Annotated in this window: 106 protein-coding genes (2 of these 106 running past the window's edge); 40 read left to right on the top strand and 66 right to left on the bottom strand. The window is 67.3% G+C overall.

Translation table 11 applies throughout. The features are described from left to right. The 3 genes from ASF81_RS01310 to ASF81_RS01300 form a co-directional block, all read right to left on the bottom strand. Positions 1-313: the 5' portion of a pyrroline-5-carboxylate reductase gene (locus ASF81_RS01310; RefSeq protein ID WP_235559179.1), read on the bottom strand. 476 nt of this gene lie to the left of the window's left edge; only the first 313 of its 789 coding nucleotides appear in the window; it begins with the start codon at positions 311-313; the stop codon falls past the left edge of the window. 17 nt (positions 314-330) lie between these two features. Next, positions 331-834, bottom strand: a complete 504-nt coding sequence (locus tag ASF81_RS01305; protein ID WP_017504503.1) for a YbjN domain-containing protein — start codon at positions 832-834, stop codon at positions 331-333. A gap of 73 nt (positions 835-907) precedes the next feature. Continuing rightward, on the bottom strand, positions 908-1,195 hold the full coding sequence (locus ASF81_RS01300; protein WP_017504504.1) for an accessory factor UbiK family protein: 288 nt from the start codon (positions 1,193-1,195) through the stop codon (positions 908-910). 173 nt (positions 1,196-1,368) lie between these two features. On the opposite strand from ASF81_RS01300, the gene lgt reads away from it, so the two are divergent. Genes lgt through pgeF form a run of 3 tightly spaced genes read left to right on the top strand, consistent with a single transcriptional unit; the run spans position 1,369 to position 4,110 of the window. Further along, a complete protein-coding gene (lgt, locus tag ASF81_RS01295) occupies positions 1,369-2,244 on the top strand; it encodes a prolipoprotein diacylglyceryl transferase (protein WP_039246902.1) in 876 nt (291 codons plus the stop codon). Then, positions 2,241-3,326, top strand: coding sequence for a class I SAM-dependent methyltransferase (locus ASF81_RS01290; protein ID WP_055803802.1), 1,086 nt, complete (start codon positions 2,241-2,243; stop codon positions 3,324-3,326). The genes lgt and ASF81_RS01290 overlap by 4 nt, the downstream gene beginning before the upstream one ends. Before the next feature lie 13 nt (positions 3,327-3,339). Beyond that, a complete protein-coding gene (gene pgeF / locus ASF81_RS01285; protein WP_055803799.1) occupies positions 3,340-4,110 on the top strand; it encodes a peptidoglycan editing factor PgeF in 771 nt (256 codons plus the stop codon). On the opposite strand, the gene lpxC is transcribed toward pgeF, so the two are convergent. The 7 genes from lpxC to murC form a co-directional block, all read right to left on the bottom strand. Beyond that, positions 4,107-5,006, bottom strand: coding sequence for a UDP-3-O-acyl-N-acetylglucosamine deacetylase (gene lpxC, locus ASF81_RS01280; RefSeq protein WP_055803796.1), 900 nt, complete (start codon positions 5,004-5,006; stop codon positions 4,107-4,109). The genes pgeF and lpxC overlap by 4 nt on opposite strands. A 186-nt stretch (positions 5,007-5,192) precedes the next feature. Continuing rightward, on the bottom strand, positions 5,193-6,779 hold the full coding sequence (ftsZ, locus tag ASF81_RS01275) for a cell division protein FtsZ (RefSeq protein WP_055803793.1): 1,587 nt from the start codon (positions 6,777-6,779) through the stop codon (positions 5,193-5,195). 246 nt (positions 6,780-7,025) lie between these two features. Next, a complete protein-coding gene (ftsA, locus tag ASF81_RS01270) occupies positions 7,026-8,318 on the bottom strand; it encodes a cell division protein FtsA (protein WP_039247066.1) in 1,293 nt (430 codons plus the stop codon). 55 nt (positions 8,319-8,373) lie between these two features. After that, entirely contained in the window at positions 8,374-9,261 is an 888-nt protein-coding gene (locus ASF81_RS01265; RefSeq protein WP_055803790.1) for a cell division protein FtsQ/DivIB, read from the bottom strand. Further along, positions 9,249-10,190: a D-alanine--D-alanine ligase gene (locus ASF81_RS01260; RefSeq protein WP_055803788.1), complete on the bottom strand. Its 942-nt coding sequence runs from the start codon at positions 10,188-10,190 to the stop codon at positions 9,249-9,251. The genes ASF81_RS01265 and ASF81_RS01260 overlap by 13 nt, the downstream gene beginning before the upstream one ends. A gap of 79 nt (positions 10,191-10,269) precedes the next feature. Further along, positions 10,270-11,172, bottom strand: a complete 903-nt coding sequence (gene murB / locus ASF81_RS01255; protein ID WP_055803785.1) for a UDP-N-acetylmuramate dehydrogenase — start codon at positions 11,170-11,172, stop codon at positions 10,270-10,272. Further along, positions 11,169-12,581 (bottom strand): UDP-N-acetylmuramate--L-alanine ligase, encoded by a 1,413-nt coding sequence (murC, locus tag ASF81_RS01250; protein WP_055803783.1) that lies wholly within the window; start codon positions 12,579-12,581, stop codon positions 11,169-11,171. The genes murB and murC overlap by 4 nt, the downstream gene beginning before the upstream one ends. Positions 12,582-12,763: 182 nt before the next feature. Here murC and ASF81_RS01245 point away from each other — a divergent pair, with 182 nt between their 5' ends. After that, on the top strand, positions 12,764-14,851 hold the full coding sequence (locus ASF81_RS01245; protein ID WP_055803778.1) for a catalase: 2,088 nt from the start codon (positions 12,764-12,766) through the stop codon (positions 14,849-14,851). Between the two features lie 79 nt (positions 14,852-14,930). Here ASF81_RS01245 and ASF81_RS01240 read toward each other — a convergent pair whose 3' ends face one another. Genes ASF81_RS01240 through ASF81_RS01230 form a run of 3 tightly spaced genes read right to left on the bottom strand, consistent with a single transcriptional unit; the run spans position 14,931 to position 20,848 of the window. Next, entirely contained in the window at positions 14,931-16,364 is a 1,434-nt protein-coding gene (locus ASF81_RS01240; RefSeq protein ID WP_055803776.1) for an efflux transporter outer membrane subunit, read from the bottom strand. Beyond that, entirely contained in the window at positions 16,364-19,642 is a 3,279-nt protein-coding gene (locus ASF81_RS01235; protein WP_055803773.1) for an efflux RND transporter permease subunit, read from the bottom strand. The genes ASF81_RS01240 and ASF81_RS01235 overlap by 1 nt, the downstream gene beginning before the upstream one ends. 3 nt (positions 19,643-19,645) lie before the next feature. Then, positions 19,646-20,848, bottom strand: coding sequence for an efflux RND transporter periplasmic adaptor subunit (locus ASF81_RS01230; RefSeq protein WP_055803768.1), 1,203 nt, complete (start codon positions 20,846-20,848; stop codon positions 19,646-19,648). Between the two features lie 132 nt (positions 20,849-20,980). Here ASF81_RS01230 and ASF81_RS01225 point away from each other — a divergent pair, with 132 nt between their 5' ends. After that, positions 20,981-21,586, top strand: a complete 606-nt coding sequence (locus tag ASF81_RS01225; RefSeq protein WP_240893620.1) for a TetR/AcrR family transcriptional regulator — start codon at positions 20,981-20,983, stop codon at positions 21,584-21,586. Positions 21,587-21,655: 69 nt separating this feature from the next. On the opposite strand, the gene ASF81_RS01220 is transcribed toward ASF81_RS01225, so the two are convergent. After that, on the bottom strand, positions 21,656-22,930 hold the full coding sequence (locus ASF81_RS01220; protein WP_055803765.1) for a sugar MFS transporter: 1,275 nt from the start codon (positions 22,928-22,930) through the stop codon (positions 21,656-21,658). Positions 22,931-23,129: 199 nt separating this feature from the next. Continuing rightward, positions 23,130-25,934, bottom strand: coding sequence for a TonB-dependent receptor (locus ASF81_RS01215; protein ID WP_200932836.1), 2,805 nt, complete (start codon positions 25,932-25,934; stop codon positions 23,130-23,132). Positions 25,935-26,223: 289 nt separating this feature from the next. On the opposite strand from ASF81_RS01215, the gene ASF81_RS01210 reads away from it, so the two are divergent. Beyond that, the gene (locus tag ASF81_RS01210; RefSeq protein ID WP_055803758.1) at positions 26,224-28,041 is read left to right on the top strand and encodes an alpha-amylase family glycosyl hydrolase; all 1,818 of its coding nucleotides are present in this window, start codon (positions 26,224-26,226) and stop codon (positions 28,039-28,041) included. Next, positions 28,038-29,681 carry an alpha-amylase family glycosyl hydrolase gene (locus ASF81_RS01205; protein ID WP_162237567.1) on the top strand — a complete coding sequence of 548 codons (1,644 nt, stop codon included), beginning with the start codon at positions 28,038-28,040 and terminating at the stop codon, positions 29,679-29,681. Before ASF81_RS01210 ends, ASF81_RS01205 begins: the two co-directional genes overlap by 4 nt. Positions 29,682-29,686: 5 nt before the next feature. On the opposite strand, the gene ASF81_RS01200 is transcribed toward ASF81_RS01205, so the two are convergent. Next, the gene (locus ASF81_RS01200; protein WP_055803756.1) at positions 29,687-30,700 is read right to left on the bottom strand and encodes a LacI family DNA-binding transcriptional regulator; all 1,014 of its coding nucleotides are present in this window, start codon (positions 30,698-30,700) and stop codon (positions 29,687-29,689) included. 106 nt (positions 30,701-30,806) lie between these two features. On the opposite strand from ASF81_RS01200, the gene ASF81_RS01195 reads away from it, so the two are divergent. Genes ASF81_RS01195 through ASF81_RS01180 form a run of 4 tightly spaced genes read left to right on the top strand, consistent with a single transcriptional unit; the run spans position 30,807 to position 37,697 of the window. Beyond that, a complete protein-coding gene (locus ASF81_RS01195) occupies positions 30,807-32,870 on the top strand; it encodes a glycoside hydrolase family 97 protein (RefSeq protein ID WP_235559177.1) in 2,064 nt (687 codons plus the stop codon). After that, positions 32,867-34,378, top strand: a complete 1,512-nt coding sequence (locus ASF81_RS01190; protein ID WP_055803748.1) for an MFS transporter — start codon at positions 32,867-32,869, stop codon at positions 34,376-34,378. The genes ASF81_RS01195 and ASF81_RS01190 overlap by 4 nt, the downstream gene beginning before the upstream one ends. Further along, positions 34,375-35,316, top strand: a complete 942-nt coding sequence (locus ASF81_RS01185; RefSeq protein ID WP_055803746.1) for an alpha/beta hydrolase — start codon at positions 34,375-34,377, stop codon at positions 35,314-35,316. Before ASF81_RS01190 ends, ASF81_RS01185 begins: the two co-directional genes overlap by 4 nt. A gap of 8 nt (positions 35,317-35,324) precedes the next feature. Further along, positions 35,325-37,697, top strand: a complete 2,373-nt coding sequence (locus tag ASF81_RS01180; protein WP_055803742.1) for a glucan 1,4-alpha-glucosidase — start codon at positions 35,325-35,327, stop codon at positions 37,695-37,697. Between the two features lie 59 nt (positions 37,698-37,756). On the opposite strand, the gene ASF81_RS01175 is transcribed toward ASF81_RS01180, so the two are convergent. The 11 genes from ASF81_RS01175 to ASF81_RS01125 all read right to left on the bottom strand — a co-directional run bounded on the left by ASF81_RS01175 (position 37,757) and on the right by ASF81_RS01125 (position 49,474). Further along, positions 37,757-38,452 carry a TorF family putative porin gene (locus ASF81_RS01175; protein ID WP_055803739.1) on the bottom strand — a complete coding sequence of 232 codons (696 nt, stop codon included), beginning with the start codon at positions 38,450-38,452 and terminating at the stop codon, positions 37,757-37,759. A gap of 71 nt (positions 38,453-38,523) precedes the next feature. Next, positions 38,524-39,804 (bottom strand): ammonium transporter, encoded by a 1,281-nt coding sequence (locus ASF81_RS01170; RefSeq protein WP_088582703.1) that lies wholly within the window; start codon positions 39,802-39,804, stop codon positions 38,524-38,526. A gap of 280 nt (positions 39,805-40,084) precedes the next feature. Beyond that, positions 40,085-41,191: a 3-isopropylmalate dehydrogenase gene (gene leuB, locus ASF81_RS01165; protein ID WP_055803733.1), complete on the bottom strand. Its 1,107-nt coding sequence runs from the start codon at positions 41,189-41,191 to the stop codon at positions 40,085-40,087. Beyond that, positions 41,188-41,775, bottom strand: coding sequence for a 3-isopropylmalate dehydratase small subunit (gene leuD / locus ASF81_RS01160; protein WP_055803729.1), 588 nt, complete (start codon positions 41,773-41,775; stop codon positions 41,188-41,190). Before leuD ends, leuB begins: the two co-directional genes overlap by 4 nt. Beyond that, positions 41,768-43,225, bottom strand: a complete 1,458-nt coding sequence (gene leuC, locus ASF81_RS01155) for a 3-isopropylmalate dehydratase large subunit (RefSeq protein ID WP_055803725.1) — start codon at positions 43,223-43,225, stop codon at positions 41,768-41,770. The genes leuD and leuC overlap by 8 nt, the downstream gene beginning before the upstream one ends. Beyond that, positions 43,218-44,468 (bottom strand): 2-isopropylmalate synthase, encoded by a 1,251-nt coding sequence (locus tag ASF81_RS01150; protein WP_055803722.1) that lies wholly within the window; start codon positions 44,466-44,468, stop codon positions 43,218-43,220. Before ASF81_RS01150 ends, leuC begins: the two co-directional genes overlap by 8 nt. Beyond that, entirely contained in the window at positions 44,468-44,719 is a 252-nt protein-coding gene (locus tag ASF81_RS01145) for an ACT domain-containing protein (protein WP_039244600.1), read from the bottom strand. The genes ASF81_RS01150 and ASF81_RS01145 overlap by 1 nt, the downstream gene beginning before the upstream one ends. Position 44,720: 1 nt before the next feature. Continuing rightward, the gene (ilvG, locus tag ASF81_RS01140; RefSeq protein ID WP_055803718.1) at positions 44,721-46,433 is read right to left on the bottom strand and encodes an acetolactate synthase 2 catalytic subunit; all 1,713 of its coding nucleotides are present in this window, start codon (positions 46,431-46,433) and stop codon (positions 44,721-44,723) included. 19 nt (positions 46,434-46,452) lie between these two features. Further along, positions 46,453-47,487 (bottom strand): ketol-acid reductoisomerase, encoded by a 1,035-nt coding sequence (gene ilvC / locus ASF81_RS01135; protein ID WP_055803715.1) that lies wholly within the window; start codon positions 47,485-47,487, stop codon positions 46,453-46,455. A 3-nt stretch (positions 47,488-47,490) separates the two neighbouring features. Then, the gene (locus ASF81_RS01130) at positions 47,491-49,230 is read right to left on the bottom strand and encodes a dihydroxy-acid dehydratase (RefSeq protein WP_055803712.1); all 1,740 of its coding nucleotides are present in this window, start codon (positions 49,228-49,230) and stop codon (positions 47,491-47,493) included. 91 nt (positions 49,231-49,321) lie between these two features. Beyond that, positions 49,322-49,474, bottom strand: a complete 153-nt coding sequence (locus tag ASF81_RS01125; RefSeq protein ID WP_156363104.1) for a hypothetical protein — start codon at positions 49,472-49,474, stop codon at positions 49,322-49,324. Between the two features lie 253 nt (positions 49,475-49,727). On the opposite strand from ASF81_RS01125, the gene gap reads away from it, so the two are divergent. The 4 genes from gap (at position 49,728) to fba (ending at position 53,524) form a co-directional block, all read left to right on the top strand. Next, entirely contained in the window at positions 49,728-50,735 is a 1,008-nt protein-coding gene (gene gap / locus ASF81_RS01120; protein ID WP_055803704.1) for a type I glyceraldehyde-3-phosphate dehydrogenase, read from the top strand. 55 nt (positions 50,736-50,790) lie between these two features. Then, entirely contained in the window at positions 50,791-51,093 is a 303-nt protein-coding gene (locus tag ASF81_RS01115; RefSeq protein ID WP_055803701.1) for a hypothetical protein, read from the top strand. A gap of 4 nt (positions 51,094-51,097) precedes the next feature. Beyond that, positions 51,098-52,294 (top strand): phosphoglycerate kinase, encoded by a 1,197-nt coding sequence (gene pgk, locus ASF81_RS01110; protein ID WP_055803698.1) that lies wholly within the window; start codon positions 51,098-51,100, stop codon positions 52,292-52,294. A gap of 144 nt (positions 52,295-52,438) precedes the next feature. Further along, positions 52,439-53,524, top strand: coding sequence for a class II fructose-bisphosphate aldolase (gene fba / locus ASF81_RS01105; protein ID WP_055803694.1), 1,086 nt, complete (start codon positions 52,439-52,441; stop codon positions 53,522-53,524). A gap of 9 nt (positions 53,525-53,533) precedes the next feature. Here the strand turns inward: fba and ASF81_RS01100 are convergent, their stop codons facing one another. Continuing rightward, positions 53,534-54,169, bottom strand: coding sequence for a DUF2799 domain-containing protein (locus tag ASF81_RS01100; protein WP_055803691.1), 636 nt, complete (start codon positions 54,167-54,169; stop codon positions 53,534-53,536). 83 nt (positions 54,170-54,252) lie between these two features. On the opposite strand from ASF81_RS01100, the gene ASF81_RS01095 reads away from it, so the two are divergent. Then, positions 54,253-55,272 carry an RluA family pseudouridine synthase gene (locus tag ASF81_RS01095; RefSeq protein ID WP_055803688.1) on the top strand — a complete coding sequence of 340 codons (1,020 nt, stop codon included), beginning with the start codon at positions 54,253-54,255 and terminating at the stop codon, positions 55,270-55,272. Positions 55,273-55,502: 230 nt separating this feature from the next. Further along, positions 55,503-56,390, top strand: coding sequence for an RNA polymerase sigma factor RpoH (gene rpoH / locus ASF81_RS01090; RefSeq protein ID WP_026108409.1), 888 nt, complete (start codon positions 55,503-55,505; stop codon positions 56,388-56,390). Between the two features lie 47 nt (positions 56,391-56,437). Here rpoH and ASF81_RS01085 read toward each other — a convergent pair whose 3' ends face one another. The 8 genes from ASF81_RS01085 to ASF81_RS01050 form a co-directional block, all read right to left on the bottom strand. Then, on the bottom strand, positions 56,438-57,250 hold the full coding sequence (locus tag ASF81_RS01085) for a response regulator (RefSeq protein WP_055803685.1): 813 nt from the start codon (positions 57,248-57,250) through the stop codon (positions 56,438-56,440). Positions 57,251-57,357: 107 nt separating this feature from the next. Beyond that, positions 57,358-58,653: an adenylosuccinate synthase gene (locus tag ASF81_RS01080; RefSeq protein ID WP_055803681.1), complete on the bottom strand. Its 1,296-nt coding sequence runs from the start codon at positions 58,651-58,653 to the stop codon at positions 57,358-57,360. Positions 58,654-58,728: 75 nt separating this feature from the next. After that, positions 58,729-59,889 carry a phosphoserine transaminase gene (locus ASF81_RS01075; protein ID WP_055803677.1) on the bottom strand — a complete coding sequence of 387 codons (1,161 nt, stop codon included), beginning with the start codon at positions 59,887-59,889 and terminating at the stop codon, positions 58,729-58,731. A 46-nt stretch (positions 59,890-59,935) separates the two neighbouring features. Continuing rightward, positions 59,936-60,862 carry a DnaJ C-terminal domain-containing protein gene (locus ASF81_RS01070; RefSeq protein WP_055803675.1) on the bottom strand — a complete coding sequence of 309 codons (927 nt, stop codon included), beginning with the start codon at positions 60,860-60,862 and terminating at the stop codon, positions 59,936-59,938. Between the two features lie 90 nt (positions 60,863-60,952). After that, on the bottom strand, positions 60,953-61,954 hold the full coding sequence (locus ASF81_RS01065; protein WP_156363103.1) for a hypothetical protein: 1,002 nt from the start codon (positions 61,952-61,954) through the stop codon (positions 60,953-60,955). A 45-nt stretch (positions 61,955-61,999) separates the two neighbouring features. Then, positions 62,000-62,551: an NlpC/P60 family protein gene (locus tag ASF81_RS14700; RefSeq protein WP_082503432.1), complete on the bottom strand. Its 552-nt coding sequence runs from the start codon at positions 62,549-62,551 to the stop codon at positions 62,000-62,002. 17 nt (positions 62,552-62,568) lie between these two features. After that, complete coding sequence (locus tag ASF81_RS01055) at positions 62,569-63,255, bottom strand: DUF2163 domain-containing protein (protein WP_082503395.1); 687 nt, start codon at positions 63,253-63,255, stop codon at positions 62,569-62,571. 3 nt (positions 63,256-63,258) lie between these two features. Continuing rightward, a complete protein-coding gene (locus ASF81_RS01050; protein ID WP_055803667.1) occupies positions 63,259-63,870 on the bottom strand; it encodes a DUF2460 domain-containing protein in 612 nt (203 codons plus the stop codon). A gap of 97 nt (positions 63,871-63,967) precedes the next feature. On the opposite strand from ASF81_RS01050, the gene ASF81_RS01045 reads away from it, so the two are divergent. After that, positions 63,968-64,669: a DUF805 domain-containing protein gene (locus tag ASF81_RS01045; RefSeq protein WP_055803664.1), complete on the top strand. Its 702-nt coding sequence runs from the start codon at positions 63,968-63,970 to the stop codon at positions 64,667-64,669. 54 nt (positions 64,670-64,723) lie between these two features. Here ASF81_RS01045 and ASF81_RS01040 read toward each other — a convergent pair whose 3' ends face one another. The 10 genes from ASF81_RS01040 to ASF81_RS01000 form a co-directional block, all read right to left on the bottom strand. Further along, a complete protein-coding gene (locus ASF81_RS01040; RefSeq protein WP_055803660.1) occupies positions 64,724-65,248 on the bottom strand; it encodes a hypothetical protein in 525 nt (174 codons plus the stop codon). Further along, positions 65,238-65,414, bottom strand: coding sequence for a phage tail assembly chaperone (locus tag ASF81_RS14695; RefSeq protein ID WP_369814887.1), 177 nt, complete (start codon positions 65,412-65,414; stop codon positions 65,238-65,240). Before ASF81_RS14695 ends, ASF81_RS01040 begins: the two co-directional genes overlap by 11 nt. A gap of 123 nt (positions 65,415-65,537) precedes the next feature. Next, positions 65,538-66,710, bottom strand: a complete 1,173-nt coding sequence (locus tag ASF81_RS01035) for a phage portal protein (protein ID WP_055803657.1) — start codon at positions 66,708-66,710, stop codon at positions 65,538-65,540. Positions 66,711-66,835: 125 nt separating this feature from the next. Continuing rightward, the gene (locus ASF81_RS01030; RefSeq protein WP_055803653.1) at positions 66,836-67,921 is read right to left on the bottom strand and encodes an acyltransferase; all 1,086 of its coding nucleotides are present in this window, start codon (positions 67,919-67,921) and stop codon (positions 66,836-66,838) included. A 38-nt stretch (positions 67,922-67,959) separates the two neighbouring features. Then, entirely contained in the window at positions 67,960-69,099 is a 1,140-nt protein-coding gene (locus ASF81_RS01025; RefSeq protein ID WP_055803648.1) for an SGNH/GDSL hydrolase family protein, read from the bottom strand. Further along, on the bottom strand, positions 69,099-69,386 hold the full coding sequence (locus ASF81_RS01020; protein WP_055803643.1) for a hypothetical protein: 288 nt from the start codon (positions 69,384-69,386) through the stop codon (positions 69,099-69,101). The genes ASF81_RS01025 and ASF81_RS01020 overlap by 1 nt, the downstream gene beginning before the upstream one ends. A gap of 32 nt (positions 69,387-69,418) precedes the next feature. Then, positions 69,419-70,645 carry a DNA-packaging protein gene (locus ASF81_RS01015; protein ID WP_082503394.1) on the bottom strand — a complete coding sequence of 409 codons (1,227 nt, stop codon included), beginning with the start codon at positions 70,643-70,645 and terminating at the stop codon, positions 69,419-69,421. Beyond that, positions 70,563-70,910 (bottom strand): hypothetical protein, encoded by a 348-nt coding sequence (locus tag ASF81_RS14940; RefSeq protein ID WP_162237566.1) that lies wholly within the window; start codon positions 70,908-70,910, stop codon positions 70,563-70,565. Before ASF81_RS14940 ends, ASF81_RS01015 begins: the two co-directional genes overlap by 83 nt. 209 nt (positions 70,911-71,119) lie before the next feature. Next, the gene (locus tag ASF81_RS01005) at positions 71,120-71,581 is read right to left on the bottom strand and encodes a YcgN family cysteine cluster protein (RefSeq protein WP_082503429.1); all 462 of its coding nucleotides are present in this window, start codon (positions 71,579-71,581) and stop codon (positions 71,120-71,122) included. 40 nt (positions 71,582-71,621) lie between these two features. Then, positions 71,622-71,996 (bottom strand): multidrug efflux SMR transporter, encoded by a 375-nt coding sequence (locus tag ASF81_RS01000; RefSeq protein WP_369814894.1) that lies wholly within the window; start codon positions 71,994-71,996, stop codon positions 71,622-71,624. A gap of 139 nt (positions 71,997-72,135) precedes the next feature. Here ASF81_RS01000 and ASF81_RS00995 point away from each other — a divergent pair, with 139 nt between their 5' ends. Beyond that, complete coding sequence (locus ASF81_RS00995; protein WP_055803629.1) at positions 72,136-73,953, top strand: ABC-F family ATP-binding cassette domain-containing protein; 1,818 nt, start codon at positions 72,136-72,138, stop codon at positions 73,951-73,953. A 42-nt stretch (positions 73,954-73,995) separates the two neighbouring features. Here the strand turns inward: ASF81_RS00995 and ASF81_RS15200 are convergent, their stop codons facing one another. After that, positions 73,996-74,169 carry a hypothetical protein gene (locus ASF81_RS15200; protein ID WP_200932834.1) on the bottom strand — a complete coding sequence of 58 codons (174 nt, stop codon included), beginning with the start codon at positions 74,167-74,169 and terminating at the stop codon, positions 73,996-73,998. Positions 74,170-74,261: 92 nt separating this feature from the next. On the opposite strand from ASF81_RS15200, the gene ASF81_RS00990 reads away from it, so the two are divergent. Further along, positions 74,262-75,230, top strand: coding sequence for an alpha/beta hydrolase (locus tag ASF81_RS00990; protein WP_055803626.1), 969 nt, complete (start codon positions 74,262-74,264; stop codon positions 75,228-75,230). Here ASF81_RS00990 and ASF81_RS00985 read toward each other — a convergent pair. Continuing rightward, a complete protein-coding gene (locus tag ASF81_RS00985) occupies positions 75,227-78,124 on the bottom strand; it encodes a PAS domain S-box protein (protein WP_200932832.1) in 2,898 nt (965 codons plus the stop codon). The genes ASF81_RS00990 and ASF81_RS00985 overlap by 4 nt on opposite strands. A gap of 455 nt (positions 78,125-78,579) precedes the next feature. On the opposite strand from ASF81_RS00985, the gene ASF81_RS00980 reads away from it, so the two are divergent. The 4 genes from ASF81_RS00980 to ASF81_RS00965 all read left to right on the top strand — a co-directional run bounded on the left by ASF81_RS00980 (position 78,580) and on the right by ASF81_RS00965 (position 83,199). Beyond that, entirely contained in the window at positions 78,580-79,998 is a 1,419-nt protein-coding gene (locus ASF81_RS00980; protein ID WP_156363101.1) for an energy transducer TonB, read from the top strand. A gap of 44 nt (positions 79,999-80,042) precedes the next feature. Continuing rightward, entirely contained in the window at positions 80,043-81,083 is a 1,041-nt protein-coding gene (locus tag ASF81_RS00975; protein WP_055803618.1) for an ABC transporter substrate-binding protein, read from the top strand. A gap of 95 nt (positions 81,084-81,178) precedes the next feature. After that, entirely contained in the window at positions 81,179-82,087 is a 909-nt protein-coding gene (locus ASF81_RS00970) for a hypothetical protein (protein ID WP_055803614.1), read from the top strand. Beyond that, entirely contained in the window at positions 82,084-83,199 is a 1,116-nt protein-coding gene (locus tag ASF81_RS00965; RefSeq protein ID WP_055803611.1) for a DUF2336 domain-containing protein, read from the top strand. Before ASF81_RS00970 ends, ASF81_RS00965 begins: the two co-directional genes overlap by 4 nt. A 255-nt stretch (positions 83,200-83,454) precedes the next feature. Here ASF81_RS00965 and ASF81_RS00960 read toward each other — a convergent pair whose 3' ends face one another. The 7 genes from ASF81_RS00960 to ASF81_RS00930 all read right to left on the bottom strand — a co-directional run bounded on the left by ASF81_RS00960 (position 83,455) and on the right by ASF81_RS00930 (position 88,802). Continuing rightward, complete coding sequence (locus ASF81_RS00960) at positions 83,455-83,889, bottom strand: MucR family transcriptional regulator (RefSeq protein WP_055753018.1); 435 nt, start codon at positions 83,887-83,889, stop codon at positions 83,455-83,457. Between the two features lie 150 nt (positions 83,890-84,039). Beyond that, positions 84,040-85,257: a DUF2336 domain-containing protein gene (locus ASF81_RS00955; protein ID WP_055803608.1), complete on the bottom strand. Its 1,218-nt coding sequence runs from the start codon at positions 85,255-85,257 to the stop codon at positions 84,040-84,042. A gap of 43 nt (positions 85,258-85,300) precedes the next feature. Continuing rightward, positions 85,301-85,558: a zinc ribbon domain-containing protein gene (locus ASF81_RS00950; protein WP_055803604.1), complete on the bottom strand. Its 258-nt coding sequence runs from the start codon at positions 85,556-85,558 to the stop codon at positions 85,301-85,303. 2 nt (positions 85,559-85,560) lie between these two features. Next, positions 85,561-86,208 carry an OmpA family protein gene (locus tag ASF81_RS00945; protein ID WP_156363100.1) on the bottom strand — a complete coding sequence of 216 codons (648 nt, stop codon included), beginning with the start codon at positions 86,206-86,208 and terminating at the stop codon, positions 85,561-85,563. Continuing rightward, positions 86,205-86,783: a hypothetical protein gene (locus ASF81_RS00940; RefSeq protein ID WP_055803598.1), complete on the bottom strand. Its 579-nt coding sequence runs from the start codon at positions 86,781-86,783 to the stop codon at positions 86,205-86,207. The genes ASF81_RS00945 and ASF81_RS00940 overlap by 4 nt, the downstream gene beginning before the upstream one ends. Before the next feature lie 170 nt (positions 86,784-86,953). Continuing rightward, positions 86,954-87,934 (bottom strand): cysteine synthase A, encoded by a 981-nt coding sequence (cysK, locus tag ASF81_RS00935; protein ID WP_039244679.1) that lies wholly within the window; start codon positions 87,932-87,934, stop codon positions 86,954-86,956. A 106-nt stretch (positions 87,935-88,040) separates the two neighbouring features. Then, positions 88,041-88,802: a LytTR family DNA-binding domain-containing protein gene (locus tag ASF81_RS00930; protein ID WP_162237565.1), complete on the bottom strand. Its 762-nt coding sequence runs from the start codon at positions 88,800-88,802 to the stop codon at positions 88,041-88,043. Between the two features lie 136 nt (positions 88,803-88,938). On the opposite strand from ASF81_RS00930, the gene ASF81_RS00925 reads away from it, so the two are divergent. Further along, positions 88,939-89,928 (top strand): hypothetical protein, encoded by a 990-nt coding sequence (locus ASF81_RS00925; protein WP_055803592.1) that lies wholly within the window; start codon positions 88,939-88,941, stop codon positions 89,926-89,928. A gap of 153 nt (positions 89,929-90,081) precedes the next feature. Next, complete coding sequence (locus tag ASF81_RS00920) at positions 90,082-91,371, top strand: sensor histidine kinase (RefSeq protein WP_235559175.1); 1,290 nt, start codon at positions 90,082-90,084, stop codon at positions 91,369-91,371. Here the strand turns inward: ASF81_RS00920 and ASF81_RS00915 are convergent. Continuing rightward, complete coding sequence (locus ASF81_RS00915; protein ID WP_055803589.1) at positions 91,368-91,850, bottom strand: Lrp/AsnC family transcriptional regulator; 483 nt, start codon at positions 91,848-91,850, stop codon at positions 91,368-91,370. The genes ASF81_RS00920 and ASF81_RS00915 overlap by 4 nt on opposite strands. An 84-nt stretch (positions 91,851-91,934) precedes the next feature. Between ASF81_RS00915 and ASF81_RS00910 the strand changes: the two genes are divergently transcribed. Continuing rightward, entirely contained in the window at positions 91,935-92,843 is a 909-nt protein-coding gene (locus ASF81_RS00910) for a DMT family transporter (RefSeq protein WP_055803585.1), read from the top strand. On the opposite strand, the gene ASF81_RS00905 is transcribed toward ASF81_RS00910, so the two are convergent. Beyond that, positions 92,840-94,342, bottom strand: a complete 1,503-nt coding sequence (locus tag ASF81_RS00905; protein WP_055803582.1) for a methyl-accepting chemotaxis protein — start codon at positions 94,340-94,342, stop codon at positions 92,840-92,842. The genes ASF81_RS00910 and ASF81_RS00905 overlap by 4 nt on opposite strands. Before the next feature lie 203 nt (positions 94,343-94,545). On the opposite strand from ASF81_RS00905, the gene fliI reads away from it, so the two are divergent. The 3 genes from fliI to ASF81_RS00890 all read left to right on the top strand — a co-directional run bounded on the left by fliI (position 94,546) and on the right by ASF81_RS00890 (position 97,554). Then, positions 94,546-95,889: a flagellar protein export ATPase FliI gene (fliI, locus tag ASF81_RS00900; protein WP_055803577.1), complete on the top strand. Its 1,344-nt coding sequence runs from the start codon at positions 94,546-94,548 to the stop codon at positions 95,887-95,889. 8 nt (positions 95,890-95,897) lie between these two features. Next, positions 95,898-96,308: a hypothetical protein gene (locus ASF81_RS00895; protein WP_055803572.1), complete on the top strand. Its 411-nt coding sequence runs from the start codon at positions 95,898-95,900 to the stop codon at positions 96,306-96,308. A gap of 85 nt (positions 96,309-96,393) precedes the next feature. Further along, positions 96,394-97,554 (top strand): endo-1,4-beta-xylanase, encoded by a 1,161-nt coding sequence (locus ASF81_RS00890; RefSeq protein ID WP_082503392.1) that lies wholly within the window; start codon positions 96,394-96,396, stop codon positions 97,552-97,554. An 81-nt stretch (positions 97,555-97,635) separates the two neighbouring features. Here ASF81_RS00890 and ASF81_RS00885 read toward each other — a convergent pair whose 3' ends face one another. Continuing rightward, positions 97,636-97,881, bottom strand: coding sequence for a hypothetical protein (locus ASF81_RS00885; RefSeq protein WP_055753007.1), 246 nt, complete (start codon positions 97,879-97,881; stop codon positions 97,636-97,638). 91 nt (positions 97,882-97,972) lie between these two features. Further along, positions 97,973-98,167, bottom strand: a complete 195-nt coding sequence (locus tag ASF81_RS00880; protein WP_017505846.1) for a hypothetical protein — start codon at positions 98,165-98,167, stop codon at positions 97,973-97,975. 195 nt (positions 98,168-98,362) lie between these two features. On the opposite strand from ASF81_RS00880, the gene ASF81_RS00875 reads away from it, so the two are divergent. The 3 genes from ASF81_RS00875 to ASF81_RS00865 all read left to right on the top strand — a co-directional run bounded on the left by ASF81_RS00875 (position 98,363) and on the right by ASF81_RS00865 (position 101,848). After that, a complete protein-coding gene (locus ASF81_RS00875; protein ID WP_055803569.1) occupies positions 98,363-99,079 on the top strand; it encodes a response regulator in 717 nt (238 codons plus the stop codon). Further along, a complete protein-coding gene (locus ASF81_RS00870; protein ID WP_055803566.1) occupies positions 99,067-100,380 on the top strand; it encodes an ATP-binding protein in 1,314 nt (437 codons plus the stop codon). Before ASF81_RS00875 ends, ASF81_RS00870 begins: the two co-directional genes overlap by 13 nt. Positions 100,381-100,468: 88 nt before the next feature. Then, positions 100,469-101,848, top strand: a complete 1,380-nt coding sequence (locus ASF81_RS00865; RefSeq protein WP_055803563.1) for a serine hydrolase — start codon at positions 100,469-100,471, stop codon at positions 101,846-101,848. 183 nt (positions 101,849-102,031) lie between these two features. Here the strand turns inward: ASF81_RS00865 and ASF81_RS00860 are convergent, their stop codons facing one another. After that, positions 102,032-102,415, bottom strand: coding sequence for a hypothetical protein (locus tag ASF81_RS00860; protein WP_055803560.1), 384 nt, complete (start codon positions 102,413-102,415; stop codon positions 102,032-102,034). Positions 102,416-102,578: 163 nt separating this feature from the next. Beyond that, positions 102,579-103,280 carry a response regulator transcription factor CtrA gene (gene ctrA / locus ASF81_RS00855; protein WP_017505852.1) on the bottom strand — a complete coding sequence of 234 codons (702 nt, stop codon included), beginning with the start codon at positions 103,278-103,280 and terminating at the stop codon, positions 102,579-102,581. A 379-nt stretch (positions 103,281-103,659) separates the two neighbouring features. Between ctrA and ASF81_RS00850 the strand changes: the two genes are divergently transcribed. The 3 genes from ASF81_RS00850 to ASF81_RS00840 all read left to right on the top strand — a co-directional run bounded on the left by ASF81_RS00850 (position 103,660) and on the right by ASF81_RS00840 (position 107,045). Then, positions 103,660-104,016, top strand: a complete 357-nt coding sequence (locus tag ASF81_RS00850) for a chromosomal replication initiator DnaA (protein WP_082503391.1) — start codon at positions 103,660-103,662, stop codon at positions 104,014-104,016. Then, on the top strand, positions 104,013-104,723 hold the full coding sequence (locus ASF81_RS00845) for a DUF6456 domain-containing protein (RefSeq protein WP_055803557.1): 711 nt from the start codon (positions 104,013-104,015) through the stop codon (positions 104,721-104,723). The genes ASF81_RS00850 and ASF81_RS00845 overlap by 4 nt, the downstream gene beginning before the upstream one ends. 234 nt (positions 104,724-104,957) lie before the next feature. Then, positions 104,958-107,045 (top strand): ATP-binding protein, encoded by a 2,088-nt coding sequence (locus ASF81_RS00840; protein ID WP_255353843.1) that lies wholly within the window; start codon positions 104,958-104,960, stop codon positions 107,043-107,045. Between the two features lie 71 nt (positions 107,046-107,116). On the opposite strand, the gene ASF81_RS00835 is transcribed toward ASF81_RS00840, so the two are convergent. After that, positions 107,117-107,785, bottom strand: coding sequence for a hypothetical protein (locus tag ASF81_RS00835; RefSeq protein WP_055803551.1), 669 nt, complete (start codon positions 107,783-107,785; stop codon positions 107,117-107,119). A 61-nt stretch (positions 107,786-107,846) separates the two neighbouring features. Continuing rightward, positions 107,847-108,284 carry a SufE family protein gene (locus tag ASF81_RS00830; protein ID WP_055754061.1) on the bottom strand — a complete coding sequence of 146 codons (438 nt, stop codon included), beginning with the start codon at positions 108,282-108,284 and terminating at the stop codon, positions 107,847-107,849. Between the two features lie 164 nt (positions 108,285-108,448). On the opposite strand from ASF81_RS00830, the gene ASF81_RS00825 reads away from it, so the two are divergent. Together ASF81_RS00825 and ASF81_RS00820 are read left to right on the top strand one after the other, a co-directional pair. Continuing rightward, the gene (locus ASF81_RS00825) at positions 108,449-110,155 is read left to right on the top strand and encodes a HAMP domain-containing sensor histidine kinase (RefSeq protein WP_055803548.1); all 1,707 of its coding nucleotides are present in this window, start codon (positions 108,449-108,451) and stop codon (positions 110,153-110,155) included. A gap of 98 nt (positions 110,156-110,253) precedes the next feature. Further along, a complete protein-coding gene (locus ASF81_RS00820; protein WP_156363097.1) occupies positions 110,254-110,979 on the top strand; it encodes a phosphatidylserine/phosphatidylglycerophosphate/cardiolipin synthase family protein in 726 nt (241 codons plus the stop codon). Positions 110,980-111,052: 73 nt separating this feature from the next. Here the strand turns inward: ASF81_RS00820 and ASF81_RS00815 are convergent, their stop codons facing one another. Further along, positions 111,053-111,913, bottom strand: a complete 861-nt coding sequence (locus tag ASF81_RS00815) for a hypothetical protein (RefSeq protein WP_055803542.1) — start codon at positions 111,911-111,913, stop codon at positions 111,053-111,055. Positions 111,914-111,968: 55 nt separating this feature from the next. Between ASF81_RS00815 and ASF81_RS00810 the strand changes: the two genes are divergently transcribed. Further along, positions 111,969-112,298, top strand: a complete 330-nt coding sequence (locus tag ASF81_RS00810) for a DUF1491 family protein (protein ID WP_055803538.1) — start codon at positions 111,969-111,971, stop codon at positions 112,296-112,298. Between the two features lie 84 nt (positions 112,299-112,382). Then, positions 112,383-113,327 (top strand): DUF3883 domain-containing protein, encoded by a 945-nt coding sequence (locus ASF81_RS00805; RefSeq protein WP_055803535.1) that lies wholly within the window; start codon positions 112,383-112,385, stop codon positions 113,325-113,327. Between the two features lie 4 nt (positions 113,328-113,331). Here ASF81_RS00805 and ASF81_RS00800 read toward each other — a convergent pair whose 3' ends face one another. Together ASF81_RS00800 and dinD are read right to left on the bottom strand one after the other, a co-directional pair. Further along, positions 113,332-113,514 (bottom strand): hypothetical protein, encoded by a 183-nt coding sequence (locus ASF81_RS00800; RefSeq protein WP_055803532.1) that lies wholly within the window; start codon positions 113,512-113,514, stop codon positions 113,332-113,334. Continuing rightward, positions 113,514-113,985, bottom strand: partial view of a DNA damage-inducible protein D gene (gene dinD, locus ASF81_RS00795; protein WP_055803527.1) — the 3' portion only. The gene runs 380 nt beyond the window's last position; only the last 472 of its 852 coding nucleotides appear in the window; the start codon falls outside the window, past its right edge; the stop codon is at positions 113,514-113,516. The genes ASF81_RS00800 and dinD overlap by 1 nt, the downstream gene beginning before the upstream one ends.

Genomic DNA, 113,985 nt, shown 5'->3' with positions numbered 1-113,985 from the left:
CCAAGGTCGGCGCCGTCACGCCCGCCATGACCGACAGAATGACGGCTCGGTCATTCATGAACGGCGCCAGCGGAGCCATGACCTCGCGCCACAGCGCCGGTTTAACCGCCAGAACGATGATCGCCGCCTCGGTCAGGACCTCCAGCGGCGGATTGATCCGCGCGCCCTTGGCCCGCGCCGTCTCGGCCGCCGGCTTTTCCGAGGGGGTGAGAATGATCAGGTCGGACGCCGCCACCGTCTCGGTCAGCAGCCAGCCTTCCAGAATGGCGGACCCCAGCCGGCCGCAGCCGACCAGGACGACGGGCCCCGCCACGGATTCCGCGCTTGGCATCAGGCGGTGCCGACGGTCTCGAACAGGCAGGCGTCGATCGCCTCCTGCGGCTTCTTGTTCCCGCGCACCATGAAGTCGAAGGCGGGGTAGTAGCGATCCGAAGCCTCGATGGCCGCGTCGATCATCGACGCCGCCTGGGCCAAGGTCGGGCGCTCGCCCATCGGCAAGGCCAGCGAATGGCGGAAGACGATCTCCCCGTCCTCGGCCCAGACCTCGAAATGACCCATCCAGGTGCGCTGGTTGATCAGGCCGACCAGTTCATAGGCGGCCGTTTTGCGGCTCTTGGCCACCTTCAGATCCAGCGCGCAGCACAGCTGAAGACAGTCGCCTTCGGGACGCCAGGCGAACCACAGTTCATAGTCCTTCCAGTCGCCGGCCAGAGCAAAGGCGAGGTCGCCATCGTCGGTGCGGTCGAACGGAAGATTCTCGGCCGTGAGCACATGCTCGACGACCTCAAGCGGGTCGAAGGGCACGTCCACTTCCTCGGGCCGGGCGATGTCCATCAAGTGTCTTTCACGCTGCGTCCGCGAGAATCGCGGGCGTTAACAGAACGGTAAGCCTGTTCGCAGATTCGGCTCAACCGGCTGCGTCCCCGGGTTGAGTTCCATCTGTGGACGTTCCCTTCACGGGCTTTGCAGCCGGCTTTTGGGCGGCCTTCAGCTCTGCGATCTCAGCTCGCAGAGCCGCGATCTCGTCCTTCAGAACATCAAACTCGTCGCGACGGACCAGGTCCATTTCGGCGGCGATCCGGTCAGCCTGGGCGCGCCAGGCGGTCTTGGCCTCTTCGCCTGCGGCTTGGGCCAGGCCCATGGCGCCGGTCGTCAGCTTGGCGAACTCGTCCAAAATGGGATTGCGGGTCTGCATGGCGGCTCCGACCTCAACGTCGTTAACGAAGGTTCACCGACTATGGTGAACGAAACCTTTCTTTCTGCTGCTTCGCGGGCGCCATCAAGGCGTCGTGATGCGTCTTCACAGGCGACGACGGCGGCGACGCTTGCTAAACCGCTGTCAAAGACAGTCCCGCACAGGAACGCCCATTGCCCTTTCCCGAATTCGATCCGGTCCTGATCCACCTCGGACCGCTTCCGATCCGCTGGTACGCCCTGGCCTATGTCGCCGGCATCGTGCTGGGCTGGTGGTACGCCGCGCGTCTGGCCAAGACCCAGCGCCTGTGGGCGCCCGGCAAGCCGCCCGTCACCACGACGCAACTGGATGACCTGGTGCTGTGGATCGTGCTGGGCATCATCCTGGGCGGGCGCCTCGGCTACGCCCTCTTCTACAAGCCGGCCATGTATGGCCAGCTGTTCACCGGCCAGACGCTGGGCGAGCGGTTCGAACTGTTCCAGCTGTGGACAGGCGGCATGAGCTTCCACGGCGGCTTCCTTGGCGTCTGCTTGGCCATCGTCCTTTATGCCCGGTCGCAGAAGATCGACATGCTGCGCCTTGGCGATCTGGTCGCGCCCGTCGTGCCGATCGGCCTGATGTTCGGTCGCCTGGCCAACTTCATCAATGGCGAGCTGTGGGGCCGCGAGACGACCGTCCCCTGGGCCGTGCGCTTCTGCAACGCCCGCATCGAACAGATGTACGGCTTCTGCCCCGCCGGCGATGCGCCCCGCCACCCCAGCCAGCTCTATGAGGCGGGTCTTGAGGGGATCGTCCTCTTCTCCGTCCTTTCCATTGCCATTTGGAAGTTCGGCCTGCTGAAGAAGCCCGGCTATATCACCGGCCTGTTCCTGGTGGGCTATGGCGTCTGCCGCGCGGCGCTGGAGAATGTGCGCGAGCCGGATATCGGCATGCCGGATTTCCCGTTCGGCCTGACCATGGGAATGATGCTGTCGATCCCGATGATCCTAGTCGGCGCCTGGCTGATCTGGCGCGCGTGGAAGCGTCCGCCAGCTGCTGCTGAGGCATGAGCGAGGCCGAAATCCTGAAGACTCGTCTGGCGCGCGAGATCGCCCTGACGGGTCCGATGACGGTCGCCGACTACGTCACCCGCTGCCTGCACGATCCCAAGGGCGGCTACTATGCGTCGCGTCCGGATCTAGGCGCGCGTGGCGACTTCATCACCGCGCCGCTGGTCAGCCAGATGTTCGGCGAACTGATCGGCCTGTGGGCGGTCGAAACCTGGAACCGGCTGGGCGCGCCCGAGCGGTTCCGCCTGGTCGAGGTCGGCCCCGGCGACGGCACGTTGATGAGCGACGCGTTACGCGCCGCCCGCCTGGTCCCGGGCTTTCTCGAAGCCTGCGATCTGATCCTGATCGAACCCAGCGCCCCCTTGCGCGATCTGCAGGCCAAGGCCCTGGCCGGCGCCGACCTGTCGCCGCGCTGGGTCCGCAGCCTGACGGCGATCGAGACCGACGCCCCTGTCATCCTGATCGCCAACGAGGTGCTGGACTGCATGCCCGCCCGTCAGTTCGTCCGCACCGACGGCGGCTGGGCCGAGCGCCGCATCGGCGTCACAGACGACGGCGATCTGATCTTCGGCCTGACCGCCATTTCCGGCGGTTTTCAGAAGCCGGACTTCGACATCGCGCCAGGCGGCATTCTGGAAATTTCGGATCAGCAGGCGGTCTTCGGCCGCGACCTCGGCCTGTTGATGAAAGCCGCCTCGGGCGCCGCTCTGCTGATCGACTATGGCCGCGCCCGCCCCGAAGCCGGCGACACGCTCCAGGCCCTGCGTCGTCACCAGAAGGTGGATCCCCTCGCCACGCCCGGCGAAGCCGACCTGACCCAATGGGCCGACTTTCCCGTGGTGCTCGAAACCGCGGTGCGAACCGGCGCCGACGTTACCGGCAGCCTGCCCCAGGGCGAGTTCCTACGCCGGCTGGGCATCGAGGCCCGCGCCGAGGCGCTGAAAGCCGGCCGGCCCGCCGCCTCCGGCGTCATTGCGCGCCAGCTGGATCGGCTGACCGGCGACGACCAGATGGGAACCCTGTTCAAGGCCGCCGCCATCTTCGCCCCCCGGTCTCTGGTCGTACCCGGCTGGGACGCCTGATATAGGTGGGGGCATGAGCGACCTGGCCCCCATCACTCACCCGCTTCTGACCGCCGTCGGCATCGCCCACGGCTTCTTCACCCGTGCGGGCGGCGTCTCGACCGGCATCTATGAAGGGTTGAACGCTGGCGTCGGCTCCAAGGACGAACCGGCCGCCGTCGCCGAAAACCGCCGGCGCGTCGCGGCCCATTTCAATGCCGACGCCAATCATCTGAACGGCTGCTACCAGATCCATTCCGCCGTGGCGCGTGTGGCCGAAGGTCCCTGGCATGGCGACCGGCCGGAAGGCGACGCCGTCGTCTCGGCCGAGCCGGGCCTGTTGTGTTCAGTCCTGACCGCCGACTGCGCGCCGATCCTGATGGCCGATCCCGAGACCCGCATCGTCGCTGCCGTCCACGCCGGCTGGAAGGGCGCGCTGGGCGGCGTCATCCACTCCGCCGTTTCCGCCATGCAGGCCCTGGGCGCCGAGCCTCGGCGGGTGGTCGCCGTCGTCGGCCCCTGCATCGCGCCCGCCAGCTATGAGGTCGGCGTCGATTTCGAAGATCGCTTCACCCACCACGATCCTGGCAGCGACCGCTTCTTCCACCCCGGAGAGTCCGACGACAAACGCCAGTTCGACCTGCCCGGCTTTGTCCTGTGGCGGTTGCAGCAGGCGGGGGTCGGCCAGGCCGTCTGGACCGGCCACGACACCTGCGCGGACGCAGAGCGGTTCTATTCGAACCGCCGCGCCTTCCAGCACGGCGAGCCGGACTTCGGTCGATTGATTGCGGTGATCGGGGCTTAGCCCGCGCGCGCCAGCTCCGGCACGCGGGTCACTTCACGCCAGGCGTGCGGGGCGGCCAACAGGGCGCGGACCAGCTTGTTGTTCAGGGCGTGACCGGCCTTGTAGCCTTCGTATCGACCCAGCAGGGGCGCGCCCAGCACATACAGGTCGCCGATGGCGTCCAGCGCCTTGTGACGCACAAACTCGCGTTCCATGCGCAGGCCGCCGGGATTCAAAATCTCGTCGCCGTCGATGACTACGGCGTTCTCCAGCGAGCCGCCCCGCGCCAGACCCGCCTTGCGCAACGCCTCGACCTCATGGGCGAAACCGAAGGTGCGGCAGGCCATGATCTCCTTGCGGAAGGTCGGTTCGTCCACGACGAAGTCGATCACTTGATTGCCGATCACGGCCGACGGGAAGTCGATCTCGAACCGCATCTCATAGCGGTCGCACGGCATCAGGGCCGCATGCTTGTCACCCTCGACGACATGGACCGTTTCCAGGATCTCGATATAGCGCTGCGGCGTCGGCTGCGGTCGGAAACCGGCCCGATCCAGCAGCTTCACGAACTCCAGCGCCGAACCATCCAGGATCGGCAGCTCCGGTCCGTCCACCTCGACCACGGCGTTCGACACGCCCAGGGCGGCGAAAGCGGCCATCAGATGCTCGATCGTCGACAGGCGAACACCCGCGCCGTTCTCGATCATGGTGTTCAGGCGGGCGTCAACCACGGCCTCGCCCGACACCGGAATGCGGTTGTCGCGGTCGGTGATGTCGGTGCGCACGAAGACGATGCCCGTGCCCGACGGCGCAGGCCGAACCGCCAGCCGCACCCGGCGGCCGGTGTGCACCCCGACCCCGGCGATGATGGCCGGGGCGACGATGGTGCGTTCGTGATGGTCGCTTCTGACCGACAAACCTGAACTCGCTCTTTCCTTTGCGCGCCGCACGCCGTGCGGATTGCGCCCTGCGTTTCATCTAGCGGTCATGCCGCAAGCGCGAAATGAAAGTCCGGTTTCGGATTGTTTCGGTCTGAGACACATCCGAGAACGAGAAACGCCCCGGAGGCGGGCTCCGGGGCGTTTCATCGTCATTTGGTACGTTTAGTTGGCCAGACGGCGGAGAAAGGATGGGATTTCCAGGTCGTCATCGGCCTGTCCCGCCTCCGGTTCTTGATGTTGGACCGGTTGAGCCGAAGAGCGCGCCTGATGCGACGATTGCGGCGCATAGGACATGTCGTGCTGAGGCTGGGTGCGCTTGCCGCGACCAAACAGGCTCCAGCCGCTGCGGCGGTGGTCACGGTCGTCGTAACCATCGTCGGCCTGAGGCTGCTGGGCCGCAGGCGCGGCGCGTTCATAGAGATCGCCTTGCGGCGCGACGCGCGGGGCCGGCGCGCGGGTTTCATATTCCTCGACCCAAGGATCAACGATGGGGTCCAGAGCGCGCGGCTGCGGCTCGGCGACGCGGATCACCGGCTCGGGGCGCGGTTCCGGTTCGCGAGCGGCAGGGGCCTGAAAGGTCGGCACGACCGGCGCCGCCTCGATGCGGGGCTCAGGCGCGCGCGGGGCTTCTGCGCGAACCGGCTCACGGTAGGCGTCGCGGGTCGGTTCCGGGGCGCGCGAGGCTTGCGTGCCATACAGACCGCCAGCCGAGCGGCGAGCATCATGACCAGCCAGCGGCGCGCTGGCGGCCGGCGGGGCGATGGGTTCGATGCGACGCACTTCCCCCTCGTCCATGCCGGTCGCGACGACCGAGACGCGGATCTTGCCATCCAAGGCCGGGTCGAAGGCCGCGCCGAAGATGATGTTGGCGTCGCCGTCCACTTCCGCGCTGATGGCGTTGGCGGCTTCGTCGACTTCCAGCAGCGTCATGTCCAGACCGCCGGTGATGTTCACCAGCACGGCCTTGGCGCCCTTCAGGCTGGTCTCGTCCAGCAGCGGGTTGGCGATGGCGTTCTGGGCCGCCAGCAGGGCGCGATCGTCGCCCGTGGCTTCGCCCGTGCCCATCATCGCCTTGCCCATCTCGGACATGACGGCGCGCACGTCGGCGAAGTCCAGGTTGATCAGGCCCGGCAGGATCATCAGGTCGGTGATCGAGCGCACGCCAGAGTGCAGGACCTGATCGGCCATGCCGAAGGCGTCGGCGAAGGTCGTGCGCTCATTGGCGACGCGGAACAGGTTCTGGTTCGGGATGACGATCAGGGTGTCGACATAGCGTTGTAGTTCGGCGACGCCCGCGTCGGCCAGACGCATGCGGTGACGCCCTTCAAAGGTGAAGGGCTTGGTCACGACGCCGACGGTCAGGATGCCGCGATCACGCGCGCATTTTGCGATGACAGGGGCCGCGCCGGTGCCGGTGCCGCCGCCCATGCCGCAGGTGATGAAGACCATGTGCGCACCTTCCAGGTGCTGATGGATCTCGTCAGCGGACTCCTCGGCGGCGTTCATGCCGACTTCGGGGTGGGCGCCGGCGCCCAGGCCTTGGGTGATGGTCTCGCCCAGTTGGATACGGCGATCGGTCTTGGCGAAGCTGAGGTGCTGCGCGTCGGTGTTGGCCACGACGAACTCGACCCCTTCAAGGCCGGCGTCGATCATGTTGTTCACGGCGTTGCCGCCAGCGCCGCCGACGCCGAACACGACGATGCGGGGCTTCAGTTCAGTGTGTTGCGGCTTGACCAATGAGAGCGACATTTTCTGTTTCCGACCTGCTGACCCGCCCCTTCAAACCAACCGACCGCCCCGCCGAATCGCTTTGGTTATGAGCGCGTTAAGGATTGCGCCCATGAAGGTTAAGAGAAGGTTACGGCGATAATGTGAGTCGGACCGAAGAACACCCCAAACCGAAAGCGTTGCTGAAGTTTTGCATGGAGATGGATGTTTAGATCTCCGGTAGGGTTGGCGCGCAGTGACCGGAGCCATGGCATGGGTCGTGAGACTTCACAGATTATCTCTCAGCCAGCCCGCCACGCGGCCCACCACGTTTCCGCGGTGAATGCGTGGCGCGTCCGCAGCCGTAATTTGTCGCGCCATCAGCTTTCTTGCCGACACCGCCTCGCGCGGGCCGTAGGCGGCGCGGAGGAGGACGCCCGCGGTGGCGCAGAAGGCGGGACCGGAGGCGGCGTCGGCCAAATGTGGCGCCCGTTGGGGTTTTCCGAGGCGGACGGGGCGGTCGAAGACACGCACCGCCAGCTCGCGCACGCCGTTCAGCTGGCTGGCCCCACCCGTCAGGACGAGACCCGCGCCCGGCTCCAGGCCGACGCCTGCGTTTTTCAGTCGATCACGGAGCAGTTCGAGCGTTTCCTCGACGCGGGGAGCGATGACGGTCTTCAGCATGGCGCGCGGGACGATGACGGGGCCGGCCGAGGCGTCCTCGCCGCGCGGCGGGGCTTCCAGCATTTCGCGGTCCTCGTTGGCGCTGGCCATGGCCGAGCCGTGAAGGGTCTTGAGCCGTTCGGCGCCGGCCTTGGACGTCGACAGGCCGCGCGCGATGTCCGAGGTGACGTGGTCCCCGCCGACGTTCAGGCTTTCGATATGCAGCAGGGACCGGCCGCCCCAGACCGCAGCGCTGGTCGAGCCGCCGCCCATGTCGATGCAGACGGCGCCCAGGTCCATCTCGTCTTCTTCCAGCGCGGCCAGCGACGACACGACGGGCGCGGCGGCGACGCCCTGCAGGTCGAGGTGGGCCAGCTCCAGGCAGTGGCTGAGGGTTGTAAAGACATTCTCGGCCATCGAGACGACCAACAGATCAAGCCCTAGAGAGCCGCCCCGCATCGAACGCGGATCATGCACGCCGCGCGCGCCATCGACCGACCAGGCGATAGGCAGGACGTGGATCGGTCGGCGGTTGGGCAGGCGGATCTGGGCCAGAGCCATGCCGATGGCGCGCGCCAGATCGGCGTCGCCGACCGGATTGGCGCCCAGCGAGACGCGGGCCTGCACCCGGTGGCTGGCCATCTGGCCGATAGCCGTGGTGACGACGACGCCGGAAACCGGACTCTGGGCGGCGCGCTCGGCGCGTTCGACGGCGTGACCGATGGCCTGGGCGGCCTCATCCATGTTGATGATCGCCCCGCCCCTCACGCCCTTGGACTGGACGTGGCTGGCGCCTGCGACGCGGATGGTGCGGTCTGCGTGACGCACGCCGTCCGGCTTCATGATGAAGCACGAGACCTTGGATTGACCGATATCCAGCGCAGCGACCACGGGCGCACGACCGGCGCGAGGATCCATGCCCCGACCGTGATCATTCGCCGCGCCGCGTTGCTTGGTCATGTCTCTACGGTCCTTAGGCGTCGCCGGCTGGTCGCACGGCGACCTCGTCGGGGGTTCTGAGATCGACGCGGGCGAAGCCCAGGTCGAGCAGGCGTTCGCGCTGGTCCAGCGCATCGAGGCGGATCAGGGCCGCCTCCTGTTCCGTGGCGGGCAGTTGGATCAGGCTGCCGTCCTTGAGACGCAGGTCCCAGCGGCGCTCGTCCACGCGCACTAGGGCGTCCACCATCCCCATCAGTCGCGGGCGCTGGGCCAGCAGAGGCAGAATTTCGCCCGCCGCCACGTCGGCGCCCTTGCCCACGACCAGAGGCAGCGTCGGATAGCGACGCGCGTCGGCGCCGTCGATGACCTGGCCTCGGTTGTCGATCACCTTGATCTGACCGGCCTCCTGCCAGACGGCCAGGCGGTCGTGTTCCTTGACCTCAACGATCAGGGTGTCGGGCAACAGGCGCACCACACGCGCCTCCTTGACCCAACCCACGCCCTGAACCCGTGTGCGAATGGCGTTCAAATCCAGGCTTGTGATCGGCTGACCGGAATACAGGCCCAGCGCGCGCTGGATCGCCGGCTCAGCCTCCGGCGAGGCGCCGGTGATGTGCACCCGCTTCAGCGTCAGGCCCATACCGGCCGTCACACTGTCCAGGCCATGCGAAACCGAGGCGCCGATCCGCTCCGCGCGGGCGCCCGTGGCCAGAACCCCGACCAGCAGCAGCGCGCCGGCGCCCAGGGCGATCACGGCGGTGCGCGGCGAAATATCGACACGGCCGATGGCGGCCATCTTGCCGGGAACGGCGGACGCGTTCTGGGCCCCGCCGCGCGACCGTCCTCCGCCTTTGGAAGCCGAACCGCGCTGTGGAGCCTGATTAGAACCCTGTCGCCGACCGCCGCGAACTACCGCGGGCATGAGGCGTCCTCCACCATCCACCGAACCAGATCGTCATAGCTCATCCCGGTATGGGCGGCCTGCTCGGGCGCGAGCGAAGTCGGGGTCATGCCGGGCTGGGTATTGACCTCCAACAGGACCAGATCGTCCTTAACATCATCATAACGGAAGTCGGATCGCGACACGCCGCGGCACCCCATGGCGACGTGCGCCGCCTCGGCCTGACGCAGAGCCTTCTCGAACACATGCGGAGGCAGAACGGCCGGCAGGACGTGCACCGATCCGCCCGGCGCATACTTGGCCTCATAGTCATAGAAGCCCTTGGTCGGGGTGATGTCCGTGACGGTCAGGGCGCGCGGCCCGGCCGGTTCGCCCAGCACGGTGACGCACAGCTCCTTGCCGGCGATATAGGGCTCGACCACGACCTGCTCGCCGTAAGCCCAGCCCGGCTCCCCCACTTCGGAAACCGGCCTGTTGGCGCCCTCGCGCACCAAGAAGACGCCGACCGACGAGCCCTCGGCATTCGGCTTGACCACATAGGGCGGGTCGATGACGTGGCGGCTGGCGACTTCGTGACGATCGTAAAGACCACCGCCCGGCACCTTGATGCCCGCCGCCCGCAGCACGGCCTTGGACTTGTCCTTGTCCATCGCCAGGGCCGAAGCCAGCACGCCGGAATGGCTATAAGGAATACGCAGCGTCTCCAGCACGCCCTGGACGCAGCCGTCCTCGCCCCAGGCCCCGTGCAGACAGTTCAGGACCACGTCCGGCTTGATCAGGCCGGACAACACATTGGCCAGATCCCGCCCCGCATCCACGCGGCTGACGCGCACGCCCTGCCGCTCCAGCGCGCGCGCGCACTGCTCGCCCGACGAGAGGGACACCTCCCGCTCTGCGGAAAGGCCGCCCATCAGAACGGCGACGTGAAGATCTTTGAAAGCGCGGGCCATGACGCCCTTGGATTGGGGCCTACATGTTTAACAGGCCGTCAACCATTCGCGTCCACCGACCATTTTTGCGCGGGTTTTTTTATCCCGCCCGGCCGATCCGCTTGATTTCCCACTCCAGCTGAACGCCGGTCTTGGCCAGCACATCGGCGCGAACCGCCTCGCCCAGGCCTTCGATATCGGCCGCAGTCGCTTCCCCGGGATTGATCATGAAGTTGGAGTGCAGTTCGCTGAACTTGGCCCCTCCCCCGGTTTCGGCGTGAAGCTTGCCGCGCCAGCCGGCCTCATCCACCAGCTTCCACGACGAATGGCCCTCGGGGTTCTTGAACGTCGAACCGCCCGTCTTCTCGCGGATTGGTTGGGTCGTCTCGCGACGACTGGTGATCTCGGAGATCCGGGCCGCCACCGCCTCGGGTTCGTCGGCCGTGCCACAATAGGTCGCCTCGATCCAGATGATGTCGACCGGCGCCTGGGAATGGCGATAGGTGTAACCGAAGTCGGCCAGAGCGTAATCGACCCGCTCGCCCGCCCGCGTCAGGCCCCAGGCCGACACCAGCACATCCTTGGTCTCGGAGCCGTAGCAACCGGCGTTCATGGTCAGGGCGCCGCCGATCGTGCCCGGAATGCCGGCATAGAATTCCAGCCCGGCGATCCCCGCCTTGGCGCTGGCCTTGGCGACCATCGAGTCCAGCGCGCCCGCGCCGGCCGTGACCGTGTCGCCGTCCGTCGTGATCTGCGCCCAAGGGCGGCCCGCCAAACGGATCACCACGCCCTCGACCCCGCCGTCACGGACGATGACGTTCGACCCCACGCCCAGTACCGTCACCGGCACGGACGGGTCCAAGGCCTTCAGGAAGTCCCCCAGATCCTCAGCGTCCGCCGGAATGAACAGGGCCTCGGCCGCGCCGCCCACCCGGAACCAAGTATAGGGCGCCAGCGGCTCGTTCCGCAGCAGCTTGCCGCGCACGTCGGGCAAAACGATCACGCCAGAGCCTCCAGCTGCGCCGGCAGGCCATAGGCCCAACTGGTGATGTCGCCGGCGCCCAGCAGCACGACGACATCGCCGGATTTGGCCTCATCCTTGATCAAGCGCGGCAGGACGGCGGCGTTCTCCAAGGCCTGCACGTGACGGTGGCCGTAGCGGCGCACGCCGTCGGCCAGAGCGTGCTTGTCCACCCCTTCGATCGGCTGTTCGCCGGCGGGATAGACATCGGCGACGATGACGCTGTCCGCGTCCGAGAAGCAGGTCGAGAACTCGTCCATCAGGTCGCGCAGCCGCGTGTAGCGGTGCGGCTGGACCACGACGATGACCCGACCCTCCGTCACCTGACGCGCGGCCTTCAGCACGGCGGCGATCTCGACCGGATGGTGGCCATAGTCGTCGACGATGCGAACGCCGCCCACGACGCCCGTGGTGGTGAAGCGGCGTTTGACTCCGCCGAAGCCGGCCAGCCCGGTGCGGATCGCGTCGTCAGACACATCCAGTTCGCGCGCCACAGCGATCGCGGCCAGGGCGTTCGACACATTGTGCCAGCCGGCCATCGGCAGATGGACGCCTGAGATCGTATGAGTTTCGCCATTCTGGATAACCACGTCGAAGCGGCAGCCGTCCGGCCCCATCTCGACATTATCAGCCCGCACCATGGCCTGCGGATTGACGCCGTAGGTCACCAGACGCCGGTTATCGATGGCCGCGACCAGCTTCTGCACCTCCGGATGGTCCAGGCAGACAGCGGCGAACCCGTAGAAGGGAATGTTTTCGACGAAGTCCACGAACGCTTTACGCACCCCGTCGAAGTCGCCGTAGTGGTCCAGATGTTCGGGATCGATGTTGGTGACGATGGCCACCGTCGATTTCAGGCGCAGGAAGCTGCCGTCCGACTCGTCCGCCTCCACCACGATCCAGTCACCGTCGCCGACCTTGGCGTTGGTGCCATAGGCGTTGATGATGCCGCCATTCACCACCGTCGGATCCAGTCCCGCCGCATCCAGCAGGGCCGCCACCATCGAGGTCGTCGTCGTCTTGCCGTGCGTGCCGCCCACCGCGATCGAGAACTGCAGCCGCATCAGCTCGGCCAGCATCTCGGCCCGGCGCACCAGCGGGATGCGGCGCTCGCGGGCCGCCTTCATCTCGGGGTTCTCGGCCTTGACCGCCGTGGAATAGACCACCGCCGAGACGCCCTCGCCCACATGGGCGGCGTCGTGGCCGATGAAAATCCGGGCGCCCAACTGTTCCAGCCGTTCGGTGTTGGCGCTGGCCTTGGCGTCGGAGCCCTGAACCGAATAGCCGATCTTCAGCATGATCTCGGCGATGCCGCTCATGCCGATGCCGCCGATGCCGACGAAGTGGACGGGACCGAGGTCGAACGGAACGGGGCGAAGGCGTGCGATCATCGTCGCGTCATAAACGCCGCCTCGCCTCCTGCGAAGGGCGCGCCGCATACGGAGCGAACTTTTCTAAGGACGATCGGGCGCGGCTGTGCGCGAACTCGCACAGAACTATTGCGCCTCCACCGAGTTGTCTTCGGGAACGCGCGCGGCTCCCGCTTGCGCCGCTGCTCCAAAGGACTCCCAAGATGGCCAAGAACGCAAAGCCGGCCGGCGCGCCGATAATCGGCAACGCCGGCGAGGTGCGCCAGACCGCCTCGACGCCTGAGACCCGCCTTACCACAAATCACGGCACGCCGATCAGCGACAATCAGAACTCTCTCAAGGCCGGCCCGCGCGGCTCGACCCTGTTGGAAGACTTCATCCTTCGCGAGAAGATCCAGCATTTCGACCACGAGCGTATCCCGGAGCGGATCGTCCATGCCCGCGGCTCGGCCGCCCACGGCTTTTTCGAACTGACCGACAGTCTGTCGGAGTTCACCACGGCCAAGATCCTGACCGAGGTGGGCAAGAAGACCGAGCTGTTCGCCCGCTTCTCGACCGTCGCTGGCGGCGCGGGCTCGGTCGATACGCCGCGCGACGTGCGCGGCTTTGCGGTCAAATTCTACACGACCGAGGGCAACTGGGACCTGGTCGGCAACAACATCCCCGTCTTCTTCATCCAAGACGCGATCAAGTTCCCGGACCTGATCCATTCGGTGAAGATGGAGGCCGACAAGGGCTATCCCCAGGCGGCCAGCGCCCACGACACCTTCTGGGACTTCATCGGCCTGATGCCCGAGAGCATGCATATGGTCATGTGGGCCATGTCGGATCGCGGCATCCCGCGCAGCCTGCGCATGATGGAAGGTTTCGGCGTCAACACCTTCCGCCTGCTGAACGCCGAGGGCGAGGCGACGCTGGTCAAGTTCCACTGGCGGCCGAAGCTGGGCACGCAGTCCACCTGCTGGGACGAGGCGGTAAAGATCGCCGGCGCCGATCCCGACTATCACCGCCGCGACCTGTATGAAGCCATCGACCAGGGCGACTTCCCCGAATGGGAGTTCGGCGTGCAACTGTTCACCCAGGACCAGGCCGACGCCCTGCCCTTCGACATTCTGGACGCCACCAAGCTGGTGCCGGAGGAGGATTATCCGATCCAGGTGATCGGGCGGATGGTGCTGGATCGCAACCCGGACAACTTCTTCGCCGAGACGGAACAGGTCGCCTTCCTGCCGACCAACATCGTGCCGGGCATCGATTTTTCGGAAGACCCCCTGCTGCAGGGCCGGCTGTTCTCCTATCAGGACACCCAGCTTTCGCGCTTGGGCACGGTCAACTTTCACCAGATCCCGATCAACCAGGCCAAGGGCTGCCCCTTCCAGAACTTCCAGCGTGACGGTCATATGCAGATGGCCGTACCCAGGGGCCGCGCCAACTATGAGCCCAACAGCCTGTCCGAAGCGGGCGAGGACGGCGGCCCGCGCCAAGATCCCAAGGGCGGTTTCCGTACCGCGCCCATCCCGGTCGAGGGCGAAAAGGTCCGCCTGCGCGCCGAAAGCTTCGCCGATCACTACAGCCAGGCCCGGCTTTTCTTCCGCTCCCAGACCGAGATTGAACAGGCCCACTTGGCCAGCGCCATAGTCTTCGAACTGTCCAAGGTGTCGCTCGCTCACGTCCGCGAGCGTGTTCTGGCCAATCTGCAGAACGTCGATGAGACGCTGGCCCAGCGCGTCGCCGACGGCCTGAACCTGCCCCTGCCCAAGGCGTCCGACCCCGGTGTGGCGCCCATCGATCTGGACGCCTCGCCTGCCTTGCGCATCGTCGGCAAATATCCCGACACCCTGAAGGGCCGAAAGGTCGCTATCCTGGTTGCCGACGGTTCGGACGGCGCGATCGTCGACGCCGTGAAAGCGGCGGTTGAAGGTGACGGCGGCTCGGTCTTCATCGTCGCGCCCAAGATCGGCGGCGCAAAGCTGAAGGGCGGCAAGACCCTGGCCGCCGACGGTCAGCTGGCCGGCAGCCCTTCGGTCTTGTTCGACGCAATCGCCATCGTCCTGTCCGGCGACGGTTGCGCCCAGTTGCTGAAGGAAGGCGCCGCGGTCGATTTCGCCAAGGACGCCTTCGGCCACCTCAAGGCCATCGGCCACACCCCCGAGGCCCAGCCCCTGCTGGACAAGGCGGGCGTCGAGCCGGACGCCGGCCTGATCGATCTGTCCAAGGACGCTAAAAGCTTCCTCGCCCCCGCCCGCACCCGCCAGTGGGACCGCGAGCCCAATGTGCGCATGTTGGCCTGACCGAAGTAAACTTGATCAGAACGACAGAGGGCCGGGCGATACGTCGCCCGGCCCTTTCGTTTTCAGCATCGCGACGCGGTCAGCTGTCGGCTTGCCAGCCGCCAGCCAAGGCGCGGAACAAGGCGATCTGGTAGGTGGTGACCAAGGCGTCGGACTGGGCCAGGGCGGCGTCCGCCGCCGCCTGGGTGCGTTCGGCGTCCAGCACCAAGAGGAAGCTGTCGGCGCCGGCGTTGAATCGCAGGCGCGACAGGTCGGCGGCGCGGGCTGCCTGGTCCCTGGCTTCGGTCAGGGCCGCATGGCGGTCCAGCTCGTTGGCGTAGTTGGACAGGGCCGTTTCCGTCTCCTGCAGGGCCGTCAGCACCGTCTGGTCGAAGTTCGCCAGGGCGGCGTCCGAACGGGCGCCGGCGGCCTTGATCTGAGCGCGGGCGGCGAAGACGTTGGGGAAGGACCAGCTGATCAGCGGACCGAAGCTGAAGCGGAAGTTCTGGTCGTCGCCCAGTTCACCCGAGTCCAGCGCGGTGGAGCCGAAGGATCCGCCCAGGCTGATCTGCGGAAACAGGTTTGCGGTCGCCACGTTCACGCGCGCGGCGGCGGCGGCCAGTTCGGCCTCGGCCTGGCGCACGTCGGGACGGCGGGCCAGAAGCGCCGCGCCATCGCCGACCGGGATCGGCTGGCTGAGCTGCGGCGGACGCACGCAGGCGGCGGCGGCCTGGCTGGCCTCGGCCGGGGTGCGGCCGGTCAGGGTCGCCAAGCGGAACAGGGCCTCGTTACGGGCTGCGCGCAGGGTCGGCAGGGTCGCCGCCGTCTGGGCCAGGGCCGCGCGGGCGCTGGCCACATCCAGCCCCGTGCCCGCCCCGCCGTCGAGCAGGGTCTGGGTCAGGTTGGCGGTATTGCGTTGCAGCTCCAGCGTCCGTTCGGCGACCGCGATCTGCGCATTGGCCGAGCAGGTGTCGGCATAGGCGCGGGTCGTCTCGGCCGCGACCGTCACCTGGACCGTGGCCAGGGCGGCCTCGGCGGCGCGGGCGTCGGCGCGGGCGGCGCGGATGGTGGACTCCACCCGTCCGAACAGATCGACCTCATAGGCCGCCTGAATGCCGACGTCATAGGTGTCGATCTCGGGCGCATCTTGCCCTGCGGGCAGGCCCTGGACCGTGGCGGCGGAGGCGCGGCTGCGCTGGGCCTGGGCGCTGGTCGTCGTGGTCGGGAAACGACCCACGCGGGCCTCCGACAGCGACGCCCGGACCGCGCGCAGATTGGCGAAGGCGGCCTCGAGCTGGTTGTTCTCGGCGAAGGCCTGCTGGATCAGGGCGTCCAGCGTCGGATCCTCATACAGCCGCCACCAGTCGTCGCGCGCCGCGGCGGTCGAGACGGTGGGACTGGCCGAGCCGACGAAGGCGCCTGTGCCGGCGACGGGCAGGTCGGCGACCGGCGCCTTGGGCCCGACCGCGCAGGCGGCCAGTAGGGCGCTGGAGGCTGCGGCGGTCAGGAAGCTGAGGGTCTTGTTGCGAGTCATCAGATGTCCCCTCCCCGGCCAGTCGCGGGCGCAGGCGCGTTCGGATCGGTCAGGTCGCTGGTTTCGTCATAACGCAAGGGCCGGTCCGAAGGACGGTCAGGCGTCGGGGTCGGTTTCTTGCCTTGCGGCAGTTTCGAGGACAGCCAGCGGCTGACCACATAGAAGACCGGGGTGAAGATCAGGCCGAAGAAGGTCACGCCCAGCATGCCCGAGAAGACGGACGTGCCCAGCGACTGACGCATCTCCGCGCCTGGCCCCGAGGCCAGCATCAGCGGCACGACGCCGAGGATGAAGGCGAAGGAGGTCATCAGGATCGGACGCAGACGGGTCTTGGCGGCGGCGACCGCAGCCTCGAACCGGTTCATGCCCTGCTCTTCCTCGGCCTGCTTGGCGAACTCGACGATCAGGATGGCGTTCTTGGCCGCCAAGGCGATCAGAACGACCAGGCCGATCTGGACTAGGATGTTGTTGTCCAGGCCGCGCAGGTTCACCCCGATGATGGCCGCCAGCAGACACATCGGCACGATGAGGATGACCGCCAGCGGAAGCGTGAACGCTTCGTACTGAGCCGCCAGCACCAGGAAGACGAACACCACCGCCATCAGGAAGATGACCGTCGCGCCGGAACCCGCCGCCTTCTGCTGATAGGCCAGACCCGTCCATTCGTAGGAGAAGCCCTGCGGCAGGGTCTGGGCGGCCATGGTTTCCATGACCTGCAGCGCCTCGCCGGAAGAAACCCCTGCTGCGGCGTTGCCCTGAAGTTCGGCAGCCGGGAACAGGTTGTAGCGCACGATCCGCGCCGGGCCGGAATCGTTGACCAGATTGGCCACCGATCCGATCGGCACCATGGCGCCCGTGGACGACTTGGTCTTCAGATTGGCGATGTCGGCGATGTCGTCGCGCGCCGTCGGCTCCGCCTGCGCCGTCACCCGGAAGGTGCGGCCCAGCATGTTGAAGTCGTTGACGTAGGACGAACCCAGATAGACGCCCAGTGTGTCGAACACCGAGCTGGGTTGGACACCCAGCATCAGCGCCTTGTCACGATCGACGTCGGCGGTGATGCGCGGCGAGGCCGTGTTGTAGGTCGAGAAGACCTGGCTGACCTCGGTCGGCTTCTGCGCGGCAGCGCCCATCATGGCGAAGGTCGCGCCTTCCAGCGGACGATAGCCGGCGCCTTCGCGGTCCTGGATCATCATCGAGAAGCCGTTGCCGGTGCCCAGACCCTGGACCGCCGGCGGGGCGATGACGAAGATCTGAGCGTCCTCGATCTGTCCGGTCGCCTGGGTGATGGCGCCGGCCAGAGCCGTGGCGGCCTCCTCCTTGGAGCGTTCCTCGAAGCCGTTCAGGCGCACGAAGATGGTGGCGGCGTTGGAGCCGAACGAGAAGCTGGAACCGTCCAGACCGGCGAAGGCTACGGTGCCGTTGACCCCGGCGGTGCCCTGGATGATCTTGGTGGCGCGTTCCATCACCGCCTGGGTGCGGTCCAGAGACGCGCCCGCCGGCAGTTGGATGACGCCGATCAGGAAGCCCTGATCCTGTTCAGGGATAAAGCCCGAGGGGGTATCGACCAGACGCCAGGCAGTCAGGCCCAGAAGACCGGCGTAGATGATCAGAACCAGACCAACCGTGCGCACCAGACGCGCGGTCAGGCGGCCGTAACGATCCGACAGCCAATCGAAGCCCTCGTTGAACTTCCGCCCGGCCCAGCCCCCATAATAGACGACCGTGCCCAGGACGCCCGGCTTGCGAGCGTGCTCATGATCCTTCTTGTGCGGCTTCAGCAGCAGGGCGGCCATGGCCGGCGACAGGGTCAGGGACACGAACAAGGAGATGACCGAGGCCGAGGCGATGACGACCGCGAACTGGCGATAGAAGATGCCGGGGATGCCGGGCACAAACATCGTCGGCACGAACACCGACACCAGCACCAGGCCGATGGCGATAAGGGCGCCGGAAACCTCCTGCATCGATCGATAGGCGGCCTCCTTGGGACTGAGCCCTTCACCGATGGCCCGCTCCACGTTCTCGACTACGACGATGGCGTCATCGACGACGATGCCGACCGCGAGGACCAGGGCGAACAGGGACAGGGAGTTGATCGAATAGCCCAGCGCCAGCTGCACCGCGAAGGTGCCAACGAGGGCGACGGGGATGGCGACGATGGGGATAATGGCCGCGCGCCAGGTCTGCAGGAAGACCATGACCACGATGATGACCAGGATGACGGCTTCGACCAGGGTGTGCTGAACCGACTCCACCGAGGCGGCGACGAATTCGGTCGGGTTGTAGGGCACGTCCACCTTCATGCCGGCGGGCACTTCGGACTTCAGGGCCTCGACCTCTTTCAGGACGCGGTCGGCGGTGCCCAGGGCGTTGGCGCCCGGCTGTTGAACGATGGCGATGCCGACGCCGCGCTGGCCGTCGAAGAAGCCGCGGATGCCGTAGTCCTGGGCGCCCAGTTCGATCCGCGCCACGTCACGCAGATAGGTGACACGGCCCTGGGCGTCCGTCTTCAGCACGACGTTGGCGAACTCATTGGGATCGCTGAGACGACCCTGAACCTGGACCGGCAGTTGGAAGGCGGCCGCGCTGTTGGGGAACGGCGGCTGGCCGATGGAGCCGGCGGCGGCCTGAACGTTCTGGGCGCGCAAGGCGGAAACGATCTCGGGACCCGTCAGACCGCGCTCGGCCGCCTTGGCCGGGTCGATCCAGACGCGCATCGAATAGTTGCCGCCGCCGAACACCTGAACCGCGCCCACGCCCTCGATCCGCAGCAGACGGTCCCGCAGCGTGGAGTTGGCGTAGTTGCCGACATAGTCGTTATCGAGGGTGCCGTCGGGCGACGTCAGCCCCAGGATCATCAGGAAGCCGCTCTCGGCCTTGTTGACCACGACGCCCGTCTGGCGAACCGCCTCGGGAAGACGGGGCTCGGCCAGCGCCACCCGGTTCTGGACCAGCACCTGTGCCGAATCCAGGTCCGTGCCGGGCTGGAAGGTCACCGTGATGGCCACCGCCCCGTCCGATGTGGACGAGGAGGAGATGTAGAGCATATTCTCGACGCCGTTCACCTCCTGCTCGATGGGGGCGGCGACGGTTTCGGCCAGGGTCTCGGCCGAGGCACCGGGATAGGCGGCGTTGATGGTGATCGTCGGCGGCGCGATCTCCGGATACTGCGACAGCGGCAGCAGCGGATAGGCGGCGATGCCGATGATGGAGATCACCACCGCGATCACGGCCGCGAAGATCGGCCGGTCGATGAAGAAGCGGGAGATGTTCATGGCTTAGCCGGCCGGCAGGCTGTTGGCGAAGGAGGCGCTGGACGCGGGCGCCGACTGGGTGACGGGCGCCTGGGACGCATCGCCGGCGACGGGTTCGATCTTGCCGTTCTTGGGCGTGACCTTGGAGCCCGGCTGAGCGGCGCGTTGCAGACCAGCGATAATGACGCGGTCGGTCGGGGCCAGCCCCGAACGGACAACGCGCAAGCCCTGCACGATCGGGCCGAGCTGAACGGCCTTGTTCGTCACGGTGCCGTCGGCGTTGACCACGGCGACGGTGCGGCGGGCCTGATCGGTGCCGATGGCCGAATCCGGGACCAGCAGAGCATCATAAGCTCCGGCGCCCGCGACCTGGGCGCTGCCGAACATGCCGGGACGCAGGAAGCCGTCGGCGTTGGGCAGGATCGCGCGCAGACGAATCACGCCCGAGGCGGTGTCCACAGCGTTGTCCGAGAAGTCCAGACGGCCGGTATGCTTGTAGGTGCTTTCGTCCTGCAGGCGCACATTGACGACTGCGCCCTGATTGGCGCCGCCCTGACGCAGGTATTTCAGCAGGACCGCTTCCGAGCCGTCGAAGACAAAGTGGATCGGGCCGCCCGAGATGATGGTGGTCAGGATGTCGCCCGCCGACGAACCGCCGGCGATGACATTGCCCGGATCGACGCGACGGTCGGACACGCGACCCGAGGTCGGCGCGGTGACGCGAGTGTATTCCAGGTTCAGACGCGCATTGCGGACGGCGGCGTTGCCGGCCGCCAGATTGGCCTGGGCCGCATCAACGGCCGCCTTGTTGGAATCATACTCGGCCTTGGACACCGCCTGCGAGGCCAGCAGGGCCTCGCTACGGGCCAGGTTGGCGCGGGCCAGCGACAGTTGCGACTGGGCCTGGGCCACCTGGGCCTGAGCCTGCGCCAGGGCGGCCTGGGCCGGGCGCGGATCCAGGGTGAACAGCAACTGGCCGCGCTGGACCATCTGGCCGTCGCGGAAGTGGACGGCCTGGATATAGCCGCCGACGCGGGCGCGCACGTCCACGCTCTCGACCGCTTCGAAGCGCCCGGTGAACTCGTCCCAGTCCCGCACCTGCTGCTTCAGCGGCACAGCCACCGTCACGGGCGGCGCGCCTTGCGCGGGCGCCTCTGCCTTTGGGGAACAACCATAAAGCGCACCCGTCACCATGACGGATACCGCCGCAATCTTCAGCCCGCGCATCTGCGCATCTCCCTGTCGGAGGTAAATCCCTGTCGAGCGGACAGAGGCCGATGGGGAGTCGGCCTTGTCAACGCGTGGTGACTTAATGGTCGGAGCCGTGGCGCTTGTCAACAGGCGTTGACAAAGCCATATGTGATCTACGGTTATTGTCTGTGGAGTGTCATCACCTTGTTATGTCCCGGCCCACGCCCGAGAAACGCCGCCGCCACGCGCACGGCCATTCTCGATGCTGCGCGCGAGAGATTCGCGGCCGAGAGCTATGACGACGTGGGCATGCGCGACATCGCCCGCGATGTCGGCGTCGATGCGGCCCTGATCAGCCGCTACTTCGGCTCCAAGGACGATCTGTTCCTGGCCGCGCTGGATAGCTGCGGCGATGGCAGCGCCCTGATGCAGGGCGAAAAGGCCGACTTCGGCCGGCGCGTGGCGCACGAGATCGTCTTCGAACCCAAGAAGGCCGAAAAGCTGAAGGGCATGTCGATCATGCTGCGCTCCATCGGCTCGGCCAAGGCGTCGGAGATGGTTCAGAACACCTGCACCCAGCGGTTCTTCGGCCCGCTGGAGGAATGGCTGAGCGGGCCGGACGCCACGGTCCGCGCGCGTCTCCTGGCCGGCTTCATCATGGGCATGTCGGTCAGTCGCGAACTGGGCGGCGGCAGCTTCAACATTGAACCCGCCCAATGCGAGGAGATGCGCGACCGCCTGGCGCCCATTCTTCAGTCCCTGATCGACGGCTGACCCAATCGCCGAAATGAAAAAGGGCGCGGAGGCTGACCTCCGCGCCCTTTGTCTTGTCTGGCGACCGGCTCAGTGCGAGGCGGTCGAGGTCACTTCGGTCCGCGCCTTGGTGCGGATGCAGCCGATCGCGAAGATGGTCAGGCCGACGTAGCCCAGCATCGGCACGATGAAGGCGGGCTGAAGCTTGCCGGCCGCATCGGCGATATGCGCCGCGACTTGGGGCAGCAGGGCGCCGCCGATGATGCCGAACACCAGCAGACCCGACGTCGCCGAAGTCGGAGCGGTAGAGCGCTCCAGCGTCAGGGTGAAGATGGTCGGGAACATGATCGAGTTGAACAGGCCGATCGACAGAACGGCATAGGCCGCCGTCGGCCCGCCGATCTGGCTGACGGTCAGGCACAGGATGGCCGCCGCGACGGTACAAAAGGCCAGGACGATGCCGGGACGAACCTTGGTCAGGACGGCCGATCCGATGAAGCGGCCGACCATGGCGCCGCCCCAGTACAGGGCGACCATCTTGCCCGCCGTCTCGATGGGGGCGTTCAGGATGTCGGGGCTTTCCAGGAAGTTGGTCAGCATGCCGCCGATCGCGACTTCGGAACCAACGTAGAGGAAGATGGCCAAGGCGCCGAAAACAGCCCAGGGCGACGACAGAGCCTTCAAGGGCGAAACCGCATTGTGCGATTCAGGCGCGGCCGCATTGATCTTTTTGCGCGCCGTGAAGATGAAGACGGCGATCAACGCGAAGAAGGCGCCCATGCCCAGGAAGGCCATGTCGATGCTGCGCAGCGACTGGGTGCGGGTTGCGGCGGTGACCACAGCGCCAGCGGCGAAGACGCCGCCCGTCAGCAGGACGTGCGAGCCCAGCCATGGCCCCACGGTCGTGCCCAGCGAGTTGAAGGCCTGCGACAGGTTCAGACGGCTGGAGGCGCCCTTGGGGCTGCCCAGCTCGGCGACCAGCGGATTGGCCGCGACCTGCAGCAGGGTCACGCCCGAGGCGATGACGAACAGGGCGATCAGGACGCCGGGATACCAGTCGGCGGCGGTGGCGGCCGGCACGATCAGGCAGCCCGCGACCATGACGATCAGGGCGCCGATGATCGAACGGCTGTAGCCCAGCTTGCTGAGGACCGAGGCCGCCGGCAGAGACATCAACCCGTAGGCGATGAACCAGGCGAAGGTGGTCAGGAAGGCCTCGGCGTTGTTCAGGTCGAACACGCGCTTCACCGCCGCGATCAGCGGGTCGATCAGCGAGGTCGCAAAGCCCCAGGCGAAGAACAGCGTGGTGACATAGGCGAAGGCCAGGCCTGCGCCCTGGCGTTTTCCGGCGTCCGGAACGGTCATGAATGATCCCCCAGTGAAATCGAACGGCCGCGCTGTGGTCGCGCGGTTCTCATCCTGCTTGATTCGGACATCGCGAAAGGCGCGTCCAGCCGAAAAGCGCGCTCTGTAACGAAACTTTCCCGCGGGGCCGGGGCGCAGGCAAAGAAAAGGGCCGCCTCGCGAACGCGGCGGCCCAAGTTTGCTCAGAAGAGAGGGGAAATCAGAACTTGTAGTTCAGCCCGACCGCGAAGGTGCGGCCGTAGTGCTGATAGTCGATGGTCCGGCGCTCATCGCCGTTCTCGAAGGTCTTGAACGGCTCGTCGGTCAGGTTGTTGACCTGAGCCAGAACCGACAGGCCTTCCAGCGGACCGGACTGGAACTCATAGCCGACCTGGGCATCGACGACCGTTTCAGCGGCCACCGAACGCAGGGTGCGGCCGTTGCCGAAGCCGGCGACCTCGCCCAGGTAATCCGAGCGATAACGGGCCGAAATCCGCGACTGGAAGCCATAGCGCTCATAGTAGAGCGAGCCGTTGATCACGTTTTCCGACAGACCCGGCAGAGCGGTCGGGGCCTGGGTCGGATCGGGCTGGACTTCGCTGTCCGTGGTCGAAGCGCTGAACTGGGCGCCGAAACCTTCCAGGGCCGGATGGAAGATGTCGAACGGCGCCGAGATCGAAAGCTCAAGACCCTTGATCCAGCCGCCTTCGCCGTTGTCAGGCGCGCCGACCAGGCCTTGGCGCAAGGCCGGCTCGGGGTTTGTCGGCGAAATCACGCCGATCGGATAGCCGGTGAAGTCGAAGATCTGATTGCGATTAAAGACGTAGCTTTCCAGGTTCTTGTAGAAAGCCGCCAGCGAGATGTAGCCTTTGCGGTTGGCGAAATACTTCTCGAACGACACGTCGATCACGTCCGCGATGTACGGCCGCAGTTCCGGGTTGCCGCCGCCGCCGCCCCAGGGGGAACGGTTGATGTCGGTCGATTGGGCCAAGCTGGGGTTATAGCTGTAGTTTCGCGAGGCGCGCATATCGTCCATGCGCGGACGGGCCAAGGTGCGCGAAACTGCCAGACGCGCGAACATGTCCTCGCCGGTTTCCAGGATGAAGTTCGCGCTAGGCAAAATCTCCAGATATTCGTCGCCGCCCGTCACCGCGATGGTCTCGGAGACGCCCGGTCCGACCTGCCGCGCCGAGAAGCCGCTGGAGCTTTGGTCGGTATAGACGAACTGCATGCCGACGTTGCCGGTCAGGGCCCGGCCGAACAGGTTGTGATCGATGTTGGCGCGGACGTAGGCGGTCGAGACCTTTTCCGTCACTTCCCAGTTGCCGGCCGTGACGTCGGCGTTCGGGTTGCGGACGCGGTTCAATGCGCCGCTATTGACCAGGCCGAGAGCGTCGTAGCTCAGCACGGCGCTGATGCCGAGATAGCCAAGGTCGGTCGGGTCCAGCAGGAAGGCTGAAGGCACGGTCAGATCGCCGCCGCCGGGGACGCCGAGATAGAACTGGTCGTTGACGAAGCTCTTTTGACGCTCGGTGTAGTTGGCGCCGAAGTCGATCGACTTAAACGGGCTCTGGTGCAGTTCACGCGTCACAGAGAAGCGAGCGGCCTTGATCTCGTCCTCGATGGACGGCGTGTTCATATAACCGGCCTGACCGCCAGGAATGACGTCGCCGCCCCAGCCTTGCGGGCTGGTGATGCGGATCAGGTTCGGATCGGCGTAGTTCAGACGGCTGGTGAAGCGGGTCACGCCATCGTCGGTCAGTTCAAAGCCCAGAGTGTCCAGCGCGCCGTTAACGTTGCGGCCGGTGCCGGCGTTGGTTTCCAGGATGATGTCGTTACGCTCGACCTTCGAATAGCTCAGGTCCAGGTTCGCCGACCAGTCGTCGCTGAGCGTGAATTCGGTGTTCCAGCCCAAGGCGGTGATGTTGCTGTCGCGCTTGTTCAGGTCGTTGCGGACCACACCCTTGATGTTGTCCCAGGTGCCGGCGACGATCAGGCCGTCCTGGACCGTGTAGCCAGGGCGCAGCGCGGGGCCGGGACGGCAGACCGCCGACGGGACGTTCACGGTGCAGTCACCAGAGGAACCACCCCACGCCAGCGGGAATTCGATGCCGCGAAGGACCTGGGTGTTCTTGAACTCGGAATAGAAGGCGTCGATCGTGGAGTGGATGCGATCGTTCGGGCGCCATTCCAGCACACCCATATAGCCGTCGCGCTCCAGCTCCGACGACATCACATAGGGCTTCACGCCGCCGGTCAGCAGATTGCCGTCCGTGTAGTTGGGATAGCCCCAGGCGTTGAAGCGCTCGGACTGATATGGCGAGCTCATGTGGGCGTAGCCCAGGGCCACGCCTAGTGTGCCGTCCAGGAACTGGTCGATGTAGGAGATGGTGTAACGGTCGCCGTTGTCGGTCGTGCCCGAGTTCAGGGCGCCGATCTCGTTCCACTCGTGGCGATAGTTCATGGCGATGGCCTGACGGCCATAGGCCAGCGGGCGAACGGTGCGCAGGTCGACAGTGCCGCCAAGGCCTTGGCCGATCAGGGCCGCGTCCGGGGTCTTGTAGACGACGACGCTGTTCAGCAGTTCGGCGGGGAACTGGTCGAACTCAACGCCGCGGTTGTCGCCGGTGGTGACCAGTTCACGCCCGTTCAGCAGGGCGGTCGTGAAATCAGGGCCCAGGCCACGGATGGAGATCGCCTGGCTGCGGCCGTCGAGGCGCTGCATCGTCACGCCCGGCAGGCGCGCAAGGGATTCGGCGATCGAGACGTCCGGCAGCTTGCCGATGTCTTCGGCCGAGATGACTTCGACGATCGAGGTGTTGTTGGCCTTGGCGTTGATCGCGGCTTCGATCGAACGGCGGATGCCGGTGACGACGATTTCACCGACTTCGGTGGCTTGGTCGTCGGCCTGCGCCGTCGTGGCGGGCGCGGTTTGTGCGTGCGCCGAGCCGACCGCCATCAGGGCGGCTGCGCCGAAGGCGACACCGGATAGCAGGCGCGCGCGCCGGTTGAGACGTTGGAACATGGTCATCCTCCCTGGGGCTGACCGCGATTCTGAACGTCGCGATCTGAAGCCGTCGCAAAAATATGCAAATCTTTGGGAATGTTGCAAGCAGTTAATGCGGAGGTCTGATTTCCGTCGCACTTCAAGCCGTTTCGGAGGCCGTCGGCACACGCGAACTTGCGGCTTCGCGCGATTTCACTGACGCATTGCAGCATTTCAGCGACGCGTTGACAGCCCCGCTCATTGCTGCAAAATCTTGCAAATCGATCTGGAAGGCTTTGCACTTTCCAGACGCAAGGGAGTGAGCGTCATGGCGAGGGGAACCCCCAGAAGGGCCGGACTGCACGCGGCGATAGCGGCGGCGGCTCTGCTGAGCGGCTTTGCAACGCCGACTGCGGCGGAAACGCGCCAGGCCGAAGACGCCCTGTCAGCCCTGCGTCAACGCCTGCCCCAGGACGAGGTGATCTACTTCCTGCTGCCGGATCGCTTCGCCAATGGCGATGCCACGAACGACCACGGCGGTTATGCTGCCGACCGGTTGAAGAGCGGGTTCGATCCTGCCGATACCGATTTTTACCATGGTGGCGACCTGGCGGGCGTGACCCAACAGCTGGACTATATCCAGGGCCTCGGTGCGACGGCGGTCTGGCTGGCGCCGGTGTTCAAGAACAAGCCCGTGCAGAGCCATGGCGACTACACCGGCGCGGCGCACCACGGCTACTGGATCACCGACTTCACTGCCGTCGATCCGCACTTCGGCGACGAGGCTGCGATGCGCGCCCTGGTCGAGGCGGCCCACGCGCGCGGCATGAAGGTCTATCTGGACATCGTCGCCAACCACACCGCCGACGTCATCCAGTATCGCGAATGCCCGGAGGGACGCTGCGCCTATCGCAGTCGCGCCGACTATCCCTACACCCGTCGCGGCGGCGTCGAAGGTGCGCCGATCAATGAGGGCTTCGACGGTCGCGACTTCTCGCGCCTGACGCGGCCCGACTACGCCTACACCCCCTATGTCCCGGCGGGCGAGGAGAACGCCAAGGTTCCGGCCTGGCTGAACGACCCGATCCACTATCATAACCGGGGCGAAAGCACCTTCACCGGCGAAAGCAGCCTGGACGGGGACTTCGCCGGGCTGGACGACCTGCTGACCGAGGACCCGGTGGTCATCCAGGGCATGATTGACATCTTCGGCGGCTGGATCGACAAATACGGTATCGACGGCTTCCGCATCGATACCGCCCGCCATGTGAACCCGGGCTTCTGGCAGGCCTTCATCCCCGCCATGATCGGTCGCGCCGAGGCCAAGGGCATCCCGAACTTCCACATCTTCGGCGAGGTCTACGATCCCGATCCGGTGGTGACGGCGCGGTTCACGCGGGTCGATGGCTATCCGGCGGTGCTGGACTTCCCGTTCCAGAAGCAGGCGACCGATGTGGCGGCCGGCAAGGTCGGGACCGACGCCCTGGCCAAGCTGTTCGACGCCGACACGATCTATGACAGGGGCGCCGAGACCGCCGCCATTCTGCCGACCTTCCTGGGCAACCATGACATGGGCCGGGTCGGCTTCTTCGTGAAACAGGCCAATCCGAACGCCGACGACGCCGAGGTGCTGGCGCGCATCAAACTGGCCCATGCCCTGATGATGTTCAGCCGGGGCGTGCCCACGCTCTATTACGGGGATGAACAGGGCTTCGCCGGCGCGGGCGGATACGGAAACTCGCGCCAGGACATGTGGCCCAGCCGCACGCCGGTCTATGCGAACGAGACGCCCGTCGGCGGTCGCCGGCCGGCCTATTCCACGGATGCCCCACTCTACCAGGCGATCGCCGAGATGACCCGCATTCGCGCCGATGAGCCGGCCCTGCGACGCGGCCGTCAGGTCGTGCGCGCCTATGGCGACAAGCCCGGTCTGTTCGCCCTGTCGCGCATCGGCGAGGACGGATCGGAGGTCCTGGCTCTGTTCAACACCTCCACTGCCCCCGTCGTCGCTCAAGTCGAGGTGGAGCCCGGCTCGCTGCGGTGGCAAGCTCTGCGCGGCGATTGCGCACCTGAATCCTCCGCACCCGCCAGCGTCGCCGTTCGCGTGCTCCCCCTCGATTACCTCGTCTGCAAGAGCGTGCCGTGACTGCCCTGCCCCTCGATCTTTCCGCGGCTGACGCCGCCACCGCATTGGCTCACGACTGGTGGCGCGGCGCGGTGCTGTATCAGATCTATCCGCGCAGCTTCGCCGACTCCAACGACGACGGCGTCGGCGATCTGAAGGGGATCACCCAGCACCTCGACCACGTCGCCTCTCTAGGCGTCGACGGCATCTGGCTGTCGCCCTTCTTCACGTCGCCGATGAAGGACTTCGGCTATGACGTGTCGGACTACTGCGACGTCGATCCGATCTTCGGCACTTTGGCCGACTTCGACGCCCTGATCGCGCGCGCCCGTGCCCTGGGGCTGAAGGTCGTCATCGATCAGGTGTTTTCGCACACCTCCGACGAACATCCCTGGTTCACCGGCAGCCGCGCCAGCCGCAACGGTGACCACGCCGACTGGTATGTCTGGGCCGACGCCAAGCCGGACGGCTCGCCGCCGTCGAACTGGCAGTCGGTGTTCGGCGGCCCGGCCTGGACCTGGGACGCGCGGCGCGGCCAGTATTACATGCACAACTTCCTGGCCTCGCAGCCTCAGCTGAACGTCAGGAACCCGGCGGTTCAGGACGCGCTGATCGCGGCGGCGCGGTTCTGGCTGGATCGGGGAGTGGACGGCTTCCGTCTGGATGCGATCAACTTCGCCATCCACGATCCGTCCCTGCGCGACAATCCGCCGATCCAGGACGGCAAGAAGCGCACGCGGCCGTTCGACTTCCAGGACAAGATTTACAACCAGTCCCACCCGGACATCATCGGCTTCTTGAACCGCATCCGCGCCCTGACCGACAGCTATGAAGGCCGGTTCACGGTGGCGGAGGTCGGCGGCGATCACGCCGACCGCGAGATGAAGGAGTTCACCGCCGGGAGCGACCGTCTGCACTCGGCCTACGGCTTCCTCTATCTCTATGCCGATACGCTGAAGAGCGAACTGATCGGCGTGGGCGATGGAATGTGGCCGGATCACCAGGGCGAGGGCTGGCCGTCCTGGACCTTCTCCAACCACGATGCGCCGCGCGCCGTGTCGCGTTGGGCCCAGGGCCGGGACGAGAAGGCCTTCTCAGAAATGGCCCTGCTGTTGCTGATGTGCCTGCGCGGCAATGTCTTCGTCTATCAGGGCGAAGAGTTGGGCCTGCCTCAGGCCGAGGTGCCGTTCGAGCGGCTGGTCGATCCCGAGGCCATCGCCAACTGGCCCGAGACACTGGGCCGCGACGGCGCCCGCACGCCAATCCCCTGGGTGGCCTCGGCGCCCAACGCCGGCTTCTCGACGGTCGAGCCCTGGCTGCCGGTCGATCCGCGCCATCTGTCGCTGGCCGTGGATGCGCAGGAGGCGGACCCGACCTCGATCCTGCACGCCGCGCGCCGCATCATCGCTCTGCGTCAGGCCCATCCGGCGCTGCGGACCGGCGGGCTGGAGATCGAGAGCGCGGGCGACCTGGTGGTCTTCCGCCGGTTCGAACGGGCCGAGGGCGGCGAGCGTCTGCTGTGCGTGTTCAACCTGGGCTTCGAGGCCGTGGACTGGTCCGCGCCTGCCGGCGCGCGCCGGATCGCGGCGGTCAACTGGACCGAGACGGACGGATCGACGCTGAGGCCGCTGGCCGGCCTGATCTTCGCCGACGCCGGATGACGGGTTCAGCCGCCGCAGGTCTCGCGAACGATCAGCTCGGTCGGAACGCGCTCGGAACGGCCTGCTGCGGCGCCGCCGTGATCCAGCAGTTTGGACACCATCAGCCGACCGGCCTTCATCGTGTCCTGGGCGATGGTGCTGAGCGCCGGGCGCGAGTAGCGGCTGAACGGGACGTTGTCGAAACCGATGACCGAGACCTGGCCCGGCACTTCGACGCCGGCGTGCAACAACGCCCTTACGGCTCCGAGCGCGATCTGGTCGGACGCGGCTACGACGCCATCGAAATCCAGCCCACGTCGGATCAGGGCGTCCACGGCGGCCTCGGCGGATTCGACCTCGAAATGCGCAGGCACGATCAGGTCGGCGTCCACGTCCAACGCGCTCTGGCTCAAGGCGTCCAGATAGCCGCGATGCCGCTGCATGGCCTCGGGCGGATCCAGATCGCCCAGGAAGACGATGCGCTTTCGCCCCAGCCGCGCCAGATGCAACGTCGCGCGGCGCCCGCCCGAGATGTTGTCCGAGCCGATGGAGCAGTAGTCCTGATCGGGCAGTTCGGCGCCCCAGACGACGAAACGATGATCGGCGTCGACCAGCCGGTTGAAGGCCGAATGCAGGCTGGATTGGCCCAGGAAGATCACGCCATCCGCCCGGCTGGTGTTCAGCGCCGCCGACAGCTCGTCATAGTTGGCGGGCGAGATATGGCTCATCAGCAGGTCGCAGCCGCGTTCGCGCGCCGCCTCGCCAACCCCGGCCAGAAGCTCCAGGAAGAAGGGATCGCTGAGGCGCCCTTCGCGACCCTGCGGACGCGGCACCACCAGGGCGATCGTGCCTTGGGCGCCGATCGGGCCGGCAGGCATGTGGCGGCGGAACGGGTAGTCGTGTTCCTTGGCCAGCTTCCAGATCGTCTGTTTGGTGCGATCGTTGACCGCGGGGCTGTCGTTCAGGGCGCGCGAGGCGGTGGCGATGGACACGCCGGCCAGGCGGGCGATGTCTTCCAGACGGGTGGTCTTGCGGCTCAAGGTCGCGGGTCCTCACAGCAGCATGGTGAAGCTGCAAAATTTTCTGCAAATATTTCAGCCACCGTTCGCGGCGGTTGGCAAGAGGCGGCGTAACGGAGTTCCCATGATGCAGCGCAGATCCTTCCTGGCCCTTGGCGGCGTGTCGATCCTGGCTCTGGGGGCTACGGGCGCGCGCGCCCAGACCGCGCCGAACCATGCCCGGGCGTCCTCGCCTGGCGGCGTGCTGACGGTCGAGGCCTTCACCGACAACGACGGACGGCCGATGTATTCGGTGCTGCGTCAGGGCCGGGTCGTGGTGGCCCCCTCCAAGCTGGGTTTCCTGCTGACCGACGCGCCGGCCATCGAGCGCGGCCTGACCCTGACCGCAGGCCAGCCGGTCACGGTCGACGACACTTGGGAGCAGCCGTGGGGCGAGCGCCAGTTCATCCGCAACCACTACAATGAATGGCGCGTCGCCTATGCCGAGACCGGCGGCCTGCGACGCCGCGTGGACGTGGTCTTCCGCCTGTACGACGACGGTCTAGGCTTCCGCTATGAGTTCCCGCAGCAGGCCGGCCTGACCACCGTCCGGATAGGTTCGGAGATCACCGAGTTCAACCTGGCCGAAAACGGCGAGGCCCTGTGGTGCCCGGCCTGGGAGTGGAACCGCGAGGAATATCTCTACAGCCGCACGCCCATCGATGCTGTCGGCAGCGCCCAGACGCCGATGACGGTTCGGGGCCAGTCGGGCCTGCACGTCTCGATCCACGAGGCCGCCTGCATCGACTACGCAGGGATGAACCTGCGCCGGTCGGAGGAAACGAAGTTCCGCGCTCAGCTGACGCCGGGCCTCACCAATGCGGCGGTAGTGCGCGAGGCGCCGTTCAACACGCCCTGGCGGACCCTGCAAATCTCAGACAGCGCCGCGGGCCTGCTGGATTCCAGCCTGATCCTGAACCTGAACGAGCCCAACAAGCTGGGCGACGTCAGCTGGTTCAAGCCGATGAAATACGTCGGCGTCTGGTGGGAGATGCACCTGGACCTGAAGACCTGGAACTCCGGACCCAAGCACGGCGCGACCACCGAAAATGCGATCAAACACATCGACTTCGCCGCCAAGCACGGCCTGGGCGGGGTCTTGGTCGAAGGCTGGAACAAGGGCTGGGACGGCCAGTGGTTCGCCAACGGCGCGGACTTCAGCTTCACCGAGGCCTATCCCGACTTCGACATCGAAGCGGTCTGCGCCCACGCGCGGTCCAAGGGCGTGCAACTGATCGGCCACCACGAGACCGGCGGCAACGCCTTCCACTATGAGCAGCAGCTCGAACCGGCCATGGCCCTGTATGAACGCCTCGGCGTCCATTCGGTGAAGACGGGCTACGTCGCCGACGCGCAAGGCGCCCGCGTCGCCGGGCCGGACGGACAGATGGTCATGGCCTGGCACGAGAGCCAGGCGATGGCCCAGCACCACATGCGCGTGGTCGAGGCCGGCTATCGCCATAAGGTCGCCGTCAACGCTCACGAGCCGTTCAAGGACACCGGCCTTCGCCGCACCTATCCGAACATCATCAGCCGCGAGGGCCAGCGCGGGATGGAATATTCAGCCTGGGGCAATCCCGGCAATCCACCGGAACATGAGCCGAACCTGGTCTTCACCCGCCTCTTGGCCGGGCCGATGGACTATACGCCCGGCATCTTCGGCATGGAGACACGCAGCCCCGGCGGCGTGCAGACGACCTGGGCCAAGCAGCTGGCGCTCTATGTCGTGATCTACAGCCCGATCCAGATGGCGGCGGATCTGCTGGTCAACTACGAGGCCAACCCTGGCCCGTTCCAGTTCATCAAGGATGTGCCGGTCGATTGGAGCAAGAGCCGCACGTTGGACGCCGCCATGGGCGACTATGTCGTCACGGTTCGCAAGCAGCGCGGCACGGATGTCTGGGCCCTGGGCGCCGTCACCGACGAGCATCAGCGCGTGCTGAAGGCCCCACTCGACTTCCTGGACGCCGGCCGTCGATATCGGGCCGAAATCTATCGCGACGGGCCGGACGCCGACTATCGCGGCAAGCGCGAGGACATCGTCATCGAGCAGCGCGAGGTGACGTCGTCTGACACCCTGACCCTGGCGCTGGCGCCCGGCGGCGGTCAGGCCATCCGGTTCGTGCCGGTCGGCCGGGCGCGACGCGGATGACTCTTCTCTCGCACCGCCCGCGCCTGTCCGGCCTGGCGATCTGGAACATGTGCGTCGGCTTCTTCGGCATCCAGATCGGCTTCGGCCTGCAGAACGCCAACACGAGCCGCATCTTCCAGACCCTGGGCGCCGAGGTGGATTCGCTGGCGATCCTGTGGATCGCCGCGCCGCTGACGGGTCTGCTGGTCCAGCCGATCATCGGCCATTTCAGCGACAAGACCTGGACCCGGTTCGGGCGTCGCCGCCCATATTTCCTGGTCGGGGCCATCGCCACCACCCTGGCCCTTATCGCCATGCCCAACAGCCCCAGCCTGTGGTTCGCCGCGGCCATGCTGTGGATCATGGACGCCTCGATCAACATCACCATGGAGCCGTTTCGCGCCTTCGTCGGCGACAACCTGCCGGAGGAGCAGCGCACGGCCGGCTATGCGATGCAGAGCTTCTTCATCGGCGCCGGCGCAGTCTTCGCCTCGGTCCTGCCGTGGCTGTTGTCCAACGTCTTCGACATCGCCTCGACCGCCGAGGCGGGCGTGGTGCCCCTGTCGGTCAAGATCGCCTTCTACGTCGGCGCCGCCGGCCTGTTCTCGGCCGTGCTGTGGACGGTGCTGTCGACCAAGGAATACAGCCCCGAACAGATCGCGGCATTCGAACGCGCCCGAGACGACGCGCCGAGCGCGCCCGTCGAAGCCGAAGCGCCGGCTCGCAGCGTCCAGGGCTGGATGACTTCGGGCCTGGTCTGCACCGTCCTCGGCGGGCTGGGTTTCGTGCTGATCGGCGCGCTCGATCTGGAGAAGGAGCTGCTGATCCTGGCCGGCTTCTTCGCCGGGTTCGGCCTGCTGCAGATCGCCGTCGGCATGATGCAGCGTCGCCGCATCACCAACGCCGCGACCGAAATCCTGAACGACATCTTCCGCATGCCGGAGACCATGCGCGGCCTGGCCGTTGTTCAGTTCTTCAGCTGGTTCGCCCTGTTCGCCATGTGGATATACACCACCGCGGCCGTGACCCGCGTCCATTACGGTGCGACCGACACCACCTCGGCCGCCTACGCCACGGGCGCGGACTGGGTGGGGGTTCTGTTCGGGGTCTATAATGGCGTGGCGGCCCTGGCGGCCTTCACCCTGCCGGTGCTGGCCAAGCGCATCGGCCGCAAGGCGACCCACGCCCTGATGCTGCTGCTGGGCGCGGCGGGTCTGTTCGGCGTCTTCGCCATCCGCGAGCCGGGCCTTTTGTGGCTGCCGATGATCGGCGTCGGTTTCGCCTGGGCGTCGATCGTCTCCATGCCCTACGCCATCCTGTCGGCGGCGGTGCCGGACCGAAAGATGGGCGTCTATATGGGCGTCTTCAACATCTTCATCGTCGTGCCTCAGCTGCTGGCCGCCACGGTTCTGGGCCTGATCCTGAAGACCCTGTTCGACGGCCAGGCCATATGGGCCCTGGTGCTGGGCGCCGTCTCCTTCGTTCTGGCCGCCGCCAGCGCGCTGATGGTCAAGGAGCATCGCGGATGAACCGTCGGGGTCTTCTGGCCCTCATGGCCGCCCTGCCCTTCGCTAACGCGGCGGGTGCTGAGGGCGCCCTCGCGGGCGGGCGGTTGGTGCTGCATGAGGCGGTCGCGTCGGCCCATGTGAAGGCGCGCAACGTCTCGGTCTGGCTGCCGCCCGGATATGAGGCGTCCGACGCCGCTTGGCCTGTTCTATACATGCACGACGGCCAGAACCTGTTCGATCCGGCCACGGCCAACTTCGGCGAATGGGGCGTGGACGAGCATCTGACGCGGCTGATCGAAGGCGGTCAGGTGCGGACGCCGATCGTGGTGGGGATCTGGAACACCGACCTGCGGCTGAGGGAATATGTCCCCGCCGACCTGATCGCCGCCCTGCCCGCCGACATGCGCGATGAGGTTCAGGCCATTTACGGCGGCCCGTCCTTGTCCGACGGCTATCTGCGGTTCCTGGTCGAGGAGTTGAAGCCCATCATCGACGGCGCTTACCGCACTTTGACTGGCCCGCAGGACACGATGATCGCCGGCTCCAGCATGGGTGGCCTGATCTCCATGTATGCGGTGATGAAACAGCCGCAGGTCTTTTCCGCCGCCGCCTGTCTCTCCACCCATTGGCCGCTGAAGGTCGAAGGGCTTGAGCCCGGTGCGACGCTGGACGCCTGGCGCGAACGTCTGGTCGCCGCCTGGACCGGCGTGATCGAACGCCGCCTGCCCGAGCCGGGCGACCACCGCTTCTATTTCGACCGGGGCGACGAGACGCTGGATCAATTCTACGCCGTCTTCCAGACCCAGGTGGACCAGACCTTCCGCCGTCGCGGCTACGGCCCCGGCGATTTCCGCAGCCTGGTCTTCCCAGGCGCCCAGCACAATGAAGCGTCCTGGAACCAGCGCCTGGACGTGCCTCTGACCTTCCTTCTTTTCCCCGCCCCCACGCGCAACCCGTGAGGACTACAATGCGTCACTTCCGTACCTTCTGCCTCGCCGGCGCCGCCGGCCTGGCCCTCGCTTCCGTCGCAAGCGCTCAATCGGGCGTCGCCCCCGGCGCGCCCGGCGCCCCGCCCGTCTGGTCCAGCGCGGCCAAGACCGGCGCCGGCGCCTCTTACGAGGCCTATGTCGACGGCGAGTATCGCGACGGCGGCCCGACCGGCGCGGTGTCCAAGGTCTGGTATTCCATCGCCGATGGCGTCCTGACCGAGACCATGTACGGCCTGATCCATGAGGCCCAGATCAAGGCGCTGCGCTTCGCCGGCGTGACCCAGGACGGTCTGGTCGTCGAAGGCGACGACACCACCAGCCGCACCGAATATCTGCACGTCGACGCCCAGGGGCGTCCGCTGTCGCCGGCCTATCGCGTCACGACCCAGGACAAGAACGGCCGCTTTGAGATTGAAAAGCAGATCTTCAGCGATCCCGACCGCAACGCCCTGGTTTTGCGCGTCACCATCACGGCGCTGAAGGGCGATGTGACGCCCTATCTGATGCTGGAGCCGCACATCGCCAACACCGGCGTCGACGATCGGGGCGCGGTGACGCGCGACGGTTTCCACGCCTGGGAGGGCGACACCCACCTGTTCCTGAAGCCCAGCGAGGCCTTCGAAAAGGCCAGCGTCGGCTTCGTCGGCGCCTCGGACGGCCTGACGGATCTGAAGGACGGCAAGCTGGACTGGACCTACGCCTCCACCGGCGATCAGGCCGGCAACACGATGATGACCGGGGCCCTGCCGCGCCTGCGCCAAAGCAGCCGGATCACGCGCGACTTCGTCATCGGCTTCGGCGCCAGCGAAGCTGAGGCGCGCGCCGCTGCGGACGGTTCGTTCTCGACCGGTCTGGACGAGGTGCTGGCCCGCTTCAACGGCGAGGGCGAGCGCGTGGGTTGGGGGGACTATGTCGGCTCCCTGACCGAACTGCCGCGTATCGCCGAACAGGCGACCGACGGCGGCAAGCTGGCCTACGCCTCGGCTCTGATGCTCAAGGTGCAGGAGGATCGCACCCACGCCGGCGCCCTGATCGCGTCACTGTCGAACCCGTGGGGCGATACGGTGGACGCGTCGAAGTCCTCGACCGGCTACAAGGCCGTCTGGCCGCGCGACTTCTATCAGGTGGCGATGGCTCTGGCGGCGCTGGGCGACAAGGAGACGCCGCTGGCGGCCTTCAACTATTTGCCCCAGGTCCAGGTCGGCCCGAACACGCCCGGCAACACCGGCGCCGGCGGCTGGTTCCTGCAGAAGACGCACGTGGACGGCGAACTGGAATGGGTTGCGGTCCAATTGGACCAGACCGCCATGCCGATCATGCTGGGCTATCGTCTGTGGAAGATGGGCTGGCTGTCCGACGCCCAGATGACCGAACACTATCGGTCCATGCTGAAGCCGGCGGCCGACTTCCTGGTCGACGGCGGCAAGATCGGGCTGATGTGGAACGACGCGGAGATCAAGCCGCCCTTCACCCAGCAGGAACGCTGGGAAGAGCAGCAAGGCTATTCGCCTTCCAGCACCGCCGCCGTGGTCGCGGGCCTGACGGTGGCCGCCGAAATGGCGCGCGCCTCGGGCGACGCCGCCGACGCGACGCGCTACCAGATCGCGGCCGACAGCTATGCGTCCAAGATCGAAGACCGGATGTTCACCACCAACGGCGACTTCGGCGACGGTCGCTACTTCATCCGCATCACTCAGAACGAAAACCCGAACGACAAGGCCCCGATCGGCGCCGCCAACGGCCAGATCGCTCCGGCCGAAGACCGCGTCGTTGACGGCGGCTTCCTGGAACTGGTGCGCTATGGGGTGCGCAAGGCCGACGATCCGCACATCCTGGCAACCCTGCCCGTCTATGACGATCAGTCCTTGGAACCGCTGTATCGCGTCCGCTACGACTTCGGTCCCGAGGGCGACAAGACGCCGGGCTGGCGCCGTTATGGCGTCGACGGCTATGGCGAGGACCATCTGACGGGCGCCAACTACGGCGTCGGCGGGGAGATGAGCCCTGGCCAGCGCGGTCGGGTTTGGCCCTTCTTCACGGGCGAGCGCGGTCACTATGAGCTGGCCCGCGTCAGCGTGAACGGCGCCCCGTCGGCCGCCGACATCGCCGCCATCCGCCAGACCTATGTGCGCGGCATGGAGCGGTTCGCCAACGGCGGACTGATGCTGGCCGAACAGGTGTGGGACGGCGTCGGAAACCCGACGGCCAAGGATTACGCCGTGGGTCAGAATACGGACTCGGCGACCCCCCTTGCCTGGACCCACGCGGAATATTTGAAGCTGCTGCGGTCGCTGGCCGACGGCAAGGTCTGGGACAGCTACGACCCCGTCCACGACCGCTACGCTCGCTGATACGAAAACGGCCCCGGAGATCGCTCTCCGGGGCCGTACTCATTTCGGGCTGACGCGGCTCAGAAAGTGAGCTTCACCGCCCCGACGATGCGGTCTTCGGCGCCGGGCACGCCGTCCACGTCCGAGTCGTGATAGCGGACATCGACGCCCACCTTGTCGGTCAGGGCATAGCCAACACCGACGTTCCAAGTGGTATAGTCGTCGCTGACGTCGAGCCATTGCTTGCCGAGCGCGCCCGACACCGTCCACTTGGGCGCAGGCGAGAAGGCGCCGTTGACCTCGAAATAGGTCGCTTCCTTATCCGCGCCGAAGAAATCGGGCGAGTAATAGACGGCCGCGCCAAAGGTGGCGGGACCGACCGCGCGCGAGGCCGCAGCCTTGAACTCGGCGTAGTTATAGTCCGCGCCGTCCGGTTCCCCGACATACAGATAGCCGATCGCGCCGAAGTCGAGCGCGAAACCGCCCGCCTCTGTGCGATAGCCGCCGTAAAGGTCGACTTCCGCATCGGTGTCGTCGCCGAAGTCGACGTTGGAGGCCCAGGCCCCGGCGTAGAAGCCGCCCGAGGTCAGATCGACGCCGCCCTGAATGGCGGGATCTTCACTGGTCTGGCTGAAGCCGCGGAAGACATAGTCGCTGACGGCGCCGACGTTCCAGGCAACATCGACGGTGCTCTGGGCCGAGGCCGGCGCGGCGAGGCCGATCAGTCCTGCGGCGAGCGTTGCGGCGGCGGCCGCGCGGATGATGGTCTTTTTCATAGTCTATCCCCTTGTTGTCGTTATTCGAGGTCGAGGCCGGGCGCGGGTTTGGGAGCCGCGCCCGGTCTCCATCAGTGTTCCAGCGCCTCGCCATGCAGCGAGGTGTCCAGACCGGCGGCTTCTTCCGCTTCGCTCACGCGCAGGCCCGTGGTGAACTTGCAGATGAACAGGATGATCAGGGTGCCGACGGCGCTGTAGACGATGGTCCACAGCAGGCCCAGGGCCTGGGCGCCGACGTTGGCGCCTTCCGACAGGCTGTTGATCGCGGTCGTGGCGAACACGCCGGTCAGCAGGGCGCCGATCAGGCCGCCCGCGCCGTGGATGCCGAAGGCGTCCAGGCTGTCGTCGTAGCGCAGCAGCTTCTTGATCCACACCGACGAGGCGTAGCAGGCCGGACCGGCGATCAGGCCGATGATGACCGCGCCCTTGGGATCGACGAAGCCGGCCGCCGGGGTGATGGCGACCAGACCGGCGACGACGCCCGACAGCATGCCGATCAGCGAAACCTTCTTCTTCTCGATATATTCGACGACCTTCCAGGTCAGGGCGGCGGCGGCGGCGGCCAGGATGGTGTTCAGCAGCGCCACGCCCATCAGATCGTTGGCGGCGCCCGCCGAGCCGGCGTTGAAGCCGATCCAGCCGACCAGCAGCAGCGAGGCGCCGATCATGGTCAGCACAGGGTTGTGAGCGGTGATGACCTCTGTACCGTAACCCTTACGGCGACCCAGGAAGATAGCGCAGACTAGGCCCGCGACGCCCGAGTTGACGTGAACGACGGCGCCGCCCGCGAAGTCCAGCACGCCCGCCGAACCGAGGAAACCGCCGCCCCAGACCCAGTGGCAGATCGGCGCATAGACCAGCAGCGACCATAGGGCGGTGAACAGCAACAGCGCAGAATATTTGAACCGCTCGGCGAAGGCGCCGGTGATCAGCGCCGGTGTGATGATGGCGAAGGTCATCTGGAAAGAGATGAACAGGAACTCGGGAATGCCCGGCAGCAGGGCGTTGGCTGTCTTCAGCGACACGCCGTTCAGGAACAGCATGTCCAGGCTGCCGATGAAGGGCTGAAGGCCGGCGCTCTCGTTCTTGCCGAAGGCCAGGCTGTAGCCGGCGATGAACCATACCAGCGACACCACGGCGAAGACGCCGACGGACTGGGTGATAGTGGCGATGACGTTCTTCTTGCGCACCATGCCGCCATAGAACAGCGCCAGACCGGGGAGGGTCATCAGCAGAACCAGGGCGGTCGAGGTGCCGAGCCATGAGGCGCCGGCGCTGTCCAGCTCAAGCGCGGCCTGGTGGCCGAGCAAGGCGGGCGCGGCGTCCTGCGCATTCGCCGCGCCGGCAGCCATCAGACAGAGTGTGGGAAGTAGGAGCGCAGCCGCTCCCGTAAGTCGTTTCGTGGTCTGCGACATGAGCTAGTACCCCCTATGCAATCTCGCAGTTGCGAAGATTTTACCGCATTTGCGATAGGCGCAAGGGGCTAGACCGTGAACGGCGCAACTTTCTTGCAACGGTCATGGAGAAAAAGAACAGGGCCGCACGATCTTGCGATCATACGGCCCTATGACAGATTGTGTATGCCGAAAAAGCCAAGCTCAGCGGCAGGATTTTCAGCTTCAGTTTAAGCCGTCAGGCCCAATGCATCTGCACCCGATGCGCGGCCGCCCAATGGATGGCGCGGATGGCGTCGATGACGGCTTCGGTCGCCGCACGCGTGCCCAGCGCGCCGCCCAGGTCGGCCGTCACGGCGCCGGCCGCCAGAACGGCGGCGACGGCGGCCTCGATAGAATCGGCCTCGTCCTCCAGTTTCAGGCTGTGACGCAGCAGCAGGGCTGCCGACAGAATGGTCCCGACCGGATTGGCCAGATCCTGACCGGCGATGTCCGGCGCCGAGCCGTGGATCGGCTCGAACAGACCCGGCCCGCCCGCGCCCAGCGACGCCGACGGCAACAGGCCGATGGAGCCGCCCAGCACAGAGATCTCGTCCGACAGGATGTCACCGAACATGTTTTCGGTCAGGATGACGTCGTATTCGCGCGGCTTGCGGATCAGGTGCATGGCCATGGAGTCCACCAGGGCGTGCTCCAGGGTGATGTCTGGGAACTCCTCGGCATGGATGCGGGTCACGACCTCGCGCCACAAGCGACTGGTCTCCATGACATTGGCCTTGTCGACCGAGGTCACCTTGCCGCGACGCTGTTGAGCGGTCTGGAAGGCGGCGCGGGTCACCCGCTCGATCTCCGGCACGGTGTATTCGCACAGGTCGGTGGCGCGATCGGCGGTGCGGGTCTTCTCGCCGAAATAGACGCCGCCGGTCAGTTCGCGGAAGACGATCAGATCGACGCCCTCGACGATCTCCTTCTTCAGCGGGGAGCGGTGCGCCAGCACCGGCGACACCTGCAACGGCCGCAGATTGGCGAACAGGCCCATCGCCTTGCGGATCGCCAACAGCCCCTGTTCCGGACGCGCCTTGCCGCCATCCCATTTCGGTCCGCCGACGGCGCCCAGCAGCACGGCGTCGGAAGCGACGCAGGCGGCGCGCGTCGCCTCGGGCAAGGGCTCGCCCGTTTCCTCGATGGCCGCGCCACCGATCAGGTGTTCGGAGAACTCGAAATGGTGACCATAGAAGTCGCCGATGACCCGCAAGACATCGCGCGCGGCCCGCGTGACCTCCGGTCCGACGCCGTCGCCGGGTAGCAGGACGATGTTGTAGGTCTTGGTGGCGGCGGTGCTCATCTTACGGTCTCTTTCGATCGCTCGTAGGCTTCGATTTCAGGCATGTTTGATTGCAGCCAGCCCAGGGTGTCCACCCCGTCCAGCAGGCATTGACGGGCGAAGGATTCGACCCCGAACGGCACGGGTTCGGCATTGCCGCGCTGGATCTGATTGGCCTGGAGGTCGATCATGACCGGCTGGTCCGGCTGCGACGCCAGATCGTCCCAAACCGCCTGACTGACCACGATGGGCAGCAGGCCGTTTTTCAGCGCATTCGATGTAAAAATGTCAGCGATCTCGGTCGAGATCACCGCCCGGAACCCATAGTCCAGCAGGGCCCAGGGCGCATGTTCGCGCGACGAACCGCAGGCGAAGTTCCGGCCCGCCAGCAGGATGCGATGCTCGGCCGGATCGATCCGGTTCAAGATGGCCTCGGGTTTTTCCGAGCCGTCGTCCTCGTAACGCCAGTCATAGAAGGCGGCCTTGCCCAGCCCTTCGCGCGTAGTCGTGGTCAGGAAACGCGCCGGAATGATCTGGTCGGTGTCGATATTGGCCTGACTCAGGGTCACGGTCTTGGAGGTCAGCACCTGGAAGGGTTCAGACATTTTGCGCTCCTACCATCTCGCGCGCGGCGCTCGACTGCTTGAGGGCGGCCTCCTCCTTCAGAAAGACGCGCGGATCGGTCAGCACCCCAGCGACCGCCGTCGCCGCCGCCGTCGCTGGACTGGCCAGGATGGTGCGGGCGTCCTTGCCCTGACGCCCTTCGAAGTTGCGGTTCGACGTGGATACGGCCAGTTGGCCCGGCGCGACGAAATCACCGTTCATGGCGATGCACATCGAGCAGCCGGGAATGCGCCATTCGGCCCCGGCGGCGATAAAGACCTCATGCAGCCCCTCGGCCTCAGCGTCGCGACGCACGGCCTCGGACCCCGGCACCACCAGCATGCGCAGACCCGGCTTGACCTTGCGGCCGCGCAGCACCTCGGCGGCGGCGCGCAGATCGGGCAGACGTCCGTTGGTGCAGGATCCGATGAAGACCACATCCACCGGCTGGCTGGTCGTCGCCTCCCCAGCTGTGAAGCCCATGTAGGCGATGGCCTTGCGGTCTGAGTCCGACTGCGGTTGCGGCACGGGCGAGCCGATGGGCGCGCCCGCATCCGGCGTCGTGCCCCAGGTCGCCATGGGTCGGATGGCGGCGCCGTCGATGGTCACTTCCTTATCGAAGACCGCGCCCTGATCCGTCGCCAGTTTCAGCCATTCGGCGGTCGCCGCCTCAAAGTCGGCGGGGACGTGCTTGCGACCGCGCAGCCAGTCGATGGTGGTCTGGTCCGGGGCGATCATGCCCGCCCGCGCGCCGGCCTCGATGGACATGTTGCACAGGGTCATGCGCCCTTCCATGTCCAGCGACCGCACCGCCTCGCCCGCGTATTCGATGACATAGCCGGTGCCGCCGCCGAAACCGATGGCGGCGATGACTGCTAGGGCGACATCCTTGCCCGAGACGCCAGGCTGCAACTTTCCGTCCACCGTCACCCGCATGGCCTTGGCCTTGCGCTGCAACAGGCATTGGGTCGCCAGCACGTGACCGACTTCCGAAGTGCCGATCCCGAAGGCCAGGGCGCCGAAGGCGCCATGGGTGGCGGTATGACTATCGCCGCAGACCACCGTCATGCCCGGCTGGGTCAGGCCCAGTTCCGGCCCCATGACATGAACCACGCCGCGATCTTCCGATTCCCATCCGGCCAGCGGCACGCCATGGGCGGCGCAGTTGCGCTCCAGCGTATGAACCTGAGCCTCGGCCTGGGCGGTGACATAGGGTTTCAGACCATTCAGCCCCGCCGGCAGGGTCGGCGTCGAATGATCCAGCGTCGCATAGGTCCGGTCGGGGCGACGGACCTTCAGACCGCGCGCCTCGATCTCGCTGAAGGCCTGGGGGCTGGTGACTTCGTGGACCAGATGCAGGTCGATATACAGCACTCCCGGCGTATCGGCCGTTTCCGACCGCACGACGTGAGCGTCCCACACCTTGTCGAACAGCGTCTTGGGATCAGGCATATTGGGCCACGATCTCGGACACGCCATCGACCCGGTCGATGATGGCGATCAATTCGGCGTCGTTGATCTCGCCGATCTGATCCGCGCGCGACTTGAAGCCGGCGACCACCGCCGCCAGACGCTCGCCCTCGATGGGACGGCCGATGGTCTCGGCGCGCTTGGCGATGGCGTGACGGCCCGAATGCTTGCCCAGCACGAACCAGCTGCCCTCGAAGCCCACATCCTGGGGCCGCATGATCTCATAGGTGCGGCTGTCGGCCAGCATGCCGTGCTGGTGGATTCCCGCCTCATGGGCGAAGGCGTTGATGCCGACCACCGACTTGTTGCGTGCGATGACCGTCTCGGTGATCTCGCACAGGATCTTGGAGGCGCGCACCAGATGCCGGCTGTCGGCGCCGGTGGTGACGCCATAGCGGTCCTCGCGGACCTTCAGCGCCATGATGACCTCTTCGATCGAACAGTTGCCGGCCCGCTCGCCGATGCCGTTGATCGCGCCCTCGATCTGACGCGCGCCGCCCTCGACGGCGGCCAGGGAGTTGGCGACCGCCATGCCCAAGTCGTCGTGGCAGTGCGCCGAGAAGATCACATGCGGATGGCGCTTCTTGATCCGTGCGGCTAGGGCGGCGAACCGCTCGCGCACCTCTTGGGGCGTCGCATAGCCGACGGTGTCGGGCACGTTCAGGGTGCGGGCGCCCGCGTCGGCGGCGGCCTCCAGCACATCGGCCAGAAACTCCGGCTCGGTGCGGAAGGCGTCCTCGGCCGAAAACTCGACGTCGTCGAACAGGCTGCGGGCGTATTCGACCGAGCGCACCGCCGTCGACAGCACCTCATTGGTGGACATCCTCAGCTTGGCGGAACGGTGGATCGGGCTGGTGCCGATGAAGGTGTGGCACCGACGGTGCGACTTCGGCGCCGGCTCCAGCGCGCGGGAGGTGGCGTCGATGTCCTTCTCGTTGGCGCGCGACAGGGAGCAGAAAACCGGCCCCTCGACCTCGCCCGCCACGCGACGAATGCAGTCCTCGTCGCCGGGCGAGGAGGCGGCGAAGCCGGCCTCGATAACGTCGACGCCCAGGTCCCGTAGAACCTGGGCCATCTTCACCTTCGCCTGGGCGCTCATGGAGAAGCCCGGGGCCTGTTCGCCGTCCCGCATCGTCGTGTCGAAGACGATAACGCGGTTGGGATCGGCGGCGATCTGCTCGGTGCGGGATACGCCCGATACGCGTACGTGTTCGGGGGTAATCATCACGCGGCCTCGGATTGAATAATGTCGTTGCTGATGCGGCGCACGCCGAACAGCCGGTCGATCTGGCGACCCAGATTGTCCATGCAGCGGCCGGCGTCGCGGCCGCGCACGGTCAGGGCGATGCGGCGGAAGGCGCCCTCGTCAGCCAGGGCCATGCCGTCGATGTGGAAGCCGCGGCGCTCCACCAGGCCGATGAGACGCTGAAGCGAACCGTCCGCACGGTCGATCTGGATGTGGATCGTGTTGCTCATCTCAGGAGCCCTCCATCATTTCAGCGTTGTTCTTGCCCGGCGGAACCAGCGGCCAGACATTGTCTCGGGGGTCGATGACCACATGGGCCAGGCAGGGACCGTCGGCGGCCAGCAGGCGCTGGATGCCGTCGGACACCTGATCGCGGCGACCGATGCGGAAGGCCTCGATGCCGAAAGCTTCAGCGACCTTCACGAAGTCCGGGTTGTCGGACAGATCGATCTCCGAATAGTTCTCGGCGAAGAACAGCTCCTGCCACTGGCGCACCAGGCCCAGTGAGGAATTGTCGATCAGCACGATCTTCAGCGGGATGCCGTAGCGCTTCAGCGTCGCCAGCTCCTGGATGTTCATCATGAAGCCGCCGTCGCCGGCGATGGTGACGACCGTCGCAGATGGATCGGCCAGCTTGGCCCCGATGCCGGCAGGCAGGCCAAAGCCCATCGCACCCAGACCGCCCGAGGTGATGTGAGCTTCCGGCTTGGCGAAGCGACAGTGCATGGCCGCCCACATCTGATGCTGGCCCACGTCGCAGGCGGCGACGAAATCATCGCCCGCCGCTTCCGAGATTTCCTTCAGCAGGGCGGGCGCATAGACCCCCTCGCCCGGCGCGTCATAGCGGTGAGCGCCCGCTTTGGCCGCACCAGCGCAGTCGTCGGCCCAGGCCTGAATGTCCAGTGCGGCGCCCGACCGCATCCGCGCCGTCAGCGCCTCAACGCCTTCGCGCAGCTCGCCGACGACGGCGACATTGGCGCTGCGCAGTTTGCCGACTTCCGAGGCGTCGATGTCGAAATGAACGATGCGGGCATTGGGCGCGAATTCAGCCAGCTTGCCCGTCGCGCGGTCGTCGAACCGAGCGCCGACGACGATCAGCAGATCGCTGTCCTGCACCGCGTGGTTGGCGGCGCGCGTGCCGTGCATGCCCAGCATGCCCAGCATGCCCGGCGCATCGGTCGGGATGCTGCCCAGGGCGTTCAAGGTCGAGACTTGGGGGATGCCGGTCGCGGCGACGAAGGCGCGCAGAGCTCCTGTCGCACCGCCGATCTTCACTCCGCCGCCGATATAGACCAACGGCTTCTTCGCCGCCCGGATCGCGGCCTCGGCGGCGGCGATGGCGTCGTGATCGACGCGCGGCGTCTCGTTGGGAATGGAGAAACCGTAGTCCTCGCCGGTCGTCTCGAACTGCACATCCTTGGGCAGGTCGACCAGAACCGGGCCGGGTCGGCCCGACCGTGCGATATGGAAGGCTTCCTTGATCGCGGCCGGAACCTCGGCGGCCGAGCGGACCAGGATCGAATGTTTCACGATCGGCAGGGTGACGCCCAGGATGTCGATCTCCTGAAAGGCGTCAGTGCCCATCAGGCCTTGGGCGACGTTGCCGGTGATGCAGACGATCGGCACCGAATCCATCATCGCATTGGCGATGCCGGTGACCAGGTTGGTGGCGCCAGGGCCTGACGTCGCCATGCAGACCCCGACCTTGCCGCTCTTCCTGGCATAGGCGTCGGCCGAGAAGGCCGCGCCCTGCTCGTGACGGACCAGGATGTGCTTCAGCTTGGAGCCGGCCAGGGCGTCGTAGACCGGCATGATGGCGCCGCCCGGATAGCCGAACACCACCTCCACCCCCAGCCGCTCCAGGGTGGAGACCAGCAGACGCGCACCTGACTGGGGTGCGGTCTCGGCTTGAGGTTTGAAGGCGGCGGCGGTCATCAGGGTCATCCGGTCGTTCAGGCGGCGATCAGGCCGCTTCGGCCCTAGTTTCGCCCTGCGGGGCATGGGGCGTGTTCAGCCAGGCCATGCGTTCGCGCAGACGGGCGCCGACCTGTTCGATCTGGCTTTCGCGGTCGGCCTTCAGCCAGGCCTCGTATTGCGGCTTGCCGGCCTCGTTCTCGGCGATCCAGTTGCGCGCGAAGGTGCCGTCCTGGATCTCGTCCAGAATGGTCTTCATACGGGCCTTGGTCTCTTCGGTCACGACGCGCGGGCCGCTGGCGACCGCGCCGTACTTGGCCGTCTCGGAGATGAAGTGGTGCATCTTCGAGATGCCGCCCTCGTAGAACAGGTCCACGATCAGCTTCAGCTCGTGCAGGCATTCGAAATAGGCGATCTCGGGCTGGTAACCGGCCTCGACCAGGGTGTTGAAGCCCTGGATGACCAGCTCCTTGGCGCCGCCGCACAGGACTGCCTGTTCGCCGAACAGATCGGTCTCGGTCTCTTCGCGGAAGGTGGTTTCCAGCAGGCCGCCGGTCGCGCCGCCATTGCCCTTGGCGTAACCCATGGCCCGGTCGCGGGCCTTGCCGGTGACGTCCTTCTCGACGGCGAACAGGCTGGGCACGCCGCGCCCGCGCTGGAACTCGCGGCGGACCAGATCGCCCGGTCCCTTCGGCGCGACCAGGATCACGTCCATGTCGGCGCGCGGGGTGATGCGCTCGTAGATGATGGAGAAGCCGTGGGCGAACAGCAGGGCCGAGCCCTCCTTGGCGTTCGGCTCAATGATGTCGCGATAGACGTCGCCCTGAACCATGTCGGGCGTCAGGATGGCGATGATGTCGGCGCCCCTGACCGCCTCGGCCGGCTCTGCGGTTGGGACGCCGTCGGCGGTGGCGTGCTTCCAGCCCGTGCCGCCGTGACGAACGCCTGCGACCACGTCATGGCCGCTGTCCTTCAGATTCTGGGCGTGGGCGCGACCCTGCGAACCATAGCCGATGATCGCGATGCGCTGGCCGGCGATGGCGCCCGGCTCGATGTCTTCGTTGGTGTAGATGGTGATGGCCATGGGTCAGGCGTCCTGAGCAGCGTTGGTTTTGTGGCTTGCCGGGACTTGGGCCGGCGGCGGGTTGGGAATGGTGACGGCGCCTTGAGCAGCCGAGGCGACCGAGGCGCGGTATTTGGCGAAGACACCTCGCGCCGGGCGGACTACGTGGGGCGTAAAGCCCGCCCGGCGCGTCGCCAGATCGACATTGACGTCGATGCGGCGGTTGGTGACGTCGATGGTGATGCGATCACCATCGCGAATGAGCGCGATCGGCCCGCCCACGGCGGCTTCCGGCGAGACGTGTCCGGCGACGAAGCCGTAACTGGCGCCCGAGAACCGGCCGTCGGTCAGCAGGGCGACGTTGTCGATCTTGCGCCCCTTCAGGGCGGCGGTGACCTGCAGCATCTCGCGCATGCCCGGACCGCCCTTGGGCCCTTCGTAGCGGATGATGATCACGTCACCTTCGCCGGCCGATCCATCCTGAACGGCGTGGAAGGCGTCCTCTTCCGAGTCGAAGACGCAGGCCGGGCCTTCGAACGTGTCGACCTTGTGGCCCGTCAGCTTGATGACCGCGCCTTCCGGGGCGACATCGCCATAGATGACGGCAAAGCTGCCGCGATCCATCACAGGGGCGTCAAACGTCGTCACCACCACCTGGCCCGGGGTCTCCTCGGCCTCGGCGGCTTCGGCGAACAGGCTGCGGCCGGTGACGGTGGGGGTGTTCACGATCTTGCCGGCCTCGGCCATCCGCTGGGTGACCAGACGGGTGCCGCCGGCGGCGAACAGGTGCGAGGCCAGGAAGCGGCCGCCCGGCTTCAGATCGCAGATGACCGGCGCCTCGACGCAGGCCTGGTGGCAGTCCTCGACGCCGAACTCGACGCCGGCCTCCGCCGCGATGGCCGTCAGGTGCATGACCGCATTCGTCGACCCGCCCGAGGCCGAGACGGCGACGGCGGCGTTCTTCAGACTGGCGCGTGTGATGTATTTGCGGGCCGTGTCGCCGGAGAAGACGCGTTCGACGATCAGCCGACCGCAGCGTTCGCCTTCAGCGGCCTTGTTTGGATCGACGGCCGGCACGTCGTTGGCGCCCATGGGCGAGATCCCCATGACCGACAAGGCCATGGCCATGGTGTTGGCCGTGAACTGGCCGCCGCAAGCCCCGGCGCCCGGGCAGACGGCCTGCTCGACCGCCTTCAGCCCTTCGTCGTCCAGGGCGCCGGCCGAATGGGCGCCGATGGCCTCGAACACCTCCTGGACCGAAACCTCTTTCGTCCCGATCACGCCCGGCATGATGGTGCCGCCGTAATAGACCAGGCCGGGGATATCCATCCGCGCCAGGGCCATGGCCGCCGCCGGGATCGTCTTGTCGCAGCCGACGATGCAGACCACGCCGTCCAGCTGGTGGCCTTCGATGGCCAGTTCGATCGAGTCGGCGACGACCTCGCGGCTGATCAGCGAGGCCTTCATGCCCGCCGTGCCCATCGAGATGCCGTCGGTGACGACGATGGTGTTGAAATCGACCGGATAGCCGCCCGCCGCGATGATGCCGGCGCGCACGTCCTTGGCCAGTCGGTCCAGATGCATGTTGCACGGCGTGACCGTCGACCAGGTGTTGACGATGCCGATCATCGGCTTGTCGAAGTCGGCGTCGTGCATGCCGGCGGCGCGCAGATAAGAGCGGGCGGCCGCCCGGTTCGGGCCAGCCGTCACCGCCGCGCTGCGCGCATTGGGCTTTCTGGGCTGGGAGGTAGAATTTTGCGTCATCGGTCCGGTTCGTTTCGAACCGCCGCGCACTAAAAACCCCGCTTCCTTTCGGAGGCGGGGTGGTGCGAGGCGATCCTGAGTGTGTCTAGGGTCAGGTCGCGTGCATCCACGCCGCTTGCGTGAGCAGGCCGAGAAGTACGAGGTTAATGAGGAATACGGGGCTTTCCAGGCCGACAGGCGCGCGAACGGCGACGACCGCCTTGGCGGTGCGTCCCTTCGTCATGTCGCGCGTCATCGTGGCCACGGGTGGCTCCCTGTTCTGACGCCAAGAAACCATAGCCGTTGGAGACGCACAACCCCTGTCGCAATAATTTTGCGCAACAGCTGGAAAATAACCTCGCCCGGGGTGTTTCTTACCCGAAGCTGGCGCGGGTGATTTTCGAAGCGTAACCGTCCATCACATCATGTTACGCGCGCGGGGTTGAAACCCGTCCACGACCGCTCCATTGAGACGCGCACCTATATAACGCTCGTCATACCGATCACAGGAGCTCTCCATGACCGTTCGCGTCGCCATCAATGGTTTCGGCCGCATTGGCCGTCTCGTCCTTCGCTCGATCATCGAGCATGGCCGCACGGACATCGAGGTGGTGGCGATCAACGATCTGGGTCCGGTCGAGACCAACGCCCACCTGTTCCGTTACGATTCGGTCCACGGACGCTTCCCCGGCACGGTGACCTCGGGCGAGGACTGGATCGACGTCGGCACCGGCAAGATCAAGGTCACGGCCGAACGCGATCCCGCTAATCTGCCGCACGCCGAGCTGAAGGTGGACATCGCCTTCGAATGCACCGGCATCTTCACCTCCAAGGACAAGGCCAGCGCCCACCTTAAGGCCGGCGCCAAACGCGTCCTGGTCTCGGCGCCCGCCGACAACGCCGACAAGACCATCGTCTACAAGGTCAACCACGAGACCCTGACCGCCGACGACATCGTCGTGTCGAACGGCTCGTGCACCACCAACGCCCTGGCCCCCGTTGCCAAAGTGCTGAACGACCTGTTCGGCATCGAGCGCGGCTATATGACCACCATCCACTCCTACACCGGCGACCAGCCGACGCTGGATACGATGCACAAGGACCTTTACCGCGCCCGCGCCGCGGCCCTGTCGATGATCCCGACCTCGACCGGCGCCGCCAAGGCCCTGGGCCTGGTCCTGCCGGAGCTGAAGGGCAAGCTGGATGGCTCTTCGATCCGCGTCCCGACCCCCAACGTCTCGGTCGTCGATCTGAAGGTCGTCGCCGGTCGCGAGGTCACGGTCGAAGAGATCAACGCGGCGCTTCAGGCAGCCGCCGACGGTCCGATGAAGGGCGTGCTGTTCACGACGATCGACCCGCTGGTCTCGCACGACCTGAACCACATCGCCGCCTCCTCCACCGCCGCCCTGCCCCAGACCCAGGTCGTCGACGGCAAGCTGGCCCGCGTGTTGAGCTGGTATGATAACGAGTGGGGCTTCGCGACCCGGATGTCGGACACCGCGCTGCAGATGGCGAAGTTCCTATAACTTGAAAACTTGGCGCCGTGCGGCTGTCAGAAACGCAGGATCAGGCTGCATCCTGATGCTGCTGCTAGTCGTCGCGGCGCCGTTTTCAGGCGGCTTCATGCTAGAGGCCGCCAAGCACCTTCTTCTGTTGAAGTTCGGCGGCAGTTGGATCAACGCGGCGGCATGGACTGCCGCCCTCCTGTGCTGGTGGCTGGTCCTTGCCCTGTTCTGGTTCAACAGAACCCGGTTTGAATTTGGCGAACTTCTGGACGGCGCGCCGATTCGCAGACCAGTCGCCAGTATTCCGATGCTGGCGTTCTTGATCGTGGCGGCCTCGGGCCTCGGCCTTTTCAGCGCCATCAAAACTGTTTTGGGATAACCTTATGACCTTCCGCACCCTCGACGACGCCAAGGATCTCGCCGGCAAGACGGCTCTGGTTCGCGTGGACTTCAACGTCCCGATGGAGGGCGGCAAGGTCACGGACGACACCCGTCTGCGGGTCGCCCTGCCGACGATCCAGCGCCTGCGCGACGCGGGCGCCAAGGTCGCCCTGCTGGCCCATTTCGACCGCCCCAAGGGCCAGCGCGTTCCGTCGATGAGCCTGAAACCCGTCGTCCAGCCGCTGGAAGAACTGCTCGGCGCCCCCGTCCGCTTCGCCGACGAATGTATCGGTCCCGACGCAGTCGAGGCCATTCGCGATCTGGACGCCGGCGGCGTGGTCTTGTTGGAGAACGTGCGCTTCCATGCGGCGGAAGAGGCCAATGATCCGGTCTTCGCCCAGAAGCTGGCAGATCTCGGCGATCTCTACGTCAACGACGCCTTCTCGGCCGCCCACCGCGCCCACGCCTCGACGGAAGGCGTCGCCCACCACATCCCCGCCTATGCTGGCGAATCCATGCGTCGTGAACTCGATGCGCTCGAGGCGGCGCTCGGCAATCCGCAGAAGCCCGTGGTTGGCATCGTCGGCGGCTCCAAGGTCTCGACCAAGCTGGACCTGCTGAAGAACCTGGTCGGCAAGCTGGACACGCTGGCCATCGGCGGCGGCATGGCCAACACCTTCCTTTATGCGCAAGGGATCGATATCGGCGGCTCGCTGGCCGAGAAGGATATGGCGGACACGGCGCGCGAGATCCTGGCGGAAGCCGAAGCCAAGGGCTGCCACATCCTGCTGCCCGTCGATGTCGTGGTGGCGACCGAGGTCAAGCCCGGCGCCGACGCCCGCACCGTCAAGACCAGCGAAGCCCTCGCGACTGAAGACAAGATCCTGGACGCAGGCCCCGACACCGTCGCCCGCCTGAACGCCGCGATCGACGGCTCCAAGACCCTGATCTGGAACGGCCCGTTGGGCGTGTTCGAGGTGCCGCCCTTCGACGCCGCCACGGTCGCGGCCGCCAAGCACGTCGCCGAGCGCACCAAGGCCAACGCGCTGATCGCGGTGGCGGGTGGCGGCGACACGGTCGCGGCCGTCGGTCATGCCGGCGTCGCGGCAGACCTGACCTTCGTGTCCACTGCCGGCGGCGCCTTCTTGGAATGGATGGAGGGCAAGCCCCTGCCCGGCGTCGAGGCCCTGCGCGCCTGAAGGCTTAGCGATGCAGGCGGATCACGCCTGCATCCTGTCTTCGAAATCGGCGCTGAAACGGCTGTAACACGGCGTGACTTCGCGCTGTCCGGCGTCTAATCTCTCGCCCAACCAAAAAGACTATTCGGCTCAGGAGACTACCCCATGGCGCGCATCACGCTGCGACAGCTGCTCGACCACGCGGCAGAGAATGACTACGGCCTGCCCGCCTACAACATCAACAACATGGAACAGGGTCTGGCGATCATGGAGGCGGCCCACGAGGTCAACGCCCCCGTCATCATCCAGGCCTCGCGAGGCGCCCGGAACTACGCCAACGACATCGTTCTGGCCAAGCTGATCGACGCCCTGGCCGAGCTCTACCCGCACATCCCGGTCTGCATGCACCAGGACCACGGCAACGGCCCGGCGACCTGCGCCACCGCCATCCAGTACGGCTTCACCAGCGTGATGATGGACGGCTCGCTGGAGGAGGACGCCAAGACCCCCGCCAGCTATGAATACAACGTCGACGTCACCCGTCGCGTCACCGAAATGGCCCACGCCTGCGGCGTCTCGGTCGAGGGCGAACTGGGCGTGCTGGGCTCGCTGGAAACCGGCATGGGCGAGGCTGAAGACGGCCACGGCTTCGAGGGCAAGCTGGACCACTCGCAGTTGCTGACCGACCCGGATCAGGCCGTCGACTTCGTTGCCGCCACCAAGGTCGACGCCCTGGCCATCGCCATGGGCACCAGCCACGGCGCCTACAAGTTCACGCGTCAGCCGGACGGCGAGGTCCTGGCCATGAACGTGATCGAGGAGATCCACCGCCGCCTGCCCAACACGCACCTGGTGATGCACGGCTCGTCGTCGGTGCCGCAGGATCTGCAGGACATCATCAACCAGTACGGCGGCGAAATGCCCCAGACTTGGGGCGTTCCGGTCGAGGAAATCCAGCGCGGCATCAAGCACGGCGTGCGCAAGGTCAACATCGACACCGACAACCGCATGGCCATCACCGGCGCCATCCGTAAGGCCCTGATGGAGAAGCCGGGCGAGTTCGACCCGCGCTACTATCTGAAGCCCGCCAAGGAGGCGATGAAGAAGCTCTGCATGGAGCGCTACCAGCAGTTCGGCTGCGAGGGCCAGGCCTCCAAGATCCGCCCGCTTTCCACCGCCCAGATGGCGAAGCGCTACGCCTCGGGCGACCTGGATCCGTCCTTCCGCGGCGCATCCGTCAAGGCCGCCTAGGACCGACACCTAGACCGGGTAGCGGCCGCTCAGTTCGCGCCGCACCCGGCGAACGTCCCATTCCGCCTGATCCAGCGCGTCGCGTGCCTCTCGGGCATTGCGACGCGCATCCCGGATTTCGCCTCTGACCTCTCGGATGCGGTTACGAATGCGCTCCCGTTCTTCATCCGTCAGGCCCTCGCCGCGCAGTTCAAGCTCCTTGGCTTCCAGCTTGTCTTCACGGTTCTCGATCCGGGCCTCAGCGCTGTTCAAGGCGCTTTCCGCCGTTTCGTACGCGTCCTCGACATCATGCAGCATTCGGCCGTCACGATAGGCCGGTAGAAACGCCTGCTCTTCCTCCGGCCGGCAGACGCCATGATAGGTATTGCCCGCGCGTCCCTCCTCCCAGCCGCGCTGGAAGGTGCAATACGTCCGCAAGCCATCCTCACGCGCCGAGCCATAGGCGGCCGGATTGGGTGCGATCTGAAACTTGGCGCAGGCCTTGGCGTGGTCGTCCAGTCGCGTCATCGGATAGCCCGACGCCCCGTCCGCATAGCCCTTCTCGCCCCAGGCCCCGGCCAGGCATTCGTCCTTGCTCATGGTCGTGCAACTGCTCAGCAGCGCCGCCGCGGCGAACGCGCTCCCGGCGATCATCAACCGCTTCATCGGATGTCCCCTACGCCCCCAAGCTTGACTATCACCTCACCCGCGCCCCTCGCGCAAGCGGCCGGTCGTGCTAGGGAGACGACGTGTCCGACCCTGACCTGATCGACGAAGACGAAGACCCCGCGACCGGCGCCCCCGCCGAGGTGCTGGAGGCTCGCATCGACGCGTCCGGCGTTCGCCTGGACAAGGCCTTGGCCGGCGCCTTCCCCGCCCTGTCGCGCGCCCGGCTCCAGGCCCTGCTGGCCGAGGGGGCCGTCAGTCGCGATGGCGCGGTCCTGACCGGCGGTTCCGCCAAGGCCCAGCCCGGCCTCTATGCCGTCGCCGTGCCGCCCGTCGCGCCGGCCACGCCTCAGCCCCAGGCCATTCCCTTGACCGTCCTTTACGAGGACGCCGAGCTTATCGTCATCGACAAGCCTGCGGGCATGGCCGCCCACCCCGCGCCCGGCACACCGAACGGCACCCTGGTCAACGCGCTGCTGGCCCATTGCGGCGACAGTCTGTCGGGCATCGGCGGCGTCGCCCGCCCCGGAATCGTCCACCGGCTGGACAAGGACACCTCCGGCGTCATGGTCGCCGCCAAGACCGACCGCGCCCACGCCGGCCTCTCCGCCCTGTTCGCTGCGCACGACATCGAACGCACCTACATCGCCCTGACACGCGGCGCGCCGTCGCCTGCGACCGGCCGCATCCACACCCGCATCGGCCGCTCCACCGGCGACCGCAAGAAGATGGCGGTCCTCAAGGCCGGCGGTCGCGAGGCCATCACCGACTATGTCGTCCAAGCGACCTTCGGGCAGCCCGCGAAAGCTGGCGGCGCACCCATGGCTGCGCGTGTCGACTGCACCCTGCACACCGGCCGCACCCATCAGATCCGCGTCCACCTGTCGTCCAAAGGCGCGCCCATCCTTGGCGACGCGACCTATGGCTCAGGCAGTCCAGCCATTCCCGTTCGCACCGCCATCGCAGAAGCGGCCCTCGAGCGTCAGGCCCTCCACGCCGCCGTCCTGGGCTTTGTCCACCCTGTCACGGGCGAGGCGCTTCGCTTCGAGACCGCGCCGCCGTACGACATGCAGCGTCTCGAAACACGGCTCGCCGAACTCTGAACAGCCGCCCGTGTAGGCAGGTCTTGAATAGCAACTGACAAAGTTCTATATAGGACTTCGATCGGCGCGAGTGGCGCCAGGGCCACGGTCACGCTTTTGTGTGACGATCCGCCTCTAAAAATGGCGGCAACCCATCGCTACTTCACCGGTTGAGGGGTGAGACGTCGGCGCACACACCGTGGCCGATGACGAAGAGCCCGCTCGTTCAAGACGGTCGGAGGGACCTGTATATGGCTGCCAATAGTACGCTCGCGGTGATGTCGCCTGAACAAGGCCTGTCGCGCTATCTGACGGAAATCCGCAAATTTCCGATGCTGACCAAGGATGAGGAGTTCATGCTCGCCAAGCGTTGGTCTGAGCACCAGGACCCCGAAGCCGCCCACCGTCTCGTCACCTCGCACCTTCGTCTCGTGGCCAAGATCGCCATGGGGTATCGCGGTTACGGCCTGCCGATCGGCGAAGTCATTTCCGAGGGCAACGTCGGCCTGATGCAGGCCGTCAAGAAATTCGACGCCGATAAGGGCTTCCGCCTGGCGACCTACGCCATGTGGTGGATTCGCGCTTCGATCCAGGAATACATCCTGCGCAGCTGGTCGCTCGTGAAGATGGGCACCACCGCGGCGCAGAAGAAGTTGTTCTTCAACCTGCGCAAGGCCAAGAGCCAGATCTCGGCATTCGAGGAAGGCGATCTGCATCCTGAACACCTCGCCGCCATCGCCACCAAACTGGGCGTGACGGAGGAAGAGGTCACCAACATGAACCGCCGTCTCGGCGGCGACGCCTCGCTGAACGCCCCTTTGCGCGCCGACGGCGAAAGCGAGTGGCAGGACTGGCTGGCCGACGACACGGCCGTGTCTCAGGAAACCCAACTCGCCGACGACGAGGAAAAGGGCATCCGCATGAGCCTCCTGCAAGAGGCCATGGAAGAGCTGACCGACCGTGAGAAGCACATCCTCACGGAACGTCGCCTCAAGGACGATCCGGTCACGCTGGAAGAACTCGCCGGCCAGTATGGCGTCTCGCGCGAGCGCGTGCGTCAGATCGAGGTCCGCGCCTTCGAGAAGCTGCAAAAGGCCATGCGCGCCGCCGCCGAAGAGCGGAACTTGGTCGACGCCTGAGCAACTCGGTCCGCTTCGCCTTCAACGGCGCGGCGGACCGTCTATCGTCACGACGCGCGCGCCACGGGTGCTGCATCGTTGGCTGCTCTCGCAGCCGCTACGACCGTGCCGATCGGCTGGGCCAGTCCCGCCTTCGTCACCTGACCGCTGGCCACATAGGCCTGCAGCGTCGCCACAGCCATCGCCAGTCGCGCGTCCGCCGTTTTGATGGCCAGACCGTTCAGCGTCTCGGCCTGTTGGCGAATGGCGCGCGTCGCCTGCGACGGATCCTGTCCGAACTGCGACATGGCCGAAATCAGGATCCGCGACGCCTGATCGCGGATTTCGGCAGGGCCGCCTCCGGCCGCGCCATCGCTGCGGCGCTTGCGGGCGCCTGAATATTCACCTGAGTTGAACCGGCGACGATCCGGCCCGACATACCCGACGGCCTCGATCCAGGGTCGCGGCTTCAACGTCACATTCTCGACCCGCTTGAACAGGTCGCCTGTCGTGAACGGCTTTCTCAAGAACTCGTGGATGCCGGCGTCGCGCGCGCCCTTGATCGCCGCGGCGGTTGCCTCGCCCGTCACCATGATGATCGGCGACATGCGGCACGACATGCTGGAGCGCCGAATGCGCCGCGCCAGCGTCTCGCCGTTCAGCCTGTCTCCAGACCGCTCCGTGAAGATCACGCCCGGCTCGACGTCGCGCAGCAACTCTAGCGCCCGCTCCTCGTCGCCTTCGGAATAGACCTCGCGCGCACCCATGCCCTTCACGATGTCCGTCAGCAGTCGCGCTGACGACAGATTGGCGTCCACGATGACCACCCGACGAAGCGCAGGCTCCATGCGGCTTATGGTTCTGGCGTTTGCGGCGAACACATCAGACTCCGAAGTTGGAGCCGTTATCCTTACCGACCACGGGTTAAGACCTGTTGAATAGGTCTTTCTGCGTAGTCCGCCGCCTCACGCCGCCCCCTTCCAAGACCTCAGCCCTGGAACGGATCGCGCATCAGAATGGTGTCGTCGCGCTCTGGGCTGGTCGACAGCAGGGCCACTGGCGCGCCGATCAACTCCTCGATCCGGCGCACATATTTGATGGCGTTGGCGTTGATGTCCTTGAAGCTGCGGACGCCGGCGGTGCTTTCGCTCCAGCCTTCCAGCTCCTCGAACACCGGCTCGGCCGCGCCCTGGGCTTTCAGGCTTGAGGGCAGATAGTCCAGCACCTCGCCATCGACCTTGTAGCCGACGCAGATCTTCAGCGTCTTCAACCCGTCCAGCACGTCCAGCTTGGTCAGTGCGATGCCGTCGATGCCGTTGATCGCCACGGACTGGCGCACCAACACGGCGTCGAACCAGCCGCAGCGGCGCGCGCGGCCGGTGTTCACCCCGACTTCGCGGCCAACGGTCGCCAAATGCGCGCCGACCTCGTCGTTCAGTTCGCAGGCGAAGGGGCCTTCTCCGACACGCGTCGTATAGGCCTTCACGATGCCCAGCACATAGCCGACGCCGCGCGGCCCGATGCCCGAACCCGCCGCCGCCTGACCGGCCACGGTGTTGGAGCTGGTGACATAGGGATAGGTGCCGTGATCCACGTCCAGAAAGGCGCCCTGCGCCCCTTCGAACAGGACGCGCTTGCCGTCCTTCTGCGCCTGGTCCAGCACGCGCCAGGCCGGTTTCACATAGGGCAGGATCTTCGGCGCGATCTCCAGCAACTGCGCCAGCAGCGCGTCGGGATCGATCGGCTCCAACCCCAGACCGGCGCGCAGCGGATCGTGGTGCGAGCGCAGCCGGTCGATCTTGACCTTCAGATCTTCTTCATTGGCCAGATCGCAGACCCGAATGGCGCGACGCCCCACCTTGTCTTCATAGGCCGGGCCGATGCCGCGGCCGGTCGTACCGATCTTGGCGCCCGGCGCGCTCGCCGCCGCCTCGCGCGCGACATCCAGCGCCGGGTGAATGGGCAGGATCAGACAGGCGTTGTCCGCAATGGTCAGGATTTCAGGGCTGATCGCCACACCCTGGGCGGCGATCTTTTCGATCTCGCCGACCAGATGCCAGGGATCGACGACCACGCCGTTGCCGATGATCGACGGCTTGCCCTGCACGACGCCCGAAGGCAGCAGCGCCAGCTTATAGACCTTGCCGTCCACGACCAGCGTATGGCCCGCGTTGTGACCACCCTGGAACCGCACGACCATGTCGGCGCGGTTGGACAGCCAGTCCACGATCTTGCCCTTGCCCTCGTCGCCCCACTGGGCGCCGACCACCGCTACGTTCGCCAAAGCTGTCTCTCCGCACTTGAATGCGGGCGCAGCCTATAGCGGGGGAATCGTCCGATGTCGTCCCGTCAAACGGATTTATCCGACTTCGCTGACGGCAGTCTCGAACGCCCATTCCAGCCAGGGCGTCGCCGCGATCACATCGGCCGTCTCGACAGTGCAGCCGCACCATAGCCGCAGGCCAGGCGGCGCATTGCGGTGCGGCTCCATATCGAACACGGCCGCTTCGCCTTCCAGCAGGGCCTTGAACCGCATGACGAAGGCCTTTTGCGCCTTGTCGTCCAACGCTGCGATCCGCGCATCGGTGAACTTGAGGCAGACCGAGGTCGTCGATCGGATCTCCGGCTGATCCGGCAGGAAGGCGATCCATTCGGTGCGCTCCACCCATTCCGCCAACGCGGCATAGTTGGCGTCTGTCCGCCGGATCAATTCGCTCAACCCGCCGATGTCCTTGGCCCAGCCCAGGGCGTCGATCCAGTCTTCGATGGTCAGGATCGAGAAGGTATTGATCGCCACCCCGTCCGCCAGCGCCCGATCGAACCGTCCCTTGCCGTCGGTCAGCCGCAGCAGTTTCGGAATCGCCCGATCCGGTCGGAACGTGTCCAGCCGCTCGACCGCGCGCGGCGACAGCACCATCACCCCGATGCCTGCTTCGCCGCCCAGCGCCTTCTGGAAGCTGAAAGTCACGACATCCAGCTTGTCCCACGGCAACGGCATGGCGAAGGCGGCGGAGGTCGCGTCGCAGATCGCCAGCCCCTCGCGATCGTCGGCGATCCAGTCGGCGTCCGGCACGCGCACGCCCGAGGTCGTGCCGTTCCACGGGAACACTACATCCTTGGACCAGTCGGCCCGGCTCAGATCCGGCAGCTCGCCCCATGGCGCCGTCAGGGCCTCGGGCTCCAGCCCCAGATGATCCTTTACGTCGGCCAGCCAGGTCAGGCCGAAATTCTCGAACGCTGCGACCTGCACGGGCCGGGCGCCCAGCATCCCCCACAGCGCCGCCTCGACCGCGCCCGTGTCCGACCCTGGCGTATAGAGCATCACATGGCTGTCGGGGACTTCCAGCACTTCGCGCGTCAGCCGAAGGCCATGCGCGAACCGCTCCACCACCTCTGGCGCGCGGATCCCACGCCCCAGCAGGTCGGACGGCAATCCGCCCAGCGCATAGCCCGGCCGCTTCGCCGTAGGCCCCGCCGAAAACCACGGCCGCGCCGGCTTCACATCAGGCTTCGTGCTCATGCTCTTTTCCTTCGGCGCTACCGCGCTTCGCGCGGCTTGAGCGCGCTCACCGCCCCGGCGTATAGGGCCGCTTGGCCCGCCAATCCTCGGCGAAGGCGGTCAGTTCGGCGTCCGGCACATCGGGCAGCGTCACCATCACCCGCGCCAGCAGATCGCCCCGCCTGCCTTGCGCGAACGCGCCACGCCCCTTCAGCCTCAGCACCTTGCCCGAATTTGATCCGGCCGGCAGCGTCATCTGCACCACGCCCTCGGGCGTCGGCACCCGCACCTTGGCGCCCAGCACCGCGTCGGGCACCGACACCGGCAGATCCATCGTCAGGTCCGCCCCGTCGCGCTTGTAGATGGGGTGCGGTTCGATCCTCAGTTCGATCAGGGCGTCGCCGTTCTCGGCCCCGCGCCCCGGCGATCCCTGGCCGCGCAGACGGATCGTCTGGCCTTCCGACGCGCCTTTGGGAATGGTCACGTCCAGGGTGCGTCCATCCGAGAACTGAATCCGCCGCGTCGCCCCGGCGATGGCGTCTTCCAGACTGATGTCCAGCGTCGCCTTCACGTCCTGACCGCGCGAGGTGAAGTCCCGCGCGCCGCGCTGACGCCCGGCCCCGCCGAACATGCCGAACAGGTCGTCCAGATCGACGCCTTCGAAGTTGGCCCGCCCGCCCGGCCCGCCGCCTTGTCCGAACGGATTGCCGCCTTGGCCAAACGGGCTGCCGCCGGCGCGACCGCCCCCGCCGAAGCCGCGATATTGTTCGTTGCCGTCGCCGTCGATCTGGCCAGCGTCGTATTTGGCGCGCTTTTCCTTGTCGCCCAGGATGTCGAAGGCCGCCGTCACCCGCTTGAACTTGTCCTCGGTGATCTTGTCGCCGGGGTTTTTGTCGGGATGCAGCTCCTTGGCGAGCTTGCGATACGCCTTCTTGACCTCGTCCGCGCTCGCGCCCTTCGAAACGCCCAGTTCCTTGTAGGGGTCGCCTGCCACGTCCGTTGTCGCTCCAGCTGAAAAAGGTCGAGAGGCCGTCAGTTAAGCCATGCCCCGCCCCGCGCAAAGGGCTGGACCCGCCCTATTTCGTCAGACCGGCCGGATTTCCGCCTCGACTTCAACTTCTGGGCCCCGGCCAAACCCCTCCCCCCACTGCGCCACGGCGATCCGCGCCGTCGATGTCACGCCTTCTGGGAAGTCCGCCGCCAAGTCGGCCGTAGAATAGGATGCCGACAGCCCCTCCACCGCCATCGTCCGAACTACGACGTCATGATCAAAGACGCGCAGCCGGAACCGCATCGGATCGACCGCTGTCGGTTCCCCATCCCAACTGTCGCCGAACAGCCGCACGCGCGGCGTCCATCGGATCGCCAGACCCTCGGCTGACGTCTCGACCGTCAGACCAGACGGCGACCACGGCCGATCATGCACGCCCCTCGCCACGAACAGAGCTTCGCTGAACCCCGTACCGCCCGGCGCCGCGCCAGCCGGTCCCGCGCGACAGACCAGCGGCAGTCCTCGCTCGCCCCGCCCGATCTCTGCGCGCGCCAGCCGATCGTCCAGAAACACCACGACCGCCCCGGCCCCGGCGCCCGCCCGCATCTCCACCTCGGTTGCCTGCTGCCCGCGCAACAGACCCGTCAGCCGCCAAGTCCCCGGTCCGACCAGCACCGCCGACCGATACTGCACGATCTCCCACCCCACGGCCGTCTCGACCGCCAGCGCATTGCCGCCGCCCAGCACCGCCGCCTCGACCGCGCTTTCCGGCGCCTCGCCCTCGACCCGCACCACCACGGCGTTGGCCTCGTCCCAGCGGTGCCGCACGCCCGGCCCCAGCGCCTCGACCAGCACCCCGACCGTCGCCGGCGTCTCCACATCGCCCCTCGCCGTCAGAGTCTCAGCCGTCGGCCCCCCATGCAGCCGCATCGTCCGCCACGGCTCGGCCGCCACGGCGATCAAGGGCCGCGCGTCCGCCTCCCCGCCGATCAAGGGCGGCAAATCCAACACTTTCAGGAACGGCGCCCCGACCACGACCGGAGTGTCACCCCCGCGCCAGACGCCGTCATCCTCGACTGCCCGCCGGGCCGTCACCGGCTCCAGCACCGCCGACGGTTGTCTCGTCCGACGAGACCCTCATCACGCGCCAGTCGTCCGACCGACCCCGCCCGCCGTCGCCGCCACATCGTCCGACCGCACCACCACCGCCCCGGTCTGATAGTCCGCCGTCTCGTCGATGAACCGCACCCGCGCCTCGCCCGCCCTGGGCTCCAGCGTCCGTCGCCGTCTCCGCCGCCCCTCCATCGGGCAGAGCCAGCGCCTGAGCCGCCATCTCGACCACCGTCCCGCCCGTCCCCAATAGGCGTGGATCATCCTCGGCTCCGGTCCGTCGAGGTCGCTCAGAATGGCGCAGTGCTTCACCGCCGCCCCCGGCGACATGTGAAACAGCAACACATCCCCCGCCCGCATCTGATCGACCGCAACCGGCCGCATCCACCGCCCCGCCGCCTCCAGCAGCGTCTCGCGCCCGCCGACCTCGGCCCAGTCGGCCGAATAGGCCGGCAAGACTTCGGGCTCCTCGCCCACCGCCTCGCGCCACACCCCGCGCACCAGACCCAGACAGTCCGCGCCCACACCCTTCATGCTGGCCTGATGCCGATACGGCGTGCCGAGCCAGGACCGGGCGGACATCACCACCGCGCTCCCCCTCACCGCCGACTCCCGCCGTCATTGCGCGCACTTGCGGCCGGATAGGCCGTCAGGAAGTCATCCCCCGGCACATCCGGAAATCCGCGAAAGTTCGCGCCATTCCCGAACGTCCCGACGCAGGTCTCCCACCGCTTGTCGCAGACCCGTCCCGCCGGCGCCGCGACCCGGCACCTCTGGTCTCCCAGTCGCGCATCGCACATCCGCCCATAGGCCCGCCCGACCACCCGCTCCAGCTTGGCCAGCGGCCCCTGAAGCTCGGCGACGAAGCCTCCTGCGCTCAAGCAGCCCGCAGGGCGATAGCGCGACAAAGAGCCCTGGCGCTGGATCTTCGCCAGCGCCCCCGACCACAGCCGCACCTTCAGATCCGGCCGCGCCCAGTCCGCGCGCCACAGTTCGACCGTCGCCGCATCGAACAGCCCCGCCGCCACATCCGCTTCCGTGATCGCCGCGTCATTCAGCACGCCTGCCGCCGAAGCCGACCCCGCCGCCAGCCCGACCGCACTCTCGCCCGCTCCCGCCGTCCAGCCGCTCGCCGCCCGACAGACGACCCCGTCCACCACCAGGTCCCGGTCGTGATCGGTGAACCCCATCACCACGCCGTCGGCTCGCTCCAGCCGCCAGACATGGCACAGCGTCGCCGCCCCGCTCTCGATGCGGGCGGCCATTTCATTCGATATGTCACGCATGGCTCAGACCCGAACCTCGATCAGCGGAACCGCCGCCATCCGTCCGGCCTCAAAGCTCTCCAGCGTCGTCTCGATCCGATCGCTGTCGAACCGCACCGGCGTATCGAACTGAAACCCCGCCGTCACGCTGACACCCGCCTCCGGCGCGCGCTCCAGCGTCACCTGCCCGGTGGCGAAGTCGACCGCAAAGGCCGTCGTCTCGACACCACCCACCGCGACCCGCACCGATCCCTCGACCGGCTTGGCGACCGGCCGCTCCACATCGCCGTAGCGCTTCACCAGATCGAACGCGGTGCGAACCCCGTCGCCCACGCCCAGCACCTGATCCTCAGCCGAGACCACCCCGCCCGGCGCGCACGATTTGAAATCGGCGAAGTCCTTCAACCGAAACCCGTACAGCCGCCCCCGCCGCGCCTCGAAGAAGGCGACCAGCTCGGCCATGTCGTCCAGCGACCGCAGGTTCGCCCCGATCAGATACCGCCGGCGCCCCAGCGCCCAGGGCGTGGAGCGCCGCTCGAACCCCGACGCCAGCGTCGTGATCTCCGTCCGACGCTCCACCCCGCCGGTCGAACCGAACGCCAGCCGCGCGGGCAAGCGCACCTCATGAAAGGCCATGCGAACCTTTCCTCCCTTTCACTTGTTCACGGATCGTCGCTCGTTCATGGTCGCATTGCGGCCAGCTTCGGCCGCATGCCCAAGGGGAGCGACACGTTTGCGCGGCGAGATTCTCAGCTACGACACCATCACCGGAATCGGTCTGATCAGCGGCGACGACGGCGCCCGTTACGACTTCACCTCGGCCGCGCTGCAATCGCCGGCCGTGCCCGCCGCCGGCGTCCGCGTCGACTTCGTGCCCGAAGGCGCCGCCGCCACCCAGATCCTGATCCTGGCGGGTTCGCCCACCACCACCGGCGTCGCCGGCGGCTACGCCAGCTCGACCTCGACCGCCGTCGCCGGCTTCGATTGGCAAAAGCTATTCCTGTCCTTCGAGGGCCGCATCCGCCGCAGCCATTTCTGGATCGGCTGGCTGATCCTGCTGGGCGTCAACGTCGTCATCAGCTGGATCCCCTTCATCAACCTGCTGGGCATCGTGCTGATCTGGCCCAACCTGGCCATTTCGGTGAAGCGCCTGCACGACATGGGCAAGACCGGCTGGCTGATCGCCATTCCCTGGGTCGGCTCGGTCGTGGCCTTCTTCGCCGGCTTCGCCATGGTCGTCGCCGCCGCCGTCGCCAACGGCTATTCGGAAGACTACTACGAGGGCAACCCGGCGGCCGTCTTCGCCCTGATGGGCCCCGCCTTCGGCCTGTTCGCCATCGCGGGTCTGCTGGGCCTGGCCTTCCTGCTGTGGATCGGCATCGCCGACAGCCAGAAGGGCGAAAACCGCTTCGGCCCGAACCCCAAGGGCGAATAAGCCTCATCGCCTGGACGACTTCCGCGCCGCCCCGTCCTCGACGGGGCGGCGTTTCTACATCCGCCTGGCGCCCAAGCTGACAGCCCGCGCCAGCATCTGGGCGATCTGCGCCTCGGACCGCAGCAGGGCCGGCGCCCCGCCGTCCACCGCCACATTGACCGTAACGCCCCCGCCGCCGACCGGCCCGATCTCGCCGCCCGTCGCGGGCCGAAACACCTCCGGCCCACGCTCGCCGACCAGATAGGCCCCACCGCCCAGCACCGGCCCGCCGTCCGCCCGCGCCCCGCCGAAGCTGGACATCACAGACTGGATCGCCGCGCTCAGCCCGCCGCCGTTCGCGCCGGCCGCCGCATTGACCGCGTTCAGCACCGCCCGCGCCAATTCGGCCAGCGACACCTCCCCGTCCGCCGCCGCCCGCGCCAGCGACCGCGTCAGGCTGTCGCCCGCCCGCCCGAACGCCGCTTCGATGGCGTCGGCCGCCTCCTGCGCGGGCGCCTTCAACGCCTCCAGCGCCGCCCCGGCTTCGGCCGCTCTCAGCGCGACCTGATCGATCCCGTCCCGCCCGAACTCATCCGCCATCCGGCCAACCCTCCATCAATCGCGCCAGCCCCTCGCGTCCCAGCGGCGCCGTGCCGCGCGGCGCCTGCGTCAACATCCGCCACTCCCTCAACGACAGCCGCCAGAACGCCTCGGGCGCCACGCCCATCGTCGCCGCCAGTCGCAACATCTCGCCCCACGGCGTCACCTGGCGGCCACTCCAGCGTCGCGATCCGCGCCGCGGCGCCCCCGGCCCAGACCAGGCCGCCCACCGTCTGCACAACGACGGCGATCAGCAGCGCCGTCGGCACGCGCCGGATATGATAGTCGGTCATGCCCCCAACCCCGCCATCCGCCGACGCTCTTCGTCGGTCAGGAAGCTCGCCGCCTCCAGCCGCGCCCACAGGGCGTCACGCTCGGGCTGCAGCGCCGAGACTGCATCCAGGTCCGCCCGGATTTCGCACCCCGCGAACCGCTCGCCCAGCCAGCCCGTCATCGCGCCCGCCGCCTTTCTCACCAGCGGGATCACCGTCTGTCGCCAGAAGGCCGCATTGGCCTCGCGATAGTTGGCGTAGGTCGCATCGCCGGGTATCCCCAGCAGCTGCGGCGGCACCCCGAAGGCCAGGGCGATCTCGCGCGCCGCCGCATGTTTGCCGGCCGTGAAATCCATCTCCGCCGGCGTCAGGCTCAGCGGCTTCCAGTCCATCCCGCCCTCCAGCAGGATCGGCCGCCCGGCGTTGGTCGCCCCGGCATAGACGTTCGACAACTGATCCTTCAGCGCCTCGAACTGTCCGTCCGTCAGCCGCTCGCCGTTCCTCGCCCCATAGACCAGCGCCCCCGACGGCCGCGCCGCATTGTCCAGCAGGGCCTTGTTCCAAGCGCCCGCCGCATTGTGCGCATCCACCCCTTGCGCCGCCGCCTCCAGCGGCGACAGCCCGTACCAGTCGTCCAGCGGGTGCCATAGCTTCAGGTGCATCACTGGCGCCCAGCCGTCCGCCGCCCGCCCGATCCGCACCGACCGTCCGTCTACGGAATAATCCCAGGCCTCGGGCCAGCCTGACCGGCCCGGAACCACCTTCACCCGATCCGACCGCAGCGCCCACAGCTCGTCCGGCGCACCGTCTCCATCCGCATCGCCGGTCGCCTCGACATAGGCGTTGCCCGACACCTGCAGCGCGCCATAGACCGCCTCCATCAGCTCCGCCCCCGACTGCTCGGGATTGGGCCGACGGATCAGTTTCGCCAGCGGATGCGCATCGTCGCGCGCCCCGTCCACGAACACCGCGAACGGCGCAGCCGCCGCCGCCTCGGCGATCATGCGGATGCAGCGATAGGCCACGGCATTCTTCTGATACCCCTCGCGCGCTAGACTGGCGTAGTCGTTGGGCGTCCACCGCGGCCGCCCCACCCCCGACAAGGCGATCACCCCGCCCGCCCGGCTCTCCTTGCCCTCAGGCGCGCCTACGCGCCCCGCCTGACCGAACGGCCACCGGATCGAAACCATCGCAATCTCCTCAGAATTCTCGTCCTTCTCCCAGTCGGAGAAGGTGGCTCGAAGAGCCGGATGAGGGTCGGCCGGTGTGCTAGTCCGCACGAGCGCGACCCCCACCCTTTCGCGTTGACCGATCGCTACGCTCTCGGACGCTCAAGCCCTCTCCCAGCGGGAGAGGGTGTCATCACCTTCAACAACGGCCGCTCGATCCAGACGTGGACGACACCCCCCGCCGCCAGACTGGCGAGCACCGTCAGCCCCACCACCGCATCCCCCGGCAGGGCGACCATCCCGCTCTCGAATATCCGCCCCAGGGCCCGGATGACCAGCACATGGACCAGATAGATCGAATAGGACGCATCCCCCATGAAGGCCGCCGCCCGCGCCAGCCGCCCCGGCGCCCGATCCGTCCGCTCCATCCGCACCACGCCGAACACCAGCAGGGCGCTGGGCAGACCCCAGATCAGCACCCGCCTCAACCCGTTCCACGGCTCGTTCAGCGCCCGCACATCGTCGATGCCGCCATAGCCGAAGACCAGGCTCAACACGAACCCGACCAGCGCCAGCCCGACCGCCCACAGCCCCAACCCACGCGGCGCCCTCCGCCACACCCAGGCGATCCCGACGCCCAGCAGAAACTCCAGAATGATCGGCGCGCCCCAGAACCTCAGCACCGGCGCCGCCACGACCAGCCCGGCCGCCAGCATCGCCGCATAGGCCCCGACTAGCCCCCAGCCGACCCGCCGGCCGCCCGCCATCGCCCTGCCCGCTATGGCCAGGCCGAACCCGGCGTAGAACAGCATTTCGAAACACAGGGTCCACCCCGGCCCCAGCGCCGGAAACGTCATCTCCAGTCCGCTGAACGGCCAGAACAGGAACGTCGCCGCCGCCACGTCCGGGCTCAGCGTCCCGCCCCGCGCCATGCCAATCAGGATCGGCAGCGACAGCAGCCAGTAGATCGGCGCCACCCGCCGAAACCGCCGCCACAGGAAGGCCCCGGCCGCCTCGACGCCCGCCTGCCCCCGCGTCGTCGTGGCGATGATGAAGCCGCTGATGACGAAGAACACGTCCACGCCGACGGCGCCGAAGTTCTCCAGCGTCCCACCGGCCAGCACCGTCTCCAGCTCCAGCCGCGTCCCGGCCAGATCCACGGCGTGTGTGACGACCACCGCCGTCGCCGCCGCGAACCGCAGCGCCTGCACCCCGTAGAACCGCTCCCCCATCCGCCACGGTTACCACCGCGCGAACGCGAGCGACAACCTCAGATCATCACACGCGCCCGCACCGCCTCGGCGATCCGCGCCTGGCCCGCCGCATTGGGATGAACGGAATCGAACATCAGACCGCCGGCGAAGCTGCCGCCGAACAGGGCCGTCCCATCGATGGGCGCCGCCAGCCCCCGCGTCGCCGCCACCTCGAAAACCGCATCCCTCAGAGCGGCTTGCGCCGCATAGCTCGCCTTGCCTTGGGCCGGGTCCGACGGACAACCCGTCATCAGCAGCACGTCCCCCGTCGTCAGGCACCGATCCACCAACGTCCCCAGCCCGGCCTTGTAGGTCGCCACCGCCGTCGCCGCGTTCCAGTCGTTGATGGTCAGGCACACGACCGACAGATCGGGCGCCGCCGCCGGGATCGACCCATAGGCCCGGTACGGCTGATCCGTCGTGATCCAGTCCGCGATCCGGGCCCCGCCCCACCCGGCGTTGATCACCCGCGCCCGCTTCACATCTGACCGCCACGCAAACCCGCCTGCAATGAACACCGCCCCGCCCGAGGCCCAGCGCACGCTCACCGGCCCGGCTGTCTCGGAAAAGGCCACAGTCGTGACCTCCATCGACGCCGCCTTGGTGGTGTTCACCGTCGCCCGCACTACGCCGTCCGTCTCGACCGTCAGCACCCCCAGCGCCGTATTGGTCACGGCCCACAGATCGAACCGATCCACCGGCCGGTCCGGCTGAAAACTCCAGACGCCCGTCGACGAGGCCGCGCCCGAAAACAGCTTGCCGCCCATCCCGGTCAGGGCATTGACGCCCCACCCGGCCCCCATCGTCACGCGCGGATCATAGGCGGAATAACCCCCGCTGGCCCCATCCGCCGCCCCGGCCCCGGCCACCGAGGCCGCCGACGCCGGCAGGCCCCGCCCGCTCATCATCGCCGCCAGCCGCTCGGGCCAGGCGCTCGCCCGACCGTTCGGCGTCCAGCCGCCGGAGACCGCACCATAGCCTTGGGTCACGCTGTCGCCGATGCACAGCAGCCGCGCCTCGCGCCCGCCCGCCTGCATGGTCCTGACCGCCGCCGACCAGACGGGCAGGTCGGGCATGGCGAACCGCGCCCCACCCAAGACACCGGCCAGCACCCCGCCCGGTGCCGCCGTCGCCGCTCCGATCTCGACACCCGACATCAGTCGAAGGCCGCCACGATCTGCGTCGCCGTCGTCCCGGTCGCCAGCACGCGCCGCACCTGCACCGGCAACCAGCCTACCGGATGGTTGGCGAACGTCACGGCGTCCCCATCCTCGGCCCCGACCGTCAGCACACGGACATTGCCCGCCCCACCGACATAAAGCGCCTTGGCGTAGGTCGTCAGATCGACCGTATCGCTGGGGGTCACCGCCGCCGCGCGCCTCGCCGGCCCGCCCGCATCGCGCCCATGGTTCAGCAATCCGTCCCGCTCGGGAATGGCCGGCATATCGTCTCTCCTGTCGTTGAAATCTTGAGGCTCTAAAGCCCCCGCAACCGCGGTCCCGCCGACTGCGGCCCCAGCATCAGCCGCGTGATCGCCCACACCAGTGCGTCGGCCCGATCCGGGCTGGGCCCGCCCTCGCTGCCCAGCGCCAGCATCTCTTCCTCCAGGGCCGGGAAGGCATCGCAGTGGACCACCCGCCCCTGTTCATAGAGCAGGGCCACCGGCTCGGCCCGCGCCGCCTTGGACCGCGAGGCGTGGACCGTCTCAATCCGGCAAGGACACGCGCTGATGGCCAGGACCGAGCGCACCATGTCGCCGCCCTGATTGCTCTCGGCGACCACCTCGTGCGCGCCGAATTCGTGTGCGGCCGCGCTGACCGCCCCGCCCCAGCTCTGGGGCGAGCGCCCCTGCACCGTCCGGTCGGCCAGCACGAAGGCGTGGCGACCTTTTCCCCCCACGACCACAATGCCGCAGGCGTCTCCCGTCGCGGTCGCCGGCGGATCGACCGCCACGACGATCCGGTCCAGTTCGACCGGTCGCGCGCCCCTGGCCCGTTTCAGGTCCGCGATGCGGAACAGGGCGCCCTCGCCTTCGACCACCACGCCTTCCAGTTCCTGCGCCGCCAGCCGCGTCCCGCCATAGACGTCGTTCAGATGCGCCAGAAAGCCGGGCGACAGGTTCTGCGCGTTCAGCGCCGTCGCCGCACGCTCCGTCACCGTCCCGGCCTCGGCCATCAACCGCCTCAGCGCCGGGATCGGCCGGGGCGTCGTCGTCACCGCCAGCAGCGGCGAGGCCCCCAGCCGCAGTCCGAACCTCAGATTCGACAGCACCATCTCCGGCCGTCGCCAGGCGCAGAATTCGTCCGCCCAGGCGGCATGAAACTGCGGCCCCCTCAGACTGTCGGGATCCTCAGCCGAAAACGCATAGGCTGCCGATTGATTGCCCCACACCAGCCGACGCCGCCCCGCCTCCCAACGCGGCCTGTCGCCCGGCTCCGCCAGCGCCTTGATCCCCGACGCGCCCTCCACCATCACCTCGCGCACGTCGTGCAGGGCGGGGCCGACCAGGGCCAGGGTGATGCCGGGCAGCTCTCGCGCCATGATGTCGATCCAGACCGACCCGGCGAAAGTCTTGCCCGACCCTCGTCCCCCCAACAGAAGCCAGGTCCGCAGGTCGAGGTCACGCGGCTTGTGTTGGTGCTCCAGCAGCCGCGCATGATTGCGCTTCAGCCTTAGCGCGCGCCCGTGCAGCTGCTTCAGCATCCTTTCTCTCGATGATGCTGTCGATCCGCTCGTATTCGACGAGCAGTTCTCGTCGGATTCGCTCGTCCTCGGCGGGGTCGTAGGTTCGTCCACCCATCTCGTCCTCTTCGTTGTCGCTCAGGCACAGCAGTCGCATCGCCTCGACCGCCTTGGCCGACCGCGCGATCACCCCGATCTGGCGCGCGACCTTCTCGGCGACGGCGGCGTCCTTGACGTCCGTCTCGCAGACGCTCTTGGCTGTCTCTTCGATCTTCGCCTTCATCATCAGGAACAGGGGCTCCATCCACCCTGCGCAGGACGCAGCCGTCTCGCGCGCGCCGCCGCAGCCGCCGTCTTCGTCGTCCTGATTTCCCGTCATGCCCAAACCATAGCGGACCAGCGTCCTCAGGCCGGAAGAACGCCCACATAATTCGCCAACGGTCTGTTTTCGCACGCTTTCAACCAGCGTCATTGCGCTGGCTAGGGGGTGCTACCCTATCGCTCCCGGCCGCGTTCGACCGTCCATTCCGGCGCCTCGAAATCCAGCGCATCCTCCGGCTCGGCCAGCGACAGCTCCGAAATCGTCTGCCCCCGCACCGACACGCCCGCCGTATGCACCGTCTCGCGACTGCCCGAGATCAGATGATGCCACTTCGCCAACGGCCGCCCCTCATGCAGCCGGCGATAGGCGCACGACTTGGGCATCCACTCCAGCGCCTCGATATTGCCGGGCGTCAGCTTGATGCAGTCCGGCACCTGGGCCTTGCGGTTCGCATAGTCCGAACAGGCGCAAGCGTCGGGGTCGAACAGCTTGCAATGCACCCGGGTCGGAATGACCTCGCCCGTATCCTCATCCTCGAACCGGATCACGCAGCACAGCCCGCACCCGTCGCACAGCCCCTCCCACTCGGAAGGCGACATCTCGGCCAGGGTCTTGGTTTCCCAGTAGGGCTGCATGGCGCGCCTCATACGCGCCGCGCCGCCGCTTGTCACAGCCTCAATGCCCGACCGTCTTGGAGAACAGGTTGATCACCACCACTCCGCCGACGATCATCGCCAGCCCGACCATCGCCGGCAGGTCCAGCCTCTGGCGGAACACCACCGTCCCGATCACCGAGATCAGCACCACCCCCAACCCGCTCCAGATCGCATAGGCGATCCCCACCGGCATCTGCCGCAAGGCGATCGACAGCAGGTAGAAGGCCAGGCCGTAGCAGACCGCCATCCCCGCCGTGGGCCAGGCCCGCGTGAACTGCTGCGAGGCCTGCAGCATCGTCGTGCCCGCCACCTCCAGCGCGATGGCGCCCAGCAGCGCGGCCCAGGTGATCATGCTCATGACAGGCCCATAGCGCGGCCCGACGCCGGGCCGCAAATCCACAGCCTGCGGCTCGTATCGCCTTTCCAGTGGCGAAATGGGCCTGAACCCCTTAGATCACACCCGTTTCCGCCCCCCTCCGCCGCGCTGTGCGCGGTTTCCCTCTCCGGCGTCGCCCGAGAGGATCGAAAGTCACATGGCAGCCAGACCCCCTCTCGTCGCACTCAAGGACGTCCGTCTTCAGGACGGCCAGCGGCCCCTCTTCGACGGCGTCGACCTTGCAGTCGAACCGCGCAGCCGCGCGGCCCTTGTGGGCCGCAACGGCGCGGGCAAGTCCACCCTGATGAAGGTCGTCATGGGCCTGATCGAGCCGGACAGCGGCGACCGCTCCATCCAGTCCGCCGTCCGCTTCGCCTATGTGCCGCAAGAGCCCGTGATCACCGGCGAGACCCTGCTGGACTATGCGTCGTCGGGCGAGGCCGAGACATGGACGGCCGAAAGCTGGCTGGAGACCTTCGGCCTGAACCCGGCGAAGTCGACCCAAGGCCTGTCTGGCGGCGAAACCCGCCGCGCCGCCCTAGCCAAGGCTTTCGCCGAAGAACCCGACCTGCTGCTGCTGGACGAGCCGACCAACCACCTCGACATCCTGGCCATCGAACTGCTGGAGAACGAGCTGATTCAGGCCCGGTTCGCCCTGCTGGTCGTCAGCCACGACCGCGCCTTCCTGAACCGCGTCACCAACACCGTCCACTGGCTGGAAGGCCGTCGGGTCCGCACTTTGAACAAGGGCTTCGTCGAGTTTGACGAATGGTCCTCCAAGGTGCTGGAGGAAGAGGCCGAATCCCTGCGCCGCCTGACCAAGACCATCGAGCGCGAGACCGCCACCTTCTACTCCTCCATCACCGCCCGCCGCAGCCGCAACGAAGGCCGCGCCCGCTCGCTTCAGGCGCTGCGCGCCGAACGCGCCGAGAAGATGAAGGACGTGCCGCGCGAACTGTATCTCGGCGTCGATTCCGGTTCGACCTCGGGCAAGCTGGTCGCAGAGATCAAGCATGTCTCAAAGGGCTTCAACGGCCGCACCCTGTTCAAGGACCTGACCACGCGCATCATCCGCGGCGATCGTCTGGGCATCGTCGGTCCCAACGGCGCGGGCAAGACCACCCTGGTCAAGACCCTGCTGGGCGAACTGGCGCCCGACGAAGGCACGGTGCGCATGGGCGCGAACCTTGAGCCGGTCTATCTGGACCAGTCGCGCGAGGGGCTGAAGTCGGACATGACCCTGTGGGACGCCCTGACGCCGGGCGGCGGCGACAGCATTCTGGTGCGCGGCGTGTCCAAACACGTCGCCGCCTACGCCAAGGACTTCCTGTTCTCCGAGGCCCAGCTTCGCCAGCCGATCTCGACCCTATCGGGCGGCGAGCGCAACCGCCTGCTGCTGGCCAGGGCGTTGGCCAAGCCGGCCAATATGCTGATCCTCGACGAACCGACCAACGACCTGGATATGGACACGTTGGACAAGCTGGAAGAGCTGCTGGAGGGCTATGACGGCACCCTGATCCTGGTCAGCCACGACCGCGACTTCATCGACCGGCTGTCCACCTCGACCCTGGCCCTGAACGGACGCGGCGACATCGTCGAGACCCCCGGCGGCTGGACCGACTTCATCCGCCAGAACCCCGGCTTCCTCCAGCCCGGCTCGAACCCCCGCCCCCAGGACAAGGCCGCCGCCCAGCGCGCCGCCGAGGCGCCGCCGCCCGCCGTCGCCCCCAAGAAGACCGCCAAACTCTCCTTCAAGGATGCTCACCGCCTGAAGGAGCTGGAAGCCCTGATCGACACTTTGCCCGCGACCATCGCCAAACACGATGCGACCCTGGCCGACCCCGGCCTCTACGCCCGCGACCCCAAGGCCTTCGACGCCGCCATGAAGGCCGCCGAAAAGGCCCGCGCCGACCTGGAATCCGCCGAACTGGAATGGCTGGAGCTGGAAGAGAAGAAGGCGGCCCTGGCGGGGTAGGGACCGAACGGCTCGTCACCCTGGCGAGGACGGCTTCAGGTCCTAACCCTGACTGTCCGGATCCCCGGACGGCGTCTTCGCCGCACCCCGGTTCTGCATCACGCTGACGGCGATGCAGGCGACCAGGCCGAACGCAAACCACAGGCCGAACTTGCCCGTCAAAAGCCCGATCAGGCCAAAGATCAACAGGACGCCGAAGGGGGTGAGCCGTTTCATGGGGCGGACGATAACCGGCTTTGTCGTGGCTGACGAGGCTGCGCCAAAGGCCCGGACTTGAAACCAAACCCGCCGCTGCACACTCAAGCTTCATGACCCTGCGCAGTCACCTCGTCGAATTCGCCCCGCCCCAGCAGGCGGCGGTGCGGCGGATCAACGCCGTCCTCGCCCGCGCGCCGCGTCTGCGCACCGACGGCTGGCGGATCGATGCGGGCCAGCGGCTGTCGCTGTGGCTGGACGCGGCCGCCGGGCGGGTCACCACGCCTCGTCTCAGGAAGCGCGGCGTGACGGTCGAGATCGTCCAGACGGACGGCGACCACTCCGTTCCTTTGCGCGTCCTGCATCCGACGGGCACGCCGCGCGCCGTCATTCTGGACATCCACGGCGGCGGCTGGGTGCTGGGCAGCGCCGGGCTGAACGACCGGCTGAACGCCCATCTGGCGCACCACGGCTTCTGCGTGGTCTCGGTGGATTATCGCCTGCTGTCCGAGCGGCGTCAGATCTATATCGACGCCGCCATCGCCGACTGTCTGGCCGCCGCCTATTGGACGGTCACCAATGTCGATCGACTGGGGGCCTCGACCCTGTTTCTGGCGGGCGAATCCGCCGGCGGGCATTTGGCCGCCCTCACCGCCGTCGCCCTGCGCGACCAAGGGCTGATCGATCTGGTGAAGGGCTGCGTCTTCACCTACGGCGTCTTCGACCTGTCGGGCACCGAAAGTGTGCGCTCTGCGGGGCCAGAAACCCTGCTGTTCAATGGCCCGACGATGCAGGCCGATCTGGCGCGCCTGGCGCCGGATCGCGACGAGGCGGCCTTGCGCCAGCCCGACGTCTCGCCCCTGTATGCCGACTTGACCGGCCTGCCGCCCGCCCTGTTCCTCGCCGGCGAACAGGATCCTCTTTTCGAGGACAGTCTGTTGATGGCCACCCGCTGGGGTGAGGCGTCGGACGCGGACCTGATCCGCGTGCCCGAGACCCCGCACGGCTTCCTGCATTTCGGCGGCCCGGCCGCGCGCGGCGCGCGCAAGGCGATCCGCACCTGGCTGAACGCCCGGCTCTAGCTCGCCTCGATCAGTTCGCGGATCCGGCTGCCCAGCGCCTCCATGGCGAAGGGCTTGGTCATGACGTGCATGCCGGGATCCAGGTGCCCGTTGCCGACCACCGCATTCTCGGCATAGCCGGTGATGAACAGCACCTTCAGGTCCGGCCGATCAATCCGCGCCGCATCCGCCATCTGACGCCCGTTCATCCCGCCTGGCAGACCCACATCAGTCACGAGCAGGTCGATCCGCGCCCCCGATTGCAGCAGCTTCAGCCCCGCCACGCCGTCGGACGCCTCGATGCACTGATAGCCCAGCTCATGCAGGATTTCGGCGACCAGCATCCGCACCGTCGGCTCGTCGTCCACGACCATGACCGTCTCGCCGGCCTGGGCGCGAGGGGCCTGTTCGACCTCGGGGATCAGATCGGCGTCGTCCACCTCGCCGAAGTGGCGCGGCAGATAAAGGCAGATCATCGCCCCCTCGCCCGCCTCGGAATAGATCCGCACCTGCCCGCCCGACTGGCGCACGAAGCCATAGATCATCGACAGGCCCAGGCCCGTCCCTTCGCCCAGCGGCTTGGTGGTGAAGAAGGGCTCGAACGCGCGCGCCGCCACCTCGGGCGCCATGCCCGTGCCGGTGTCGCTGACGCAGATGGAGACATATTGGCCCGGCTCCAGATCCTGGGCCTTGGCCGTGCGCGCGTCGATCCAGCGGTTGCCGGTCTCGATCGTCAGACGCCCCCCGCTCGGCATGGCGTCGCGCGCATTGATGCACAGGTTCAACACCGCGTTTTCCAGCTGGTGCGCGTCGATCAGCACGGGCCACAGGCCGGCGCCGGCGACCACCTCCACCTCAATGCCCGGCCCTGTCGTGCGCCGCACCAGATCCTCCATCCCGCGAATCAGGCGGTTGGGATCGGTCGGCTTGGGATCCAGGGTCTGACGCCGCGAGAAGGCCAGCAGCCGGTGCGTCAGGGCCGCCGCGCGTTTCGCCGCCCCCTGCGCCGCCACCGTGAACCGCTCCACCTCGGCATGACGCCCCTGCGCGATCCGGTTGGTGATCAGTTCCAGGCTGCCGCTGATGCCGGCCAGCAGGTTGTTGAAGTCGTGGGCGATGCCGCCGGTCAGCTGGCCGACCGCCTCCATCTTCTGGCTCTGGCGCAGCGCCTCCTCGGCCTGCATCAGGGCGCTGGTGCGTTCGGCGACCTGTTCTTCCAGCGTCTCGTTGAACCGCGCCAGTTCGGCCGATTGGCGGCGCAGGTCCTCGATGTCGGTGTTGGACCCGACCCAGCGCAGGATCCGCCCCTCTTCGTCGTGCACGGGCTCGGCCCGAACCATGAAGGTGCGATAGACGCCGTCGTGACGGCGGATGCGGAACTCGTTCTCATAGACCTGGCCGCTGGCCAGGGCCTGGACCCATCGCTCGGACGCCCAGTCCAGGTCGTCCGGGTGAACAACCTTGCCCCACCCGGTCGTGCCGTCCAACGCGCCCTCTGCAAGGCCGGAGTAGGCATAGACCTGGGGGTTGAACCAATACAGCGAGCCGTCCGCCCAGCTGGCCCAGATCTGGATCGGCGTGGCCTGGGCGAAGACCCGGAACTGGGCCTCGCTGTCGCGCAGGGCCGCCTCGCTTCGGGCGCGCTCGGTCGCCGTACGCACCCGTTCGGCCACCTCGCGCATCAGGCGCAGATCGCTGTCGGTGTAATGGCGCGGCGTCGCATGGTTGACGAACACCATCGCCACGACCCGCCCCTGTTCCATCAGCGGCATGTTGACGAACGACCCGGCGCTGATGGCCCTCAGCGCCTCGGCCGTATCAGCCGTGCGGGGATCGCGGGCGACGTCGTCGATCGCCACCGTCTCGCCGCGCTTGATGTCCTCGATATAGGACCCGTAGTCGCGGAACGACAGGACGCCGGCGATGCTGCTCACCCCCGGCTGGTTGAAGTCGCGCGCGATGGTGATGGTCTCGGCGGCCGTGTCCACCGTGCCGTATCCGGCCCGGCTCACGCCCATGGTGCGGGCCAGAACCTGGGCGGAGGCCTGGGCGATGTCGCCGGCGTCGGTCAGGTCGCGGATCGCGTCGTTCAGCTCCAGCAGCGCGTTCTGACGCGTCTCGCTCTGTTTGCGCTCGGTGATGTTGTTGAACAGGATGGCGACCTGCCAGGCGCCCGGCTGGCCGATCCGCAGCGCCTGCACGTCATACCAGCGACCAAAGATGTCGGCCGGGTTCTCGAAACGGACCGGCTCGCCCGTCCGCGCCACCCCGCCGTAGAGATCGAACCAGTGCTGCTCCAGTCCCGGCGCGATCTCGCTGACCCATTTGCCGTAAGGGTCGACCAGGCCGGTCATCTCCTCGAAGGCCTTGTTGCCCTCGACGATCCTGTAATCGACCGGCCGATCCGCCGCGTCGAACTTCATCTCGATGACGCAGAACCCCGTCGCCATCGCCGCGAACAGGGCGCCGTATCGCGCCTCGCTCAGCGCCAGCGCCTGGTCCGCCCGGTGGCGATCCGACACATCCATCCCCTGGATGAATACGCCCCAGACCCGACCGTCCTCCTTCAGCGGCTGGAAGACGAAATCGACGTAGCGGTCCACCACCTCGCCGCCCGGCTCGGCCTGAACGGCGTACAGGGCGCTGTCGGCCCGGTGCGCCTCACCGCTGAGGTAAACTTGGTCCAGCAGGTCCAGATAGCCTTGCGCCACTGCATCGGTCAGCACCTCGCCCACCGTGCGCCCGATCACCTCGCGGTGGCCGATCACCTTCTGGTAGTTGGGATTGGTCAGCTCGAACCGATGGTCCGGCCCCGTGACCAGCGCCATGAACCCCGGCGCATGGGCGAACATCTGGGCCAGTTGGCTGCGATTGATGCCGATCGACAAAGCGTGGTCAGAGCCGGTGTTGGACAACGAATTCCCCCAAGGACTTTTGTCCGTTGATCACAGAACCCAAAGCGCGCCGCACGGTTGCAGCGCAATGTGTCCGACGCCGGACATAGCGCTCTATCGCCGCGTTTCTGTGGACAAGACAAGACGCTGATCCGCAATCGCGAATTTGATCCGTCCACCGATGTTCACAGGCTTGTCCACCGCCGCCGGGCCAATCGTGCACACTGGGGCGAGTTCGGGCGCTTGCCTCATAGCCGGTTTCGTCCGAACGTCAACAGGCCAAGGGACACGGGGCAGCGGAAATCCAGGGAGACCTGGACCTCCAGCGAACCGGCCCGGCTCTCCGACCCGGCGCTTCGGGCGATCTTCGGATCGTAACGTGCGACAGGCGGGATCCAGGCTCCAGTCTTCGACGGTCTTCGGATCGACGGCAGACAGGAGAACCGGATCGGGATCGACGGACGACGCGGACTAAAATGCCGTGGGACGCCGAAGACCAGGAGCGCGACAGGATACAGCCGACCGTCCTTTCGGGTTCGCCCGAAACGACGCTGACGCCAAGGTCCAGACCCGAACGGCCAAGTCCAACCCGGACTTGGCGAGGGGACGAAGCTGACGGGTCCGCCCGCACGCTTCGTCCCCTCGCTCAATTGGGGCGCCGAAGACATGAAATCACGCTAGACAGCCGCCGCGCCAGATGCACCCATGAAGTGCAGACGGAGACACCCATGCGCGCGATCCTGTTCGGCCTCGGCCTTGCTCTGACGATGACGGCGCCCGGGTGGGCGCAAGCGCCGGTCGTTCGCCATCAAAGTGCGACATCGCCGGAGCAGGTCGTGTTTTTGATCCCCTCGACCGACATCCAATGTGACGGTCAGGCGGTTAAGCCGACCTTTTCCGACGATCTCCGCGTGGAAACTACTGGCCCATCTCGTGCCGACCGAACGTCCGTCTCCCTGTCTTTCAGCGTCGATGACACGGGTCGCACCTTCGACATTCGTGCGCCCCGGACTGCGACGCCCTCTAACAGCCCGATCATCATCCCGACCGGCATTGGCTCAGAACATGAACAGGCCGCCCTCGCCGCCTGGCGCTTCGATGGCCCTCGTCGCGACTGCATCATGACCATTCGTTACACGGCCAAACCTTTCATCGAGGCGACGACAGGCGATCTGCTGCGCTATTTCGCGGTCACGCGGACGCGCGGTCCCATCCGAGACGCCGTGGCTGTTCGTCTCGCTGGGCCAGACGCCAACTGCGGAGGAGAGCGCAGAGGCGGTCGCGCGCCCCGCACCGTCAGTTATCCGGACTACAAGATCGGACAGCGTCCGCCGCCAGGCGGTCGATCCTGGACGGTCGTTCGCTGGGACGTCGACGCCGACGGGCGCGCCGTCAATGTCGAGACCCTGGGTTCCGCCGGTGATACGGCGTTCGATGCCGAAACGCGGCGCGCCGTGTCGGAAACCTTTGTCGAGAGCGGAGCGCCGCTGAAAGGCTGCGTCTTCAACTTCTACCGGTACGGCGAAAACCTTCGCGCGCCGGTGATGCAGCAAACCAGCGACGATCCGCTGCAGAACTGTCCCCCCGAAGTCGGTGCGCGATTCCAGGCGCGCGCGACGCCGGAAACCTACCCTCAGGCCTTCAGGGATCGCGGGATCGAGGGCTGGGCCCGCGTGCGGTTCGACTTCGCCACATGGGGTCAAATCGGCAATGTAGGGGTCATCGACGCCCAGCCCGCCTCCGCGTTCGGCGAAAGCGGCGTTCGCGTGGTTCAGACCAGCCGGGCCGACTCCGGGTTCCAGGCGGGCGTTCGCTGTGTAGCGCCCGTCCGCTATGTTCTTTCCCAAAGTCCCGGCGACGGGGCCTCCTCGACATCAGACAACGCGGCGGACTGACGCCCCGCCTTCCCAAGGCCCCTATCGCCCCGTAAGTCAGGGGCATGAGCTTGTTGGGGAATCGCCTGCTGACCCGTCGCCGTGCGCTGATCGCGGGCGGGGCGGCTGTGGCGGCGGGGGCGATCGGGCTTAGGGCCTGCGGGCGGGCCGAGGCGCCGGTCGACGAACAGGGCCGCGTGCGTTTGCGTTTCGCCACCGACTGGCGCGCCCAGGCCGAACAGGGCGGCTTCTATCAGGCGCTCGCCAGCGGGGCCTATGAGAAGCGCGGGCTGAACGTCCAGATCGTCCAGGGCGGCCCCGGTGTGAACGTGCCGCAACTGCTGGCCACAGGCGCGGTCGAACTGGGCATGGGCTCCAACAGCTTCATCCCCCTGAACCTGGTCGCGTCTGGCGCGCCGGTGAAGGCGGTCGCCGCCTTCTTCCAGAAGGACCCGCAGGTCCTGATGGCCCATCCGGACGAGGCGCTGGAGACCATCGCCGATCTGGCCGGCCGACCCTTCCTGCTGTCCGAGGCTGGGATCAGCACCTTCTGGGTCTGGCTGAAGGCCAAATACGGCTTTACCGACGAGCAGCTGCGCCCCTTCGCCTATGACCCCGCCGCCTTCATCGCCAATGCGCGGGCGGTGCAGCAGGGCTATCTGACCAGCGATCCCTACGCCATCGAACAGGCGGCCGATTTCGACCCGCGCGTCTTTCTGCTGGCCGACGAGGGCTATCCCTCCTACGCCGCCATGGTTTTGGCGCCCAACGCCTTCGCCCGCGACAATGCCGCGGCGCTGCGCAGCTTCATCGCCGCCTCTGCGGAAGGGTGGCGCGACTATATCCGGGGCGACGCCTCGGCCGCCGACGCCCTGATCCGCAAGGACAACCCGGACATGACCCAGGCCGTGCTGGATCAGGCCCGCGAGCGCCTGCGCGACTACGCCATCGTCGATGGCGGCGACGCGGCGCTTTACGGCCTGGGCGCCCTGACCGAGGAACGCTGGCAGGCCTTCTTCGACGTGACCTCGAAAGCGGGGGTTTACGAGTCTGGTCTGAACTGGCGCGACGCCTTCACCGACAACTATCTGCCCGGTCGCGGCTGACACGCGGTCGTTGTCGAATCCTGGCGCCACATTAGCGCGGGATTAAGGGTCCGAGCGCTAGTGTGTGCGCTGGAATTCCTCTCCGGAGAGCCGCCGTGCGCCGCGCCCTCGCAGTTTCGATCGTCCTGACCGCCGTCAATCTGGCGGCCGGCGCCGCCGTGGCGCAACAGGCGCCGACCAACGCGTCGGGCCTGCGCTACCTGTCCTGGCCCGGCAAGCCGGCGGTCTCCGCGCGTGCGACGCCGACGCCCGCCGTCATCCAGGCCGAGGCGCCCGCCCCGACCCTGACCGCCGCCAATCGCACCCTGCCCGGCGCCATCCCCCTGGCCCGCCTGTCGCCCGCCCCTTCGGTCACCCCCTCGGTCACGACGCCGCGCAGCAACGGCCTGACGCCCGCCAGCGCCTGGATGCCCCAGCGTGCCCCGATGCAAGCCGAGCCTGCGCATAGTGCACCCGTAGAGGCCGCACCCGTAGAAACCGCACCGCCGCAGGCGACGGCGACGCGCGTCGCGCCCTCGCCCTATGTTCCGGAGCCGCAGCCTTCCGCGCCTCAACCTGAGCCTGAACCCCAGATGCAGGCCGAGCCGGCGCCCATCCCGCAACAGGCCGCGCAGGCCGAGCCGCAACCCGCGCCCCAACCGGCTCAGGCGGCCATCGCCGACCCGATGGCCCCGCGCCGCGACGCCCCCATCTATCGTCTGCAACGGCCCCAGGCCGGCGCGCCGCTGGACGCCGCCGCCGTCGCCGCCAGCGGTCAGGCCGCCCCGACGCCCGCAGCCGGCGACAACAGCGCCCGCTACTATTCGGTCCACCGCCAGGCCGGCCGTCACCCCGACGCCATCCCTGCGCCGCAGCAGACCTACCTCGACGCCATGCCTGTCCAAATGGCCCAGACGCCGCAATCCAGCGACCTGGCCCAGCCGGACGGTCCGCCTGCCCTGATCCGCAACGCCAACGGCGCCCTGCGCGCCGTGCCCCAGACCGAAGCCGACAACCTGCCATGAGCGATCGCGCCGTGATCGAACCTGCCGAGATCAAGGGATCGCGCCTGCCCGAACTCATCGCCCTGGCCAGCGAGGAGTCCAGCGAGAAGCGTCGTCTGCTGCTGCGTGAACTGACGGCCCACTTCTTCGGCGCGCCTTCGCCCAACGCAAACGAAACCGCGCTCTACGGCACGGTGTTAGCCAAGTTGTCGGCCGAGATGGAGGTCGCGGTCCGCGCCGAACTGGCCGCCCGTTTCGCCCAGGCTCCCAACGCCCCCCACAGCCTGATCCGACGTTTCGCCGACGACGAGATCGAGGTCGCCGAACAGGTTCTGCGCGCCTCCACCGTCCTGACCGACGAGGACCTGATCCAGGTTGTGCGCAAGCGCAGCCAGGGCCATCTGCGCGCCGTCTCGGGCCGCGCGACGGTGTCCGAGGCGGTTTCCGACGTCATCGTCGAGCACGGCGACGACGACACCTTGAACACCCTGCTGCGCAACGACGGCGCCCAGCTGTCGCGCGCCGCCTCCGAAACCGCCATCGAGCGCGCCAAGGCCAATCCGGCCCTTCACGCCGCCACGGTCGAGCGCCAGAGCCTGCCCGCCGACCTGTTGAACGAGATGTATTTCGTCGTCGAGGCCCGGCTGCGTCACCAGATTCTGGAACAGAACGCGCGCATGGATCCGGCCCTGCTGGAGGCGGCGCTGGCCGCCGGCCGCACCCGCGTCGCCACCGACGACGGCACCCTGCCGGCCGACTATGCCGAGAACCTGGCCTATATCGACGAGCTTCAGGCCGCCGGCCAGCTGACGCCGCAGACCCTGATCCGCTTCCTGCGCTCCAACGGCCGCACGCCCTTCCTGATCGCCCTGTCCAAGTTGGCCGACATCGACTTCCACACCGCGCGCGGCATCGTCGAGCGCAAGGACCTGGACGCCCTGTCGGTGGTCTGCAAGGCGGCCGACATGGACCGCGCCGTTTATCTGACCTACGCCGTCGCCGTCCTGGGCGCCGAGGATAACCCGATGGGCAAGGCCGCCGCCTATGGCCGCATGTACGGCGAACTGACCCGCGACGCGGCGCTGCGCACCCTGCGCTTCTGGCGCATGCGCCGCACCGCCCAGGCGGCCTGAAGCAATAATGATTTATCCCTCCCCCCTGCGGGGGAGGGTGGTCGCGCAGCGACCGGGTGGGGGCGGCCCGGCACGGGCGCGCTCATCAAATCAAAGACAAATCCGTGGGACGTCGCCCTGCCGTCCCCACCCGGCTTCGGCTGCGCCTCAGCCAACCCTCCCCGATACGGGGAGGGAGAATGCTTGTGCGCCCCAAAAGAAAAACGCCCGCCTCCTGATGGAAGCGGGCGTCTCCAGACCGAAAACGGGTTCGGCTTATTTCTTCGCGCGGGTTCCGGCGGCGCGGGCGGGCTTGCGGCCGCCCTGGCCCAGGCCCATCGACTTGGCCAGTTCCGAACGCGCCTTGGCGTAGTTCGGGGCGACCATCGGATAGTCTTTAGGCAGACCCCATTTGGCGCGGTATTCTTCGGGGCTCATGTCGTATTTGGTGCGCAGGTGGCGCTTCAACGACTTGAACTTGCGGCCGTCTTCCAGGCAGATCAGAAAATCGGGCGCGATCGACTTGCGGATCGGCACCGCCGGTTCCTTGGGTTCAGGTTCGGCCTCGACCGGACCGTTCGACACACCCGACAGGGCGGCGTGAATATTGGCGATAAGCGCAGGCAGGGCCTCTGCCGAGACCGAGTTATTGCCGACATAGGCCGACACGATGTCTGCGGTCATCTCCAGCAGTTCGGGCTTATCTTCCATTATCGGCTTCGCTTTCCTGATTTATTGAGTTCGGCTGATTCTCCAACCGAACGACCCCAATAGCGTCATAGGGTTGTTTCGCCGCGAAAGCAAACACGCGTATAAGCGGTGCGATATGCACGTCTATGCATTCGACTTTAGTGATCAGACCTATCGACCGAAGTCTTCGGCCAGCACCATCATCGCCGCCCGCTCCGGCGCCGAATATTCATCGACGGCGTCATCCTCCCCGTCACGAATGGCGCGCAACAGCGTGGGCGTCAGGGCCGAAGACAAAGACCAGTTCCAGTAACGCAGCACCGTCTGGGCGCGATCGACGGCCAGCATTTCATAGGTGATCTGCACACGCTCCCAGTCGGGATGGATCTTGCCGTCCGCCGTCGTCTCGGGCCGCCGCATCGAGCGCCACAGATGGGTCAGATCGACGCGTGACATCCCCGTCGCCTTGCACAGGATCGCCAGCGGCTCGCCGCCGGGATCGCCCAGAAGCTTGGCCCCCGTCAGCGGCTTGACCCCGGCCAGGAAGGCGATCTCGGACGCCGTCTCGCGCGTCAGGCCATCGCTGGCGGCGACCATGACGGCGTGTTCCAGATTGTCGAACGGGCTCTTTTCGATGGCCGCGCGATTGCGCTGACGGCGTTCGATGAACTGAAGCGCCTTGCGCGCGACGGGATCGGACCAGCTTTCGTCATTGGCGATGGCGAAGACGTCCTCGGACGCCTCCTGCATGACTTCGCGCGACACGGCGAACCGTTGCAGGATGGTGCGGCGATCCTCGGGCGCGCACCACCAGAACATGACATAGGCGCCCGACGGCCTCAGCTCGGGCCGCTTCAGCAAGGGGCTGCACAGGCTCGGCGACTGGCGGCTAAGGCCCACCACCGTCTCGATGCCCAGTTGCGACAGGCGCGCGGTCGTGTTGCGCAGCACCGCCTCGATCACCTCCATCTCGCCGAAGGAGAACAGGGTCTCTGTCACGATCTCCGACAGGCCCCGGCGCACGGCCAGCAGCATCCGGTGTTCGAAACTGGCGTCGCGCGCACAGCCGACGATGTCCGCATCGCTCAGCGAAGCGCATTGTTCGATCAGCAGGCCGGCGATATCCGGATCGTCGCGCAACAGGATGCGCGCCACGCTGTTGGGCAGTTCGGCCAGCGGCGCCAGACGCGCCGCCACGCGCTTGCGCTCATCGTGCGAGGCCAGCCGCAGCATCTCGACCAGCAGGTCGCCCGTCACCGCCCGCTCAAAGGCGTTGATGCGGCTGGCGGGCAGGGACACGACGTCGGCCAGACGCTTCAGCAGCGCCCGGCGCGCACGCAGCGGCGGCGGCGTCGCCTCTTCCCCGATCATGGCTGCCAGATCGCCCATCCCCCCACCTTAGAAGCGAGCGGTTAACCGGGCGTGAGCCGGATCAGCTCTTGTTGACCACCACCACGATGGCCAGGATCACGAAGGCGATGACCGCCAGCACGCGCGCGATCCACGGCGCGGCGACGAAGACGCCCAGGACGGTGATCCCGCTCTTGACCGCATCGGGTCGTGTCAGCGCCTCCTTGAACGTGCCCGACGGCCGCGCCGCGTCGCCCGCGATCGGATGGCCGCAGTTAGGACAGGCGACGGCCGCCTCAGACACCTGACGCCCGCAGGCGGGGCAAGGGATCAAGGCCATGCTCAGCCTCCCGCGCGCGGGGTGATGCGGATCTCGACACGGCGGTTCTTCTGACGCCCGTCGGGATCGTCCGAACCATCCGGCTTGACGTTGGGGGCCACGGGACTGCGCTCGCCAAAGCCTTCGGCGGCCAGGGTGCGTCCGGCCTCGCGTTGCAGCCGCGCCGCCACCGCCCGCGCGCGGCGCAGCGACAGGCCCTCGTTATAGGCGTCGTCGCCCTCGGCGTCGGTGTGGCCGCCGATGCTGACCTGGGCCTGCGGATAGCTTTTCAGCAGTTCCGCCGCCCGCGTCAGGGCCGGCTCGGCGTCCGCCCGGATTGTCGCCTTGTCGAAGTCGAACAGAACATCGGCCGGCAGGTCGATCACGATCACCCCGTCGGTGCGCCGCGCATTCAGCTCGCTCAGCAGGCTGCGGGTGGTCTCGACCCGTTCGGGCGCGACCTCGGACGAGACGAACACGCTTTCCAGCGCGCTGTCCGGCCCCGACTTGGCGAAGGTGGACCGGGGCACGGCCATGTCCTTTTCGAAGGTTGAGCGCAGGCCGATGGCGCTGCCGCTCATCAGCCGCACCGTCAGGGCCGAGGCGACGCAGGGCGTCAGGCCCGCGGCCAACAGCGCCGCCGCCATGGCGGGCGCGTGTCGTCCCGTCATCCGGCCGCTCCGCTCGTCGGGTTCTGGGCGGCCTGGGCGGTCAGCGGAATGGTCATGCGCAGGAACGGACCGATGATGCTGTCCGACGTCGAGCCTTCGTTGAACACGACCGAAATCTGGTTCACCCCGGCCGGCACCGCGCCCATGAAGACTAGGCGGCCGTTCATGGTGTCGCCCTTGACGATATTCATGTTCGGATTGCCTTCGGGCGGCTTCAGACGCAGCTTCTGGCCGTTGGGCAGTTCGATATAGGTGGCGTTGGTCGCCATCTGCACATTGTTCGTCATGTCGCTGGCGAACGAGATGCTGACGTCCAGGATGGTCGCGTCCTCGGCCAGATCGACGTTCTTGATCCGAACCGTAGCGCCCACCTCGGTCACGCCCTGCACATCCACCGGCACATTGCGTATCTGGCGCGGCTGGGCGGTGACGGGAGTGTTGGCGGCGGCTGCGGCCTGTTGCTCGGGCGACATCGACGGATCGACCGCCGTCTTGTCGTCATTGTTGGAACAGGCGGCGAGCGCCAGGGCCGAGACCCCGGCGACGGCGATCAGGCGAAGGGCGGCGACAGGCATGAAACGCTCCGGCGTTGTTGATCCGCCGCGCGCCGTCCCTCATCCCAAGCGGAGCCGCACGCGCGTCCGATATCGAACACGCGAACGGCCTAAAGGCTCCGCTTGGAGCTTGATCGTTTTTTGACGAAGCCGCGCGGCGGCGGCGTCAAAAAGCGTGAATCACGCCCCCTTCAAAGCCCTTCGAAAAGCGCGGTCGAAAGATAGCGTTCTGCGAAGGACGGGATGATCACCACGATGGTCTTGCCCGCATTCTCCTCGCGCGCGGCGATGCGGAAGGCGGCGGTCAGGGCCGCGCCCGAGCTGATGCCGACCGGGATGCCCTCGACCCGCGCGGCCTTTCTGGCCATGTCGAAACTGTCGTCGTTGGAGACCTGCTCGACCCCATCGACCACCGACGGATCATAGATGGCGGGCACGAAGCCAGCGCCGATGCCCTGGATCTTGTGCGGGCCGGGCGCGCCGCCGGACAGCACCGGAGAGGCCTCGGGCTCGACGGCGATGAACTGCACCGACGGCTTCTTGGCCTTCAGCGCCTGGCCGACGCCCGAGATGGTGCCGCCGGTGCCGACGCCGGCGACGACGATGTCCACCGCCCCGGCCGTGTCGTTCCAAATCTCCTCGGCCGTCGTGACGCGGTGAATGGCGGGATTGGCCAGGTTCTCGAACTGAGACGGGCTGATGGAGTTCGGCGTGGTCTCCAGCAGTTCCTGCGCCCGCGCGATCGCGCCCTTCATCCCCTTTTCGGCCGGCGTCAGCTCCAGCCGCGCGCCCAGCAGGGCCAGCATCTTGCGCCGCTCGATCGACATGCTTTCGGGCATGCACAGCGTCAGCTTCAGCCCCTTGGCCGCCGCCACGAAGGCCAGGGCGATGCCGGTGTTGCCGCTGGTCGGCTCGATCAGCACCGTGTCCTGATCGATCTTGCCCGCCTCTTGCAGCGCCTCGACCATGGCCACGCCGATCCGGTCCTTGACCGAGGCGATCGGGTTGAAGAACTCCAGCTTGGCCAGAACCGTCGCCTTCGTATCGTACTCCGCCGACAGGCGCGGCAGACGCACGATGGGGGTGTCGCCGATGGTGTCGACGATCGAGTCATAGACCTTGCCCCGGCCCTTCTTCAGGTGGCGGGACGCGTCATAGCTGAAGTCGGTCATTGGAAAAGGTCTCCTCGAATGCTGGCGCACAACAGATAAGGCCTTGCCGCCCCACGCAAGGGGTGACGCGCGATGATTTCTGCGAACGACCGTCAGAACCCTTGAGCTAAAGCCAGCCGGCGGCCCGCAGGTTGGCCACCCGCGCGCGCGACACCGGCGCCGTCAATCCGCCGGTCAGGGCCAGGCGAAGGTTCCGGCCGTCCTCGACGACCCCGACGATGGCTGCGCGCGCCACCCACCACGAGCGATGGGTCTGAAGCCCCTCGACGCCCTTCAATCCTGCCACGGCCTGCGACAGCGACATCAGAACAAGCTGCGACCCCCGCGTCGTATGCACGCGCACATAATGGTCCTCCATCTGCAGGCAGATCAGGTCGCGACCCACCCCCGTGGGCAGGGTGCGCGCAAAGCCCGGATCGCCTTGATCCGCTCGCGTCGCCGCAGCGGACGTCCGCATCCGCAACAGGGCGTAGAGCGCCACATAGACGGCCCCGATCAGCAGGGTCTGGCCGTACCATTCGACCCAGCCGACACGCTGGCGAATGCCGGGCCACAGGACCACGGCGATGATCCGGCTGATCAAGGCGGTAGGCCCGCTGGCGACGACGATCAGCATGGGCAGCCAGAACCGCATGGACACGCGTCTGCGGCGCATCCTGGGCCAGGCCCAGCGGATCGCAGCGCCGAACACCGCGCCGCTGATCACCAGAACCGCCGTCCAATAGCCGATCCGCACCGCCAGCCCGTCGTTGAAGAAGCTGCCGAAGGGACCGACCGCGCCCAACACCGCCCCCGTCAGGGCGCAGGCCGCCAGATCGACGGCCCAGGCGTGCGGCGTATTCAGTCTGTCAGCGGCGTTCTGCGTCATCATCCCTCCCCTCGTCAGCCCACTATCGTCGAACCCTTCGCCCGTCCACGCACCCGTTCGCCCATTGGCGAAATGCGGCTGGCGTTCGCTCGGTCTTGTCCCGAACAGCGGGTCGTCTCGACTAACGGAAACCGACATGACCCATCGCTCGCCGCCCCAAAACCTGACCGCCGGCCTCAGCCTGGCCCTGATGCTTCTGGCCGGCGCCGCCTCGCCCGTGCAGGCGACCGCGCCACAAGCCCAAGGCCCGGCGCGCGCCCAGACCGATCCGCAGGCGCCCGACCAGGTCTTCACCTTTCCCGGCGGACCGGACGGCGCGGTGGAGGCTGGAGTCTGGCTGCCGGCGCCCCCCGCCAATGCCCGGCCCGCGCCCCTGATCGTCATTTCGCACGGCAACGGCGGCGGTTTCCGCAGCCATGCCGACACCGCCAGAGCCCTGGCCGACGCCGGCTTCGTGGTCGCCGCCCTGACCCATCCCGGCGACAACTATCGCGACATGAGCCGCTCCACCCAACTGACCAATCGCGCGCCCCAGCTCAGTCGGCTGATCGACTATATGACGGGCGACTGGTCCGCGCGGCCGGGCGGCTTGACCGTCGATCCGAACCGCATCGGCGCCTTCGGCTTCTCGGCGGGCGGCTTCACGGTCACCTCGGCCATCGGCGGGGTCTCGGACGCGGCGGCCATCGGCGACCATTGCCAGGCCCATCCCGGCTTCTTCGCCTGCCGCCTGCTGGACGCGATGGGGATCGACCTGTCGACCTGGCGTCCGCGTGCAAAGGATGACCGGATCAAGGCCGCCGTCATCGCCGCCCCGGCCCTGGGCTTCTCCTTCACATCCGACAGCCTCGCCGCCGTGCGCATTCCGGTTCAGCTGTGGCAGGCGGGCGCCGACACCATTCTGCCCGCGCCCTACAACGTCGAGCCGATCCGCGACCGGCTGGGCGCCGCACCCGAGTATCACCGCGTCGAAGGCGCCGGTCATTACGACTTCCTGCCGGCCTGCTCGCCGGCCCTGGCGGCCGAGGCGCCGCAGATCTGCACCCCGACGCCGGGCTTCGACCGCGCCGATTTTCACAAGGACCTCAATCGCGAGATCGTCGGCTTCTTCCAGCGAACGCTGTAGCCCGCAGGGACCGGACCGAGGGCGGCGCGATCAAGGACGTCGTTGGCGCTCGCCACCGGCACAGGGGGTGACGCGCGATGATTTCTGCGCAAACCTTTCAGAGCGGCTATGTCAGCCTATATGTCGCCGTCGCGCGAACCGAGATTTCCGTCCTTGCCTCATACCCGTCCGCTCTCCGACACCGGCCTGACCCCGGAAATCGCCGAACTGGTCGCGGAGGTGCACGCGGATACGGCCGCCGAAACCCAGATCCGCATGGACGCCCCGGTCGCGCCCAAGATCGAGGATGCACCGGCCGCCGAGACGCGCTCCACCGCCGATGAGCTACGCTATCGCCTGAAGCAGCAGTCGCTGTTGGCGCGCTTCGGCGAGGTGGCCCTGCGCGAGCGCGACCGTCAGGCCCTGCTCGACGCCGCCTGTGCGGTCTGCGCCGACGGGCTTGAGACGCCGCTGTCCAAGGTGCTGATCCACAACGAGGCGCGCGACCGGCTGGTGCTGATCGCGGGCGTCGGCTGGACCGGGCCGGTCGAGGGCCAGGCCTCGCTGAGCGTCGAACTGGACTCGCCGGCCGGCTATGCCTTCCAGACCGGCAAGCCGCTAATCTCCAACCACCTGGAGAACGAGCAGCGCTTTCACACGCCCAGGCTTCTGGCCGACCACGGCGTGCGGCGCGCCATCAACGTCCTGATTCGGCCCGAGCTGGATGGCGAACCCTGGGGCGTGCTGGAGGTCGACAGCCCCGACGAGGGTCAGTTTGACGCCCGCGACGCCCTTTTCCTGGACGCCTTCGCCGCCGTCGTCGGCGCCGCCATCGCCCGCCAGCAGACCGAGCAGCGGCTTCTGGCCGCCATCGAGCATCAGGCCCTGCTGACGCGCGAGGTCAGCCACCGGGTCAAGAACAGCCTGTCGCTGGTCTCCAGCCTGCTGTCGATGCAGGCGCGCGGCGCGGCCTCCAACGAGGTGCGCGCCGCCCTGGCCACGGCCGGATCGCGCATCCAGGCCATCAGTGAAGTCCATGATCAGCTGTGGCGCGGCGCCGACGTCCAGACCGTGATCCTGTCCGACTTCCTGTGCCAGCTGTGCGAGGCCATCGACGCCGGCAGCGACCGCCATGTCGTCACCTGCGAGGCGTCCGATGCGCCCCTGGGCGCCGACATCGCCATCCCGCTCGGTCTGATCGTCAACGAACTGGTCACCAACGCCATCAAATACGCCTATGGCCCCGAGGGCGGCGGCGTCTCGGTCACCGGCCGCATCGCCGACGGACGCCTGACCGTCACCGTGGCGGACCAGGGCAAGGGCTTCGACCTGATCGCCGCCCGCAGCGATCGCAGCCTGGGCATGCGCGTCATCGACAGCCTGGTCCGCCAGATCGGCGGCACGATCGAGAACAAAACCCAGGGCGTCGGCGCGATCCTGGTGGTCGAGGCCCCGGCGACCTAGCGCTCCAGCACGGCGCGGCCGGGGTCGAAGCCGACGACCTCGCGGATGACGATCATGCTCTTGAAGCCGCGCACGCCCTTTGCGGGGACCAGTTCGCGGATGCCGAAGGCCTCGTAGTCCTGCATGGAGCGCACGGCGACGGTCAGCAGATAGTCGGTTTCACCCGTCACGTCCCAGCAGCCCTGGACCTCGGGACTGGCGTTCATGGCGCGCTGGAAGGCGTCCATGACTTTACGATCCTGGGTGTTCATCTCGACTTGGACATGCAGGACGATGCGCGGCTCGACCCGGGCGGGATCGATCACGGCGACGTCAGCGGCGATGACACCCTCGGCACGCAGACGACGCAGGCGGCGCAGGACGGCGGATTCCGACAGGCCTACCGCCTCGGCCGTCACCCGCGCCGGCTCCAGATTGTTGCGCCGGACCCGCATCAACAGCTTATGGTCGAAATCGTCGAGCGTGACGAAATTCGTCATTACAGGGTCTCCATTGACGATTTCCGTCGCATTCAAGCGGAAAATCGCCGGGAAGCGCAAGCGGCGTTACGCTAGCTTTACGCCATGACGTCGCTGGCCCTGAAAACCCATCTGAACTCGCCGCTGGCGGCGCGCCTGATCCCCTATCTGGCGCTGTTTGCGGGCATGGTGACGCTGGCGTGCGGCACCTCCTTCGCCAAGACGCTGTTTCCGGTGATCGGGGCGGAGGGGACCTCAGCCTATCGCGTCGGGATTTCGGCCGTTCTGCTGGTCGCCGTGTTCCGGCCCTGGCGGTTCCGCCTGACCCGCGCGGACCTGGGCGCCATTGCGCTTTACGGCGTCGTGCTGGGGGCGATGAACCTCAGCTTTTACATGGCCCTGCGCACCATTCCGCTGGGTCTGGCCATCGCCATCGAGTTCATGGGGCCCCTGACCCTGGCCCTGATCCATTCGCGCAAGCCCATCCATTTCGCCTGCATCGGTCTGGCGGTCGTGGGGCTGGGCCTGCTGTTGCCGATCAAGGCCGGGGCCGGCGCGCTGGATCCCGTCGGCATGGCGCTGGCGGCCTTCGCCGGACTGTGCTGGGCGCTGTACATCGTCTTCGGCAAGCGGCTGTCGCACCTGCACGCCGGTCAGTCGGTGGCGCTGGGCATGAGCGTGGCGGCCATGGTCGTCGTGCCGTTCGGCGTGGCCCATGCGGGCGCCGCCTTGCTGAACCCCGCCATCATCCTAGCCGGCGTGGCGGTGGCGATCTTCTCCAGCGCCCTGCCGTACTCGCTGGAAATGGTCGCCTTGCGCAGCATCCCCAAACGCACCTTCGGCGTGGTGCTCAGCGCCGAGCCGGCGGTCGGCGCCCTGGCCGGGCTTGTGATCCTGCACGAGCATCTGACCGGCCAGCAGTGGCTCGCCATCGCCGCCATCGTCGCCGCCTCGGTCGGCGCCATCGCGACGACGCGGGAGGCCAAGATCGAGCTGGAGCCGAGCGCGCCCTAGAACTCTTCCCAGCCCGCGTTCGATGCCGCCCCCGCCGCAGCCGCGCCGCCGCTGGCGAAGGCCCGGATGCGGGCGCGTTCGCGGGCCAGCGGGACGGGGGCGGCGGCCTGCGACAGCTCATGGACGCGGGCCTGAGCCGGCGCCTCGCCCGTCTCGAAGCGTTCGACCAGCAGGGCCAGTTGTTCGGTTTCGGACTTCAGGCTCATGGCGGCGGCTGTCGTCTGTTCGACCATGGCCGCGTTCTGCTGGGTCACCTGGTCCATCTGGTTGACGGCCGTATTGACCTGGCTCAGCCCCGTCGCCTGTTCCTGAGCCGATGCGGCGATCTCGCTGACCAGGGCGTCCATCTCCGCCACCTTGACCGCAATGGCCGACAGGGCGGCGCCGGTCTCGTCGACCAGTTTGACCCCTTGCGCCACCTCCTGGCCCGAGGTGGTGATCAGGGTCTTGATCTCCTTCGCGGCTTCCGCCGAGCGCTGCGCCAGGGCCCGCACTTCGGAGGCGACGACGGCGAAGCCGCGTCCCGCCTCTCCCGCCCGCGCCGCCTCGACCCCGGCGTTCAGCGCCAACAGATTGGTCTGGAACGCGATCTCGTCGATCACGCCGATGATGTCGCTGATCTGGGCCGAACTGCGCTTGATGCCGTCCATCGCCGCGATCGCCTGGCGCACCACCTCGCCCGACCGGTCCGCCTCGGCGCGCGCGCCCAGGGCCGCAGCCGAGGCCTGTTTGGCGCCGTCCGCGCTGCGCTTCACCGTGGCGGTGATCTGGTCCAGCGCCGCCGCGGTTTCTTCCAGACTGGCGGCCTGCTGTTCGGTGCGGCGCGACAGGTCGTCGGACGCGCTGGAGATTTCGCCCACCCCGCCCCTCAGACCCGACACGGCCCGCAGCGCCTGGCCCATCGTCTGGCGCAGGCTTTCGACCGCAGCATTATAATCGTCGCGCACCCGCACATGGTCGCCCTTCACCGGCGCATCGATCCGCGCGGTCAGGTCGCCGGCCGACAGCTTGTTCAGCACCCCCGCCAGGGCGTCGACCAGCAGGGTCTGGGCGCTTTCCGCCTCGACCCGTTCGGCCTCGCGGCGCGCGGCCTCCTGCTCGTCGGCGGTGATGTCAATGGCCAGTTTGATCACCTTCACCGGCCGCCCGTCGGGGCCGAACACCGGATTGTAGGAGGCCTGCAGCCACACCTCGCGCCCGCCCTTGGCCAGCCGCCGGAACTTGCGCGCCAGGAACTGTCCCGCATTTAGCTCGCGCCAAAAGGCGGCGTAGTCGGGCGAAGCCGCCTCGGCCGGGTCCATGAAGGTTCTGTGGTGGGCGCCCCGGATCTCGTCCAGACTATATCCCATCGTGGTCAGAAGGTTCTGGTTGGCGTCGATGATGGTGCCGTCCAGGTTGAACTCGATCACCGCCTGCGACCGACCGATGGCGGCCATCTTGCCGTCCAGATCGATCAGCCGGTCCTGCATGCCCGATGACTTCGGTTTACGCGCGAACATAGGTTGCAACCTCTTCGCTATCGGCCGGCCCCCGCCCGCCTCGGTTGCAAGATTAACAGGCTAATTAGTTGAAAAACCGTTTCACGTTTGAGTTGCAATCGAGACGCAGTAATCGCTGGCCTATCCCCCGCTTTCCAGCAGCGCTTCATCGGTCGTTAACCACGTTGCCGCATCTGTTGAGGCCTGTTTCTGGGGTCTGATTTTTGCGCAATCTCGTCGCCGCCGTCGAAGCGATCGATCCGCTGGTCGTGACCGGCAAGGTCGCGGGCGTGTCGGGCCTGCTGATCGAGTCGCGCGGCGGCCTGTCGCGCCTCGCCGTCGGCGCCCGGGCCGAGATCGGACGGCGCGGCCACGATCCCCTGCCGGCCGAGGTGGTCGGTTTCCGCGATTCCAAGGCCCTTCTGATGCCCTTCGGTCCGGTGGAGGGCGTGGCCCCCGGCGCCGACATCCGCATCATCGATCAGGCCGCCAGCGTGCGCCCGACGACCGCCTGGCTGGGCCGCATCATCGACGCTTTTGGCCGGCCCATCGACGGCAAGGGGCCGCTGCCGCAAGGCCCCGCCCCCTACCCCTTGCGCGCCCCGCCCCCGCCCGCCCATTCGCGCGGCCGGGTCGGAGAACGGCTGGACCTGGGCGTGCGGGCCATGGACGTCTTCACCACCACCTGCCGGGGCCAGCGCCTGGGCATCTTCGCCGGTTCGGGCGTGGGCAAGTCGGTGCTGCTGTCCATGCTGGCCAAGGAAGCGACCTGCGACGCCGTCGTGGTCGGCCTGATCGGCGAACGGGGCCGCGAGGTGCGCGAGTTCGTGGAAGAGACCCTGGGCGAAGAGGGGCTGAAGCGCGCCGTCGTCGTGGTCGCCACGTCGGACGAGCCAGCCCTGAAGCGCCGCCAGTCGGCCTATATGACCATGGCCATCGCCGAATATCTGCGCGACCAGGATCTCGAGGTTCTGTGCCTGATGGACAGCGTCACGCGCTTTGCGATGGCCCAGCGCGAGATCGGGCTGGCCGCCGGCGAGCCCCCGACCACCAAGGGCTACACCCCCACCGTCTTCACCGAACTGCCCAAGCTGCTGGAGCGCGCTGGTCCCGGCCCGATCCGGCCCGACGGCACGACGGCGGCGCCGATCACCGCCCTGTTCACCGTGCTGGTGGACGGCGGCGACCATGACGAGCCGATCGCCGACGCCGTGCGCGGTATTCTGGACGGCCACATCGTCATGGATCGCAAGATCGCCGAGCGCGGGCGCTTCCCCGCCATCGACGTGCTGAAGTCCGTCAGCCGCACCCTGCCCGGCTGTCAGACCCCGCCAGAGCGCGAGCTGAACAAGCGCGCCCGCCAGTGTTTGAGCGCCTACGCCAATATGGAGGAGCTGATCAAGATCGGCGCCTACCGCACCGGCGCCGACCCCATCGTGGACCGGGCCATCGCGCTGAACCCGGCCCTCGAAGATTTTCTGGGACAGGACAAGGACGATGCGACGCGTCTTTCCGATTCCTTTACCCGGCTGGAAGCAATCCTGAACCAAGGCATGATCAGGGAGTGATGATTTAGATGACCGCTTGGGCCCAATCCCTGATCCGCATCTCCAACTATGAGGTCGAGACGCTGCAGAAGCGTTTGGCCGAGATCGCCGAACGCCGCGCCGGCGCCGAACTCCGCATCGCCGTGCTCGACGCCGAGGCCGAGGGCGAACGCAACCGCGCCCGCATGGACGCCGAGGCCGGCATGATGTTGGGCGCCTATCTGAACGGCTGGAAATCAAGAAAGGCCGCCGCCGAAGGCGACCTGTCGGTGCTGGACGCCGAGGAAGCCGGCGCACGCGACGCCCTGACCGGCGCCTTCGAAGAGCTGAAGAAGTTCGAACACGTCGCCGAAACCACCCGGCTCAACCAACTGATCGCCCTCGCCAAGCGCGAAACCGCCGCCTTCGACGAGCTGGGCCTGCGGAAGCGTGCGGTCTGACTTTGAAAATCCTCCCTCGCATCGCGGGGGAGGGGGACCGCGCGTAGCGTGGTGGAGGGGGCGGACGTCGCACGAACCCTCAAATTTGGATCTTGCGCAACAGGCTGACACCCCGTGTGAGGTCGCCCCCTCCACCGCTTCGCGGTCCCCCTCCCCCGTTCCGCTGCGCTCCTCGGGGGAGGATTTCACCCGCCGCGCTATCCTCGCCGCCCCGCTCGCGCTTGCCGCCTGCGACCGCTTCGCCTCGGCGGAGCCGTCGCCGCCCAACGTCCCCCCGCTGAAGTCCATCGCCCCGGCTCCCTTCGGCACGGCGATCAAGGCCAGCCAGATCGACGACCCGGACTGGGTCGCGCTGGCGCGCGCCAACGTCTCCCAACTCACGCCCGAGTGGGAGATGAAGATGGAGTACATCCTGGCCGATGGCCTGGACCGGCCCAACTTCGACCGCTCGGACCGTATCGCCGCCTTCGCCCGGGCTGAGGGCATGGCGATGCACGGCCACACCCTGATCTGGTATGCGCAAGGCAAGGAGGCCTTCGCCGGCCTGTCGGGCGCCGCCTTCGACCGCGCCTTCGACGGCTATATCGCCACGGTCGCCGGCCGCTATCGCGGCAAGATTCGCAGCTGGGACGTGGTCAATGAGCCGATCCTGGACGACGGGTCGGGCATCCGCGACTGCCACTGGTCGGCGCGATACGGCCACGACGGCTATATCCTGCGCGCCTTCGAAAGGGCCCGGATCGCGGATCCTGACGCCATCCTGTTTCTCAACGAATACAATCAGGAGAGCGTGCCGGCCAAGGGCGCGCAGTTCCTGAAACTGGTCGAGCGGCTGCTGAAGGCCGGCTGTCCGCTGCAGGGCGTGGGCCTGCAATCCCATCTGTGGATCGACATCCCCGAGGGCGTCATCGCCGCCTATATGCGCGAGATCAGCCAGTTCGGCCTGCCGATCCATGTGTCGGAACTGGACTGCACCCTGCGCACCGAAAACCGGCTGGACCTCCGCAGCCAGGCCGACCGGATCGCGGCCCAGGGCGCGCGCGTCACCGAACTGGCCTCGGCCTTTGCGGCCCTGCCCAAAGCCCAGCAGTTCGCCTTCACCGTCTGGGGCCTGCGCGACACCGACAGCTGGTATCGCCAGGGCGACGCGGACGATGGCCGGGACAAGCCCCTGCCCTTCGACAGCTTCGGCCGTCCCAATCCGATGGCGGCCGCCCTCGCGGCAGGCTTCAAGACCCCCGCCTGACGACAGGCCTCTGAATACGGAAACGCCCGGCCGTCTTGCGACAGCCGGGCGTTCCTGTGCGAACCGGAGGGGGCGGCCGGTTTACTTCTTCTTGGCGGTCACGGTCGCCGGCGCCTGAACCGACGTCTGGGCCTGGGCTTGATGACCCCGGCGGTGCGCACGCGGGGCGCGGGCCGACGGCGCAGGGGTCGTCGCCGAAGCGGTCGCGGCCGGACGGGCGGTCATGGCGGTCGAGGGCGCCGGGGTCGTGCCGGCGAAGGCGGCGCCGCTGGTCAGGGCGACGAAGGCGACGGCGGAAACGGCGGCGGCGGTGCGGAAGGATTTCATGTCGATGTCTTTCGTTTGAAGGTCGAAGTCTCAGGCGTGTCGGGGGTCCTGCCGGCCGGGGACGCCGGCAGGACCAGCAAGGCGTCGGGCCTTACTTCTTCTTGGCGGGCGTCACGGCGCGGTGGGTGCGGGCGTGGCTGACCCGATGATGCGCACGGGCGGAGGCGGCGGGGCGGGCGTGAGCGCCCGACGACGGGGCCGAAGGGGTGCCGGCGAAGGCTGCGCCGCTGGTCAGGATCACCAGTGCGGCGGCGCCGAAAGCGGCGGTGGAACGGAAGGACTTCATGGCGGGTCTTTCTGTGTGTTTGGCGTCCGGCCTCGTGTCGGACAGTCACTGTTTCGGACCCGCGTCCGGCCGGTTCGGGGCCGGTCGGTGTCGCCGCGTATCGTCGGCGAAGAGAATTGTGTCCGACTGTATCCGCCGCGCTTTGGCCATGAGACAGGACGACAGATCGCGCTTCTTCCCGCTCGCCGAACGCCAATGTCCCAGACCTCCGCCGCCCCTGTCCTTCTGGTCGTCGACGACGACCGCGAGATCCGAAACCTGTTGTCCGACCATCTGGAGCAGCACGGGTTTCGCACGGTGAAGGCCGCCGACGGCCGGGCGATGAAGGCGGCGCTGGAGGCCGGGCCGGTCGATCTGGTGGTGCTGGACCTGAACCTGCCGGACGAGGACGGCCTGTCGCTGTGTCGCGGCATTCGGGCGGCGTCCAAGATTCCCGTCATCATCCTGACGGCGCGGGGCGATCCCATCGACCGGATCGTCGGGCTGGAGATGGGCGCGGACGACTATATGGCCAAGCCGTTCGAGCCCCGCGAACTGGTGGCCCGCATCCGCACCGTCCTGCGGCGCACCGGCGGCGAGGCGACGACGAACGAGGGTCGACACGCCGACTTCTCCGGCTGGTCGCTGGACATCGCCGCGCGCGCCCTGACCGCGCCGGACGGGCGGCTGGCCCCGCTGTCGGGCGCCGATTTCGACCTGCTGCACGCCTTGGTCAGGAACGGCGGCAAGCCCCTGTCGCGCGAGCGGATCCGCGCCCTGTCCACGGTCGCCGACGCCGACGACCGCGCCATCGACCTGAGGGTCAGCCGCCTGCGCCAGAAGCTGGGCGACGACGCCAAGGCCCCGGCCCTGATCCGCACGGTGCGCAGCCTGGGCTATATGCTGGCGGGGCCTGTGACATGGCGAGCGTGAGAACCCGCCAAGGCCGGGCCGAGGCCGAGACCACGCGGCTGTTCCTGCTGCTGCTGGTCGGCGCCCTGCTGGCGGCGGGCGTGACCTTCGCCGCCTTGGGCCTGAACCATCGCCATCGCCTGTCCCAGGCCCATGACTTCACCACCGCCGAACGGATCGTGGACTTGGCCGGCTCCAGCGACGATCCCGCCGCCGGCCTGACCGACGGCCTGCCGGACGCTGCGGGCCAGAGGCTGGGCGCGCCCGATCCGTCGCTGACCCATGCGGTCGCCGAGGCGCTGAAGCGGCGCGGCGTGGACGGCGTCTCGGTCAAGGCGTTCGAGGCCTCGGCCGGGGCCTGCGGCGCGGCGACCGATCGTCTGAGATGCCGCATCCTGGTCCTGCGGCCGGTCAATGGCGCGCCTGTCCCGGTGGCGATCAGCCTGCCGCCCGCCCCGCGCCCGTGGACGCTCAGCCGCGAGGCCGCCGCCCTGCTGTTTGCGGGTCTGGCCGCCGTGCTGCTGACCGGCTGGATGGGCTCGCGGCTGGCGGCCGGTCCGCTGAACCGCCTGTCCCAGGGCGCCGTCGCCCTCAGCCACGATCTGGATCGCCCGCCCCTGGTCGAGGAGGGCGCGCGCGAGGTCCGCGAGGCCGCCGCCGCCCTGAACGCCATGCAGACCAGGCTGAAGGCCCTGATCGAGGATCGCACCCGCGTCCTGGCCGCCGTCGCCCACGACCTGCAGACGCCCCTGACCCGGATGCGGCTGCGTGTCGAAAAGATCGAGGACGAGACCCTGCGCGCCCAGTTCATCAGCGACCTGGCCGGCATGCAGCATCTGGTCCGGGAAGGCCTGGACCTGGCCCGGATCGAAACCACGGTCGAGGCCGTGACCCCCGTCGATCTGGACGCACTTCTATCCGCCATCTGCGAGGACGCGGCCGAGGCGGGCCAGCCGGTCGTCTTCACCCAAGGCTGCAACGCCGTCGTGCCGACCCGGCCCCAGGCGCTGCGTCGATGCCTGACCAATCTGATCGACAACGCCGTCCGCCACGGCGGCGATGCGGTCGTCAGCGCCATGCGCGATGAAAATGCGGTGCGCCTGATCGTGCGGGACCACGGCCCCGGCGTGGCGCCGGATCAGTTGGAGAAGCTGTTCGAGCCCTTCTACCGCCTCGATCCGTCCCGCTCGCGCGACAGCGGCGGCTCCGGCCTGGGCCTGACCATCGCGCGCCGCATGGCCGAACGCGCCGGCGCCCATCTGACGCTCGCCAACGCCGAGGGCGGCGGGCTGGAGGCGACCCTGACCTTCCCGCAACCCTGACGAAAAGGTCGCGGCGCCTGCATCCGAACGCCGCTCTCGCCGCCTCTCTCTGAAAGCGTTAGCGTGACGCGTTCAGGAGACCACCCCCTTGCTTCATTCGTTTCTCGCTCACCGCCGTCCGGTCCTCCTGCTGCTGGCCGCCAGCGCCCTGGCCCTTACGCTCAGCCCGCTGGCCAGCCGCCCGGCCGCCGCCCAGGACGCGGCGCGCATGGACCAGGTGATCCGCGCCTCCAGCGACGCCGACGCCTTTTCCGGCTCCGTCCTGGTCGCCCGCGACGGCCGCATCCTTCTGGATCAGGGCTACGGCCTGGCCAACCGCGAGTGGAGCATCCCCAACGACGGTGATGTGAAGTTCCGCCTGGGCTCGCTGTCGAAACAGTTCACCGCCGTCGCGATCGTGCTGCTGAACCAGCAGGGCAAGCTGGATCTGGATGCGCCGATCAAGACCTGGCTGCCCGACGCCCCGGCCGCCTGGGACGCGATCACCCCGCGCCATCTGCTCAGCCACACGGCGGGCGTGCCCAACTTCACCGCCTTTTCCGACTTTGAGGCCCAGAAGACCCGGCCCGCGACGCTGCCGCAGCTGATCGCCCGGTTCCGCGACCGGCCGCTGGACTTCACGCCAGGCTCCCGGTTTGCCTATTCCAACTCGGGCTATGTGCTGCTCAGCGCCATCATCGAGGCGGCCAGCGGCCAGACCTACGCCGATTTCGTCACCGCCAATCTGTTCCAGCCGCTGGGCATGAGCGACAGCGGTTACGACCGCCACGACGTGATCCTGCCCCGCCGCGCCTCGGGCTATGCGCTGGGCGCCGACGGCGTCGTCAACGCCGACTATGTGGACATGAGCATCCCGACCGGGGCCGGCGCCCTGTATTCGACCACCCACGACCTGCTTAAGTGGGAACAGGGCCTGTTCGGCGAGCGGCTGCTGAACGCCCAGTCGATGACCGCCCTGACCACGCCGGTCCGCAACGGTTACGCCATGGGGCTGATGGTGTCCGAGGCCGACGGCAAGCGTCTGGTCTGGCACAACGGTGCCATCGAGGGCTTCAACACCTATATGGCCTATGATCCGGGCGACCGGACCGCCGTCATCGTCCTGGGCAATCTGAACGGTGAGGCGCCCGACAAACTGGGCGCGGCCCTGGTCACCCTGGCGCGCGGCGGGACCGTGACCCTGCCCAGCGAACGCCGCGCCGTCGCCCTCTCGCCCGACATGCTGAAGGCTTATGAGGGGGTCTATAATCTGGCCCCGACCTTCGCCCTGACGATCTCGGTCGTGGACGGCAAGCTGATGGCCCAGGCCACCGGCCAGCCCGCCTTCGAACTGACGGCGGAGGCTGAGGACGCCTTCTACCTGACCGCCGTCGACGCCCAGATCACCTTCACCCGCAACGCCGCCGGCGCCGTCGAGGGCCTGGTCCTGCACCAGGGCGGGAGGGACATGCCGGCCAAGCGTCAGTGACCGGTCTTGAAATTTCGCGATTTCAAGGCTAGGTTGAAGGCCTGATCTGATGAGGTGAGAACTCCCTCCTCACACACTCCGTTTCACAGCGGCGTAAAGTAGGCGAAAGCCGAAAGAGATGCGGGACCTTGGGACCCCGCCGTCCGATTGGAAAGAGGCCCCGTCATCGGCGGGGCCTTTTGCTTAGACAGGCAGCCAGTAACCCTTCGCGACGCGCCCCTCCAGATCGTGCTGCGACACGCGATAGGTGCTGGCGACCACATATCGCCCCTGCGCATCCGGTTTCAGCTTGATCGCCACCAGCAGGATCGCCTTGGCGACGGCGATGCGGCGAACCATGACGAAACCCTCTCGATCTTTCGGACCCTGCCCCACCCAATCGGGCGCCTGCAAGATTTGGCCGATGTGTCGAATGCAGAGCGCATAGTCAGCAGGATGTCGATCTTCCGCATGTTCCTGAGCGGATGCGGAGAAGTGGACAAGGCCGGGGCGCAACGTCCAGCCCATCGCGTCATTTACGACGCCGACAGCCAATGGACCGCAATCGATCGGCTTGTATTTCGCCATCGCGTCTCTCGGAGATCGAGATCATCCGACTATGGCCCCGATAGATATTTCAGGTAGTGGCTCGCGTTGCACCGCGCGTCAATCGCGGCGTCGATGTGAGCGAAGAAACGCAAAACGCCCGCCGTCACCGGCGGGCGTTTCGAAATCGCGGATCGAAGGTCGATCAGGCGGCGACGGTGACGACGCCCTCGGCCGGATCGCGCAGGACGTAGCCGCGGCCCCAGACGGTTTCGATATAGTGTTTGCCGTCGGCGGCGGTGGCAAGCTTCTTGCGCAGCTTGCAGATGAAGACGTCGATGATCTTCAGCTCGGGCTCGTCCATCCCGCCGTACAGGTGGTTCAGGAACATTTCCTTGGTCAGGGTGGTGCCCTTGCGGAGCGAGAGCAGCTCCAGCATCTGGTATTCCTTGCCCGTCAGGTGGACGCGGTGACCGTTCACCTCGACCGTCTTGGCGTCCAGGTTCACGGCGATCTCGCCGGTGTGGATGATCGCCTGGGCGTGACCCTTGGAGCGACGGACCACGGCGTGGGTGCGCGCGATTAGCTCGTCCTTGTGGAAGGGCTTGGTCATATAGTCGTCGGCGCCGCCGCCGAAGGTCTTGACCTTGGTTTCGATCTCGTGGCTGCCCGACAGGATCATGACCGGGGTGTTGACCTTGCCGACGCGCAGCTGGCGCAGGACTTCCAGGCCGCTCATGTCCGGCAGGTTCAGATCAAGAAGAATGAGGTCGTAGTCATAGATCTTGCCCAGATCGATGCCTTCCTCGCCCAGGTCCGTCGTATAGACGTTGAAGCCTTCCGACTTCAGCATCAGTTCGATGCTTTGGGCGGTTGCGTGATCGTCTTCAATCAACAGGACGCGCATACGTGCCCCTCCAGGCAAAAGCTTTGCGGTAACCACCCTGACACACGGCCGGGTAACCTTGTTCGCAAGTTAAGACGTGAAAACCTTAAGAAGGGTTAACGCCATCCAATTGAGGCGAATCTAGGCTGATTTGCGAATCGGCGTCGAGGGGCCGGAGTCAACGATTCGAAATTTATTAACCATGTTGGACCCGCGCCCCGTGTTTCGGTCGACATACCGCCCGTCCTCTCACCTCCCTCACGCACGACGTCCCACCTGCAACCTCAAGACGATTAAGCCGCCACGACCGATTTTGGCGCACAGTAGGACGATATTCCTATCACGACGTCACGGCCACCTATGATGCCGGCGTCGAGAGTTCGTGAGAGGGAGACGTTTCGTGCTGGAGGAATACAGGGTGCCGGTCACCGAGGAGGATCAGGTCAAGGCCGGGCTGGCCATTCATCTGATCGCGGCGCGCACCGGCGCCCATCCGTCGCAGATGACCGGTCGGGGCCGGATGAACCCGCGCGCGGCCCGCCCGCGCTGGCTGGCCATGTACCTGTCGCACGTCGCCTATGGCTGGACGATGGAGCGAGTCGGCCATGTCTTCGGCGTCAATCGCGCCAGCGTCGGCGCCGCCTGCCGCTGGGTCGAGGACGAACGCGAACGGCGTAGCATCGACGACCTGATGAACGACCTTGAGGGCTGCATCCAGGGCCTGTATCAGTCGCCCCGCCTGGAACTGCCGCAATGAGCCGGCTTCTGGAACGCGCGCGCGATCTGATGGCCAAGCCCGGCGCCTGGCTGTCGTCCGAGGGCGGGGCCTATGCCTTGCGTCTGTCGCCGGATCGCCGCAGCCGCATCAGCCTGACCCTGACCGAGACCGAGTTTCGCGCCCTGATCGACCAGCCCGGCCTGCGCGTGCGGCCCGGCGGCGGCTGGTCGGGACGCGCCCAGCCGGACCCGACGCCGTCCCCCGCCCCCGGCCGTCCCGGCTTCGTGGCGGGCCAGCGCGACCTGATGCAGCCGGACGGCCGCATGGTCCGGGCGCGCGCCAATCTGGGCGAAAGCCCCATCGCCTGGCTGGCGCGGCGCAAGGATGCGTCCGGCCGCCCCTGGCTGACCCCGGCCGAGGCCGCCGCCGGCGAACGGCTGCGGCGCGAGGCGGAACAGGCGACCAGGGGCGCCTCGGTCACCATGCGCTGGGACGCCCTGCCGACCTCCGGCTCGGGAACCGCCGCGCGGATGGAGCCGACCGACCGCGCCCTGTCCGCCGCCCGCCGCGTCGAACAGGCCCTGACCGCCGTCGGCCCGCGCCTTCGCCCCATCCTGACCCGCATCTGCATCCACGGCGACAGCCTGCAACTGGCGGAAACCGGCCTGGGCCTACGCCGCCGCCAAGGCAAGACCGTGCTGAAACAGGCGCTGCAGGCGCTGGCGGATCACTATGGGGTCGGGTGAAGTGCACAGATTGCACTCAATTTCTGATGGGCGATCCGGACGCGGGGAATGGCGACCAGCGGTGGAGAGCAGAATGTAATCGTGGACCCACTGACAGTGCGGCCTGCTTGCGTCGACACCTTCACCAAATCCGCCGGCCTTGGGCAGAATGAAGAGAAAACTCACCCAGCGCTGTTTCGCGTCCCGGCGATAACGTGATAGCGTAAACGCTTGATTTGACGGAGCGCCGACGCTGTGAGCCAAGGCCCGGAGACCGCCCCCGACGCTCTGCCATGGTCCCGCCTTATCGCGGCGAGCGAACGTCTGGCTGGCTGCAAATCATTGGACCAAGTCGTTGGCGTACTGCGCGAGACGGCGCGCGAAATCGTGGGGTCGGACGGCATCACCGTGGTCGTGCGCGAGGCCGACCAGTGCTTTTACGCAGCCGAGGACTCGGATGGGCCGCTGTTCAAGGGCATGCGATTTCCCTTGGACGCCTGTGTGTCGGGTTGGGGCATCACGCACCGCGAGACTGTGGCGATCACCGACATCCGCCTGGACGACCGCGTGCCGCAAGAGGCCTATTCCCAGACCTTCGTGCGCAGCATGGTCATGGTCCCGGTCGGTTCGCCCGAGCCGGTGGCCGCGATCGGGGCCTATTGGACCGACGTACGCGAAGCGGACCAAAGCGCGATTGAAAGGCTGGAAGCACTGGGTCGCTCGGCGGCCATCGCTATCGAAAACGCGCGTCTGCTGTCATCGGTGCAGGAAAGCGACCGCCTGCGCGCGATGGCCGTCACGGCCGGCCGGATGGGCGTCTGGTCGCTGGATCTGCGCACAGAGGTATTGACCACGTCCGCCACCTGCCGGATCAACTTCGGCCGGGAGCCGGATGCGGATTTCCCGTACCAGGCCTTGCGCGCGGCGGTGCACCCTGGCGATCAAGAGAGGGTCGGTGAGGCTATCGCACGAAGCATCGGCCAGCGCGTCGATTACGATGTCGAATACAGATTGATCACCCCCGCCGGCGCCGAGCGCTGGATCCTCATCCGCGCTCAACCGACCTATGACGCGGACGGAACTCCGCTGACCTTGGCGGGCGTGTCCATTGACGTCACCGAACGCAAGGCCATGGAAGCGGCCTTGCGTGACATGACAGAGACGCTGGAGCGCAGGGTCGCCGAGCGCACGGCCGAGCTGGAGCACACGCAGGAAGCGTTGCGTCAATCCCAGAAGCTGGAGGCGATGGGCCAACTGACAGGCGGGGTGGCGCATGACTTCAACAATCTGCTGACGCCGATCCTGGGCAGTCTGGACCTGTTGCACCGCCGGAAGATCGGCGGGGAGCGAGAGCAGCGGTTGATCGAGGGTGCGTTGCAGTCCGCTGACCGCGCCAAGACGCTTGTGCAACGGCTGCTCGCCTTTGCGCGACGGCAACCGATCAGTGCGACCGCCGTAGACATCACCGCCTTGTTGATCGATCTCAGTCCGCTGATCGGGTCGACCCTAGGGCCGCAAGTCGCGTTCAAGCTGGACATCGCCGAGGATTTGGGAAGCGCGATCGCGGACCAGAACCAGGTCGAGATGGCCATTCTAAACCTTGCGGTGAACGCCCACGACGCCATGCCCGAGGGCGGCAAGCTCGTTTTGGCTGCAGCGAACGTCAGCGTGGGCGCAGACGATGCAGCGCCGGTATCGGCTGGCCGATACGTACGCATCTCGGTTGCCGACGACGGCGTCGGCATGAGCGAAGAGACCCTGCGCAGGGCTATCGAGCCCTTTTATTCGACCAAGGGGGTCGGTCAGGGAACGGGCCTGGGGCTGTCGATGGTCCACGGCCTGGCCATGCAGTTGAGCGGCGGCCTGGCTGTATTCAGTTCACCGGGACAGGGGACGACGATCGAACTGTGGCTGCCGTGGGCTGAAGCGATCGGCGAAGCCGCCGCCGCGCCGAAGCATCACGAGATCCAGCCGGGCAGAGTGCTGCTTGTGGACGACGAGGACGTTGTGCGGGCCAGCACCGCCGACATGCTCAGCGACCTCGGATTCGATGTTCTGGAGGCGCGCTCTGGCGAAGAAGCGCTGGACGTCATCGCGACAAAGGGACCGATCGACCTTCTGATCACCGACCACATGATGCCCGGCATCACGGGTGCAGACCTGGCCCGGATAGTTCAGCATCGGCACCCGAACATGGGAATCCTGATCGCGTCCGGCTACGCTGACGTGGTTGGGCTGCCGCCGGACTTGCCGCGGCTCGAAAAGCCGTTCCGACAATCAGACCTGATCGCCAAGCTGGCGGCTCAGTCGGTGGGGCGCTTGCAGACTGCAACCGCCTCCTGAGTCCAGGCGACCTGGCAACCCGCGGCGCTTGCGCTGACAAGAGCGCCCTCATCGCACTGTGTTTTGTCCGCTCAGATCAGGGCGATGGGGATCAGGATGGCCAGGAGGTAGATCAGCGCCCGGATCAGGGCCAGCACGGCGATGACGGCGCCGCGCCCCTTTGACACGTTCAGCCGCCGGGCGAACCAGCGGGACTGCACGACGACGAACCAGGCCGTGCCGCCGATCATGATCGCGGCGCCGACCGCATTGGGCAGTTCGGGTCGCTGAAAGATGGTCCCGCCCGCCGAGACGAAGGCGGCGCAGACGGCGGCGAGATAGCATTGCGCATAGAAGGGCGCGCGCAGGGTCTCGCGGGCGAAGCGCTTCTTCTCATGGCGCAGCAGGGTGACGGCGGCGACCAGCGGGATCAGGCTGAAGGCCAGCGAGCGGAACAGGACCAGGTTCTGCTGGGACGCATAGACCATGCGGCTGAGGTCGGTCGCCTCGGGCGGCGGCGGCACATGCAGCGCCATCGACAGCAGATTGGTCAGGACGATGGTGGCCAAGAGGAACAGCGGCGGGCTGAGCGCATCGTCGTAGCGACGCTCCTCGCTGTCGCTCTGCTCGCGGTCCGAATAGTCCATCGCCGCCAGCGGCCCGCGCAGGATCCGCCACAGGGTCAGGGGATAGAAGACCAGCCAACTGACCGCCTCGAAGAGAAACTCCTCGAAACTGCGCAGGATCTTCAGCAGGTCCATTCGCGCCCCCGGTTACGACCCCGCGATCGTGGGTCGCCGGGCCGGTGGTTGCAACCCCCGACTACTGAACCGCCAGCGCGGCCTCGCGGATGCGGCCGACCATGCTGTTCAGGCCGTTGGCGCGCTGGCGCGTCAAAGCCGAGGGCAGGCCCAGCCGATCCAGCGCCGCGCGGGCGTCGAAGGCGACGATCTCCTGCGGCGTGCGGCCGGAATACAGTTTCAGCAGCAGGGCGATATTGCCCTTGGACAGGGCGCTGTCGCTGTCGGCGGCGAACCACAGCCGCCCGTCGTCCTGCGTCGTCGCCAGCCAGACCTGGGCCGCACAGCCCGGCACCTTGTTGGCCTCGATCCGGTCGGCCTCGTCCAGCGGGGCCAGCCCCTTGCCCAGTTCGATGACGTATTCGATCCGTTGCTCCCAATCGCCCAGCAGGTCGAAATCCTCGGCCAGTTCGGCCAGGGTCTGGTCCAGGGTGTCGGTCGGGGGCGTGCGGTCGGTCATGCGCCGCCAGATAGGCCGCGCGGCCGTTAACGACAACCGGCCGTTTTGTCCCCCGATATTCATGGTGAACGCCGCAATGGGGTTCGCCTCAGGGGGGAGCGGCCTCGCACCGACTCAGCCGCAGCCCTAGTCTGTGCGCAGACGAAACCCATGGCCCGCCCTCCTTGAAACCCGACGCCCACGCCAGATTCGAGGACGACCCGACGCACGACGCGGCGTTGGGCGCTCCGCTGGTCGCCTTGTGGCACGCGATCTGGGCCGTGGCGGTGGCCCTGACGGCGCTGGCGGCCCAGATGATGGACGGGCTGAAGGACGCGCCGCTGGCCGCCCTGCTGCTGATGGCCTTCCCCGGCGTGTTCGGCGTCGTGCTGATGGTGCGCGACAGCGTGGGGCTGAGGCTGGCGGTCATGGGCGGCTGGATCCTGGCCGCCACCGCCTCGGCCGGCCTGACCGGCGGCGTGACCGGCGCCCTGCCCGGTCTGATCCTGACGCCGCTGGCGGCGGGGATCGCCCTCGATCATGCCCGCGTCGGCGCCGACCGCCTGACTAGCGTGGGCGCCCTTGCGGTGGCCCTGCCGCTGCTGGCGGGGCTGATCTCGACCTGGCTGAACGGGGCGGAGGCGCAAGGCCCCCTGCTGGCCGCCGTTTCGGGCCTGCTGGCCATGGGCGCGATCATCGCCGCCATGCGCCTGACCTGGAGCGCGCGCCAGCGTCGCTTGGACGAGGCGGAAGGACAGGCCGCCCGCATCGCCGCCCTGCTGGAGGATCAGCCGGCCCTGACCCTGCTGCTCGATCCGTCGGGCCGCGCGGTCGCGACCTGGGGCACGCCGCCGCCCGCCCTGTCGGTGCTGGCCCTGACGGAGCAGGGCCTGATCTCGGCCGTCCATGCGCCCGACCGCCCGGCCGTGTCCGCAGCCCTGGCCCGCGCCCTGTCGGGCCAGTCGGTCGAGGTCCAGTTCACCCCGCGCATCGCCCTGGACCGCCGCGTCGTCATGATCCTGGGCCCGTTCCAGCACGAGACGGACCGCCCGCGCTTGATCGCCCAGGCGTTCGACGGCACGGCCCAGTTCGCCCGCGAGCTGGGGCTGGAGACCGCTCGCGTCGAGGCCGAGGCCCAGTCGGCCGGCAAGACCCGCTTCCTGGCGAATATGAGCCACGAGCTGCGCACCCCCCTGAACGCCGTGCTCGGTTTCGCCGACATCATGCGCCAGAAGCTGTTCGGCCCCCTGCCCGAGCGCTACGCCGGCTACGCCGACGCCATCCACCAGGCCGGCGGCCATCTGCTGGACCTGATCAACGACGTCCTGGACCTGTCCAAGATCGAGGCCGAACGCTACCAGCTGGCGATGGAGACGTTCGACGCCCGCGACGCCGTGTCCGCCGCCGTCGCCCTGGTCCGGCTCCAGGCCGACGACAAGGGAGTCGAACTGGCCGCCGTCCTGCCGTCCGAGCCGATCAAGGTTCGTGCCGACGCCCGCGCCCTGAAGCAGATGGCGCTGAACCTGCTGTCCAATGCGGTCAAGTTCACCCCGGCCGGCGGCTCGGTCACCATCACCCTGGACGCCGACGGGCCGGACCTGGATCTGGCCGTCTCCGACACCGGCGTCGGCATCGCGCCGCAGGACCTGCAACGGCTGGGCCGCCCCTTCGAACAGGCCGGCGGCGCCGACCAGAAGGCGCAAGGCACCGGCCTGGGCCTGTCCCTGGTCCGCAGCCTGACCGAACTGCACGGCGGCCGCATGACCATCGACAGCACCCTGGGCGAAGGCGCGGCGGTGATGATCCGGCTGCCGGTGATGGTGGCGGGGGAGGAGGCGAGAGAGACGGAAGAGGCGACTGGCAATATGTGCCCCGTCACGGCCGAGGTTTGAATTCAAAGCGCAATTATTTGCGACTTATAAGCACAGCAAAGCTATCGCTCGACGCTCAATCAGCTGTCGAACACCAAATTAGCTGTTAAGCTCTCCACATGACACTCACGCCGGAAGCACGTTATTTGCAACTAGGTCGCCTTCTTGCAGAGATGCCCGATTGGGTTGGTGAAGGCCCTGTGAGCACCGAGACAAACGCTTGGTTAGGCCGGGCAGCGGCGCTGGTTGAGCAAAGCGCTGACCTAGCAGACACGATCGCCTTCAAAGTAGCAGCGCAAAACATTAATGGCGTTTTACATGCGCGCAATGTTCAGACTATCAAGTCGATCGTCTACGCCGCGCTCGGCAGAGCTGAGTTGGCAGCGCCAGCGAGCGTGCAAGGCGCATTCATCCAAGCTGGCGGCACGTTTGATGCTTTCGTAGCGTTTGGCCACGCAGTGGAGAGCGCAACAACTGCAGTTATGATCGTGGACCCCTACGCTGACGCAATAGCCTTGACCGACTTTGCCATTCAAGTTCCGGAAGGCGTAAGTTTGCGGATCTTAGCCGACAAGGAATATCATAAGCCGACATTGAAGCCAGCGACCGAGAGGTGGCAAGTCCAGCATAAGACTTCGCGTCCTCTGGAGGTCCGTCTTACACCGAAGAAGACCCTGCATGACCGCTTGATCTTCATCGACGATGAGCTTGTGTGGACCCTTGGTCAGTCTCTAAACGCTATTGCCGCACGCGCGCCGACTAGCATCGTGCGTGTAAATCCTGAAACCGCTGCCCTTAAGTTAGCAGCGTATGGTGCTCTTTGGGAGGCTGCGACACCCATTTGAGATGCGCTGGCATGTTTCCACGAACCAGCCAAAGAATCCTAAAGTCGTCAGCGCGCCCCAAGTCGCCGGTCCCCTAAACCTGCCCCATCGCCAGGAAGGCCCTACCCGCCGCGAAGTCGCCGGCCTCGAAGGTGGAGCGGGCGATGCTGCCGTCGCGGAACAGGAACTCGACGGTGAAGACCTCGCGCGGGTCCAGGGCCGACAGGGCGTCGGCGGCGGCGGCGGGGAACAGCCAGGCCTGACCGGCCGGGCGACCTTCGGGCAGCAGCATCGTATCAGCGCTTGTCACCCCGGCGGCCCAGAAGGCGCGGCGTTGCGCGGCGGGCGGCAGGTCGTGCGACAGCCACGGACGCGGCGCCACCGTGTGGTCGCGCATCACCACCCGCACCCCGGTCGGCCGCGAGCGCCCCTGCCAGGACACCACGGCGGCCAGTTGATCGGGACGGTCCATGCCGCCCACCACGCCGAACCGCACGGGCGAGGCGCCGGTCACGGTCGCCTGCATCAACCGCCAGGTCGGGCGCGCATAGGCCGCGCGGTCCGCGCTCCACTTCCGGCGATCGCCCGGAAACTCCATCCGCGTCGTGCGCGACCAGCCGGAAAAGGCGGTCTGGACCCGGCCCTGAACCGTCTTCAGATCGGTGGAGCCGCACGGCGTCGTGTTCGCCCGCGCCCGCGCCCGCTGCGCCGTCTCGGCCAGTTGTCGGTCGCTGGATCCCGCGCGCAGGGCCGCGCCCCGAGCCTGCCAGGCCGCAGCCGTCAGGGCGGCGGTCAGCTGCGGCTCGAACAGGCCGCAACGGTCGTTGGCGGCCAGCACGAAGCTGCGCTCATAGAAGCGGTCCTGCGGCGCGGCGAAGGCGGCGACGGGCGTCGCGGCGATCAGCACGGCCGACAGGAAACCTCTGGCTTGCCGGGGGGAAAGGCCTATCCTCATGCCCCGACCCTAGCGCGCCAGGGTTGGGGTTCCGTGTTCGAGCAGGGTTAGCGAATTGCTTCTTTCCAGCGACCTGTGGGTCAGCGCCCTGATCCGCCGCGCCCAGATCGAGGGCGCCTATGCCACCGTGGTCAAGAAGGGCGACGCCCGCGCCGGCTCGGTCATCGTCAAGGCCTACGACACCTCCACCCGCACCGCCCGCCTGTTCACCGAAGCCTTCGGAACCGACGGCGACCGCCTGTGGATCCAGCCCGTCACCTCCGACAGCGAAAGCGACCTAGACGCCTATATCGCCCGCCAGCGCGGGTATGATCCGGACCTGTGGGTGGTCGAGATCGAAGACAAGCAGGGGCGGCACTTCATCACGGAGACGGTGCAGGGGTAGATGCGCCGTTCGTCGTTCCAAGAAGCGAACTTGAGCCCTAGCATTCCCGGTGAACCCGTCTAGCTTCGACCCCGGGGAGAGCCTGTGGCCGACGCAAGCAAGACCGGAAAGGATTGGAAGGACGACGAGCTCGACGCCATCGTCGCTGACTATTTCTCCATGCTTGCCCTCGACGCGGCGGGCGAGCCGTTCGTCAAAGCGCATCGCGCTCGTGCACTGATGGAGCGAACCGGCCGAAGTCACCGCTCGGTCGAATTCAAACACATGAACATTTCGGCCGTCGCAGCCGAGCTGGGCTTGCCCCATGTGCGCGGTTACCGCCCCATGGCCAACTACCAAGCCGCCATCTTCGACGCCATCGACCGCCACCTAGACGCCTATCCCGAAATCCTAAATGACAATGCTTTTTCTTTCCTCCCCGTTGCGCTGACATGGGGCGGTGGATCGGCGCTCTTTCGCGCCGAGACGGAGGGAACGACTGGGTCTGAGCGAGGCGTCGCCGAATCCGCGTCAAGGTTTGACGACGCAGGTGCAAGCCATCTGCCCCTCACCCTCACCGAAAGCCCTCCCCCCGGCCCGGCCCGCACCCCGCGCCCGGAAGGGCTCGCCCGCCTCGTCCGCAAGTACGACCCAGCAGCCCGCGATCACCGGAACCGGTCCCTCGGCTTGCTGGGCGAAGAGCGCGTCTTCCATCACGAGCGCGCGCGTCTCATCGCGCACGACCGCCCCGACCTCGCGCGTCGCATCGAATGGACCAGCCAAGAACGCGGCGACGGCGCCGGCTATGACATCCGTAGTTTCGACCCTACCGGCGCCGAGCGCCTGATCGAGGTGAAGGCCACCCGAGGTGGCCCCACGACGCCCTTTTACCTGACCCGCACCGAGCGCGAGGTTTCGCAGGAACGCCCCGACCACTGGCGGCTCTACCGCCTCCACGACCTTTCAGCCGCGGCAGGGCTCTTCATCCTGCCGCCGCCGCTGGAAGCGTCGGTCACGTTAGAGGCCGAGGCTTGGAAAGCCCACTTCTGACCGGTCAAGGTTCGAACCGGATCAGGTCATACTTCTCCGCGAAGCACGCCACGAACGCCGTCGGGTCTTCTTCATTCCGCCAAGCGCACGCCAGCTGATCCTCGCCAATCCCTGCGTCGGCCACTGATAAACGCCAGTCGCGCAGCAACAGCCGATCCACCGTCTGAACCCACTGCGCGCGATCCATCACTCGACCTCGCCCGAAGGCCCCTTTAGCGCCTTGGCTTTGGCCCGTTCCAACTGACCGATACTGGTTTCCGGCGTCGGCAGACGCTCGGGCATCACGCCGCCCAATTCCGAGATGGTCTGGCGCACCTTCTTGCCGACGGCGTGGTGGATGTCGTTGGCCTGCGCCTTGGTGTTCGCCCCGTCTCGCCTCAGCTTGTCCTCGGCCTGAGTGGCGCGGAACAGGTTCGCGGCAAGTTCCGTCGAACCCATGTGATCCAGTATCTTTTGGCTCTTCTTCAGCCCCTTTAGCGCGTGGATGTCTCGCATGGTCCGGCCGCCATAAAGGCCGCGATAGCCGTGGTCCTGAAACACCGCATAATCCAGTCCGGTCTCAACCCCCGCCTGCCTCGCGGCGGAGGCCAGCGCGGTATTGTGTTGCGCCATCTCGCGCCTCAGCATCAATCGCTTGTCGTCCTCCGACAGGCCGCCA

It is taken from the genome of Brevundimonas sp. Leaf168 (assembly GCF_001423685.1).
Classification (GTDB): domain Bacteria; phylum Pseudomonadota; class Alphaproteobacteria; order Caulobacterales; family Caulobacteraceae; genus Brevundimonas; species Brevundimonas vesicularis_C.
This window is presented reverse-complemented; position numbering and strand designations above follow the sequence as displayed.

Excerpts from the sequence above, each read along its gene's own strand:
- ASF81_RS00905 (WP_055803582.1), bottom strand. The coding sequence starts at position 94,342 with ATGTTCGCGCGTAAACCGAAGTCATCGGGCATGCAGGACCGGCTGATC.
- ASF81_RS01020 (WP_055803643.1), bottom strand. The coding sequence starts at position 69,386 with ATGCCGGCCATTCCCGAGCGGGACGGATTGCTGAACCATGGGCGCGAT.
- ASF81_RS00990 (WP_055803626.1), top strand. The coding sequence starts at position 74,262 with ATGACCCTGCGCAGTCACCTCGTCGAATTCGCCCCGCCCCAGCAGGCG.
- ASF81_RS00820 (WP_156363097.1), top strand. The coding sequence starts at position 110,254 with ATGACACTCACGCCGGAAGCACGTTATTTGCAACTAGGTCGCCTTCTT.
- ASF81_RS01235 (WP_055803773.1), bottom strand. The coding sequence starts at position 19,642 with ATGAACATCTCCCGCTTCTTCATCGACCGGCCGATCTTCGCGGCCGTG.
- ASF81_RS01185 (WP_055803746.1), top strand. The coding sequence starts at position 34,375 with ATGAACCGTCGGGGTCTTCTGGCCCTCATGGCCGCCCTGCCCTTCGCT.
- fba (WP_055803694.1), top strand. The coding sequence starts at position 52,439 with ATGGCGCGCATCACGCTGCGACAGCTGCTCGACCACGCGGCAGAGAAT.
- pgk (WP_055803698.1), top strand. The coding sequence starts at position 51,098 with ATGACCTTCCGCACCCTCGACGACGCCAAGGATCTCGCCGGCAAGACG.
- ASF81_RS00950 (WP_055803604.1), bottom strand. The coding sequence starts at position 85,558 with ATGGCCTTGATCCCTTGCCCCGCCTGCGGGCGTCAGGTGTCTGAGGCG.
- ASF81_RS01005 (WP_082503429.1), bottom strand. The coding sequence starts at position 71,581 with ATGCAGCCCTACTGGGAAACCAAGACCCTGGCCGAGATGTCGCCTTCC.
- ASF81_RS14940 (WP_162237566.1), bottom strand. The coding sequence starts at position 70,910 with ATGATGAAGGCGAAGATCGAAGAGACAGCCAAGAGCGTCTGCGAGACG.
- ASF81_RS01290 (WP_055803802.1), top strand. The coding sequence starts at position 2,241 with ATGAGCGAGGCCGAAATCCTGAAGACTCGTCTGGCGCGCGAGATCGCC.
- ASF81_RS01015 (WP_082503394.1), bottom strand. The coding sequence starts at position 70,645 with ATGCTGAAGCAGCTGCACGGGCGCGCGCTAAGGCTGAAGCGCAATCAT.
- ASF81_RS01055 (WP_082503395.1), bottom strand. The coding sequence starts at position 63,255 with ATGCGTGACATATCGAATGAAATGGCCGCCCGCATCGAGAGCGGGGCG.
- ctrA (WP_017505852.1), bottom strand. The coding sequence starts at position 103,280 with ATGCGCGTCCTGTTGATTGAAGACGATCACGCAACCGCCCAAAGCATC.
- ASF81_RS01195 (WP_235559177.1), top strand. The coding sequence starts at position 30,807 with ATGCAGCGCAGATCCTTCCTGGCCCTTGGCGGCGTGTCGATCCTGGCT.
- ASF81_RS01050 (WP_055803667.1), bottom strand. The coding sequence starts at position 63,870 with ATGGCCTTTCATGAGGTGCGCTTGCCCGCGCGGCTGGCGTTCGGTTCG.
- ASF81_RS00910 (WP_055803585.1), top strand. The coding sequence starts at position 91,935 with ATGACGTCGCTGGCCCTGAAAACCCATCTGAACTCGCCGCTGGCGGCG.
- ASF81_RS01025 (WP_055803648.1), bottom strand. The coding sequence starts at position 69,099 with ATGTCGGGTGTCGAGATCGGAGCGGCGACGGCGGCACCGGGCGGGGTG.
- ASF81_RS14700 (WP_082503432.1), bottom strand. The coding sequence starts at position 62,551 with ATGTCCGCCCGGTCCTGGCTCGGCACGCCGTATCGGCATCAGGCCAGC.
- ftsZ (WP_055803793.1), bottom strand. The coding sequence starts at position 6,779 with ATGTCGCTCTCATTGGTCAAGCCGCAACACACTGAACTGAAGCCCCGC.
- ASF81_RS00885 (WP_055753007.1), bottom strand. The coding sequence starts at position 97,881 with ATGAAATCCTTCCGCACCGCCGCCGCCGTTTCCGCCGTCGCCTTCGTC.
- ASF81_RS00925 (WP_055803592.1), top strand. The coding sequence starts at position 88,939 with ATGACCCATCGCTCGCCGCCCCAAAACCTGACCGCCGGCCTCAGCCTG.
- ASF81_RS00880 (WP_017505846.1), bottom strand. The coding sequence starts at position 98,167 with ATGAAGTCCTTCCGTTCCACCGCCGCTTTCGGCGCCGCCGCACTGGTG.
- ASF81_RS00915 (WP_055803589.1), bottom strand. The coding sequence starts at position 91,850 with ATGACGAATTTCGTCACGCTCGACGATTTCGACCATAAGCTGTTGATG.
- ASF81_RS15200 (WP_200932834.1), bottom strand. The coding sequence starts at position 74,169 with ATGAAACGGCTCACCCCCTTCGGCGTCCTGTTGATCTTTGGCCTGATC.
- ASF81_RS01300 (WP_017504504.1), bottom strand. The coding sequence starts at position 1,195 with ATGCAGACCCGCAATCCCATTTTGGACGAGTTCGCCAAGCTGACGACC.
- rpoH (WP_026108409.1), top strand. The coding sequence starts at position 55,503 with ATGGCTGCCAATAGTACGCTCGCGGTGATGTCGCCTGAACAAGGCCTG.
- ASF81_RS00965 (WP_055803611.1), top strand. The coding sequence starts at position 82,084 with ATGAGCGATCGCGCCGTGATCGAACCTGCCGAGATCAAGGGATCGCGC.
- ASF81_RS01030 (WP_055803653.1), bottom strand. The coding sequence starts at position 67,921 with ATGGGGGAGCGGTTCTACGGGGTGCAGGCGCTGCGGTTCGCGGCGGCG.
- pgeF (WP_055803799.1), top strand. The coding sequence starts at position 3,340 with ATGAGCGACCTGGCCCCCATCACTCACCCGCTTCTGACCGCCGTCGGC.
- ASF81_RS01260 (WP_055803788.1), bottom strand. The coding sequence starts at position 10,190 with ATGGCCCGCGCTTTCAAAGATCTTCACGTCGCCGTTCTGATGGGCGGC.
- ASF81_RS01180 (WP_055803742.1), top strand. The coding sequence starts at position 35,325 with ATGCGTCACTTCCGTACCTTCTGCCTCGCCGGCGCCGCCGGCCTGGCC.
- ASF81_RS01305 (WP_017504503.1), bottom strand. The coding sequence starts at position 834 with ATGGACATCGCCCGGCCCGAGGAAGTGGACGTGCCCTTCGACCCGCTT.
- ASF81_RS00815 (WP_055803542.1), bottom strand. The coding sequence starts at position 111,913 with ATGAGGATAGGCCTTTCCCCCCGGCAAGCCAGAGGTTTCCTGTCGGCC.
- ASF81_RS00945 (WP_156363100.1), bottom strand. The coding sequence starts at position 86,208 with ATGACGGGACGACACGCGCCCGCCATGGCGGCGGCGCTGTTGGCCGCG.
- ASF81_RS01240 (WP_055803776.1), bottom strand. The coding sequence starts at position 16,364 with ATGACTCGCAACAAGACCCTCAGCTTCCTGACCGCCGCAGCCTCCAGC.
- ASF81_RS01220 (WP_055803765.1), bottom strand. The coding sequence starts at position 22,930 with ATGACCGTTCCGGACGCCGGAAAACGCCAGGGCGCAGGCCTGGCCTTC.
- ASF81_RS01035 (WP_055803657.1), bottom strand. The coding sequence starts at position 66,710 with ATGGTTTCGATCCGGTGGCCGTTCGGTCAGGCGGGGCGCGTAGGCGCG.
- ASF81_RS01190 (WP_055803748.1), top strand. The coding sequence starts at position 32,867 with ATGACTCTTCTCTCGCACCGCCCGCGCCTGTCCGGCCTGGCGATCTGG.
- ASF81_RS01040 (WP_055803660.1), bottom strand. The coding sequence starts at position 65,248 with ATGGCGGATGAGTTCGGGCGGGACGGGATCGATCAGGTCGCGCTGAGA.
- ilvG (WP_055803718.1), bottom strand. The coding sequence starts at position 46,433 with ATGACCCTGATGACCGCCGCCGCCTTCAAACCTCAAGCCGAGACCGCA.
- leuB (WP_055803733.1), bottom strand. The coding sequence starts at position 41,191 with ATGAGCACCGCCGCCACCAAGACCTACAACATCGTCCTGCTACCCGGC.
- ASF81_RS01150 (WP_055803722.1), bottom strand. The coding sequence starts at position 44,468 with ATGATTACCCCCGAACACGTACGCGTATCGGGCGTATCCCGCACCGAG.
- leuC (WP_055803725.1), bottom strand. The coding sequence starts at position 43,225 with ATGCCTGATCCCAAGACGCTGTTCGACAAGGTGTGGGACGCTCACGTC.
- ASF81_RS01245 (WP_055803778.1), top strand. The coding sequence starts at position 12,764 with ATGGCCAAGAACGCAAAGCCGGCCGGCGCGCCGATAATCGGCAACGCC.
- ASF81_RS00875 (WP_055803569.1), top strand. The coding sequence starts at position 98,363 with ATGTCCCAGACCTCCGCCGCCCCTGTCCTTCTGGTCGTCGACGACGAC.
- ASF81_RS01175 (WP_055803739.1), bottom strand. The coding sequence starts at position 38,452 with ATGAAAAAGACCATCATCCGCGCGGCCGCCGCCGCAACGCTCGCCGCA.
- ASF81_RS01075 (WP_055803677.1), bottom strand. The coding sequence starts at position 59,889 with ATGAGCACGAAGCCTGATGTGAAGCCGGCGCGGCCGTGGTTTTCGGCG.
- ASF81_RS00895 (WP_055803572.1), top strand. The coding sequence starts at position 95,898 with ATGACCGCTTGGGCCCAATCCCTGATCCGCATCTCCAACTATGAGGTC.
- ASF81_RS00960 (WP_055753018.1), bottom strand. The coding sequence starts at position 83,889 with ATGGAAGATAAGCCCGAACTGCTGGAGATGACCGCAGACATCGTGTCG.
- ASF81_RS00980 (WP_156363101.1), top strand. The coding sequence starts at position 78,580 with ATGCCGTGGGACGCCGAAGACCAGGAGCGCGACAGGATACAGCCGACC.
- ASF81_RS01215 (WP_200932836.1), bottom strand. The coding sequence starts at position 25,934 with ATGTTCCAACGTCTCAACCGGCGCGCGCGCCTGCTATCCGGTGTCGCC.
- ilvC (WP_055803715.1), bottom strand. The coding sequence starts at position 47,487 with ATGGCCATCACCATCTACACCAACGAAGACATCGAGCCGGGCGCCATC.
- ASF81_RS01170 (WP_088582703.1), bottom strand. The coding sequence starts at position 39,804 with ATGGCTGCCGGCGCGGCGAATGCGCAGGACGCCGCGCCCGCCTTGCTC.
- ASF81_RS01145 (WP_039244600.1), bottom strand. The coding sequence starts at position 44,719 with ATGAGCAACACGATCCACATCCAGATCGACCGTGCGGACGGTTCGCTT.
- ASF81_RS01230 (WP_055803768.1), bottom strand. The coding sequence starts at position 20,848 with ATGCGCGGGCTGAAGATTGCGGCGGTATCCGTCATGGTGACGGGTGCG.
- ASF81_RS00955 (WP_055803608.1), bottom strand. The coding sequence starts at position 85,257 with ATGGGCGATCTGGCAGCCATGATCGGGGAAGAGGCGACGCCGCCGCCG.
- ASF81_RS00870 (WP_055803566.1), top strand. The coding sequence starts at position 99,067 with ATGGCGAGCGTGAGAACCCGCCAAGGCCGGGCCGAGGCCGAGACCACG.
- ASF81_RS00835 (WP_055803551.1), bottom strand. The coding sequence starts at position 107,785 with ATGGACCTGCTGAAGATCCTGCGCAGTTTCGAGGAGTTTCTCTTCGAG.
- ASF81_RS01115 (WP_055803701.1), top strand. The coding sequence starts at position 50,791 with ATGCTGCTGCTAGTCGTCGCGGCGCCGTTTTCAGGCGGCTTCATGCTA.
- ASF81_RS00830 (WP_055754061.1), bottom strand. The coding sequence starts at position 108,284 with ATGACCGACCGCACGCCCCCGACCGACACCCTGGACCAGACCCTGGCC.
- ASF81_RS01100 (WP_055803691.1), bottom strand. The coding sequence starts at position 54,169 with ATGAAGCGGTTGATGATCGCCGGGAGCGCGTTCGCCGCGGCGGCGCTG.
- ASF81_RS00995 (WP_055803629.1), top strand. The coding sequence starts at position 72,136 with ATGGCAGCCAGACCCCCTCTCGTCGCACTCAAGGACGTCCGTCTTCAG.
- ASF81_RS01265 (WP_055803790.1), bottom strand. The coding sequence starts at position 9,261 with ATGCCCGCGGTAGTTCGCGGCGGTCGGCGACAGGGTTCTAATCAGGCT.
- leuD (WP_055803729.1), bottom strand. The coding sequence starts at position 41,775 with ATGTCTGAACCCTTCCAGGTGCTGACCTCCAAGACCGTGACCCTGAGT.
- gap (WP_055803704.1), top strand. The coding sequence starts at position 49,728 with ATGACCGTTCGCGTCGCCATCAATGGTTTCGGCCGCATTGGCCGTCTC.
- ASF81_RS00930 (WP_162237565.1), bottom strand. The coding sequence starts at position 88,802 with ATGACGCAGAACGCCGCTGACAGACTGAATACGCCGCACGCCTGGGCC.
- ftsA (WP_039247066.1), bottom strand. The coding sequence starts at position 8,318 with ATGGATCCTCGCGCCGGTCGTGCGCCCGTGGTCGCTGCGCTGGATATC.
- ASF81_RS00845 (WP_055803557.1), top strand. The coding sequence starts at position 104,013 with ATGAGCCGGCTTCTGGAACGCGCGCGCGATCTGATGGCCAAGCCCGGC.
- ASF81_RS00800 (WP_055803532.1), bottom strand. The coding sequence starts at position 113,514 with ATGGATCGCGCGCAGTGGGTTCAGACGGTGGATCGGCTGTTGCTGCGC.
- ASF81_RS01130 (WP_055803712.1), bottom strand. The coding sequence starts at position 49,230 with ATGACGCAAAATTCTACCTCCCAGCCCAGAAAGCCCAATGCGCGCAGC.
- cysK (WP_039244679.1), bottom strand. The coding sequence starts at position 87,934 with ATGACCGACTTCAGCTATGACGCGTCCCGCCACCTGAAGAAGGGCCGG.
- ASF81_RS01210 (WP_055803758.1), top strand. The coding sequence starts at position 26,224 with ATGGCGAGGGGAACCCCCAGAAGGGCCGGACTGCACGCGGCGATAGCG.
- ASF81_RS00975 (WP_055803618.1), top strand. The coding sequence starts at position 80,043 with ATGAGCTTGTTGGGGAATCGCCTGCTGACCCGTCGCCGTGCGCTGATC.
- murC (WP_055803783.1), bottom strand. The coding sequence starts at position 12,581 with ATGATCGCACGCCTTCGCCCCGTTCCGTTCGACCTCGGTCCCGTCCAC.
- ASF81_RS00940 (WP_055803598.1), bottom strand. The coding sequence starts at position 86,783 with ATGCCTGTCGCCGCCCTTCGCCTGATCGCCGTCGCCGGGGTCTCGGCC.
- ASF81_RS00860 (WP_055803560.1), bottom strand. The coding sequence starts at position 102,415 with ATGGCGAAATACAAGCCGATCGATTGCGGTCCATTGGCTGTCGGCGTC.